109 protein-coding genes, 1 pseudogene and 1 riboswitch (2 of these 111 only partly in view) are annotated in these 110,759 nt (G+C 70.4%); of the genes and pseudogenes, 63 read left to right on the top strand and 47 right to left on the bottom strand.

Annotated features, from left to right (window positions below):
* Both ABD331_RS28850 and ABD331_RS28855 read right to left on the bottom strand, forming a co-directional pair.
* A protein-coding gene (locus tag ABD331_RS28850) for an NADP-dependent oxidoreductase (RefSeq protein ID WP_344481089.1) crosses the window boundary here: on the bottom strand, positions 1 to 78 show its 5' end (the start). Its footprint begins 855 nt before the window's first position; the window shows 78 of its 933 coding nt (coding positions 1–78); its start codon is at positions 76 to 78; its stop codon lies off the left edge, out of view.
* A gap of 60 nt (positions 79 to 138) precedes the next feature.
* Entirely contained in the window at positions 139 to 1,335 is a 1,197-nt protein-coding gene (locus ABD331_RS28855; RefSeq protein WP_344481092.1) for a cytochrome P450, read from the bottom strand.
* Positions 1,336 to 1,519: 184 nt separating this feature from the next.
* On the opposite strand from ABD331_RS28855, the gene ABD331_RS28860 reads away from it, so the two are divergent.
* On the top strand, positions 1,520 to 1,732 hold the full coding sequence (locus tag ABD331_RS28860; protein WP_344481095.1) for a LuxR C-terminal-related transcriptional regulator: 213 nt from the start codon (positions 1,520 to 1,522) through the stop codon (positions 1,730 to 1,732).
* A gap of 21 nt (positions 1,733 to 1,753) precedes the next feature.
* On the opposite strand, the gene ABD331_RS28865 is transcribed toward ABD331_RS28860, so the two are convergent.
* A complete protein-coding gene (locus ABD331_RS28865; protein ID WP_344481098.1) occupies positions 1,754 to 2,797 on the bottom strand; it encodes a C40 family peptidase in 1,044 nt (347 codons plus the stop codon).
* A 6-nt stretch (positions 2,798 to 2,803) separates the two neighbouring features.
* Positions 2,804 to 2,954, bottom strand: a riboswitch (cyclic di-AMP (ydaO/yuaA leader).
* A gap of 266 nt (positions 2,955 to 3,220) precedes the next feature.
* On the opposite strand from ABD331_RS28865, the gene ABD331_RS28870 reads away from it, so the two are divergent.
* The 8 genes from ABD331_RS28870 to ABD331_RS28905 all read left to right on the top strand — a co-directional run bounded on the left by ABD331_RS28870 (position 3,221) and on the right by ABD331_RS28905 (position 12,953).
* Positions 3,221 to 3,802, top strand: coding sequence for an amino-acid N-acetyltransferase (locus ABD331_RS28870; protein WP_148438925.1), 582 nt, complete (start codon positions 3,221 to 3,223; stop codon positions 3,800 to 3,802).
* 85 nt (positions 3,803 to 3,887) lie between these two features.
* Positions 3,888 to 5,357 (top strand): RDD family protein, encoded by a 1,470-nt coding sequence (locus ABD331_RS28875; RefSeq protein ID WP_344481101.1) that lies wholly within the window; start codon positions 3,888 to 3,890, stop codon positions 5,355 to 5,357.
* Positions 5,358 to 5,468: 111 nt separating this feature from the next.
* Positions 5,469 to 5,957: an RDD family protein gene (locus ABD331_RS28880; RefSeq protein WP_344481104.1), complete on the top strand. Its 489-nt coding sequence runs from the start codon at positions 5,469 to 5,471 to the stop codon at positions 5,955 to 5,957.
* A gap of 513 nt (positions 5,958 to 6,470) precedes the next feature.
* Entirely contained in the window at positions 6,471 to 6,803 is a 333-nt protein-coding gene (locus ABD331_RS28885) for a histone-like nucleoid-structuring protein Lsr2 (RefSeq protein ID WP_344481106.1), read from the top strand.
* A 773-nt stretch (positions 6,804 to 7,576) separates the two neighbouring features.
* Complete coding sequence (locus ABD331_RS28890; RefSeq protein ID WP_344481108.1) at positions 7,577 to 8,224, top strand: Clp protease N-terminal domain-containing protein; 648 nt, start codon at positions 7,577 to 7,579, stop codon at positions 8,222 to 8,224.
* 478 nt (positions 8,225 to 8,702) lie between these two features.
* The gene (locus ABD331_RS28895) at positions 8,703 to 11,204 is read left to right on the top strand and encodes an ATP-dependent Clp protease ATP-binding subunit (RefSeq protein ID WP_344481111.1); all 2,502 of its coding nucleotides are present in this window, start codon (positions 8,703 to 8,705) and stop codon (positions 11,202 to 11,204) included.
* Between the two features lie 140 nt (positions 11,205 to 11,344).
* A complete protein-coding gene (locus ABD331_RS28900; protein WP_344481114.1) occupies positions 11,345 to 11,605 on the top strand; it encodes a hypothetical protein in 261 nt (86 codons plus the stop codon).
* 409 nt (positions 11,606 to 12,014) lie between these two features.
* On the top strand, positions 12,015 to 12,953 hold the full coding sequence (locus tag ABD331_RS28905; protein ID WP_344481116.1) for a sugar phosphate isomerase/epimerase family protein: 939 nt from the start codon (positions 12,015 to 12,017) through the stop codon (positions 12,951 to 12,953).
* On the opposite strand, the gene ABD331_RS28910 is transcribed toward ABD331_RS28905, so the two are convergent.
* Together ABD331_RS28910 and ABD331_RS28915 are read right to left on the bottom strand one after the other, a co-directional pair.
* A complete protein-coding gene (locus tag ABD331_RS28910; RefSeq protein ID WP_344481118.1) occupies positions 12,950 to 14,158 on the bottom strand; it encodes a serine hydrolase domain-containing protein in 1,209 nt (402 codons plus the stop codon). The genes ABD331_RS28905 and ABD331_RS28910 overlap by 4 nt on opposite strands.
* A 70-nt stretch (positions 14,159 to 14,228) precedes the next feature.
* Entirely contained in the window at positions 14,229 to 14,699 is a 471-nt protein-coding gene (locus tag ABD331_RS28915; protein ID WP_344481120.1) for a MarR family winged helix-turn-helix transcriptional regulator, read from the bottom strand.
* Between the two features lie 61 nt (positions 14,700 to 14,760).
* Between ABD331_RS28915 and ABD331_RS28920 the strand changes: the two genes are divergently transcribed.
* Together ABD331_RS28920 and ABD331_RS28925 are read left to right on the top strand one after the other, a co-directional pair.
* A complete protein-coding gene (locus tag ABD331_RS28920) occupies positions 14,761 to 15,138 on the top strand; it encodes a cupin domain-containing protein (RefSeq protein ID WP_344481123.1) in 378 nt (125 codons plus the stop codon).
* Between the two features lie 13 nt (positions 15,139 to 15,151).
* Positions 15,152 to 15,571, top strand: coding sequence for a cupin domain-containing protein (locus ABD331_RS28925; protein ID WP_344481125.1), 420 nt, complete (start codon positions 15,152 to 15,154; stop codon positions 15,569 to 15,571).
* 30 nt (positions 15,572 to 15,601) lie between these two features.
* Here the strand turns inward: ABD331_RS28925 and ABD331_RS28930 are convergent, their stop codons facing one another.
* On the bottom strand, positions 15,602 to 16,363 hold the full coding sequence (locus tag ABD331_RS28930) for an HhH-GPD family protein (protein WP_425566071.1): 762 nt from the start codon (positions 16,361 to 16,363) through the stop codon (positions 15,602 to 15,604).
* 229 nt (positions 16,364 to 16,592) lie between these two features.
* On the opposite strand from ABD331_RS28930, the gene ABD331_RS28935 reads away from it, so the two are divergent.
* From ABD331_RS28935 to ABD331_RS28945, 3 genes are all read left to right on the top strand, one after another.
* Entirely contained in the window at positions 16,593 to 17,282 is a 690-nt protein-coding gene (locus tag ABD331_RS28935) for a hypothetical protein (protein ID WP_344481131.1), read from the top strand.
* Positions 17,283 to 17,414: 132 nt separating this feature from the next.
* Positions 17,415 to 17,663, top strand: a complete 249-nt coding sequence (locus tag ABD331_RS28940) for a type II toxin-antitoxin system CcdA family antitoxin (protein WP_344481133.1) — start codon at positions 17,415 to 17,417, stop codon at positions 17,661 to 17,663.
* Complete coding sequence (locus tag ABD331_RS28945) at positions 17,660 to 18,061, top strand: DNA-binding protein (protein WP_344481136.1); 402 nt, start codon at positions 17,660 to 17,662, stop codon at positions 18,059 to 18,061. The genes ABD331_RS28940 and ABD331_RS28945 overlap by 4 nt, the downstream gene beginning before the upstream one ends.
* Positions 18,062 to 18,520: 459 nt before the next feature.
* Here ABD331_RS28945 and disA read toward each other — a convergent pair whose 3' ends face one another.
* The 5 genes from disA to ABD331_RS28970 form a co-directional block, all read right to left on the bottom strand.
* Positions 18,521 to 19,597 carry a DNA integrity scanning diadenylate cyclase DisA gene (gene disA, locus ABD331_RS28950; protein ID WP_344481139.1) on the bottom strand — a complete coding sequence of 359 codons (1,077 nt, stop codon included), beginning with the start codon at positions 19,595 to 19,597 and terminating at the stop codon, positions 18,521 to 18,523.
* Between the two features lie 39 nt (positions 19,598 to 19,636).
* Positions 19,637 to 21,043 (bottom strand): DNA repair protein RadA, encoded by a 1,407-nt coding sequence (radA, locus tag ABD331_RS28955; protein WP_344481142.1) that lies wholly within the window; start codon positions 21,041 to 21,043, stop codon positions 19,637 to 19,639.
* 313 nt (positions 21,044 to 21,356) lie between these two features.
* Entirely contained in the window at positions 21,357 to 21,662 is a 306-nt protein-coding gene (trxA, locus tag ABD331_RS28960) for a thioredoxin (protein WP_148438941.1), read from the bottom strand.
* 3 nt (positions 21,663 to 21,665) lie between these two features.
* On the bottom strand, positions 21,666 to 22,034 hold the full coding sequence (locus ABD331_RS28965; RefSeq protein WP_148438942.1) for a MerR family transcriptional regulator: 369 nt from the start codon (positions 22,032 to 22,034) through the stop codon (positions 21,666 to 21,668).
* A gap of 43 nt (positions 22,035 to 22,077) precedes the next feature.
* The gene (locus tag ABD331_RS28970; protein WP_344481147.1) at positions 22,078 to 22,776 is read right to left on the bottom strand and encodes a class I SAM-dependent methyltransferase; all 699 of its coding nucleotides are present in this window, start codon (positions 22,774 to 22,776) and stop codon (positions 22,078 to 22,080) included.
* A 56-nt stretch (positions 22,777 to 22,832) separates the two neighbouring features.
* On the opposite strand from ABD331_RS28970, the gene ABD331_RS28975 reads away from it, so the two are divergent.
* From ABD331_RS28975 to ABD331_RS29005, 7 genes are all read left to right on the top strand, one after another.
* Positions 22,833 to 23,642, top strand: coding sequence for a sugar phosphate isomerase/epimerase family protein (locus ABD331_RS28975; RefSeq protein ID WP_344481149.1), 810 nt, complete (start codon positions 22,833 to 22,835; stop codon positions 23,640 to 23,642).
* On the top strand, positions 23,639 to 24,412 hold the full coding sequence (locus ABD331_RS28980) for a class I SAM-dependent methyltransferase (RefSeq protein ID WP_344481152.1): 774 nt from the start codon (positions 23,639 to 23,641) through the stop codon (positions 24,410 to 24,412). The genes ABD331_RS28975 and ABD331_RS28980 overlap by 4 nt, the downstream gene beginning before the upstream one ends.
* Positions 24,409 to 24,990 carry a TetR/AcrR family transcriptional regulator gene (locus ABD331_RS28985; protein ID WP_344481154.1) on the top strand — a complete coding sequence of 194 codons (582 nt, stop codon included), beginning with the start codon at positions 24,409 to 24,411 and terminating at the stop codon, positions 24,988 to 24,990. The genes ABD331_RS28980 and ABD331_RS28985 overlap by 4 nt, the downstream gene beginning before the upstream one ends.
* A gap of 138 nt (positions 24,991 to 25,128) precedes the next feature.
* The gene (locus ABD331_RS28990) at positions 25,129 to 27,234 is read left to right on the top strand and encodes a (Fe-S)-binding protein (RefSeq protein WP_344481156.1); all 2,106 of its coding nucleotides are present in this window, start codon (positions 25,129 to 25,131) and stop codon (positions 27,232 to 27,234) included.
* 147 nt (positions 27,235 to 27,381) lie between these two features.
* Positions 27,382 to 28,176 (top strand): hypothetical protein, encoded by a 795-nt coding sequence (locus ABD331_RS28995; protein WP_344481158.1) that lies wholly within the window; start codon positions 27,382 to 27,384, stop codon positions 28,174 to 28,176.
* Entirely contained in the window at positions 28,173 to 29,240 is a 1,068-nt protein-coding gene (locus ABD331_RS29000) for a glycosyltransferase (RefSeq protein WP_344481161.1), read from the top strand. The genes ABD331_RS28995 and ABD331_RS29000 overlap by 4 nt, the downstream gene beginning before the upstream one ends.
* A 29-nt stretch (positions 29,241 to 29,269) precedes the next feature.
* Positions 29,270 to 29,551, top strand: a complete 282-nt coding sequence (locus ABD331_RS29005; RefSeq protein ID WP_080044376.1) for a metal-sensitive transcriptional regulator — start codon at positions 29,270 to 29,272, stop codon at positions 29,549 to 29,551.
* A 123-nt stretch (positions 29,552 to 29,674) separates the two neighbouring features.
* On the opposite strand, the gene ABD331_RS29010 is transcribed toward ABD331_RS29005, so the two are convergent.
* Positions 29,675 to 29,836 carry a hypothetical protein gene (locus tag ABD331_RS29010; RefSeq protein ID WP_020540796.1) on the bottom strand — a complete coding sequence of 54 codons (162 nt, stop codon included), beginning with the start codon at positions 29,834 to 29,836 and terminating at the stop codon, positions 29,675 to 29,677.
* A 214-nt stretch (positions 29,837 to 30,050) separates the two neighbouring features.
* On the bottom strand, positions 30,051 to 31,367 hold the full coding sequence (locus ABD331_RS29015; protein ID WP_344481178.1) for a hypothetical protein: 1,317 nt from the start codon (positions 31,365 to 31,367) through the stop codon (positions 30,051 to 30,053).
* A gap of 53 nt (positions 31,368 to 31,420) precedes the next feature.
* On the opposite strand from ABD331_RS29015, the gene ABD331_RS29020 reads away from it, so the two are divergent.
* A complete protein-coding gene (locus ABD331_RS29020) occupies positions 31,421 to 32,323 on the top strand; it encodes a DUF1349 domain-containing protein (RefSeq protein ID WP_344481181.1) in 903 nt (300 codons plus the stop codon).
* Here the strand turns inward: ABD331_RS29020 and ABD331_RS29025 are convergent.
* A complete protein-coding gene (locus ABD331_RS29025; protein ID WP_425566065.1) occupies positions 32,295 to 32,816 on the bottom strand; it encodes a gamma carbonic anhydrase family protein in 522 nt (173 codons plus the stop codon). The genes ABD331_RS29020 and ABD331_RS29025 overlap by 29 nt on opposite strands.
* Before the next feature lie 150 nt (positions 32,817 to 32,966).
* On the opposite strand from ABD331_RS29025, the gene ABD331_RS29030 reads away from it, so the two are divergent.
* On the top strand, positions 32,967 to 34,046 hold the full coding sequence (locus tag ABD331_RS29030) for a hypothetical protein (protein ID WP_344481186.1): 1,080 nt from the start codon (positions 32,967 to 32,969) through the stop codon (positions 34,044 to 34,046).
* Positions 34,047 to 34,278: 232 nt separating this feature from the next.
* On the opposite strand, the gene ABD331_RS29035 is transcribed toward ABD331_RS29030, so the two are convergent.
* The 4 genes from ABD331_RS29035 to ABD331_RS29050 form a co-directional block, all read right to left on the bottom strand.
* Positions 34,279 to 34,521: a hypothetical protein gene (locus ABD331_RS29035; protein ID WP_253755240.1), complete on the bottom strand. Its 243-nt coding sequence runs from the start codon at positions 34,519 to 34,521 to the stop codon at positions 34,279 to 34,281.
* A gap of 123 nt (positions 34,522 to 34,644) precedes the next feature.
* Complete coding sequence (locus tag ABD331_RS29040; protein WP_344481193.1) at positions 34,645 to 35,397, bottom strand: GntR family transcriptional regulator; 753 nt, start codon at positions 35,395 to 35,397, stop codon at positions 34,645 to 34,647.
* A gap of 141 nt (positions 35,398 to 35,538) precedes the next feature.
* Entirely contained in the window at positions 35,539 to 36,093 is a 555-nt protein-coding gene (locus ABD331_RS29045; RefSeq protein WP_344481196.1) for a VanZ family protein, read from the bottom strand.
* Positions 36,094 to 36,149: 56 nt separating this feature from the next.
* Positions 36,150 to 36,854, bottom strand: a complete 705-nt coding sequence (locus ABD331_RS29050; RefSeq protein WP_344481198.1) for a dienelactone hydrolase family protein — start codon at positions 36,852 to 36,854, stop codon at positions 36,150 to 36,152.
* 142 nt (positions 36,855 to 36,996) lie between these two features.
* Here ABD331_RS29050 and ABD331_RS29055 point away from each other — a divergent pair, with 142 nt between their 5' ends.
* From ABD331_RS29055 to kynU, 7 genes are read left to right on the top strand one after another with little or no spacing between them, the layout of a single operon-like run.
* On the top strand, positions 36,997 to 38,406 hold the full coding sequence (locus ABD331_RS29055) for an aldehyde dehydrogenase family protein (RefSeq protein WP_344481201.1): 1,410 nt from the start codon (positions 36,997 to 36,999) through the stop codon (positions 38,404 to 38,406).
* Positions 38,399 to 39,196: a 2-keto-4-pentenoate hydratase gene (locus ABD331_RS29060; RefSeq protein ID WP_344481206.1), complete on the top strand. Its 798-nt coding sequence runs from the start codon at positions 38,399 to 38,401 to the stop codon at positions 39,194 to 39,196. The genes ABD331_RS29055 and ABD331_RS29060 overlap by 8 nt, the downstream gene beginning before the upstream one ends.
* Positions 39,193 to 39,630: a RidA family protein gene (locus ABD331_RS29065; RefSeq protein ID WP_344481209.1), complete on the top strand. Its 438-nt coding sequence runs from the start codon at positions 39,193 to 39,195 to the stop codon at positions 39,628 to 39,630. Before ABD331_RS29060 ends, ABD331_RS29065 begins: the two co-directional genes overlap by 4 nt.
* The gene (locus ABD331_RS29070) at positions 39,627 to 40,142 is read left to right on the top strand and encodes a 3-hydroxyanthranilate 3,4-dioxygenase (RefSeq protein ID WP_344481211.1); all 516 of its coding nucleotides are present in this window, start codon (positions 39,627 to 39,629) and stop codon (positions 40,140 to 40,142) included. Before ABD331_RS29065 ends, ABD331_RS29070 begins: the two co-directional genes overlap by 4 nt.
* Entirely contained in the window at positions 40,143 to 41,111 is a 969-nt protein-coding gene (locus tag ABD331_RS29075) for an amidohydrolase family protein (RefSeq protein ID WP_344481213.1), read from the top strand.
* Positions 41,112 to 41,123: 12 nt separating this feature from the next.
* Complete coding sequence (locus tag ABD331_RS29080; RefSeq protein WP_344481215.1) at positions 41,124 to 42,239, top strand: ABC transporter substrate-binding protein; 1,116 nt, start codon at positions 41,124 to 41,126, stop codon at positions 42,237 to 42,239.
* A complete protein-coding gene (kynU, locus tag ABD331_RS29085; RefSeq protein WP_344481218.1) occupies positions 42,236 to 43,444 on the top strand; it encodes a kynureninase in 1,209 nt (402 codons plus the stop codon). Before ABD331_RS29080 ends, kynU begins: the two co-directional genes overlap by 4 nt.
* Here kynU and ABD331_RS29090 read toward each other — a convergent pair.
* Complete coding sequence (locus ABD331_RS29090) at positions 43,437 to 43,811, bottom strand: MmcQ/YjbR family DNA-binding protein (protein WP_344481221.1); 375 nt, start codon at positions 43,809 to 43,811, stop codon at positions 43,437 to 43,439. The two genes, kynU and ABD331_RS29090, sit on opposite strands and share 8 nt — an antisense overlap.
* 10 nt (positions 43,812 to 43,821) lie before the next feature.
* Positions 43,822 to 44,865, bottom strand: coding sequence for a DUF2293 domain-containing protein (locus ABD331_RS29095; RefSeq protein WP_344481223.1), 1,044 nt, complete (start codon positions 44,863 to 44,865; stop codon positions 43,822 to 43,824).
* Between the two features lie 107 nt (positions 44,866 to 44,972).
* On the opposite strand from ABD331_RS29095, the gene ABD331_RS29100 reads away from it, so the two are divergent.
* Positions 44,973 to 45,776: an FKBP-type peptidyl-prolyl cis-trans isomerase gene (locus tag ABD331_RS29100; RefSeq protein ID WP_344481226.1), complete on the top strand. Its 804-nt coding sequence runs from the start codon at positions 44,973 to 44,975 to the stop codon at positions 45,774 to 45,776.
* Positions 45,777 to 45,932: 156 nt separating this feature from the next.
* Here the strand turns inward: ABD331_RS29100 and mads6 are convergent, their stop codons facing one another.
* Positions 45,933 to 47,279, bottom strand: a complete 1,347-nt coding sequence (mads6, locus tag ABD331_RS29105) for a methylation-associated defense system protein kinase MAD6 (protein ID WP_344481228.1) — start codon at positions 47,277 to 47,279, stop codon at positions 45,933 to 45,935.
* 61 nt (positions 47,280 to 47,340) lie between these two features.
* On the opposite strand from mads6, the gene ABD331_RS29110 reads away from it, so the two are divergent.
* The 5 genes from ABD331_RS29110 (at position 47,341) to ABD331_RS29130 (ending at position 50,390) form a co-directional block, all read left to right on the top strand.
* Positions 47,341 to 47,958, top strand: a complete 618-nt coding sequence (locus tag ABD331_RS29110; protein WP_344481230.1) for a type 1 glutamine amidotransferase family protein — start codon at positions 47,341 to 47,343, stop codon at positions 47,956 to 47,958.
* The gene (locus ABD331_RS29115) at positions 47,955 to 48,401 is read left to right on the top strand and encodes a MarR family winged helix-turn-helix transcriptional regulator (RefSeq protein WP_425566066.1); all 447 of its coding nucleotides are present in this window, start codon (positions 47,955 to 47,957) and stop codon (positions 48,399 to 48,401) included. Before ABD331_RS29110 ends, ABD331_RS29115 begins: the two co-directional genes overlap by 4 nt.
* 333 nt (positions 48,402 to 48,734) lie before the next feature.
* Complete coding sequence (locus tag ABD331_RS29120; RefSeq protein ID WP_344481233.1) at positions 48,735 to 49,037, top strand: hypothetical protein; 303 nt, start codon at positions 48,735 to 48,737, stop codon at positions 49,035 to 49,037.
* 279 nt (positions 49,038 to 49,316) lie between these two features.
* On the top strand, positions 49,317 to 49,619 hold the full coding sequence (locus ABD331_RS29125; RefSeq protein WP_148438966.1) for a hypothetical protein: 303 nt from the start codon (positions 49,317 to 49,319) through the stop codon (positions 49,617 to 49,619).
* 372 nt (positions 49,620 to 49,991) lie between these two features.
* Complete coding sequence (locus ABD331_RS29130) at positions 49,992 to 50,390, top strand: hypothetical protein (protein WP_344481237.1); 399 nt, start codon at positions 49,992 to 49,994, stop codon at positions 50,388 to 50,390.
* A 135-nt stretch (positions 50,391 to 50,525) separates the two neighbouring features.
* Here the strand turns inward: ABD331_RS29130 and ABD331_RS29135 are convergent, their stop codons facing one another.
* The gene (locus ABD331_RS29135) at positions 50,526 to 51,011 is read right to left on the bottom strand and encodes a C40 family peptidase (protein WP_344481239.1); all 486 of its coding nucleotides are present in this window, start codon (positions 51,009 to 51,011) and stop codon (positions 50,526 to 50,528) included.
* A gap of 455 nt (positions 51,012 to 51,466) precedes the next feature.
* Between ABD331_RS29135 and ABD331_RS29140 the strand changes: the two genes are divergently transcribed.
* Positions 51,467 to 51,811 (top strand): STAS domain-containing protein, encoded by a 345-nt coding sequence (locus tag ABD331_RS29140; protein ID WP_344481242.1) that lies wholly within the window; start codon positions 51,467 to 51,469, stop codon positions 51,809 to 51,811.
* Here the strand turns inward: ABD331_RS29140 and ABD331_RS29145 are convergent.
* The 4 genes from ABD331_RS29145 to ABD331_RS29160 all read right to left on the bottom strand — a co-directional run bounded on the left by ABD331_RS29145 (position 51,735) and on the right by ABD331_RS29160 (position 57,523).
* Positions 51,735 to 53,975: a terpene synthase family protein gene (locus ABD331_RS29145; protein WP_344481245.1), complete on the bottom strand. Its 2,241-nt coding sequence runs from the start codon at positions 53,973 to 53,975 to the stop codon at positions 51,735 to 51,737. The genes ABD331_RS29140 and ABD331_RS29145 overlap by 77 nt on opposite strands.
* A gap of 107 nt (positions 53,976 to 54,082) precedes the next feature.
* Positions 54,083 to 55,492 (bottom strand): family 2B encapsulin nanocompartment shell protein, encoded by a 1,410-nt coding sequence (locus tag ABD331_RS29150; protein WP_344481248.1) that lies wholly within the window; start codon positions 55,490 to 55,492, stop codon positions 54,083 to 54,085.
* 30 nt (positions 55,493 to 55,522) lie between these two features.
* A complete protein-coding gene (locus tag ABD331_RS29155; RefSeq protein WP_344481251.1) occupies positions 55,523 to 56,464 on the bottom strand; it encodes a 4-hydroxy-3-methylbut-2-enyl diphosphate reductase in 942 nt (313 codons plus the stop codon).
* A 15-nt stretch (positions 56,465 to 56,479) separates the two neighbouring features.
* Positions 56,480 to 57,523 carry a polyprenyl synthetase family protein gene (locus ABD331_RS29160; protein ID WP_344481254.1) on the bottom strand — a complete coding sequence of 348 codons (1,044 nt, stop codon included), beginning with the start codon at positions 57,521 to 57,523 and terminating at the stop codon, positions 56,480 to 56,482.
* 129 nt (positions 57,524 to 57,652) lie between these two features.
* Between ABD331_RS29160 and ABD331_RS29165 the strand changes: the two genes are divergently transcribed.
* Positions 57,653 to 59,401, top strand: a complete 1,749-nt coding sequence (locus ABD331_RS29165) for a 1-deoxy-D-xylulose-5-phosphate synthase (RefSeq protein WP_344481257.1) — start codon at positions 57,653 to 57,655, stop codon at positions 59,399 to 59,401.
* Entirely contained in the window at positions 59,389 to 60,534 is a 1,146-nt protein-coding gene (gene ispG, locus ABD331_RS29170) for a flavodoxin-dependent (E)-4-hydroxy-3-methylbut-2-enyl-diphosphate synthase (RefSeq protein WP_344481261.1), read from the top strand. The genes ABD331_RS29165 and ispG overlap by 13 nt, the downstream gene beginning before the upstream one ends.
* On the opposite strand, the gene ABD331_RS29175 is transcribed toward ispG, so the two are convergent.
* Together ABD331_RS29175 and ABD331_RS29180 are read right to left on the bottom strand one after the other, a co-directional pair.
* Positions 60,535 to 61,893 (bottom strand): carbohydrate-binding protein, encoded by a 1,359-nt coding sequence (locus ABD331_RS29175; protein ID WP_344481263.1) that lies wholly within the window; start codon positions 61,891 to 61,893, stop codon positions 60,535 to 60,537.
* A 79-nt stretch (positions 61,894 to 61,972) separates the two neighbouring features.
* Entirely contained in the window at positions 61,973 to 62,251 is a 279-nt protein-coding gene (locus ABD331_RS29180; RefSeq protein WP_344481265.1) for a hypothetical protein, read from the bottom strand.
* A 41-nt stretch (positions 62,252 to 62,292) separates the two neighbouring features.
* Here ABD331_RS29180 and ABD331_RS29185 point away from each other — a divergent pair, with 41 nt between their 5' ends.
* The 5 genes from ABD331_RS29185 to ABD331_RS29205 all read left to right on the top strand — a co-directional run bounded on the left by ABD331_RS29185 (position 62,293) and on the right by ABD331_RS29205 (position 66,588).
* A complete protein-coding gene (locus tag ABD331_RS29185; protein WP_344481267.1) occupies positions 62,293 to 63,474 on the top strand; it encodes a zinc-dependent alcohol dehydrogenase in 1,182 nt (393 codons plus the stop codon).
* A gap of 53 nt (positions 63,475 to 63,527) precedes the next feature.
* Entirely contained in the window at positions 63,528 to 64,577 is a 1,050-nt protein-coding gene (locus tag ABD331_RS29190) for an NAD-dependent epimerase/dehydratase family protein (RefSeq protein WP_344481269.1), read from the top strand.
* A 101-nt stretch (positions 64,578 to 64,678) separates the two neighbouring features.
* Positions 64,679 to 65,152 carry an ATP-binding protein gene (locus ABD331_RS29195; RefSeq protein ID WP_344481272.1) on the top strand — a complete coding sequence of 158 codons (474 nt, stop codon included), beginning with the start codon at positions 64,679 to 64,681 and terminating at the stop codon, positions 65,150 to 65,152.
* A gap of 114 nt (positions 65,153 to 65,266) precedes the next feature.
* Complete coding sequence (gene folP / locus ABD331_RS29200; RefSeq protein ID WP_344481275.1) at positions 65,267 to 66,166, top strand: dihydropteroate synthase; 900 nt, start codon at positions 65,267 to 65,269, stop codon at positions 66,164 to 66,166.
* Positions 66,167 to 66,180: 14 nt separating this feature from the next.
* Positions 66,181 to 66,588, top strand: coding sequence for a DnaJ family domain-containing protein (locus tag ABD331_RS29205; RefSeq protein ID WP_344481278.1), 408 nt, complete (start codon positions 66,181 to 66,183; stop codon positions 66,586 to 66,588).
* A 228-nt stretch (positions 66,589 to 66,816) separates the two neighbouring features.
* Here the strand turns inward: ABD331_RS29205 and ABD331_RS29210 are convergent, their stop codons facing one another.
* From ABD331_RS29210 to ABD331_RS29220, 3 genes and pseudogenes are all read right to left on the bottom strand, one after another.
* A complete protein-coding gene (locus ABD331_RS29210) occupies positions 66,817 to 67,083 on the bottom strand; it encodes a DUF397 domain-containing protein (protein ID WP_344481281.1) in 267 nt (88 codons plus the stop codon).
* A gap of 14 nt (positions 67,084 to 67,097) precedes the next feature.
* A pseudogene (locus tag ABD331_RS29215) lies at positions 67,098 to 67,310 on the bottom strand (Scr1 family TA system antitoxin-like transcriptional regulator); the annotation flags it as partial.
* A 96-nt stretch (positions 67,311 to 67,406) separates the two neighbouring features.
* Positions 67,407 to 69,719 (bottom strand): glycoside hydrolase family 6 protein, encoded by a 2,313-nt coding sequence (locus ABD331_RS29220; RefSeq protein WP_344481283.1) that lies wholly within the window; start codon positions 69,717 to 69,719, stop codon positions 67,407 to 67,409.
* A gap of 378 nt (positions 69,720 to 70,097) precedes the next feature.
* On the opposite strand from ABD331_RS29220, the gene ABD331_RS29225 reads away from it, so the two are divergent.
* Entirely contained in the window at positions 70,098 to 72,968 is a 2,871-nt protein-coding gene (locus tag ABD331_RS29225; RefSeq protein WP_344481286.1) for a glycoside hydrolase family 48 protein, read from the top strand.
* A complete protein-coding gene (locus tag ABD331_RS29230; RefSeq protein ID WP_425566072.1) occupies positions 72,911 to 75,766 on the top strand; it encodes a glycoside hydrolase family 9 protein in 2,856 nt (951 codons plus the stop codon). The genes ABD331_RS29225 and ABD331_RS29230 overlap by 58 nt, the downstream gene beginning before the upstream one ends.
* Before the next feature lie 187 nt (positions 75,767 to 75,953).
* On the opposite strand, the gene ABD331_RS29235 is transcribed toward ABD331_RS29230, so the two are convergent.
* Together ABD331_RS29235 and ABD331_RS29240 are read right to left on the bottom strand one after the other, a co-directional pair.
* A complete protein-coding gene (locus tag ABD331_RS29235) occupies positions 75,954 to 76,481 on the bottom strand; it encodes a hypothetical protein (protein ID WP_344481290.1) in 528 nt (175 codons plus the stop codon).
* A complete protein-coding gene (locus tag ABD331_RS29240; protein WP_344481293.1) occupies positions 76,478 to 77,539 on the bottom strand; it encodes a lytic polysaccharide monooxygenase in 1,062 nt (353 codons plus the stop codon). The genes ABD331_RS29235 and ABD331_RS29240 overlap by 4 nt, the downstream gene beginning before the upstream one ends.
* A gap of 262 nt (positions 77,540 to 77,801) precedes the next feature.
* On the opposite strand from ABD331_RS29240, the gene ABD331_RS29245 reads away from it, so the two are divergent.
* Entirely contained in the window at positions 77,802 to 79,169 is a 1,368-nt protein-coding gene (locus ABD331_RS29245) for a glycoside hydrolase family 12 protein (RefSeq protein WP_344481295.1), read from the top strand.
* 91 nt (positions 79,170 to 79,260) lie between these two features.
* On the opposite strand, the gene ABD331_RS29250 is transcribed toward ABD331_RS29245, so the two are convergent.
* From ABD331_RS29250 to ABD331_RS29260, 3 genes are all read right to left on the bottom strand, one after another.
* Positions 79,261 to 80,514, bottom strand: coding sequence for a serine/threonine-protein kinase (locus ABD331_RS29250; RefSeq protein WP_344481301.1), 1,254 nt, complete (start codon positions 80,512 to 80,514; stop codon positions 79,261 to 79,263).
* Complete coding sequence (locus ABD331_RS29255) at positions 80,501 to 81,472, bottom strand: LacI family DNA-binding transcriptional regulator (RefSeq protein WP_344481304.1); 972 nt, start codon at positions 81,470 to 81,472, stop codon at positions 80,501 to 80,503. The genes ABD331_RS29250 and ABD331_RS29255 overlap by 14 nt, the downstream gene beginning before the upstream one ends.
* A gap of 228 nt (positions 81,473 to 81,700) precedes the next feature.
* A complete protein-coding gene (locus ABD331_RS29260) occupies positions 81,701 to 83,842 on the bottom strand; it encodes a transglycosylase domain-containing protein (RefSeq protein ID WP_344481307.1) in 2,142 nt (713 codons plus the stop codon).
* A gap of 273 nt (positions 83,843 to 84,115) precedes the next feature.
* Here ABD331_RS29260 and ABD331_RS29265 point away from each other — a divergent pair, with 273 nt between their 5' ends.
* From ABD331_RS29265 to ABD331_RS29280, 4 genes are read left to right on the top strand one after another with little or no spacing between them, the layout of a single operon-like run.
* A complete protein-coding gene (locus tag ABD331_RS29265) occupies positions 84,116 to 85,315 on the top strand; it encodes a hypothetical protein (RefSeq protein WP_344481310.1) in 1,200 nt (399 codons plus the stop codon).
* Between the two features lie 43 nt (positions 85,316 to 85,358).
* Complete coding sequence (locus tag ABD331_RS29270) at positions 85,359 to 86,354, top strand: hypothetical protein (protein WP_344481312.1); 996 nt, start codon at positions 85,359 to 85,361, stop codon at positions 86,352 to 86,354.
* A 21-nt stretch (positions 86,355 to 86,375) separates the two neighbouring features.
* Positions 86,376 to 86,540: a hypothetical protein gene (locus tag ABD331_RS29275; protein WP_344481315.1), complete on the top strand. Its 165-nt coding sequence runs from the start codon at positions 86,376 to 86,378 to the stop codon at positions 86,538 to 86,540.
* A gap of 48 nt (positions 86,541 to 86,588) precedes the next feature.
* A complete protein-coding gene (locus ABD331_RS29280; RefSeq protein ID WP_344481318.1) occupies positions 86,589 to 87,020 on the top strand; it encodes an STAS domain-containing protein in 432 nt (143 codons plus the stop codon).
* A 6-nt stretch (positions 87,021 to 87,026) separates the two neighbouring features.
* Here ABD331_RS29280 and ABD331_RS29285 read toward each other — a convergent pair whose 3' ends face one another.
* The gene (locus ABD331_RS29285; protein WP_344481321.1) at positions 87,027 to 88,433 is read right to left on the bottom strand and encodes a dihydrolipoyl dehydrogenase family protein; all 1,407 of its coding nucleotides are present in this window, start codon (positions 88,431 to 88,433) and stop codon (positions 87,027 to 87,029) included.
* 603 nt (positions 88,434 to 89,036) lie between these two features.
* Between ABD331_RS29285 and ABD331_RS29290 the strand changes: the two genes are divergently transcribed.
* Entirely contained in the window at positions 89,037 to 90,140 is a 1,104-nt protein-coding gene (locus ABD331_RS29290; RefSeq protein WP_344481323.1) for a sialidase family protein, read from the top strand.
* Here ABD331_RS29290 and ABD331_RS29295 read toward each other — a convergent pair.
* Positions 90,137 to 91,069 carry an SMP-30/gluconolactonase/LRE family protein gene (locus tag ABD331_RS29295; protein ID WP_344481326.1) on the bottom strand — a complete coding sequence of 311 codons (933 nt, stop codon included), beginning with the start codon at positions 91,067 to 91,069 and terminating at the stop codon, positions 90,137 to 90,139. The two genes, ABD331_RS29290 and ABD331_RS29295, sit on opposite strands and share 4 nt — an antisense overlap.
* Before the next feature lie 177 nt (positions 91,070 to 91,246).
* On the opposite strand from ABD331_RS29295, the gene ABD331_RS29300 reads away from it, so the two are divergent.
* A complete protein-coding gene (locus ABD331_RS29300; RefSeq protein WP_344481328.1) occupies positions 91,247 to 92,227 on the top strand; it encodes an endo alpha-1,4 polygalactosaminidase in 981 nt (326 codons plus the stop codon).
* Between the two features lie 4 nt (positions 92,228 to 92,231).
* On the opposite strand, the gene ABD331_RS29305 is transcribed toward ABD331_RS29300, so the two are convergent.
* From ABD331_RS29305 to ABD331_RS29320, 4 genes are all read right to left on the bottom strand, one after another.
* Positions 92,232 to 94,091 carry a CheR family methyltransferase gene (locus ABD331_RS29305; protein ID WP_344481330.1) on the bottom strand — a complete coding sequence of 620 codons (1,860 nt, stop codon included), beginning with the start codon at positions 94,089 to 94,091 and terminating at the stop codon, positions 92,232 to 92,234.
* A gap of 25 nt (positions 94,092 to 94,116) precedes the next feature.
* Positions 94,117 to 95,127 (bottom strand): chemotaxis protein CheB, encoded by a 1,011-nt coding sequence (locus ABD331_RS29310; RefSeq protein WP_344481333.1) that lies wholly within the window; start codon positions 95,125 to 95,127, stop codon positions 94,117 to 94,119.
* 73 nt (positions 95,128 to 95,200) lie between these two features.
* A complete protein-coding gene (locus ABD331_RS29315) occupies positions 95,201 to 96,094 on the bottom strand; it encodes an STAS domain-containing protein (protein ID WP_344481335.1) in 894 nt (297 codons plus the stop codon).
* Between the two features lie 112 nt (positions 96,095 to 96,206).
* Positions 96,207 to 97,751 carry an IucA/IucC family protein gene (locus tag ABD331_RS29320; protein ID WP_344481337.1) on the bottom strand — a complete coding sequence of 515 codons (1,545 nt, stop codon included), beginning with the start codon at positions 97,749 to 97,751 and terminating at the stop codon, positions 96,207 to 96,209.
* An 80-nt stretch (positions 97,752 to 97,831) separates the two neighbouring features.
* On the opposite strand from ABD331_RS29320, the gene ABD331_RS29325 reads away from it, so the two are divergent.
* On the top strand, positions 97,832 to 99,394 hold the full coding sequence (locus ABD331_RS29325) for an IucA/IucC family C-terminal-domain containing protein (RefSeq protein WP_344481339.1): 1,563 nt from the start codon (positions 97,832 to 97,834) through the stop codon (positions 99,392 to 99,394).
* Positions 99,395 to 99,399: 5 nt separating this feature from the next.
* On the opposite strand, the gene ABD331_RS29330 is transcribed toward ABD331_RS29325, so the two are convergent.
* Positions 99,400 to 99,942 carry a hypothetical protein gene (locus tag ABD331_RS29330; protein WP_344481342.1) on the bottom strand — a complete coding sequence of 181 codons (543 nt, stop codon included), beginning with the start codon at positions 99,940 to 99,942 and terminating at the stop codon, positions 99,400 to 99,402.
* Between the two features lie 39 nt (positions 99,943 to 99,981).
* Positions 99,982 to 101,397, bottom strand: coding sequence for a D-glycero-beta-D-manno-heptose 1-phosphate adenylyltransferase (gene rfaE2 / locus ABD331_RS29335; RefSeq protein ID WP_344481344.1), 1,416 nt, complete (start codon positions 101,395 to 101,397; stop codon positions 99,982 to 99,984).
* 83 nt (positions 101,398 to 101,480) lie between these two features.
* Here rfaE2 and ABD331_RS29340 point away from each other — a divergent pair, with 83 nt between their 5' ends.
* Genes ABD331_RS29340 through ABD331_RS29360 form a run of 5 tightly spaced genes read left to right on the top strand, consistent with a single transcriptional unit; the run spans position 101,481 to position 104,758 of the window.
* Positions 101,481 to 101,645, top strand: coding sequence for a hypothetical protein (locus tag ABD331_RS29340; RefSeq protein ID WP_344481346.1), 165 nt, complete (start codon positions 101,481 to 101,483; stop codon positions 101,643 to 101,645).
* Positions 101,642 to 102,745: a glycosyltransferase family 9 protein gene (locus ABD331_RS29345; RefSeq protein WP_344481349.1), complete on the top strand. Its 1,104-nt coding sequence runs from the start codon at positions 101,642 to 101,644 to the stop codon at positions 102,743 to 102,745. The genes ABD331_RS29340 and ABD331_RS29345 overlap by 4 nt, the downstream gene beginning before the upstream one ends.
* A complete protein-coding gene (locus tag ABD331_RS29350; RefSeq protein ID WP_344481351.1) occupies positions 102,742 to 103,005 on the top strand; it encodes a hypothetical protein in 264 nt (87 codons plus the stop codon). The genes ABD331_RS29345 and ABD331_RS29350 overlap by 4 nt, the downstream gene beginning before the upstream one ends.
* Before the next feature lie 53 nt (positions 103,006 to 103,058).
* Positions 103,059 to 103,568, top strand: coding sequence for a SigE family RNA polymerase sigma factor (locus ABD331_RS29355; protein WP_344481354.1), 510 nt, complete (start codon positions 103,059 to 103,061; stop codon positions 103,566 to 103,568).
* On the top strand, positions 103,565 to 104,758 hold the full coding sequence (locus tag ABD331_RS29360) for a WD40 repeat domain-containing protein (RefSeq protein WP_344481357.1): 1,194 nt from the start codon (positions 103,565 to 103,567) through the stop codon (positions 104,756 to 104,758). The genes ABD331_RS29355 and ABD331_RS29360 overlap by 4 nt, the downstream gene beginning before the upstream one ends.
* Here the strand turns inward: ABD331_RS29360 and ABD331_RS29365 are convergent.
* Both ABD331_RS29365 and ABD331_RS29370 read right to left on the bottom strand, forming a co-directional pair.
* Complete coding sequence (locus ABD331_RS29365) at positions 104,751 to 105,404, bottom strand: response regulator (protein ID WP_148439003.1); 654 nt, start codon at positions 105,402 to 105,404, stop codon at positions 104,751 to 104,753. The two genes, ABD331_RS29360 and ABD331_RS29365, sit on opposite strands and share 8 nt — an antisense overlap.
* The gene (locus tag ABD331_RS29370; protein WP_344481362.1) at positions 105,392 to 106,522 is read right to left on the bottom strand and encodes a sensor histidine kinase; all 1,131 of its coding nucleotides are present in this window, start codon (positions 106,520 to 106,522) and stop codon (positions 105,392 to 105,394) included. Before ABD331_RS29370 ends, ABD331_RS29365 begins: the two co-directional genes overlap by 13 nt.
* A gap of 131 nt (positions 106,523 to 106,653) precedes the next feature.
* Here ABD331_RS29370 and ABD331_RS29375 point away from each other — a divergent pair, with 131 nt between their 5' ends.
* Genes ABD331_RS29375 through ABD331_RS29390 form a run of 4 tightly spaced genes read left to right on the top strand, consistent with a single transcriptional unit; the run spans position 106,654 to position 109,683 of the window.
* Positions 106,654 to 107,550 (top strand): ABC transporter ATP-binding protein, encoded by an 897-nt coding sequence (locus tag ABD331_RS29375; RefSeq protein WP_344481365.1) that lies wholly within the window; start codon positions 106,654 to 106,656, stop codon positions 107,548 to 107,550.
* Positions 107,543 to 108,283, top strand: a complete 741-nt coding sequence (locus ABD331_RS29380; RefSeq protein WP_344481368.1) for an ABC transporter permease — start codon at positions 107,543 to 107,545, stop codon at positions 108,281 to 108,283. Before ABD331_RS29375 ends, ABD331_RS29380 begins: the two co-directional genes overlap by 8 nt.
* A gap of 39 nt (positions 108,284 to 108,322) precedes the next feature.
* Complete coding sequence (locus tag ABD331_RS29385) at positions 108,323 to 108,901, top strand: TetR/AcrR family transcriptional regulator (RefSeq protein ID WP_344481371.1); 579 nt, start codon at positions 108,323 to 108,325, stop codon at positions 108,899 to 108,901.
* 20 nt (positions 108,902 to 108,921) lie between these two features.
* Positions 108,922 to 109,683 carry an SDR family NAD(P)-dependent oxidoreductase gene (locus ABD331_RS29390; RefSeq protein WP_344481373.1) on the top strand — a complete coding sequence of 254 codons (762 nt, stop codon included), beginning with the start codon at positions 108,922 to 108,924 and terminating at the stop codon, positions 109,681 to 109,683.
* Between the two features lie 4 nt (positions 109,684 to 109,687).
* Here ABD331_RS29390 and ABD331_RS29395 read toward each other — a convergent pair whose 3' ends face one another.
* Positions 109,688 to 110,759, bottom strand: the 3' portion of a protein-coding gene (locus ABD331_RS29395) for a TolB family protein (RefSeq protein WP_344481376.1). Its footprint extends 251 nt past the window's final position; the window shows 1,072 of its 1,323 coding nt (coding positions 252–1,323); the start codon falls outside the window, past its right edge — the gene reads right to left on this strand; its stop codon occupies positions 109,688 to 109,690.

Raw genomic sequence — 110,759 nt, forward strand, 5'->3', positions numbered from 1 at the left:
GCCGGGCTCCGGCACGGGCGCCTCCACGAGGAGGGGAGCGCCGGAGCCGCCGATGAGTGCGCGCATGGTGTTCGTCATGCCGGTGACCCTAGGAGCGGTAACTCTCTTTCGGGAAGTAGGCACCTGGCAGTGCGTAACCTACCTCTTCACCCGTACGGGCAGCGAGGCCAGCCCGCGCAGCACCAGGTTCTCCTTGTACGGCGGATCCGGATCGGCCAGCTCCAGCCCGGGCACCGCCGAGGCGAGCGCCGACAGCGCGATCTCACCCTCCATCCGCGCCAGCGTGGCCCCGAGGCAGAAGTGGATGCCGAGCCCGAAGGCGAGGTGCCGCTCCGGCGAGCGGGTCACGTCGAAGCGGCCGGGATCGGGAAAGACGGCCGGGTCGCGATTGGCCGCGCCTATCACGGCCATCACCGGGGCGCCCGCGGGCACCGGTGTGCCGCCGAGCGTCACGTCCTCCAGAGCGACCCGCGAGGTGAGCTGCACCGGCGGGTCGTACCGGAGCACCTCCTCCACCACCTGGCCGGGCCGCTCGGCCGCGTGCGGCAGCAGGCCGTGCCGGAGCAGGGCCAGGACGCCGTTGGCGATGAGGTTCACGGTGGTCTCGTGGCCCGCCACGAGCAGCAGCACGCAGGTCGCCAGCAACTCGGCCTCGGTCAGCTCCCGCACGGCCGTCAGGGCGCTCAGGAGGTCGTCGCCCGGCCGCTCCCGCCTGATCGCGGCGAGCTCGCGGAAGTAGTCGCCGAACTCCCTTCTGGCCCGGCCGGTTTCCGATAAGAGGTCTGCTGTAAGCATCGGGTCAAGGCCGCGGGCCAGCTTCTCGCTCCAGCCGCGAAAGCGTTCGTGATCCTCCTGAGGCACCCCGAGCATCTCGCTGATCACCATCACCGGCAGCGGGTAGGCCAGCCCGGACACGAGGTCGGCCTCTTCCGGCAGCTCGCGGATCAGCGACGCCGTGATCGCCTCGACGCGCGGGCGCAGCCGTTCGATCATGCGCGGGGTGAACGCCCTGCTCACCAGGGCGCGCAGCCTGGTGTGGTCGGGCGGGTCCAGCCACAGGAAGGAGGGCGTGGGCTGACCTGGCTCTCCGCCGGTCGGCCTGCCGGAGCCGCGGCCGAAGCGCGGGTCGCGCAGCAGGGTCGCGCAGAGCTCGTGCGTGGTGGCGACGAGCAGGCCCGCACGCGTACGGAAGAGGGCGCCGCGCGCGCTCAGCTCGCGGTAGCGGGCATAAGGATCACGCAGAAATTCGCGATCGAACGGATCAAAACCCAGGATGTCAACGGGGTCGGAAACCGCGGGTTCCGGAGCGCCGGAAGGCTCCTTGGGATCGCTCATCGCGGGCTGATCGGTGCTGACATATCGCGAGTAGGTCACATATATCGGATCATGTCAATAGCGCTCGTCAAGAGCAGAGATTGTCATGCTTGACGACCTTTCCACGATGCGTTTACCGTCTGCGAGGAGCGACTTTGGCCCGGTCCCGAGGCCACTGTTCAGCTGTTGGGGGGGAGGGCTCCCGATGGATGTGCTCACTGAAGGCATTGAGCTGAGCCATGCGGATCTTGCGCTGCTGGCGGAGCTGGCCAAGGGAGTCACGGTCGACCGGGTGGGCAGACGCCTGGATATCAGCGGGCGTACGGTGCGCCGCAGGTTACGCGGCATCTGTGATCGCATCGGTGTCGCCACGGCGATCGAAGCCGTGGCCTGGGCGGCCCGCCGCCAGTTGATCTAGCGGCGGGGAGGCACGGGGAGGTCAGTCGGCGATGCGTACCGCGCCCGCGAACGGCCTGTTGGCGAGCGAGGCGATCCGCACCACGTCACCGGTCTGCGGCGCGTGCACCATCATGCCGCCGCCGAGGTAGATGCCGACGTGGTGCAGGTCGCTGTAGAAGAACACCAGGTCGCCGGGCCGCAGCTCCTCGCGTGAGATGTGCCTGCCCGCGGTCCACTGGCTGCCGGTGTAGTGCGGCAGGGAGATGCCGACCTTCTGGTAGGCCGCCATGACGAGGCCGGAGCAGTCGTAGGAGCCGGGGCCTTCCGCGCCCCAGACGTACGGCTTGAGCTGCTGTGTGAGCGCCCAGCGGGCGGCCTGCGCGGCCTTGCCGCTGCCGGCGATCGGCAGGTTGACGCGCTGCGCCCGGGTGCCGGGACGGCCGGCCTCGCCCAGGGCCCGCCTGAACAGGTTGCTCTCGACCTTGGTGACCAGCTTGGTGATCTTGTCGCGCTTGCCGTCGAGGTCGGAGACGATCTCCTGGACCTCGTCGATGCGGGCCTTGGCGCCCGCCCTGGCGCGCTCGGCGGCCTCCCTGGCCGCGGTGACCTGGTTGACCTCCGCGCCCTGCTGCTGCTCCAGCACGTCCATGGTGGCGGCGCGGTCGAGGAAGGTGTCGGGGTCGCTGGAGGTGGCGAACGCCAGCATGCGGTTCAGCCCGCCGGTGATGTACGCGTTCTGCGCCAGCATCGCGGCCTTGGCGCGCTTGGCCTCCAGATCGGCCTCGCTGGTCGAGAGCGTCTTCTGCGCCGCGTCGGCGGCCTTCTTGGCGGTCTTGAGCTTCTCGCGCTGGCCGTTGTACTCCTCGGTCAGCGTCTCGATCTCGTTGTGCATCTTCTCGACCTGCTTGGCCAGGTCCTGGAGTGACGGTTCCGGGTCGGCGGAGGCGGGGCCGACGGGAATGGCTATCAGGAGGGCGGCGAGTGTGAGACTCACCACACCGCCCAGGCGGCGTGATCGCCCGAGCCGTTCCTGAGGGCGGGCGTGCCTGCCCGCCGCCTTCTCCCCGCCGTTGCGCGTGCGCACCAACCATGCTCCCTTCCTCGACGCCGACCGGGTTAGCTGACGGGTTCGGGCCGGAGCAGCCCTACCGAACCGACTCGGATTCACCCCGGGGGCGGCGATGGGGGTCGCCGCCTGTGGTTCCCCGGCTCCCCTCGCGGGGATTGGGCGTGCCCCGCGCGCGCGACACGCGGGGAACATCGTCGCTGGACACTAATGCACTCCGAGTTCGTGCTCAACCGGAACTGCCGAGTTCATAGAGGTTTCACAACCGAAGGGTCACAAGGTGATCTCGTGCCTGGCCGTGCAGAACGGGCTTTATGTCCCCTTCGTTGCGGCTTCAGCCGGATGCGGGAAGCGTGCTCATATGGCCACCTGATGTAACAGGATGGGGCGAGACATGGGAGTTAAGTCTGAGCCGTAATGACATCTGTACTCTGGAGAGCCATGGAGCAGGTGGCCGAGCTGAGAACGTCCGAGACCGGGCCCGAGACCGCGGTGGTGGTCCGGCGTGCCCGCACGCCCGACGTGCGGACGGTCAGGCGTCTGGTCGACACCTACGCGGGCGCGGGCCCGCGGCTCCTGGAGAAGGCCACCGTGACCCTGTACGAGGACGTGCAGGAGTTCTGGGTGGCAGAGCTGGGCGGGCAGGTTGTCGGCTGTGGCGCGCTCCACGTGTTGTGGGAGGACCTCGCCGAGGTCCGCACCGTAGCCGTGGATCCCGCGTGCCGCGGCATGGGCGTCGGCCATCGGATCGTCTCGGCACTGATACAGCACGCCAAGGATCTGGGTCTGCGACGTGTATTCTGTCTGACTTTTGAGGTCGACTTCTTCGCGAGGCACGGCTTTCGCCCGATTCAGGGCACGCCGGTCTCACCAGAGGTGTACGCCGAACTCCTGGCCTCGTACGACGAGGGCGTGGCGGAGTTCCTCGACCTGGAACACGTCAAACCGAACACCCTGGGCAACACCCGCATGCTGCTCCATCTGACATCGGGTGACGCGGACCTTGACCAGATGGAAAGGTGATTGTTGATACCTATGTCGATACGTTGGGCAGCACAGGCATGTGTCCTGACACGTGCCACATGCGCACTCGAAGCGAGGTGACACGGTGAGCACCGGACAGCCGCCGTATCCACAGGACGAATCCGGCGAGAATCCCCCTTACGGGCAGCAGAACGCGGGCCGCCACCCCGGCGAGCCCGACCCGGACGTGACTGTGGTCGGCTACCGGGCGGACGACGCCTACGGTCAGCAGCCCCAGTATGGCCAGCAGCAGCAGGGCTACGGCCAGCAGCAGGGCTATGGCCAGCAACCCCAGCACGGCCAGCAGCAGGGCTACGGGCAGCAGGGCTACGACCAGCAGCAGTACGGTCAGCAGCAGCAGGGCTACGGCCAGCAGCAGCAGTCCCAGCCCGGCTACGGCCAGCAGGCTCAGTACGGCCAGCAGCAGGGTTACGGGCAGCAACAGCAGCAGGGCTACGGCCAGCAGCAGCAGTCCCAGCCCGGCTACGGCCAGCAGTACGGCGACCAGCAGGGCTACGGGCAGCAGCAGGGCTACGGCCAGCAGCCGGCCTCAGGCCAGCAGGGTTACGGCCAGCAGCCGGCCTCCGGCCAGCAGTACGGCCAGCAGCCCCAGTCGCAGCCCGGCTACGGCCAGCAGGCTCAGTACGGTCAGCAGCCGCAGTCCCAGCCGGACTACGGTCAGCAATACGGGCAGCAGCAGCAGTCGCAGCCCGACTACGGCCAGCAGTACGGGCAGCAGCAGTCGCAGCCCGGCTACGGCCAGCAGGCCCAGTACGGTCAGCAGCCGCAGTCCCAGCCGGACTACGGCCAGCAGGGCCAGTACGGTCAGCAGCAGCAGGGCTACGGCCAGCAGGAGTACGGACAGCAGCAGCAGTCCCAGCCCGGCTACGCCCAGCCCGGTTACGGCCAGCAGGGCTACGACCAGCAGTACGGTCAGCAGGGCTACGGCCAGCAGCCGCAGCAGTACGGGCAGGGCGGCTACGGCCAGCAGCCCGGCTACGGGCAGGCCTACGGCCAGCCGGTCGGCGTGCAGCCCCCCGGGGCGCCGGCGCCGCTCGCCGAGTGGTGGCAGCGACTGGTGGCCAGGATCATCGACTTCGTGATCCTGTTCATCCTCAACATCGTCATCGGCATCATCTTCGGCCTGTTCCTGGCCACCAGCTACTCCACGGTGGACGGCAGCAGTAGCGGAGTCCTGTCGGCGACGCTCGTGACGATCTTCTCGGCGATCGTCGTGACGGCGCTCTGGGTCGCCTTCGACTTCTTCCTGCTGAAGGCGAAGGGCCAGACCGTCGGCAAGATGGTGATGGGCATCAAGGTCGTCCAGGTGGGTCAGGCGGTACAGCCCGGCGGGCTCCCGTCCGACGCGGCGCTCAAGCGCGCCGGGGTCACCTGGGGCGGCTGGATCTTCAACGCCATCCCGATCGTCCTCCTTCCCAGCCTGCTGGCCTGGGCGGCGGTGGCCGTGAACGGCGCGTCCCAGCTCTGGGACAAGCCGCTGCAGCAGACGTTCGCGGACAAGTTCGCGGGCACCGTGGTGGTCAAGATCAAGTAACCTTCCGCGGACGCGACATAGGGGCCGGCCTAGCCGGCCCCTATGTTTTGTGTGTGGACCTGTACCAGAATTAGTTAGCGACCCGAGCCCCGACGACACGAGGTGGCAGTTATGGCCGGGACGGCCCCGCGGCTCGACACGCTCCCCGCCGAATGGTGGGAACGGCTCGGCGCCCGGCTGATTGAAGCGCTCGTCTTCGGGGTCTTCTATTACATTCTGTTCATCGCGCTGTGGGGCTTCTTCCGGACTGTCGGGATGGCCGAGGTCTTCGGCGGGCGGCTGCCGGGAGTCTTCGCGTGGCTGCTCGCCGGGCTGGCATATGCGGGCTACGACTGGTGGGCGCATTCCCGGCACGGGCGGACGTTCGGTAAGGCGATCATGAAGATTCGGCTGGCGCCGGACGGCCTGCCGCCTCGCGATCTGCTCAAGCGGACCCTGGTCTATCCCGCCCCGGTGATGCTCATGGGCATTCCGGTCGTCAATCTGCTGGCCGGAATGCTGCTGTTCGGGGTGGGGTTGCTCATCCTCATCGACAAGCCGCTGGAGCGTGGCCCGCACGACAGGGCAGCGGGAACGCGGGTGGTAAAAGATCTTCGCTGAGCTGCCCGTACCTGGGGCTACGCCTTTTCGCCAAATTTTCGGTTGATCCGGTAAGGAGCCTGGAGAGACTGGCATTAGGCTATGGGGCGTCCGGGTTGCCGGATGTTGGCGCCCCTGCGACACGCAGGGCATCTGTGTGGCGCTATGGTCGGGTACGGGTGGTTGTCGCCCTGGGCGTCATGAGGGACCGGGATCCCCGTGGTCACGCTCCCAGCGCTTTTTGCGCCCCCGAAACCCCGCAAGCCGTGGAGGCGAGGACGAATGGAAGCCCTAACAGACGTATTGTCAGCGCTCATCCCCCCGGTGGTGGTGGGCGGCGCCTTCATCTTTGGCGTAGTGAAGTTGGTCCGATCCGAGGCCCTGGGGGGCCGGCGAAACCGCGAGGATCAGCCCGAGCGCCAGAACTGATCGGCTAGTCAGCCGAATCCCCGTAGCGCTGAATTGTCTCCACGCCTTTCCGGGTATATGTTTGGGCAGGCGAATGAAACAATGCTCCGCGAAAGGATTGCGTACATGGCCAAGCAGATCCAGGAGATTCTCATCGATGACCTCGATGGGGGCGAGGCCAATGAGACGGTCAGCTTCGCTATTGACGGCTCCACCTATGAGATTGACCTCAGCGACCTTAACGCGAAGAAGCTGAGGGACGCTCTGACGCCTTTCGTGCAGCATGCGCGCAGGGCGGGCGCCGTACCCACGCGCCGGCGTGGCCGGGCCGGCAACCGTGCGATGAGCCGCGAGAAGAGCTCCGAGATCCGGCAGTGGGCCAAGGCTCACGGCCTGCCGGTCAGCGAGCGCGGCCGCATCGCCTCCACCGTCGTGGAGAAGTACGAAGCCGCTCACTAAGGAGTCGGCTCTCGACCATGCGCTTATGATGCTCGCCTCGGACCCCGGCGACCGCCATAAGCGCATGATCGTTTCTCTGGCGTCCCAGAATGCGGGACGTTCCGGAAGATGATCTCCTTGGCGCCCATATGTGGGCGTTTTGGACGCACGCGTTCCCTGCCCCGTCCTCGGCGCCGTTTCACCGACGGGTCGCCGGCTTATGCGATGGCGGCGGGCGCGAATGCCGTGTGGGGCGGCCATGCCTCATTCAACGTACGCTCGCGCGTACGAACCGGGCGTCGGCCGCCCGCATTGGCTCGTGCGGCGGGCATTGAGATCCCGCGCGGAGGTTGTCGCCCGCCGCACCGAGCACGCCGCGCCCATGGAACGGGCCATACGAAAATTTCCGCGGAGCTCTTCACTCGCTGTAACGCTTAAGCCGGGCTCCGGCCGGCCCGGCGGTCGCGGAAAACCTCATCGCCCCAGGCTCCCCGATTACCCGCTCACCGTATGACAGGGAGCCGGGCATAAGCGGCAAGTAGCCCGTATCCCTCGCACAATGCCGGTTCTAGCGCACAATGCCGTCGCCCTTGAGCGTCTATGCCGCCGACCGGTCCGGTAACCCGGCTGACCGGATGGGGCGGGATTACTGATTACCGTCTGTACGGGATGCGCGCGGCCGGCGGCGCGGATGATCCTTTGCCGCCAAGATCGTGAATTGTCGTCCGCTCGGCTGGATGCGGAAGGATGGGCGCATTGTCCGGCCCTACCGACTGCTAGTGAGGAGCGGCGAGTTGTTCGAGAAGTTCACCGACCGGGCGCGGCGGGTGGTCGTCCTGTCCCAGGAGGAGGCCAGGACGCTCGGCCATCCCCAGATCGGCGCCGAGCACCTCCTGCTCGGGCTGATCCGCGAGGGCGAGGCCGTGGCCGCTCAGGTCCTGGCGGGGTTCGGCGTCGGGCTGGACGGGGCGCGCCGTCAGGTCCTGGAGCTCGTCGGGACGGGGGAGCAGGCGCCCTCGGGGCATCTGCCGTTCTCGCAGGGGGCGCAGCAGGCGATGCAGCGGGCCAACCGCGAGTCGCTGGAGCGGGGGCTGGACTACATCGGCACCGAGCACCTGCTGCTGGCGCTCGTCCGCGACAACGCGGGCACTGCGGTCCAAGCTGGGAGCGCTGCGGTCCAGACCGGGGGCGCCGCAGCCCAGGCTGGGGGCGCTGCGGCCCAGGCTGGGGCAGCAGGCACCGCGATTCACGCCGGGGCGCTGGGAGCCGGTGTCGCCCCTGGCGCGCCGGGCGCGGGGGTTCAGGCCGGGGCGGCAGGTGCTGCGCCGGAGGCCGCGGGGTTCGCCGTGCAGGCTCTGGTCAGGCTCGGCGCCGAGCCGCAGAAGGTCGCGCAGGCTGTGGACGACCTCATCGCCCGGTATCAGGCCGCCCGTAACCAGTAGCCGCGCCCGGCCACACCCGGAATACCGCTTTCGCATGGCGCTTCTGGCGATGTGCGGTGTGTGCCGTGTTGTGCTCAGGGCGTAGCGTGCTCGCTTGGCCTTGGTCCGGCCCGCGACATAAGATGATGACGTAATAGATACGGACGCGGCATCTCAGATGCAGGGGCGAAAGTGGCGTCCCCGCGCCGGCTCCGCGCCAGGCGTCCGAAGGACGATCCGTGTGGGTCCGCGTGCGTCGCGGGGGGCAATTACAGCCGCTTCCGTGAAGCGTCCTAAACATCGTTCGCTTGCGGCGTATCGGGAACACGTCACCCCCGAACAGTAGTTGGATGGAGGGTGAACGCCCTGCTCTCGGGGAACGTCTCTGTTATAGAGCGTGTCAGCGGCAGTGGGCACGGTTCGCCGAGCCAGGGCTAGCATGCGGGAGGACGGGACCGGATTTACCGGCCTGACTGACCGCTCTGTGAGGAGCGACGAGATGTTCGAGAGGTTCACCGACCGAGCGAGGCGTGTTGTCGTCTTGGCCCAAGAAGAGGCCAGGATGCTCAACCACAACTACATCGGCACTGAGCACATTCTTCTTGGCTTGATCCATGAAGGTGAGGGCGTGGCCGCCAAGGCTCTGGAGAGCCTCGGCATCAGCCTTGAGGGTGTGCGCCAGCAGGTCGAGGAGATCATCGGCCAGGGCCAGTCGGCTCCGTCGGGGCACATTCCGTTCACCCCGCGGGCCAAGAAGGTCCTCGAGCTGTCGCTCCGTGAGGCTTTGCAGCTGGGTCACAACTACATCGGCACCGAGCACATCCTGCTCGGGCTCATCCGCGAGGGTGAGGGTGTGGCGGCCCAGGTGCTGGTCAAGCTTGGAGCTGATCTCAACCGTGTCCGGCAGCAGGTCATCCAGTTGCTCCACGGTTACCAGGGCAAGGAGCCGGCCGCGGCGGGCGGTCCGCAGGAGTCGGCCCCGTCGACCTCCCTGGTGCTCGACCAGTTCGGCCGTAACCTGACCCAGGCCGCCCGCGAGGGCAAGCTGGATCCGGTCATCGGCCGTGAGAAGGAGATCGAGCGGGTCATGCAGGTCCTGTCCCGCAGGACCAAGAACAACCCCGTTCTCATCGGCGAGCCCGGCGTCGGCAAGACCGCCGTCGTCGAGGGCCTGTCGCAGAAGATCGTCAGGGGCGAGGTGCCCGAGACGCTGAAGGACAAGCAGCTCTACACGCTTGACCTCGGCGCCCTGGTCGCCGGCTCCCGCTACCGCGGTGACTTCGAGGAGCGCCTGAAGAAGGTGCTGAAGGAGATCCGCACGCGCGGCGACATCATCCTGTTCATCGACGAGTTGCACACGCTCGTGGGTGCGGGCGCCGCCGAGGGCGCGATCGACGCCGCCAGCATCCTCAAGCCGATGCTGGCCCGCGGTGAGCTGCAGACGATCGGCGCGACCACGCTCGACGAGTACCGCAAGTACCTGGAGAAGGACGCGGCGCTTGAGCGGCGCTTCCAGCCGATCCAGGTGGCCGAGCCCTCACTCAGCCACACGATCGAGATCCTCAAGGGTCTGCGCGACCGCTACGAGGCGCACCACCGCGTGTCGATCACCGACGACGCGCTGGTCGCCGCCGCGCAGCTGGCCGACCGCTACATCAGCGACCGCTACCTGCCCGACAAGGCGATCGACCTCATCGACGAGGCCGGCTCCCGGATGCGCATCCGCAGGATGACCGCTCCGCCGGACCTGCGCGAGTACGACGAGAAGATCGCCAACGTCCGCCGCGACAAGGAGTCCGCGATCGACGCGCAGGACTTCGAGAAGGCGGCTGCCCTCCGTGACCAGGAGAAGCAGCTCCAGCTCAAGCGCGAGCGGCGGGAGAAGGAGTGGAAGGCCGGCGACATGGACGTCGTGGCCGAGGTCACTCAGGAGCTCATCGCCGAGGTCCTGGCGACCGCCACCGGCATCCCGGTCTTCAAGCTGACCGAGGAGGAGTCGCAGCGCCTGCTCCGCATGGAGGACGAGCTCCACAAGCGGATCATCGGCCAGGACGACGCCATCAAGGGCCTGTCGCGCTCCATCCGGCGTACCCGCGCCGGCCTGAAGGACCCGCGCCGTCCCGGTGGCTCGTTCATCTTCGCCGGCCCGTCCGGCGTCGGTAAGACCGAGCTGTCCAAGGCTCTGGCGGAGTTCCTCTTCGGCGACGAAGACGCTCTGATCAGCCTGGACATGTCGGAGTTCATGGAGAAGCACACCGTCTCCAGGCTGTTCGGCTCGCCTCCCGGCTACGTCGGCTACGAGGAGGGCGGCCAGCTCACCGAGAAGGTGCGGCGCAAGCCGTTCTCCGTGGTCCTGTTCGACGAGATCGAGAAGGCCCACCCCGACATCTTCAACTCGCTGCTGCAGATCCTGGAAGACGGTCGCCTGACCGACGCCCAGGGCCGCGTGGTCGACTTCAAGAACACGGTCATCATCATGACCACCAACCTCGGCACCCGCGACATCTCCAAGGGCATCGGGGTCGGGTTCGCGAAGTCCAACGACGCCGACTCCAACTACGACCGGATGAAGTCCAAGGTCCAGGAGGAGCTCAAGCAGCACTTCCGGCCCGAGTTCCTCAACCGTGTCGACGACATCGTGGTCTTCCACCAGCTCACGCCGAACGAGATCATCAAGATCGTCGATCTGATGCTCGCCCAGGTGGACTCCAGGCTGAAGGACCGCGACATGGGGCTCGACGTCTCGCCCGAGGCCAAGCAGCTCCTGGCCGACCGCGGCTACGACCCCGTCATGGGCGCCCGGCCGCTGCGCCGTACGATCCAACGCGAGCTGGAGGACTCTCTGTCGGAGAAGATCCTGTACGGCGAGCTCCGGCCCGGCCAGGTCGTGAAGGTGACGATCGAGGGCGAGGGCGACAACGCCAAGTTCATCTTCAAGGGCGAGTCCGCCTCGAAGATCCCGGACTCGGCCGCCGCGATCGCCGCTCCGATCCAGAACTGACCCTGGGTCACACGAAAGCCCCCGCGCCTCTTCGCGCGGGGGCTTTTCGCATGTCCGAAGGTGATGAGGGCCGGACCGCCAGGCAAACGTAGCGTGACCGTCAATGACGGGAAGTGACGGTCCCGTGCGGGGACCACCCCATGAGGAACATCCTCAACGGAAGGCTCGCCATGCGCCGCTTCCCCAGCCGTCTCGCCATGCTCCTCCTCGCCGCCGCGGTCCTGCCCCTCGCGCTGCCCGCCCCTGCCGCGCGGGCGCGGGTGCAACCGCCCCTGGACGTGGACGCCGCCACCAGCCTCACCATTCCGCTGTGCAGCAGCGGGGTGAACGTCCTGGCGATCCCGGTCGAGGTCCTCGGCCCCCAGACCCTCGGGGATTGCGCCAAGGGCGTCCTGTCCTGAGCCCGCCGACGGCCCGGTCCCGCTTCATGGGGCCGGGCCGGTGTCACATTTCGGCGGGCTGATCAGTCATAGCTGTGGACGGGACGGCTCTGAGGCCGCCGCTGAGCCCGCGGGAGGTGCCGAATGGGGGCAAGGTCGCCTTGGTGTCCGATAGCGCCCGGAGGGGGCCGTGCGCGGCACGTACGGCATCTTTGGAGATCTTCACATCACAGATGTGGAGAAGTGAGAAGGTTGCCGTCGTTGCGTAATTGTTGGGTGGGCGGGTATACCACCACCGCGAGTAGTACTACACTGCGTAGAGCTTCGCCAAGTCTCATCCAAGTGAGCCACAAGAGCGCGCTCCCAAGCTGGGGGCCTGCACGTCCGAGGCGGGCGACGGGAACACTAATGCAAGCCCTGGAGGAAACCGATGCGCCTGCGTCACGATGACGGAACGCTCGTTCACCTCGCCTACAACGCAGGCGTCCACCCCGCTGAGGACCTGGAGAACCTCATCGCTCACCTGACCCGCTACGCGGTGCCGGTGCGCAAGCGGCTGGGTGTCGAGCGGATGGGGATCGGGCTGTGGCTGTCGCCGACCGTGGCCGACCACCTCACGGCCGACCGCATCGAGCTGGTACGCCTGCGCCGCTCCCTGGAGGAGCGCGGCCTGGAGGTCGTCAGCCTCAACGGCACCGGCGGACGCAACGCGGACGTGCCCGGCCCCGACTGGGCCAAGCCCGAGCGCTACCGCTACACGATGGCGCTGGCCAAGATCCTGGCGTTCCTGCTCCCCGAGGACGTGCGCTTCGGCAGCATCTCCACCATCCCCATCGGCTGGCGCCGCGACTGGCCCGCCGACCTGCACGCCATCGCCACCCGCCGGCTGGAGCGGCTGGCCCGCGAGCTGCGCGGCATCTACAGCACCACCGGCAAGACCATCAGGGTCGGCTTCGAGCCGTGGCCCGGCTGCGTCCTGGAGACGACCGAGCAGGCGCTGGAGCGGGTGTGCGGCATCGACTCCGAGCACCTCGGCGTCTGCCTGGACGCCTGCCACCTCGCCTGCGACGCCGGCGAGCCGGGCGCGGCGCTCAAGGGCCTGGCCGAGGCAGGGGCGCCCGTGGTCAAGCTGGGCCACGTGCACAACCACACCGGCGAGACGCCCGGCACGGGCGGCGTCCTCCAGGACACGCTCACGGCCATGCTGTCGGGCGCGGTCAGCGGCAGCGCCCACATCGAGGTCGAGACGCACAACCTGCTCGTACCCGGCCGGGCCAAGGGGCCGGGGGCGCTGGTGTCGATGCTGGCCGAGGAGCTGGCGTGGGCGCGGACCAACCTCACCAGCCTGGGGCTGCAGCTCGCGGCCTAGCTCGCCGCCGTTCCGCACACCGCCGTCGAGAGGTGTTCCAGGCCGGCCACGATGATCGGGTTCAGCTCGCCGGTCCCGGTGAGGAACGGGTACCCGCTGCGGTTGTAGCCGAAGGAGACCTGGCGGGCGCCGTCCGGGGTGGACCAGGAGGCCGTCTCCATGCCGAGGACGCGCCCGTCGTGGCCCCAGAAGTCGCAGGCCAGCCGCTCGTGGAAGAGGCCCAGGCCGTACTGGCGGGGGAGCGCGCCGTCCATGATGGGGACGGTCTGTTTCATCTCGGCGAGCAGGGCGGGGTCGAGCAGTTCGCCGCGTAGCAGGAGGCGGTAGAAGCGGTTGAGGTCGTCCATCGTGGAGACCAGCGCGCCTGCCGTCCAGAGCCAGGACATGTCGTAGACGCTGTAGTCCTTGGGCGGGTCCAGCGCTCCGCCCGCCGACTCGTACGCCCTGGAGTGCGGGCCTGTGAGGTGCGGGGTGCGCGGGAAGAACGTGTGCCGCAGGCCCGCCTTGTGGATCACGTGGTCGGTGATGTAGCGCTCTGCTCGTACGCCCGTCACCTTCTCCAGCAGCAGGCCCAGGATGATGTAACCGGTGTTGGAGTACCTGCCGGGGAGGGCTCCGGGCTGGCCGCTGGCGGGGGCTTCTAATCCTCTGCGTACCAGCTCCTGCGGGGTGAAGCTGTGGAAGCGGTACTCGTCCAGGTGCTCCAGTGTGGGGAACAGCGTGTCGGTGTAGTTGGCGATGTGGCTGGTGTGGTTGAGCAGCATGCGGACGGTGATCTGAGTGCCTCGGTCGCCTGCGATCAGGTCCGGCAGGTAGTCGCCGATGGGGTGGTCCAGGCCGATCCTGCCGTGGCGGACCTGTTGCAGGACGGCTACCGCGGTGAAGGTCTTGGTGGTGCTGCCGGCTCGGTGGAGCATGTCGGGGCGTACCGGGCGGTGGGTCCGGGTGTCGGCCACGCCCGCGGCGCCTTGCCAGTGCCAGGGGCCGTTGGTGGCCTGGGAGTAGACGCCGTACATGCCGGCTTCGTGGATGGCGTTCAGGGTGCGGCGCAGCTCCCGCACGTCCGTGCCCGTTCTCGTGGCGGCTTCGCCGCCGCGTTCCTCGGTGAGGTGGGTGGTGGCCGCGGAGGACGCCGTCAGGGGTGCTGTCGCGAGCAGTGCGCCCGCTACGATCGCGGCTCCCAGCCGCGAGCTGGGACTGGTCATGCCGCCAAGGATGAATCCCGCCTGGCGGGGAAATCTGTGCGCCCCGGCACAGAAGTTCCTCCGGGTGTGGTCAGAGGTTGCCGAACCAGCCGGGCATGTCGAGACGCCACGGGTTGCCCGGGGTCATCCTGCGCAGGTCGGCTTCCAGCTCGCGCAGCCGGTCCTCGCCGAGCTCGGCCGACCAGCGGGCGCGCAGGGCGTCGAAGATGCGGGCCGAGCGGTCGAGGGCGTCCAGGCCGAACGGGGTCAGGCGCACGATCTTGCGTCTGGTGTCGCGGGCGTCGGTGGTGCGTTCGACGTAGCCGATGCGTTCGAGGGTCTCGATGGTCTTTCCCGCCGCCTGTTTGGAGACGCCCAGCGTACGGCCCAGCTCGACGGCGGTGGTGCCGTCGGGGCCGATGGCCTGCATGACGAAGCCGTGCATGGGCCGCAGGTCCGGATGGCCCTGCCTGCCCAGCTCGGCGTGCAGCTCGTCGATCAGCAGCCTGAACGCGAGCAGCAGGCGCAGGGGCAGCTCGAAACCGGGAACATAGCTTGACACGATAGACAACCTGGTTAACTATATGGACAACGTAGTTGCCTATCTTAGGGGGTGCGGCGCCGTGACCGTCATCCGTGACGCCGAGGCGCGCCGGTCGGAGACTCCGGGGGGCGTCATGACGACGCTCGCCTCGCCGGCGCAGGGAGGGGCCACGCGGTCCCTGTGGAAGGTCGAGGCCAGGGCGGGAGCCGTGGGGCCCGTGCACGACTTCGACAGTGAGCAGGTGTGGAGCTGGGTGGCCGGGGCGGCGACCGTCGAGCTGGGCGGGGAGACGTACACCGTCACCGCCGGCGACACCGTCGTGATGCCCGCCCGCACGGTACGCCGGGTCCTGGCCGACCCCGGCACCGGCTACACCGCTCTCGTCACCGCGCCGGGTGGGGCCCGAGCCTTCGGCCCCGACGGCGTCGAGTTCGGCGTTCCGCCGTGGATCGTTTGAGAGGAGATCGACGATGACCGTTGTTCCGGGAGCAGACTCCCGCAGGATCGAGACCCCGAACGGGGTCATGACCACGCTCGCGTCCCCCTCGCAGGGCGCCGCCGGGCAGGTCGCCATGTGGCGGGTGGACGCCAAGCCGGGGATGGTGGGGCCGGTGCACGCGTTCGACGCCGAGCTGGTGTGGACGTGGCTCGACGGGCGTGCCGTGGTCGAGCTGGGCGGGGAGCGGTACGAGGTGTCCGCGGGCGACACGATGGTGTTGCCCGCGGATGTGAGCCGGCGGATGTTCGCCGATGGGGAGCGGGGGTTCGTTTCCGTGGTGGTCGCTCCGCCCGGGGCTCAGGTCTACAACCCGGGTGGGGTGTCGGAGGCGGACGCCTGCGATCTGGCTCCGAAGGATGACGAGCGGCTCGTGCCGCCCTGGGTCCGTTAGGGCGCGTGGGATCGGCGGCGCGCGGAGCCGTCAGGAGGAGTGCGGCAGCCGGTACGTGCCGTCGTCGAGCGCCTCGGCCAGCCCATCGGCCACCAGCCCGTCCAGGGCCCGCTCCCGCTGCACCGCGTCATCCCACACCACGTCCAGCGCCATCTTCGGCACCGGCCCGTGCGCCTCACGCAACACCGCCAGCAACCGCCCCCGGCACTGACGGTCGGTCCCCGCGTACGTCTGCCCCTTGCGCGCGGGCCCGGCGTGTGGCGGCTTGCCCGCCAGCCGCCACTCGCACACATGCGTGATCGGACAGTCGGCGCAGCGCGGCGCACGCGCCGAGCACACCAGCGCCCCCAGCTCCATCACGGCCACACCCCAGCGGGCCGCGCCCAGCTCGGGCAGCAGGCTCTCCGCCAGCCGCCGCTCGGCCGCCGAGGTGGCGACCGGCGGGTACTCCTCGGCGCGCACCGCCCTGGCGAACACCCGCCGCACGTTCGTGTCCAGCACCGCGTGCCGCCCGCCGAACGCGAAACTGGCGACGGCGGCGGCCGTGTACTCGCCGATGCCGGGCAGCGCCAGCAGCGTCGCATGGTCGGACGGCACCTCGCCGCCGTGCTCGTCGGTGATGGCGCGCGCGCACGCGTGCAGCCGCAGCGCCCGGCGCGGGTAACCGAGCCGCCCCCAGTGGCGAACGGCCTCGCCGGGCTGCTCGGCGGCCAGCGCCTTCGGAGTGGGCCAGCGCTCCATCCACTCGTGCCAGATCGGCAGCACGCGGACGACCGGCGTCTGCTGCAACATGATCTCGCTCACCAGCACGCCCCACGGGGTCGCGTCGGGCGCCCGCCACGGCAGATCCCGGGCGTTGTCCTCGTACCAGTCGAGAACGGCGGTGTGCAGGACGTTCGGCTCAACCACGCGGTCAAGCGTAGGGGGCGATGCCAACCCTTGGCGCGCCGACGTTCCAGGAGATGCCATCCATCGGCGTGTCGTCACTCACTGTCGTTGCCCGCTCACCATCCTGTGCTGTATGGACCCGGATACGATGCGTGGCGACGGCGGTGACATCTACTGGCGCCGCCGGATGAGCGTGCTGGTGGCGGTGCTCGTCGTGGTGGCCGTTGTGGCGTGGGCGTGCTCCAGCGGCGGCAGCGGCCCCGAACGTTCGTCCAGCGCGCAGTCCTCACCGAGCGCGAGCACCAGCGCGCAGCCGACACCGGCCGCCGACCCGCTCCTCGCCGGCCTGCGCACCCTCGCCATGGGCACCGCCAGCCCGTCCCCCACGCCCACCCCCAAGGCGGCCCCCTCCGAGCGGCCCAGGAAACCGGGGGAGCCCTGCCAGGAGAAGGACCTCGTCCTCAGCCTCCAGGGCGGCAAGGAGCAGATCTTCGCCGCCGGCTCCCGTCCCACCTTCCTGGTCACGCTGGTGAACACCGGCTCGGTCATGTGCAAGGCCGACATCGGGCCGCGCGCCATGGAGGTCCGGATCACCTCGGGCGCCGACCGCATCTGGTCCACGGCCGACTGTGTGAGCGGGGCGGGGACCGAGGTCGCTGAGTTGCAGCGGGGGGTGCCGTACGTGCGGTCGCTGGAGTGGGATCGGCGGCGGTCCAGCGCCGACTGCCGGTCCGCGTCTTCTACCGCGTTGCCGGGGACTTATGTGGCTGTGGCGCGGATGGGGAAGATGCGTACCGAGAAGGGCGTTTTCCACCTGCGTTAGTGCGTATGGGTGAGCAGTGTCGATCAGCCGCCAGGGGTGGCGAGTTTGAGCAGATGGCACAACGCCTCACCTTTCATGGCGGCTTTGCCGAAAGGCTAGGTCGGATCGCGCATACCGCAGTATGCTTCTCGTATGGCGGACACAACGCGCATCACAGTGACGCTGCCGGCTGACCAAGTCGCGGAGTTGAAAAAGCTTACCGACAACATCTCCGGCTATGTTGCCGAGGCGGTGGCTCGTCAGCTCCGGCATGAGCTCTTGGGTGCCGATCTACGTCGGCACCAGGAAGAATTCGGAGAGTTCACCGAGGAGGAACTGGCCCAGGCGCGCTCTCGGATCTTCGGAACACCCGACGCCTTCGGCTCCTCGAGTGCGGCATGATCGATCATGTAGAGACCGTCGTCCTCGACGCCCAGGGACTGTCGGCCTGGGTTGCGGGGGACCGGAAGACTCTGGCGATGTTCCAGGTCTTTCACGCGATGGGCGCCGACCTCGTCATAGGCGCCAACACCATCGTGGAGGTCAGCCACGAACGGGTGAACCTGTCCCGGTTGCAGTGGGTGCTTTCCCACATCAAGGTAGAGCCGGTGACCAAGGCTGCGGCGAAGGCATCCGCTCAACTGCTCAAGGTCGCAGGACTGCACGGACACAAGCACGCGATCGACGCGACGGTCGCCGAGATGGCGCTGCGTCAGCCTGGGCCGGTGGCCATGTTGACCTCCGACGTCGATGACATGGCACGGCTGTGCGGGAACCGCGTCCGGCTTATCAGCGTGTAGAGGTCCTGAGCTTGGCTCTACAGCGGGTGAAGGTGGTGCCCTTCGGCTGACAGGACGGCAGCCTCGCGAAAGGTGTGGGTGGGCGCCGCAGCCATGCTGTACGGGTTTCTCGCACGCATCTGTGCCTTGAAGGAATGTCGTAAGTCGAGCTTTGGCCAGGTCAAGTGGCCTTGATTTCATGCGGCGGGCTGCTTCCAAGGGGCAGAGCATAGGCGTGCTTCCAGGTTGGTCACATCTGGAGGGCCGAAGACCCAGGTGTTGCGTCCGGGGAGCGCGAGGGGCTGGCAAGCCCCTCGCCCCGGTGCTCGTGGCGAAGCCGCGAGCACCGGACAGGCACAGCCCGAGCCGAAGGCGAGGACCCTTGTTTCGGGGCGGGCTCCCAACGGCCAACCCGGTAAATGGGATTGGGGCGGGTGGGGTTTGGGAGAAACGCCCGAGCGACCAGCGAGGACCTTGCTTTTAAACGTAGCGCTCGAGGATGGAGGATTCGGCCAGCCGGGAGAGGCCTTCGCGGACGCTGCGGGCTCGGGACTCGCCGACGCCGCCCACCGCCTGTAGGTCGTCGATGCTGGCCGCCAGGAGTTTTTGCAGGCCGCCGAAGTGGTTGACCAGGCGGTCGACGACCGTGGCCGGGAGGCGGGGGACCTTGGCCAGGAGGCGGAAGCCTCGGGGGCTGACGGGGGTTTCCAGCTGGTCGGTGCCGTTGTGGCCGAGGACGTGGGCGACGGCCGAGAGGTCGAGGAGGTCGGCGCCGGAGAGCTTGTCGAGCTCGTGCAGCGCCTCCAGGAGGCGTTTCTGGCGGCGGCCCGCGGGGGCGGGGAGGTAGTCGCGGATGACGAGTTCGCGTTCCGAGTCGACGCCCGCGACGAGTTCGTCGAGTTGCAGGGACAGGAGGCGGCCGTCGGTGCCCAGCTCGACGACGTAGCCCTTGATCTCGTCGGAGATGCGGCGGACCATTTCCAGGCGTTGCGCGACGGCGGCGACGTCTCGGACGGTGACCAGGTCTTCGATCTCCAGGGCTGAGAGGGTGCCGGAGACCTCGTCGAGGCGGTGTTTGTAGCGTTCGAGGGTGGCCAGGGCCTGGTTGGCCTTGGACAGGATGGCGGCCGACTCCTCCAGGACGTAGCGGATGCCGTCGAGGTAGAGGGCGATGATGCGCATCGACTTGCTGATGGCGATGATCGGCAGGCCGGTCTGCCTGGCGACGCGCTGGGCGGTGCGGTGGCGGGTGCCGGACTCGTCCGTGGGGATGACGGGGTCGGGGACGAGGTGGACGGCGGCGCGCACGATCTTGTGTTCGTCGCTCAGGACGATGGCGCCGTCCATCTTGGCCAGCTCGCGGAGCCGGGTGGCGGAGAAGTCGACGTCCAGCTCGAAGCCGCCGCTGCAGACCTCTTCGACGACCTTGTTGTAGCCGAGCACGATGAGCCCGCCGGTCTGCCCGCGCAGGATCCGTTCCAGGCCGTCGCGCAGAGGTGTGCCCGGCGCTACCGCGGCCAGGGCTTCGCGACGGCGGTCGTCCAGACTCCTATCCACCTGACCCCCGTGTCGATCGGTCACCTCAGCTTAGCCGTGCTATGTGACGTGTGTGAGAGCGTCCCAGACGTTCTCGGCCTGGACCACCTCGAACCCCGGCGCGAACGCGACCGGCCCGACCGGCACCAGGGCGCGCTGGCCGCCGCGCCTGCCCGTGCCTTCTTCGAGGGATCCGGCGGGGACGAGGGCGCGTTTGAAGCCCAGGCGGGCCGCCTCCGTGAGCCGCCTGCGTACGTCCTTGACCGGGCGCAGCTCGCCCGCCAGGCCCACCTCACCGAGGGCGACCAGGCCAGGGGGGAGGGGTTTGTCGCCGGCGGCGCTGGCGACGGCGAGCATGACGGACAGGTCGACGGCGGGGTCGGCGAGCTTGATGCCGCCGACGGTCGCGGTGAACACGTCGCAGCCGCCCAGGCGGGCGTTCAGCCGGCGCTCCAGGACGGCGAGCACCATCTGGACGCGGTAGGTGTCGAGCCCGGACGAGGTGCGCCGGGGCTGCTGCGCGTCGGTGCGCGCCACCAGGGCCTGCACCTCGGCGGGCAGCGGGCGGGTGCCTTCGACGGTGACCGTGACGCAGGTGCCGGGGACCGGCTCGCTGCGCCGGGAGACGAACAGCCCGCTCGGGTCGGTGATGCCCTCGATGCCGCGTTCGTGCAGGTCGAAGCAGCCGATCTCGTCGGTGGGGCCGAACCGGTTCTTGATCGCGCGGACCATGCGCAGCCGGGAGTGGCGGTCGCCCTCGAAGTTGAGCACGACGTCAACCAGGTGCTCCAGCGTGCGGGGGCCGGCGATCGAGCCCTCCTTGGTGACGTGGCCGACCAGGACGGTGGCCAGGTTGCGCTCCTTGGCCATCCGGACGAGGTTGGCCGCCACCTCGCGCACCTGCGTCACCCCGCCCGGCACGCCGGTCGCCTGGGCGGAGCCGATCGTCTGGACCGAGTCGACGACCAGCAGCCTCGGCTGGACCTTCTCCACGTGCGTGACCAGCGCCGACAGCTCCGTCTCCGCCGCCAGGTAGAGCTGGTCCTGGATGGCGCCGATGCGGTCGGCGCGCAGCCGCACCTGGGCCGCAGACTCCTCGCCCGTCACGTACAGGACGGTCGCGCGCTCCGCGATGCGCGCCGCCGCCTCCAGCAGCAGCGTGGACTTGCCGATGCCGGGCTCGCCCGCCAGCAGCACCACCGCGCCGGGCACCAGGCCGCCGCCCAGCACCCGGTCGAGCTCGGCCACGCCGGTGGTGCGGGCGGTCGCCACCTCGGCCTTGACCTGGCCGATGGGCAGGGCGGGGGCCGTGGTGGCGCCGGCCTGGACGACGTTGACGCCCGCTCTGGCGCCTTCCTCGTCGACCGTGCCCCAGGCCTGGCATTCTCCGCATCTGCCGACCCACTTGGTGGTGCGCCAGCCGCATTCGGCGCAGCGGTATCCGGGTTTCGGGGCAGTCTTGGCCATGCGGTGCAGGTTAGCGGGCGGTGCCGACATTCTTCGAGCGTCAGGTCGTGACGTGGCGGGCGTGATGTGCGCCCCGGTCGGTAGGGACCGGTGCGCCCGCTGCCGGGACCGCTGCGCCCAGCCGCCGCGCGGGAAGGCGTGGGCGCGGGGGCGCGGGGGCGCGAAGGCGGGCGCGTGGAGGCGCCAGGCGAGGCCGGGCTAGGCCAAGCCGGGCGCGATGGGCGCACGTGGGGGTGCGGGCGCGAAGGGCGCACATGGGCGCACGTGGGGGGTGCAGGCCCGGAAGGTGGACGTGGTAGGCGTGCGCGTGGGGCTACGCCAGGCCGAGCTCGGAGACGAGCATGCGCTTCGGCTTGGCGCCGACGACCTGCTTGACCGGCTCCCCGTTCTCGAACAGCAGCAGCGTCGGAATCCCCATCACCCCGTACCGGGCCATGATCTCCGGATTCTCATCGGTGTTCAGCTTGCCGATGGTCAGCCCGTGCTCGGATTCGATCTGCTCCAGCACGGGCGCCACCATCCGGCACGGCCCGCACCATTCGGCCCAGAAGTCCACGAGGATCGGCTTGTCGCTCTTGAGAACCTGCTCCTCGAAGTTGTCCGTGGTCAAAGTGATCATCTTTCATCCCCTCACAAAGCAACCTGGGCACGATTGGGCGAGCTGGGCGGCCACCTCGGCGCGGCGGTTGAGCAGGACGCGGATCTCCTGGTCGATCTCGCTGAGCTTGCGCTCGTAGACCTCGACCGACTCGGCGCAGGAGCCTCCGGTGCTGTGTCCCTGGCGCAGGCAGTCGACGAACGGCCGGGTCTCCTCCAGGGTGAAGCCGATCTGGAGCAGGGCCCGGATCTCGGAGACGAGCCTGACGTCGTCCTCGCTGTAGGCGCGGTAGCCGTTGGAGGCGCGCCGGGCGCGCAGCAGCCCGTGTTGCTCGTAGTAGCGGAGCGAGCGGGTGCTCACTCCGGTGCGTTCCGCCAGCTCACCGATGCGCATGCCCCCACGGTAAACGTTGACGTCGGTGTCAAGGTCAAGGGGTTCAGAAGTAGCGCCAGCGCAGCACGTTCGGATAAGCGAGCTCCAGGCCGGGGGTCTCGGCGATGGCCCGCTCGGCCACCTGGGGGGTGAACTCGATGCGCAGCACGGCTTCGAGGTCGGCGCGCCGCTGGAAGACCATGCGCAGGTCGAGCTCGCGGCGCTGCCAGCCGTTGCGGTCCCAGAACGTCTCGACCTCGCGGGCGGAGTAGGTCGGCACGGTGTGCGAGAACCAGCGCCCGAACGATCCGCGGGTGGCGTCGAGGTCGAGGACGAAGGCCGCCCCACCGCGCCGTACGACGCGGGTCAGCTCGCGCAGGCCCGGCTCGCAGCCGGGCCCGAAGAAGTACGCCCAGCGTGCCATGGCCACATCCACCCCGGCGTCGGGCAGCGGGAGGTACTGGGCGGTGGCGGCGTGCACGGTCACGTTGGGCAGGGCCGCGCAGCGGCGGCGGGCGAGGGCGGCGAGGTCGCCGTGCGGCTCCACGCCGATCACCTGGGACGCCTCGGCGGCCAGGACGGGCAGGTGGTAGCCGGTGCCGCAGCCGATGTCGAGCACGGTGGCGCCGTCCCAGGGGCGCAGGGCGCGCATGGCCGCGTCGGCCGCGCCATCGGGATCGACGGCGCGGTTCTCCAGCTCGTAGATCTGGGGCGTGTTCCAGATATTCGGGCTGGGGATCGCACCTTTCGCTATCCGTGTCATGCCCCAACGCTAGGGGCTGACGCGCCATATCGGCTTCTCCGGCTTAGGCTGGCAACGTGGCTGATGTCATCCGCGTGCCCAATGCGAAGATCGCATTGTCCACCGCCTCGGTATATCCGGAACGTACGCCTGACGCGTTCGAGCTGGCCGCGCGCCTGGGTTATGACGGCGTCGAGATCATGGTCGGCGCCGACCCGGTGAGCCAGGACATCGATGTGATCGAGCGTCTTTCCGAGCACTACGAGTTGCCCGTTCTGGCCATCCACGCGCCCTGCCTGCTGGTGACGCAGCGGGTTTGGGGCCGGGACCCGTGGGCGAAACTGGTCAAGGCCCAGAAGGCGGCAGAGCGTCTGGGCGCCTCGACGGTCGTGGTCCATCCGCCGTTCCGCTGGCAGCGCGACTATGCCCGTGACTTCGAGAACGGGCTGGCCAGGATGCGGGACGAGACGGATGTCACGTTCGCGGTGGAGAACATGTTCCCGTTGCGCGCCAGGGGCAACGACGTGGTGCCCTACTCGCCCGACTGGAACCCGATCGACTACGACTTCCCGCAGGTCACGCTGGACCTGTCGCACACCGCCGTGTCGGGCTCCGACGCGATGGAGATGGCGGTCAAGCTCGGCGACAGGCTCGCGCACCTGCACCTGGCCGACGGTCTGGGCGTGACCAACAAGGACGAGCACCTGGTGCCTGGCAGGGGCAACCAGCCGTGCGCGCAGATGCTGGAGCGGCTGGCCGGCACGGGTTACTCGGGGCTGGTGGTCCTGGAGGTCAACACCCGTAAGGCGGCCAGCAGGACCGAGCGGATCGACGACCTGGCGGAGGGGCTCGCCTTCGCGCGGCTGCACCTGGCGGCGTCCACATGAACACAGGGCCGATCAAGGATCTGGGCAGGACGTTCGACCGGGTGGCCGACGCCTACGACGCGGGCAGGCCCGGGTATCCGGACGAGGTGTACCGGGCGCTGACGGAGGTGTCCGGGGTGGAGCTCGACGGGGCCACGACGGTGGACGTCGGGGCCGGCACGGGCATCATGTCGCTGGCGCTCAAGGCGCGCGGCTCGCACGTGATCGCGGTGGATCCGGGGGAGGCGATGCTGACGCGCCTGGTCTCCAAGAGGGGCGGCCCGGACAGGACGCGGGTGGGCGCCGTGCTGGCCGACGGCAACGCGCTGCCGCTGGCCGACGAGGTGGCCGACCTGGTGACGTACGCCCAGTCGTGGCACTGGCTGGACCCGGTGGCCTCGATCACGGAGGCCCGGCGCGTGCTGCGTCCCGGCGGCGCCATCGTGGGCTGCTGGAACCTCAACCACGCGGCGCAGGCCGGCTGGCTGGCCGCCTACGAGGCGCGGCTGGCGCAGGAGGTGCCCGCCTACTGGGGGCCGGCGGTCGAGCAGTGGTCGGTGCCGCCGATCGCCTCGTCGTTCGAGGTGATCGAGGAGCGCTGGATCCCGTGGACCAGGCTGATCGGCGTCGAGGACTTCCTGCTGGATCTGCGCTCGCACTCGTACATGGCAGCGCTGTCGCCCGAACGTGCGGACGAGGTCGTGGAGGGGCAGCGGGTGGCGTTGCGGGAGGCGTTCCCCGAGGGGGTGCTGTCCGTGCCGATGCGGGTCTACCTGGCGGTGGGCAGGTGACGGTCAAGCGGAGGCCGGGGCGCAGGCCCGGGTCGGCCGACACGCGCGGGGAGATTCTCGCGGCGGCCAGGAAGGTGTTCGCGGAGAAGGGGTTCGACAAGGCGACGGTGCGCGGCATCGCGCGGGAGGCGCAGGTCGATCCGGCTCTGGTGCATCACTACTTCGACACGAAGGAGGGCATGTTCGCGGCGGCGATGGAGCTGCCGATCAACCCTCAGCAGATCATCCCGGTGCTGCTCGACGGGCCGCGCGAGGAGACGGGGGAGCGGCTGGTCCGGCTGATCCTGCGGCTGACCGCCGACGAGAAGACGCGTGCTCCGATGCTGGCGCTGCTGCGCTCGGCCATGAGCAACGAGCAGGCGGTCGGGATGGTCAGGGAGTTCTTCACCTCGGCGCTGCTGTTCCAGGTGGCCGACCGCCTGGGGGTGCCGCATCTGCGGATCGAGGCGGCTTTCGCGCAGATGCTGGGAGTGGTCGTGGCGCGGTACGTGCTCAGGCTGGAGCCGCTGGCCAGCGCGGGTCACGACGAGCTGGTGGAGATCCTGGCGCCGACCCTCCAGCGGTACTTCACGGGTTAGAGCATTGTTCTAGAGACGGCGATGACCTTAGGGTATGTCGCGTAACCCAGTAAAGTTACTCGTGGGTAGGATTGCTGCACCATGCCTGCGCAGCGGGTGACCGTACGCTGACAGCAACGTCGTCTGTGGGAGGACCCCGTGCTCTGGGTAGCCGTCATCGGGCTCGTCATGACCGTCGCGGCGGTGGCCGTGGCCGGCCGCAGGGTCATGTTCCTGTTCAAGCTCGCCACGGTCGGGCCACCCGCGCCCGAACGCATCGAGTACGCCAGGACACATGTCGGCGACGAGGTCAAGGCGCAGCTCGTCGAGGTGTTCGGGCAGAAGAAACTGCTCAAGTGGACACCGTCGGGCGTCGCGCACTTCTTCGTCATGTGGGCGTTCTTCATCCTGCTGACCGTCTACATCGAGGCGTACGGCGCGATCATCCAGGGGGCGATCACCGGCACGCCCGACTTCCACATCCCGCTCATCGGGACGTGGGGCGTGCTCGGCTTCCTCCAGGACTTCATCGCGGTGGCGTGTCTGCTCGGCCTGGTCGCCTTCGCGATCATCCGCGTCAAGAACTCGCCCAAGACGCTCGGCAGGAGCTCCCGCTTCTCCGGCTCGCACCTCGGCGGCGCCTGGCTCGTCCTGTTCATGATCTTCAACATCATCTGGACGCTCTTCCTGGCCAGGGGCGCGGCGGCGGCCAACGGCAACTTCCCCTACTCCTCCGGTGCGTTCGTCTCGCTGGCGCTGGGCGACCTGCTGCCGCAGAACGCGCTGCTGGAGGAGATCGCGCTGCTCCTGCACATCGGCTTCATGCTGGTGTTCCTGGTCATCGTGGTGAACTCCAAGCACCTGCACATCTTCACCGCCCCGCTCAACGTGCTCTTCTCGCGCCGGCCCGACGGCCTCGGCGGCGCGCCCGAGATGCGGGTGGACGGCAAGCCGGTCGACTTCGAGGACGAGGACCTCGACCCCGAGCGGCTCGGCCGCGGCAAGATCGGCGACACCACGTGGAAGGGCTTCCTGGACTTCTACTCCTGTACGGAGTGCGGCCGATGCCAGTCGCAGTGCCCGGCGTGGAACACCGACAAGCCCCTGTCGCCGAAGATGCTCATCCTCGACCAGCGTGACCACGCCTTCAAGGTGGCCCCGTACCTGCTGGCGGCCTCGGCGGGCGTGGAGCACAAGGACACCGACGTGCTGGCGCTGCTGGAAAAGCCGCTCGTCGGCGAGGAAGGCGTGATCCACCCGGACGTGCTGTGGTCCTGCACCAACTGCGGCGCCTGCGTCGAGCAGTGCCCGGTGGACATCGAGCACATCGACCACATCCTCGACATGCGCCGCTACCAGGTGATGGTGGAGTCGTCGTTCCCGTCGGAGGCGGGGGTGATGGTGAAGAACCTGGAGAACAAGGGCAACCCGTGGGGCATGTCCGAGATGAAGCGGGCCGACTGGATCGAGGAGCTCGACTTCGAGGTCCCGATGGTCGAGGAGAAGATGCCCGAGGACACCGAGTACCTGTTCTGGGTCGGCTGCGCGGGCGCGCTGGAGGACCGGGCCAAGAAGACCACCAAGGCCGTCGCGGAGCTGCTGCACATCGCGGGCGTGAAGTTCGCGGTGCTCGGCCCGATGGAGGCGTGCACCGGTGACCCGGCCCGCCGCCTGGGCATGGAGTACCTGTTCAACATGCTGGCCCAGCAGAACATCGAGACGCTCAACGAGGCCGGCGTCAAGAAGATCGTGGCCACCTGCCCGCACTGCTTCAACACGCTGGCCAACGAATACCCGCAGCTCGGCGGCACCTACGAGGTCGTGCACCACACGCAGCTCCTGTCGAAGCTGGTGGACGAGGGGCTGCTCACCCCGGTCACCCCGATCGAGGAGAAGATCACCTACCACGACCCGTGCTTCCTCGGCCGGCACAACAAGGTCTACTCCCAGCCGCGCGACATCATGTCCAAGGTGCCCGGCGTGCAGACGCAGGAGATGCACCGGCACAAGGACCGGGGCTTCTGCTGCGGCGCCGGCGGCGCGCGCATGTGGATGGAGGAGCGCATCGGCAAGCGCATCAACACCGAGCGGGTGGACGAGGCGCTGACCACGAACCCGGACACGGTCTCGACGGCCTGCCCCTTCTGCATGGTGATGCTGGGCGACGCGATCAACGAGAAGAAGAACAACGGCGAGGCCAAGGAATCGCTGGAAGTCGTGGACGTGGCGCAGCTTCTGATCAAGTCGGTCAAGGGCGCGTCCTGACGCGAGATGTCGGACTCCTCCACACTCGGTGTGGAGGAGTTTCGCCTGTCAATCGGTGTGACCGGAAGAAATCTGGCATCCACATAACGGGAAAATCACGGTAACCTCAACGTCGCATGGCCTTATTCGACGGGGAGGGGGCTCGTGATGGGCGTCGTCGTCACGGACGCCGAAGTCACCCTGGCCGACGTGCTCTCCCTGCGACTCGCCATCGACGAACCACTGGAAGACGGCACCGAGCTCGTTCTCCGGCATCGCACCACGGGGGTGGAACGCGACGTGCTGCTCGGCAGCCCAGGCGCGCGGGCGCGCGAGGCCACGCTGGCCGTCTCGCTGGCGCCGCTGGAGCTCAGCACCGGCCGGTGGGACGCGTACCTGCGGCGTGAGGGCAAGCGCAGCCGGCTGCGCAGCGTCGATCCCGGGTTCTCGCTCGACCATCTCGACGCGTATGCATTGTGCAGGCGCACGCTCGCCTACCGCTCATACCGGACGCGCAACGGCTTCCTCGCGCTGAAGATCTCCGACGCCGAGCCGGTGGCCGAGGTGCGCTCCATCTGGTTCAGGGAGGGCCGCTTCGAGGTGATGGGCCTGCTGGCCTACACCGGCCTGGAGGACGACGACTCCCGTCACGAGGCCGTGATGACGCTGGAGCGCAGGCAGACGGGCGCTCACCTGAAGAGCACCGCCACGGTGCAGGGCGTGCGCTTCCACGCGGCGGTCTCGCTCGTGGACGTGCTCGCCGCCGACCCTGAGGGCTCCGGCACCTGGGAGCCCGCGCTGCACGTGGACGGCGTGCCCGCCACGCTGCGGCTCGGCGCGCGGCTCGACGACGTGGACGGCAAGCGGCGTCGGCTGCACTACCCGTCGGCCCGCGTGGACGGCGTCCTGATCAAACCCTGCTACACCGCCGACGACGAGTTGCGGATCGAGGTCGGCGGATGAAGGTCAGCCTGGTGCTCGCCTCCGCGTACGCCATGCGGGGCGACGTGCGCGCCACGCTCAACCTGGCGACAGCGCTCGCCGAGCGGCACGACGTCGAGGTGATCAGCGTCAGGCGGCAGAAGGAGAAGCCGTTCTTCCCCGTCGGCCCCAAGGTCGGCATGCGCAGCGTGGTGGACGTGCGCCCGGGCGTCAGGCACCTGCTGCCGCGCGGTCAGGTGCGCACCGAGGTGGCGCTGTGGCGGGTGCTGCGCAACCTCAGGGCAGACGTGCTCATCACGACCAGGCCGGGGCTCGGCGTGCAGGCCGCCAGGCACGCGCCGCGCGACACCGTCAGGATCGCCCGCGAGTGGGGCAGGCCGGCCGTCCCCGGGCCCGTCAAACGCTTCTACCCGCGCCTGAGCGCCGTCGTGACGGCCACGGAGACGGCCCAGGAGGAGTGGAGCAGGCTCCTGGGTGACACGACCGTCGTGCACAACGTGCTGGACGCGCTGCCGGGCGGCCCGTGGCCGCGCTCGCGGATGGACAACAGGATCGTGGCCGCCGGCGGCCGGTGGGTGCCGGTGAAGGCGTACGACAGGCTGATCAGGTCGTTCGCGATCGTGGCGGACAAGCGGCCCGACTGGCGGCTGAGGCTGTACGGCGGCGGCCCCGAGGAGCGGCGGCTGCGCTCGCTGGTGCGCGAGCTGAACCTGCACAACCACGTCTACTTCATGGGCACCACGCCCGATCTGGCGGGCGAGTTCGCCAAGGCCTCGATCGTGGCCACCACCTCGCGCAGCGAGGACCTGGGCATGGCCGTGCTGGAGGCCATGGGGTGCGGGGTGCCCGTGGTGGCCTTCGACGGGGCCAAGGGGCCCAGGGAGTTCGTGGCGACCGGCTACAACGGGGTGCTGGTGCCGGAGGCCGAGGGTGACCTGCAGTTCTTCGCGGCGGCGTTGCTGGCGCTGATCGACGACGAGCGCAGGCGGCGCTCGCTGGCGGCGGGCGCGCTCGACACGGCGGTGCGGCACTCGGCCGACGAGGTGGTCGAGCAGTGGGAGAAGCTCATCGCCGATCTCCGCTAGCCCATACTCCTTACGGGTACCGTAGAACCATGCATGGGTACAGCGGAGACAAGCAGGCATATCTGACGCGCCTGCGGCGAATCGAGGGCCAGATCCGGGGTCTGCAGCGCATGGTCGACGACGATGCCTACTGCATCGACGTGCTCACCCAGGTCTCCGCCGCCACCCGGGCCCTCCAGGCGGTCGCGCTGGGGCTGCTGGAGGAGCACATCTCGCACTGCGTGGCCGACGCGATCAACACGGGCGGCCCCGAGGCCGAGGCGAAGGTGAAGGAGGCGTCGGCGGCGATCGCCCGCCTCGTGCGTTCGTAGCAGGGGTCTAGCCCTCTTACCTGAGGGCCTCATCCGTAAGTCGGATGATCCAGCCGTGGATTGACTAGTTATGTGAAACCCCGGGAACTAGGTCCCCGGGGTCTTGGTAATCGAGTTGGTTCTTCAGCGACTCGCCGAAGTCCGCAATCCGAGCGCGTCGTCGAGTTCGTCCAAGGTCAGCCGCCGCTCACTGACTGCCACGGCGGTGAGCACCTCGGCGTAGAGCGCAATCTCGTCCAACGCGACACGGTCATGGACCCGAGAGTCCAGGTCGTCGTGCCCCACCGCGTCGTCCTTCCTTCCGCAGCCCACACCCTCTACGAGGTTACGGCGGAGGCCCTTCCGGCGACATGGCCCATCGGAGTCATTCCTTTCAGCGCCTCGGGGGCCCCGTCAGGATCATTTCCCGAATCCGAGATCACAATTCAGCGAAATTGCTGTTATCTCAGGGGTTAGAACGATATAGGAGGAGTAAGGGGGAAATAGCGGCATTAGTGGTTTAGATGTGGTCTGTGTGGTGGTCGTCCCGTTCGTGGACGATCCTGCGTACGAGTGCCGACTGTCCCGCCAGCCCGCGCCCCGGGAGCTTCGCCCCCGTGAGCCTGCCCCACGCCAGCCCCATGGCGTACGCGGCGCCCAGCACCGCCGCCGCGCTGCCCCTGTCGGGCGGCGCCACCTCCGACGCCGGAGCCGCCTCGCCCGTGCGGACGGGGAAGCCGTCCGGCTGCGTCGTCTCGGCCGCGGACGTGCCCGTGAGGCCCGCCTCCCGCAGCTCCTCGTACGCCATCCGCAGCCGGTGGTCCAGCCGTCCCGGCAGCGTCCCCCTGGAGTCGGACAGGTCGGCCAGGAACGCGGCCGCCGCCCGGCGCGGCTCAGGCGTGAACGACAGGGCGTCCACGAGGTCGTAGACGGTGTGGGCGAAGTGCGCCTCGGGGTCGTTCTCCACGAGCAGGGCCCTGCACAGCCGCGCGGGGCAGCGCTCCAGCCACTCGCCGCGCATCGCCGCGTCGTCGTCGTACGGGTCGCCGAACCCGGGCCGGCGCAGCAGCGGCTCCACCATCGTGAGCAGCGCCAGCGCCCGCGGCCTGAAGCGGGTGTCGAGCAGCAGGATCTGGGCCGTGTCCGCCATCACCGCGGCCAGCCTGAGCGCGGCGCGGTGGCGTCCGGCCCGCATCCGCTCGGCGACCAGCGTGACGAGGTCCAGCAGCGGCGGCGCGGGCAGCCAGCGCACCCACTCGTCGCCGGGCAGCGAGCGGCGCAGGTACTCGCCGAAGACGGTGATCAGCCGCTCGTTGCCGTCGAAGGCGGGCGCGTACGCGCACCACATGATCGTGCCCCAGACGGCCGCCACCGTGCTCGGCACGTCTGTGGCGAAGATCTCGTCGAAGGCCGTCAGCGGATAGTCCAGCTCCGACTTGCGCCCGGAGGCCCGCACCAGCACCCTGAGCTGCTCGGTGAGGCGCGCGGGCACGTCGGGGCCGATGAACGACTGGGTGGAGCCGGGCTCGGCGTGGAAGTCGTGGCCGGGCGGCACCACGGCGTCCGGCAGCACCGCCGCGGCGTGCGTCACCCGGCGCACCCGCGTGCCGCGCGGCGGCGGAGCCGGATGCCAGCGGCCGTCGGCGGGGTCGAGCAGGTGCCAGCGCGCGTGCGTGCCGAACAGCCACCGGTCGCCGTCCGGGGTCACCAGGACTCTGGCCGCCAGGACGTGCGCGCGGTCGGGCACGGAAAGACCCTGCCAGCGCGGGTCCGCGACCATCGCGCGGACCTCCGCCTCCGCGGCGGTGAACGCATCCCAGGGTGGCACGGCGGTCATCGTACTGGGCGTACTCGGATCATCCATCGGCATTTCACGGCAGAATGTCCGACATGAGGGCGAAGGTAGCAGGGACGTTGGCGGTCGTGAGCGTGCTCTCCGGTTGCGGTACGACGACCGCGGCGCAGCCCACACCCACCGGGCCGGGCATTCTCACCTCACAGAACGCCACCCCGCCCGCACCCGGCGGCGAGGTGGGCGAGGCCTCCACCGAGTTCGACGACGCCGCCGACCTGAAGATGTGGACCAAGCTCAGCGAGACCGAGAAGGACATCGACCGGCTCACCAAGTACGACGTCAACAAGACGGTGAACGGCGCGATGTACCTGGAGCCCAACGTCTCGGCCTGGTTCGACGGCTTCCGCGGGCCCTTCGTGTACCAGGATCTCGCCGGCGACATCGTCATGCACGCCCGGGTCAAGGTCGAGGGCAAGAGTGGGGGCCAGCCCAAGCGCAAGTTCTCCCTCGGCGGCCTCATGGCCCGCCAGCCCGGCTCGTACGCCAAGCCGAACTGGGTCTCGGTCACCGTCGGCACCGGGGAGAAGAGCGGCCAGGTGGAGGCCAAGTACACCCAGGACGGCAGCTCCAAGCCCAAGGAGGTCGCCGTCAAGAGCGGCTGGGTGGAGCTGGTGCTGGCCCGGGTGGGCCGCGTCTTCGTCGCGATCTACAAGGAGGACAAGGGCAAGTGGAAGGTGGCCCAGCGCTGGCCGTCCAACCTGCCCGACGTGCTCCAGTGGGGCGTGACGGCCTACACCGACTGGGACAGCTACAGCACGCTCAAGAAGGACGCGGCCAAGGGCAACGCCAAGCAGGTCAAGGGCACCCCCGACCTCAAGCTCACGGTCGACTACGTCCGTTTCCTGAGGCCGGAGCTGCCCGACTACGCCGACCCGCTCAACCCGGCCTCGGTGTCGGACGACGTCCTGATCAAAGCGATGACGCCTGCCGGTGCCTGAGTGCCTTGGCCAGGTAGTTGTCCGGCGTGCGGGCGAAGGAGTCGCGATCGTCGTCGGTGAGCTCACGCACGATCTTGCCGGGCACCCCCGCGACCAGGACGCCCGCCGGGATCTTCTTGCCGGGGCCCACGAGGGCTCCGGCCGCCACCAGGGTGCCCGCGCCGACGCGGGCGCCGCCCAGCACGATCGCGCCGATGCCGATCAGCGCGCCGGTCTCCACGTGGGCGCCGTGGACCATGGCCTTGTGGCCCAGACTGACGCGGTCCTCCAGGATCGCGGGCTCGCCCGGGTCGGAGTGCAGGCACGACAGGTCCTGGACGTTGCACTCCGCGCCGATCTCGATCCGCTCGTCGTCCCCGCGGAGCACGGAGCCGTACCAGATGCTGGACGCGCGACCCACCCGGACGCGGCCCACCACGACCGCACCAGGGGCTATGTACGCTTCAGGATGTATGTCCGGGACTGCTCCGTTGTCCAACGCTGCTATGTACATTCGAGACATCGTAATTCCAGCTCGGGGTATGGCGTTCGGGTTGCGGACGTGGGCAGATGGCAGGAAAGTCGTTTCCTGACGTCCCGTCGCCGAACCCTCACAACCCGCTAGTTTTCCCCCGCCTCACGACGAAAACCCCAGGTAATCGCCATGATGAACCAGCACGAGAGCATTCCCGATCTGATGCAAGAGGACACGTTCGAGGTCGTGATGCGCGGCTACAACCGCCGCCAGGTTCACGACTACATCATCCGCACCCGTAACCAGATCAGAGATCTGGAAGAGCGGCTGGCACGGGCCATCGAGCAGGCGGAGCAGGGCCGCATCGAGCTGGCCGAGGCCAGGCGCCGCATGGTCGAGACGCCGCAGAGCTACGAGGACCTGAGCCCCAGGCTGGCGCAGATCCTCCGGCTCGGAGAGGAGGAGGCGGCGGCCAAACGCGAGGACGCGGAGGCCGAGGCCGCCAGCGTCCGCGACGCCGCCAAGTCGGAGGCCGAGCGGCTGGTGACCACCTCCCGTGAGACCGCCGACAAGATCCTCACCTCGGCGCAGGCCGAGGCCGAGCGGCGGGTGAGCGAGGCCACCCAGGCCGCCGAGCGCATGCTGGCCCAGGCGGGCAGCGACGCGGAGGAGCAGCTCGGCTCCGCCCGCAGCGAGGCCGAGGAGACGGTGCGGGAGGCCAGGGCCGAGGCCGAGCGCACGCTCACGATGGCCAGGGCCGAGTCCGAGCAGGTGATGGCGTCGGCCAACGCCCAGGCCGAGCAGCTCCTGTCAGGGGCGCACGCCGAGGCCGAGAACATGCTGGCCACCGCGCACCAGCGGGCCACGGCGCTGGACGAGCAGGCCGGACGCCGGGTCGAGTACCTCAGCAACACGCACACGGAGGTGGTGCGGCGGCTGACCGAGATCAGCTCGGTGCTGGGCGACCTCATGCGTGCCGAGTCGAACGCCGGGCCGCTGGTGCCCGAGGCCATCGCCCCGCCCGCCCCCTCCGCCCCGCCCGCACTGACCGACGCGCCCGCCCAGTCCGCCCAGTCCGCCCAGTCCGCTCAGTCAGAGCAGGCCGAGCAGCCCGAGCAGCCCGAGGTGCCGGCGACGGAGGACGCCGAGGACCCCGAGCGGACGGTCCGGGTCATCGTCAAGGACGAGACCGGCGAGCAGCAGCGGGAGGGTGTCATCTCCGACGACACGGACGTGAACATCGGCCGGTTGTCGGACTCGCGCAAGTAGCGCCTGCGGGTGTGAGAGGCCGAGGTCACCGCCACCGAGGTGACCTCGGCCGTCGCACCGGGAGGCTGCGGAGGGTGGGGGAGCGGAAGCCCCCGCCCCCGATCGGGTCGGAGACTTCCGCGTTCGTGGCCCCTCCGTAAACCTTGGGGGCCCGGTACCGGGGCCGCCGAGACGCTGGACCCGGCACCGGGCTGCTCATGGACGCGGGCCGGGGAACGCTCCACGGCCTGCGTCAAGGTGGTGCGGGGCCGGCTCGCCACGTGTGCTGCTCGCCGGCCCGCCTTTCCTGGTCCCGGAGCCGGTCGCGCAGGCCGTCCGGGTCGTCCGCGTCGATGGTCATCGCACATCCGGCATCGCGCTGCGCCGCGCTCAGCGGATGGTGTCTCGTGGCCCACCAGCGGCCCGCGTCGCTCCGCCAGATGGTCCACTGGGGGTACTCCCGGGCGATCTCGGCGAGATGCCGATCAAAGGACATCGCTGTCCACCTTTCCCGGGCCCCCAGGCGAGGTTCCATCTCCTTAGAAGATGCGGTACCTCTCTAGAGAATTCAATGATCGTAATGGACAGGTCAACCTATCGCTTGACAGATCGGCTTGATTCACGCGTCGAAGTCGTACTGGAGTACGTAAGCCGCGGAGTCCAGCACCATCTCGTTGAGCTCGACCGGCAGCCCGCCCGACGTGTACGCGGTGCGCGCGATCACGATGACGGGCGTCCCGGCGGGCAGGTCGAGCAGGCTGCTCTCGCGCGGTGCGGGCATGCGGGCCCTGACCTCCTCGGTGAAGTGGGCGGGGGGCAGGCCCAGGTCGCTGAGCCTGGCGTAGACGCCGCCTGGTCCGGTGTCGGCGAGGGTGATCGCGCTGCCCTCGACCAGGCGGGCGGGGAAGGAGGAGGTGGCCAGTTGCACGGGTCTGGCGTCGACGGAGTAGCGGCGCCTGCGCACCCAGATCTCCCCGCTCTCCAGCACGGCGGCCACATCCTCGGTGGCTCGCTCCAACGCCACCTCTAAGGCGTCGACGGTGAAAGGGCGGCCACGCGTGTCGGCGTCCCAGATGGCGCGTCCCTGACCCCACTGCTCTCGTGACAGGCGGCGTGAGCCGTGCCTGCGGATCGGTTTGAACAGCCGCACGTAAACCCCCGAACCTCGTCTGGGCACCGCCAGCCCTTCGTTGATCAGTACGGCAAGCGCCTGCCTGGCGGTGGCTCGTGCGATTGCGTATTCGGCCATAAGCGCGTTCTCGCCCGGTAGTCGGTCCCCGTCGCGCAACTCACCGGACAGAATCCGGGCGCGGAGACCGTCGGCGATGCGTCGATAGATAGGGGGCTCGTGGGGTACCGGGGATTCAGACAACTTTGATCACCCTCTGTCACCAACCGCGTAGTGGCGTCTCCAGAGAACTTGCCCCGTCTTGTCCACGATCGCACAGAAGCGGGCCTTGGTCGCGGGCTGATTTTGAGAGGATCGTGCCCGAGTGGTGAATTCCGCGATGTTTTAGCGGTCCGTAACCATGGAACGGTCCCCGTCGGTATGTGCCCGGGCCCACCAGCGGCGAGTAACCAAAGCGAAGATCACGGCGCCTGTCGCATTGAGGATGACGTCGTCCACGGAGGACAGACGCCCCAGACGGCACACGTACTGGAGTGCCTCGACCAGGACCGAAAATGCCGCGGCGACCGCCGCAACGCGGCCGGGCGAGGACATCGCGGCGCTGCGCACCGGCAGCAGCGCGCCGAGCGCCGCGAACACCAGCAAGTTGCCTCCGACCTGCACCGACACCGCCTCCCACGGTGCCCCGGCCAGGTCCGCCAGGTCGGTGAACGGGATGAGGTTCACCCCTGACGGGCCGTCCGACGGTGTCAGGATCATCCAGATCCACGGCGCCGTCCCGACCACGATGCCGACGTCGGCGAGGGAGGCGCGCAGGGGCGCGGGATGGCCGGCGCGAGAGCGGTGACGGGAGAGAAGCATGATTGCCAGCAAGGCCAGGGGGAGCGCAAAGGTACCAGCAATAATGACGTTTCCCCACAATTCCCACGTGCGCGCCATCCGCTCATGATGGCGGTTGATCTAGGGATACCGGAAGCTGTCGAATTGGACAGGTCTCACCGGGAGGGCAGATGCCGGTCCAGGAACGCGATCGCCACCTCCCACGCGCGCGCCGCCGGCTCCGGCTGGTGGAACATCGGCGACTCACTGTTGTGGAAGGCGTGCCCGGCCTCCTCCTCGACGTGCACGACGACGTTCGGCCGGCCCTCGGCGGCCTTCTCCACGGCGGCCACGCTCTCGCGCGGGATGTACGGGTCGCTCCCCCCGAACACCAGCAGCAGCGGCGCCTGGATGCGCTCCATCAGCCCGGTCGCGTCGGGCACGGCGGAGCCGTAGAAGGACAGCACCGCGGCCAGCTCGATCTGCGTGGCGAGCATGTAGGCGACCGAGCCGCCCAGGCAGAAGCCGACCGCGCCGGCCCCGCCGCGCACCTCGGGCAGCGAGGCCAGATGGGAGACCGTCAGCGCGCAGTCGGCCACGCCCTGCGCGAGGTCGAAGCCCTGGGCCAGCTCCAGCGCCGCCTGGGTGCCCTCGGGGGTGTGCTCGCCCACCCAGTTGGGCCGCAGGCGCCAGAACAGGTCGGGCGCGGCCACCACGTAGCCGCGCGAGGCCAGCTCCGCGGCGACCTTCTCGATGTACGGGCCCACGCCGTAGATCTCCTGCACCAGGAGGATGCCGGGGCCGGAGCCCGAGTCGGGCAGCCAGACGCGGACGTCGAAGGAGCCGTCGTGGGCGGTGATCTGATCTGTACGGGTCTGCATGTCCACCAGCATCGCTCATAGCGCGCGCCGCGATAGGGCGAGACGATGCGATCGACAGGTTCCGTGTCCCCGGAACTCCCTGTTGTCCACGAGCGGCTCCGCGATCTATACCGGGAGGCGAGGGAGAGATGAGGAGACCGTTGTGCTGACCCATTTCATCGGTGGCCAGCCGGTGGCCGCGGGCAAGGCGTTCCCCGTCCATGACCCGGCCACCGGCGCGGTGATCAGGCAGGTCCACGAGGCCGACCCGGAGGTGGTCGACCGCGCGGTGCGGGCTGCCAGAGAGGCGGCCCGCGACTGGGCGGCGATGCCTGTCGGCGAGCGCGCCGGGTGGATGCGGCGGCTGGCCGAGGGCATCGAGGCGCGTTTCGACGACCTGGTGGCGGCGGAGATCGCCGACACGGGCAAGCCGCTCGACCAGACCCGCACCCTCGACATCCCGCGCGGCATCGCCAACTTCCGCGCCTTCGCCGAGATCGCCGCCCAGCGCCCCGAGGACGCCTTCCACCTGTCGGGCATCCTCAGCTACACCATCCGCAAGCCGCTCGGCGTGGTCGCGGTGGTCGTTCCGTGGAACCTGCCGTTCCTGCTGATGACCTGGAAACTGGCGCCTGCCCTGGTCTCGGGCAACACCGTGGTGGTCAAGCCGTCGGAGCAGACGCCGGGCTCGGCGGCCGTCTTCGCGGAGATCTGCCAGGAGACCGGCCTGCCGCCCGGCGTGGTCAACATCATCTTCGGGTACGGCTCCGCCGGCCAGCTCCTCGTCGAGCACCCCGGGGTGGACGCCGTGACGTTCACGGGCTCCACAGGCACCGGCACGGCGATCATGAAGTCGGTGGCCGACCGGGTCAAGCCGATCTCCTTCGAGCTGGGCGGCAAGAACGCCGGGCTGGTCTTCGAGGACTGCGACCTCGACAAGGCGGTCGAGGGCACGGTGCGATCGGTTTTCACCAACGGCGGCCAGGTCTGCCTGTGCACCGAGCGCATGTACGTGCACCGCTCGATCTTCGAGGACTTCTGCGTCCGGCTGGCCGTCCGCGCCCAGGAGGTGGAGCCCCAGCCGATGATCTCGGCGGAGCACCGCGAGAAGGTGCTCTCCTATTACGCCTTGGCCCGCTCGGAGGGAGCCAAGGTGCTGGCAGGAGGCAGTGTCCCCGTGTTCGGTGATCATCGCGATTCCGGCTATTTCGTGGAGCCGACGGTGGTGACAGGCTTGTCTGAATGGTCGAGGTTCAACAGAGAAGAGATCTTCGGTCCCGTGTGCCACGTCGCCCCCTTCGACAGCGAGGCCGAGGCCGTCGACCTGGCCAACAACAGCGAGTACGGCCTGGCCGCCACGCTGTGGACCACCAACCTCGACCGCGCCCACCGCGTGGCCCAGCGCCTGGACGCCGGGCTCGTCTGGGTCAACACCTGGTACCTGCGCGACCTGCGCACCCCGTTCGGCGGCGTGAAGCTGTCGGGCATCGGCAGGGAGGGCGGCACCAGGTCACTCGACTTCTACTCAGAACCCACCACGATCACCATCAAACTGGAGCAACCCGATGCATGACGAATGGTCCCAGGCAGTGGACGCGCACGCCCAGGCGGCCGACCGGCTGGCGGAGGCGGCGCGCACGGGATTGCCCTGCGCTCCGATCAGGGACCTGGTGGGCACGGCGGCCGACGCGTACGCCGTGCAGGAACTGGGCACGAAGGAGGCGCTCGGCGCGGGGCGGCGGCTCGTCGGCAGGAAGATCGGCCTGACGAACACCACGCTGCAACAGCGGCTCGGCATCGACCAGCCCGACTTCGGCATGCTCTTCGCCGACACCTGCTACGGCGACGGCCAGCCCATCCCGCCGGACCGGTTCCTGCAGCCCAGGGCCGAGGCGGAGGTCGCGCTGGTGATCGGCGAGGACCTGAAGGGCGGCCCGTTCACGGTGGCCGACGTGATCAGGGCGGTGGACTTCGCGCTGCCGGCCATCGAGATCGCCGACTCGCGGATCGCGGGCTGGGACATCAGGCTGGTCGACACCATCGCCGACAACGCCTCCTCGGGCGCGTTCGTGCTCGGCTGCACGCCCGTCCCGCTGCGCGGGCTCGACCTGCGGGCGGCGCGGATGACGATGACGCGGGGCGACCAGGAGGTGTCGGCCGGCTCCGGCGCGGACGTACTCGGGCACCCGCTCAACGCCGCCGTCTGGCTGGCCACCCGCCTGGGCCGCACCGACTACCCGCTGCGGGCCGGCGACGTGGTGCTGACCGGCTCGCTCGGGCCGGTGGCGCCGGTCGAGCCAGGAGACGTGTTCGAGGCGCGGATCGAGGGCCTCGGCCCGGTGCGGGCGGTGTTCGGCAAGTGAGCCCGCAAGTACGGCCGAAGGCCATGCGCGTGCCCGGCAAGGCCACCCCGCGAGGCAGGTTCCCCCACGTCAAGCGGGCCGGTGACTTCCTGTACGTCTCGGGCACGAGCTGCCGGCGCCCCGACGACACGTTCGTCGGCGTCGAGGTGGACAAGCACGGCGCGACGACCCTGGACATCCGCGCCCAGACCAGGGCGGTCATCGAGAACATCGGCGACATTCTCAAGGCCGCGGGCGGCTCGCTCGCCGACCTGGTGCAGATCACCACGTACCTGGTGAACATGAACGACTTCAAGGGCTACAACGAGGTCTACGCCGAGTTCTTCGACGAGGAGGGGCCCACCAGGACCACGGTCGCGGTGCACCAGCTCCCGCATCCGCACCTCCTCATCGAGATGCAAGCCGTCGCCTACCATCCTCAGGAGCTGTCATGATCCCGCCCATCGACTTCACCAAGTGGATCGACGAGCACGCCCACCTGCTCAAGCCGCCCGTCGGCAACAAGGTGGTCTTCGAAGGGGCGAACGACTTCATCGTGATGGTGGTCGGCGGGCCCAACTCCAGGACGGACTTCCACGTGGACCCGTACGAGGAGCTGTTCTACCAGGTGCGCGGCAACATGCACGTCAACGTCGTCACCGAGAACGGCCCCGAGACCGTGCACATCCGCGAGGGCCAGATGTGGCTGCTGCCGCCGCGCGTGCCGCACTCGCCGCAGCGGCCCGAGGCCGGGTCGGTGGGGCTGGTGGTCGAGCGGATCCGGCCGGAGGGCGAGCTGGAGAGGTTCCAGTGGTACTGCATGGAGTGCGGCGAGCTGGTCCACGAGGTCGAGCTGCAGGTGCGCGACATCGTCAAGGACCTGCCGCCGGTGTTCGAGGCCTTCTACGGCGATGAGAAGGCCCGTACGTGCGGTGGATGCGGCGCGTTGCACCCTGGCAAGGGCTAGATGGTGATCGACGTCCACACGCACCACGTGCCCAAGGGCTGGCCCGAGCTGGGCTGGCCCGGGGCGCCCCGGCTGAGGATCGACTCCGAGCGCGAAGCGATGATCCTCGTCAACGACCGTGATTTCCGGAAAATTCAGGATGACTGCTGGGATCCGCGGGTCCGGCTGGAACGCATGGACCAGGACGGCGTGGACCGGCAGGTGGTCTCGCCCACCCCGGTCTTCTTCGGCTACGACCGGCCGGCCGCGCAGGGCGTGCGGATCGCCGAGATCTTCAACGACCTGGCGCTGGAGATCTGCGCCGACCCGCGGCTGATCCCGTTCTGCCAGGTGCCGCTGCAGGACCCCGACCTGGCCTGCGCGGAGCTCGACCGCTGCGTGGCGGCCGGGCACAGGGGCGTGGAGATCGGCAACCACGTCGGCGACCGCGACCTCGACGACCCCGGCGTCGTGCGGTTCCTCCAGCACTGCGCGGCGCGCGGCATCCCGGTCTTCGTGCACCCGTGGGACATGCCCGCGGGCCCGCGCGTCGAGCGGTGGATGGCGCAGTGGCTGGTGGGCATGCCCGCCGAGACGCACCTGTCCATCCTGGCGATGATCCTCGGCGGCGTGTTCGACCGCGTGCCGGACACCCTGCGGATCTGCTTCGCGCACGGCGGCGGCTCGTTCGCCTTCTGGCTCGGCCGGTTCGAGAACGCCTGGCATCGCAGGCCCGACCTGGTCGGCGTCTCCGAACGGCCGCCGTCCCACTACCTCGGCAGGTTCAGCGTCGACTCTGCCGTCTTCGACGAGCGCGCGCTGCGGCTGCTCGTCGACACTCTCGGGGAGGACCATGTGATGCTCGGCAGCGACTTTCCCTACCCGCTGGGCGAGTCACCCTCCGGTGACCTGATCCGGCGAGCCGGCTTCCTGTCCGGTACGGCCCGCGCGAAGCTGCTCGCAGCCAACGCCGAGGCGTTCCTGGGCTGAAGGGAGCTCCCCATGCGCGCACCCGTGCTGGGGCTGCCCGTAATTGGACTGGCGGTGCTGATGGCCGCCGGTTGCGGCGGCACAGTGCCGCCGCCCGACGAGGACACGCTCCCGGTCAAGCTCGGCGCGATCATCTCACAGACCGGCGTGTACGCCATGCTCGGCGACGACATGGAGACCGCCATGCGGCTGTACCTCGACGACCACGGCGGCCGCCTGGGCGGCAGGGCGGCCGAGCTGCTGGTGGCCGACGACGCGGGCAACGCCGATCAGGGCAGGAAGGAGGCCAGGCGGCTGATCGACGACGCCGGCGTGGACCTGCTCACCGGCCTGATCGCCTCGCCCGTCGCCGTCTCCGTGGTGGACGAGGCCGCGGGCGGGACCCCGGTCGTGGTCGCCAACGCCGGCTCCGACGAACTGGACGGCCAGAACGTCTTCCGCGTCTCCTACCGCAACCACGACCACGGCCGCGCCGCCGGCCGCTACGCCGCCGAGCGGTACGGGCGGCGCGCCGTGGTGCTCATGGGCTCCGACTACTCGGCCGGCGTCGAGACGCTCGACGGCTTCACCGAGGGGTACGGGGCCGAGCCGCTCAAGCGCATCCTGACGCCGTACGGCCGGGTCACGGACCTCAAGCCGTACTTCGAGCAGATCCCGCCCGAGGCCCGGCTGCTGTTCGCGTTCTACGCCGGCGGCGAGGCGGTCGCGTTCGCCAGGTCGTACAGGCAGCTCGGCTACGACACCAGGATCGAGCTGCTGGCCTGCATGAACCTCACGGACGAGGACGTGCTGCGGGCGGTCGGCCCCGACGCGGAGGGCATCACGAGCGTCGGCATGTACTCGCCCGCGCTGGACAACCCGGACAACGCCGCGTTCGTCGCCAGGTGGCGGGACAGGACGGGGCGCAACCCGTCGGCCGTGGCCCTGCAGAGCTGGGACGCCATGCGCCTCATCGACGCGGCCGTGGCCAGGGGCGGCGACCTGACGCGCGCCCTGGGCGAGGTGGGCGAGCTGGCGGGCCCGCGCGGCAGGTTCCGGCTCGACGAGACGCACAACCCGGTGCAGAACTGGTACGCCCGTCAGTACAAGAATGGTGTGAACAGAGTGATAGCCACCATCCCTCCATGACGGGAGTGACCTTGGATCGCGACCAGTGCCTCGCACTCGACGCCGCGGACCCGCTGCGGGCGTTCAAAGACGAGTTCGTGCTGCCGGAAGGGGTGATCTACCTCGTCGGCAACTCGCTCGGCGCGCTGCCCCGGCGTACGGCCGAGCGGGTGCGCAGGACGGTCGAGGACGAGTGGGGCGCGCACCTCGTCGGCGGCTGGAACCACGCGGGCTGGTACGACCAGCCGCTCACCCTGGGCGACCGGATCGCCCCGCTGATCGGCGCGGGCCCCGGCCAGGTCGTCGTGGGCAACAGCACCTCGATCGCGGTCTACCAGTGCGTGGCGGCGGCGCTGCGGCTGCGCCCTGAACGGCGCGTGATCGTCTCGGACACGCGCAACTTCCCCACCGACCACTACATGGTGCAGGGCCTGGCCGCGCTGCTGGGCGACTACGAGCTGCGCGACCTCAGTGAGGGGCGCTTCGACGACGCCGCCGTGGTGCTGCTGTCGGAGGTGGACTACCGCACGGGCGCCCGCCAGGACGTGCCCGCCGTCACCGCCGAGGCGCACGCCGCCGGCGCGCTCATCGTGTGGGACCTGTGCCACAGTGTCGGCGCCATGGAGGTGGACGTCTCCGGCGCGGACTTCGCCGTGGGCTGCACCTACAAGTACCTCAACGCCGGCCCGGGCGCGCCCGCCTTCCTCTACGTCAACCCGCGCCACCAGGCCGCCGCCGAGAACGTGCTGCCCGGCTGGCACGGCCACGCGGAGCCGTTCGCGTTCGAGACCGGCTACCGGCCCGCCGAGGGGGTGCGGCGCTTCGCGGTGAGCACCCCGCACGTGTTGTCGTTCGCGGCGCTGGACGCGGCGCTCGACGTGTGGGAGCGGGTGCCGATGGCGCAGGTCAGGGCCAAGAGCATGGCGCTGGGCGAGTTGTTCGTGCAACTTGTCGGCGACCGGCTCGAACTGGCCTCGCCCGCCGACCCGGCCGCGCGGGGCAGCCAGATCTCGCTGCGTCACCCCGACGGCTACCCGGTGATGCGGGCGCTGATCGACCGGGGCGTGCACGGCGACTTCCGCGCGCCCGACGTGCTCAGGTTCGGCTTCGCGCCGCTCTACATCGGCTACACGGACGTGTACGACGCCGCCACCACGCTGCTGGAGGTGCTCGACAAGGAGCTGTGGCGCGACGACAGGTACGCGACCAGGCTGGCCGTCACCTGAGGTCGAGCTCCTTGATCGCCCGCTTGGGCGCGATGGCGCGGTAGCTCTCCTCCACCCAGTCGAGCAGCACCTCGGTCTCCGGGAGGCGGGACAGGAACGGCACGGTCACCCAGCCCGCCTTGCCCAGCCCGTAACCGCTGGGCGCCGCGCCCTCGACGGTCAGCGCGTGACCGTGCGCCTCCGACAGCAGCTTCACGCCGAACGTCGGATCCCACTTCTCCGTCGGCTCGTCGAGGCCGAGGAAGAGGAAGACCTTCTTGTTGACCTTGATGACGGTCTCGCCCCACGGATGATCCTCGTGGGTCTCGGGCAGCCCGAGCGCGAATGCGCGCAACTCCTGCCTGACGTCGTGCCAGTCGTCGCTCATGCTTCCGACCCTAACCCGGCCGGCGGAACTCTTCGAGCTTGCGTTCGATAGCGGCCCTGATGCGGTCGCGGGCCTCCATCCGGGGGACGCCCGCCATGAGCAGGCTGTCGTAGTCGGTGTCGAGATGCCGGATCGAGGCGATCACGGCGAGCGTGATGGCGTTCTCGTCGAGCGCCCTGGCCGCCGCCGACCTGCCCACCCGGCCGCTGCCACGCTGGCCCGCGTGCTCGGCGATCTCCCGCGCCCGCGCCTCCGGGCAGCCGGGGAACAGCCGCGCGATCTCGGCGGCCATCGCCGACTGGTACTCGACGTCCTGCTCCGCCCTGCGCTCGCGGTCGCGCTCCCGGCGGCGCAGCCGCACCTCCTCGTCGGCCAGGCAGCGCTCCTCTGCCGCGGCCAGCGCCGCCTCCTCCACCAGCAGGCCCATCCGCTGGTAGACCTTGCGCCGCCGGTTGAACCTGACGACCACCGCCGACAGGCCGCTCTCCTGCTTGGCCCGGCGGCTGAGCGCCGCGTTGCCCGACGGCAGGAACACCAGATGGTCCATGTCCGCGCAGGTCAGGCAGTGCGGCTGGTCCTCCTCCATGATCAGGTAGGGGCCGGTGTCGGCGCAGGACGCGCACGTCCACGCCTGCAGCGGGCTCACCGCCACCAGGTCGGGCGCCTTGCTCTGCGCCTCGGTCAGCCTGCGCACCCTGGCCTCGCTCAGGTCGGGCGACAGCCAGTGAACCCGGAACGGTTCCTGCTCGGGCCCGGCGGTGAAGCGCAGCTCGCGGCGGTCGCGGGTGCCTGCCACGTACGGGGTGTCCACCGGCCGCAGCCCCTTGGCCCGCGCCCAGTCGCGCAGCAGGCCGGCCGCGGTGAGCAGGCGGTCCTCGTCCACGGCGGCCAGCTCCGCCAGCGTGGCCGCCCTGCCCTGCCGCCAGGTGTCCACGTGCCTGGAGTGCAGCCAGCGCAGGCCCGTCACCACGTCGATGAACGTCACGTACTTGCGGGTGGTCAGCGCGATCTCGGCCGCCTCCGCGACCCGCCTCGCCAAATTCGGCTTACTCACCGTCCAAGTTTGTCGTGAGATGGCGAGCCCCGAAGCTTTCCTTGGGACACTTACGGCAAGTAACTCCTCTGGATCCGGCCCATGCGGATTCGGCTCTGGAGGGTATCGTGCGTCTGTTCTGGCCTGCGCTCCTCATGCTCACCGCCTCCTGCGGGGTGACCGAGGACGGCTCGCAACCCGTCGTGACGGGAAGGTTCGGCAGCAAGCCGAACGTCTCCATACCCCAGGGCAAGCCCGGACGCACGCCGCGGATCACGGTGCTGTCCGTCGGGAACGGGCGGCGCACGGTGCCGGGCGACGTGGTGCTCGCCGACGTGGACATCCGGCGCTGGTCGGGCAACCGGCCCTACCTGAGCACCCACGACGGCAACCAGCCCACCACCGTCGTCTTCGACGGCAGGCAGGTGGCGGAGACGTGGCGGCAGTCGCTCATCGGGCGGCCCGCCGGCAGCCGCGTCATGCTGGTCAGCCCGGCCGGTGAGGCCATGGGGCCGAACGTGCCGCTGACCGGCGTCTCGCCCGCCGACACGCTGGTGCTCGTCTTCGACATCCTGGGCGGCTACCCGCCCGACGCCCGGCTCGTCGGCCGCACGCTGCCGGTCATCCCCGCCGACCTCACCCCCGCCGACCCGCCGCGCACCCTGATCGACGGGTCCGGCCACCCGGTCGTGGCGGGGTCCCGCGTGGTCATCCAGTACGTGGCCGCGTCGTGGCCGTCGCGGGCCGTCGAGGACTCCTCCTATCGGCGGGGCGGGCCCAGCGCGTTCACGCTGGAGGCGGGGTCGGTGCCGGAGTCCTGGGTCGGCGCGCTGGCCGGGCGCCGGGTCGGCAGCCGGGTCGCGGTGCCCGCGCCCGGACACAAACCCATGCTGTACGTGATCGACATCCTCGACACGATCACCCGCGCGTAGGCCGGGCGGCACCTCTCGCTGCCCGGCCTGCCCTCACCCCACCACCCGCACCCGTCCGCGCCGCCCAGCCCGCACCCGTCCGCGCCGGAAGCAGCGTCCTGGCCTGTTCTCGGCCGCGCCGGAAGCAGCGTCCTGGCCTGTCCTCGGCCGGGGCGGTCAGGGGCGGGACACGATGCGGCGGACGAACCGCCTGAGCCTGGAGGCAGGAGGGGGCGAGCTGCGCAGCAGCTCCAGCGACTCGCCCGCGGAAGGCCGCTTGGCGGGGGAGTGGTCGAGCATGCGCCGCACCACCTCGGGCACGTCGGGCCCATGGGCGTCACCGCTGGTCGGTAGCTGCCCGGTGAGGAGCTGGAAGGCGATGACCCCGGCCGAGTACACGTCGGAGGCGGTGGTCATCAGGTCGGGCCGCTCCTGGCACTCCGGCGCCACGTACGCGGCGTCGAGCACGTTGCCCAGCTCGTGGGCCACGGTGTAGTTGCGCGGCCCCGGCTTGGCGTAGTCGAACCCGGTCAGCACCGCGTGCCCGTCGTCGGTGACGAGCACGGCGGCCGGGGTGAGCGCCCGGTGCACGACGCCGTGGGCGTGGGCGTGCGCGAGGCCGCGCAGCAGGTCCTGGATGAGGCCGAGCGGCGCGTACTTGCCCAGCGCGAGGTGCAACGCCTCGCCGTGGACGTCGTCGAGCACCAGCACGAAGCGGCTCTCGTCGTCGATGGCGAAGAAGTCGCGTGAGCGCACCACGTTCGGGTGCGGCGGGATCCTGGCGAGGGTCTGGTAGGCGTTGGCGATGCGCTGCCGCTCGGCGGCCCGCGCCTGCTGGTCGGCCAGGGGGTCGGCCTGGTAGACGCGCAGCAGCACGGTCTCGCTGCCGGGCAGCGTGACGTTGAACGCGCGGTACTCGGTGACCTTGGCGTCGCCGCCGAGCTGCTCCTCGACCTCCCAGTTGCCGTAGCGGGGCGGGGCGGTGCTGCGGCGCACGGTCTGGTTGAGCGCGTCGAGGATCGCCGTGAGGTACGGCCGCGCGTCGGGGCTGCACCCGCGCCTGACCCGGGAGGTGTCGCTGAGGGTGGCCAGCAGGCCGGGCAGGTCGGTGACGTTGACCGCGTCGCGCCCGGCGGGATCGACCAGCTCGGCGTCGGGCGAGGTGAGCACGACGAGGCTGTCGACGTAGACGCGTTCGAGCTGGGTGGCCCTGGACACCAGCAGGCCCTTGAGCGCCTTGGCGGTGCCGCGCAGCTTGGTGACCGGCGAGCCGAACGCCTCCCTGCGGGGCGGGAACCAGCGGGTGCCGGACACCTCGATGCGGCCCCTGGTGCCCTTGACGTCGACCACGACGAGGGAGTGGCCGGTCAGCACGAGCAAGTCGACCTCGAAGACGTCGTGGCCGCGTGGGACCTCGACGTTGTGCAGCAGCAACCAGTCGGCGGGCGCGCGGTCACGGAGATAAGCGATCACGCGCCGTTCGGCGTCGTTGACCGGACGTCCTCCGCCGACGATCTCTGCCATGCGGTCCATCCTTCCATGGGAATGCATTGACAGCATGTTGTCGTGATGACAAGATGTTGTCATGCAGAGAATCGTGCACCACGCCGTCTATGACACGCTCGCCGACTGGGAGACCGGTCACCTCACCGCACACCTGCGCAACGGGAACTATCACCGCGAACCGGGCGGCTACCGGATCGTCACCGTCGGCCTCACCACCGACCCGGTGGTCACCATGGGCGGCCTGCGCCTGACCCCCGATCTCGCCCTGGCCGACCTCTCCCCGGCCGACAGCGCGCTGCTCGTCCTGCCCGGGGCCGATCTCTGGGACGCGGGAGACTCGCTGGCGCCGTTCGCCCGCAAGGCCCGCGCGTTCCTCGACGCGGGGGTGCCCGTGGCCGCCATCTGCGGCGCCACGGCGGGGCTGGCCCGCGAGGGGCTGCTCGACGAGCGCGACCACACCAGCGCCGTGGCGCAGTACCTCCAGGCCCAGGAGGGCTACGGCGGAGCCGCCCGCTACCTCGACCGGGACGCGGTGCTCGACGGCGACCTGATCACGGCGGGCCCGACCGAGCCGGTCGCGTTCGCCAGGGAGGTCTTCCGCAGGCTCGACGTCTTCCGCCCCGAGGTGCTCGACGCCTGGTTCCGGCTGTTCGCCAGGAGCGACGCCTCGGCTTTCGAGGTGTTGATGGCGGCGTGAGCGAGAGCGGCGAGTTGTTGTCGGGAATGGCGCTCGGCGCCTTCCGGCTCAACGGGCAGTTCCTGCACGTCGCGGAAGATCTGGCGCGGCCGTCGGGAATGACGGCCGCGTGGTGGCAGGTGCTCGGAGCCGTCCTGAGCGAGCCGCTGCCGGTCGCGGGAATCGCCAGGGTGATGGGCATGACCCGGCAGGGCGTGCAGCGGATCGCCGACCTTCTGGTGGAGCGGGGGCTGGCCGAATATCGGCCCAACCCCGCGCACCGGCGGGCCAAACTGCTCCGGCCCACGCGGGCCGGCCTGGCGGCGATCGCCACGATCGACCCCGGCCACCAGGCGTTCGCCGACCGGCTGGTGCGCGAGCTGGGGATGGAGGACGCCAGGCAATGCCTGGCGGCGCTCCAGCGGCTCTCGGCGGCTCTCGACCGCCTGGCCGAAGAATCGTAACGCGCCTCCGGCGGCAAACGCACCGGCGCAGAAGGAGTCGTCAAAGAGCCGGTCGATCTTTGTCCAAAGAGCGGTGAACGAATTCCCCGTGGACGTCTCACCGGCGCGGAACACCGGTTGAATGCAGATCGCCGAAGTCCAGTACAGGGCGGTGTCGCGGCAGGCCCGGGAAAACCCGAAGCCAAAAAATGGAGGCGGCACTTTGACCTACTTGGGGCCTTTCCGAGTTGCGGTTTTCGTCGCTTCCCGTGAGGGTTATTCGCGGCACCTCACAGCCCTGCACGAACGACTATGGCGCCGGAATTCCGCGCCGATCCACGGAGGAAAGCAACCATGATCCGTCGTATTCTGGCCGGTGCCGCTATCGCGGCCGCCGCCTTCGGGTTCTCCGCGACCGCCGCGTCCGCCGACGTCGGCCCCAACGTGCGCAACGAGGGCGCGGACGTCATCAGCCAGTTCCAGATCATCGATGACGCGCTGAACCACGTGCTGAACCACTCGGCCAACAACATCGAGGTCCAGATCATCAACATCCTGGACGAGGTCAACGTCCCGCTGCTGAACAACAACCAGCCCACGGTCGGCAACCACAACAGCGACACCGAGATCGAGAACGGCAAGGCCAGCGCCGAGTAGGTCAGGGCGTCCACGGGCCAAGCAGGCGGCGGCCGGGCCCCGTGACCCGGCCTGCCCCTGCCCGTGCGCATGCGAAAGAGCCGGCGGTGGCGATCCGCGAGGCCATGGAAAGACTTAAGTGCCGTCACCAAAAAATCGAGGTGGCTTCTTGACCTCCATGAGGCCTTTCTGGGTTGCGGGTTCCGCCGCCCGCCGCAATTGTTATTGGCGGCACCTCACAGCCCTGCACGAACGACTATGGCGCTGGAATTCCGCGCCGATCCATGGAGGAAAGCAATCATGATCCGTCGTATTCTGGCCGGTGCCGCTATCGCGGCCGTGGCATTCGGGTTCTCCGCGTCCGCCGCGTCCGCCGACGTCGGCCCCAACCCGTACAACGGCGGCCAGGCCATCCTGAGCCAGTTCCAGATCATCGACGACATCCTGAACGACGTCGCCAACCACTCGCTGAACGACCTCGAGGTCGAGATCATCAACATCCTCGACGAGGTCAACGTCCAGGCGCTGAACAACAACCAGCCCTCGGTCGGCGACGCCAACAAGGACACCGAGATCGAAAACGGCTTCTCCAAGTCCAACTAAGGCTTGAGACGCAGACGGGGGAGTGCGGCGGCACCGCACCGCAGCGGGCCGCGTGGCCAACCGCCCTCCTTCGTCCTGGTGCGCGAAAGAACTTGATCGTGGAGACTCGCGAGGCCACGGGGCGGCTTTCTGGGCACTGAAGCGTTCGGGGGCCGTACGTCCTCGGCGGGACCTGAAGAAGGTCGGCCGAGGACGTGCGGCAGACGCTTCCAGCCTTGTGCAGGACCGCCGGAAGAATCGTGAGTGACACGGACGCCGATATCCACGGACACCGATACTCAACGACGACTTCTCCGGTCGCCGAAATCCAGTGCCAAAGAATCCAAGCGCCTCCTTGACCTCCATGAGGGCATTTCGAGTTTGCCATCTCCGATGTCCGCCACGATCGTTGAAAACGGCACCTCACAGCTATGCACGTATGAACCCGGCGCCGGTACTCCAGCGCCGATCCATGGAGGAAAGCAAACAATGATCCGTCGTATTCTGGCCGGTGCCGCTATCGCGGCCGCCGCCATCGGGTTCTCCGCGTCCGCCGCGATCGCCGACGTCGGCCCCAACCCGAGCAACAAGGGCCAGGCCCTGCTGTCCCAGTTCCAGATCATCGATGACGCGCTGAACGACGTGCTGAACCACTCGGTCAACGACCTCGAGGTCGAGATCATCAACATCCTGGACGAGGTCGATGTCCAGCTGCTGAACAACAACCAGCCTTCCGTCGGTGACCACAACAAGGACACCGAGATCGAGAACGGCCAGGCCAGCGCCGAGTAGCTCGTTCCTGGTGAGTGGGAGAGCCGGCCGTGGTGACTCGCGAGACCGCGGCCCGGCCTTCCCGGACACCGAAGCATCGCGCCGTACGTCCCCCGGCGAGCCCGGGGGACGTACGGCGGGCGGCATGACGGGCGTTCATCCCGCGACGTCGCCGCGGCCCAGGTCGGGCCGCACCACGCCGAGCAGGTCAGGCCTGTCCAGCGGATCGACCCGCACCTGTGCGCCGGTGTACGGCGCGTGCACCATCCGCCCGGCGTCCAGCGCCAGCCCCACGTGCTCAGGCCCCGGCCGCTTCGCGTCGCTGTCGAAGAAGACCAGATCACCCGGCTCCAGCAGCTCCTCCGGCACCCGGACGCCCGAGCGCCACTGCTCCGTCGTGGTCGTGCCGATGAGGATCCCCGCCCGCGCGTAGGCGTACTCGGCCAGGCCCGAGCAGTCGAACCCCTTCGTTCTCGCGCCCCGCCCGATGCCGTAACCGGGCCCGTGCACCCCGCCTCCGCCCCACGAGTAGGGCACCCCGATCATCTCCAGCGCGGCCCTGAGGGCGATGCCGCCCGTGGCGGACGCCGCGGCCGGTGTCGCGCACGTCCCCGCCACCAGCGCGAACACGATCGCGCACATCGCGGCTCTTACCTGTCGTGTCCCTTTCTTCTGCATGGCACATCAGCGCTCCCGTTTCGAGCGGCGTCCGGGGGCATGACCGCCGACCTGTACGCAGTTGTCTTATCTGCGTCCTTTTCTCGCTTCTATTGCGATAAAACGCCATTGAATGGCTCGCACAATAAGCGGATATTTCGTGCTTTTTGGTTGCGTGGGATGGGGGCGGTCGTGCCTCGGGAGATCCACGGCAAGTTCGCCGAATCCGCGCCCTCGCACGGCGTGTCGGTACGTGACAGAACCGGCCTGACGGAGATGTTCAGGATTGTCCGAAAAATCAGTCATTTTCCTACGAAAAATCCATCGGCAAACATCTGTCGTGTAGCCTGGATTTCGGGTCGAACCGCCGGTCCGTGCCGGCGGTCATCCCTGTTCGGCAAGACGACCCCCAGAGCGCGTGTTGGGGGGTGCGAGGAAGCGTGAGCGTCCAGGAACGGCTGCTCTACCAGGACCAGCAGCTGACCATCGTGATGGCGGCGGCGCCGCCGGGGGTGCCGGCCGTCGCACTCATCGGCGAGATCGACGCCTCCAACAGCCCCGTGCTGGCCACCACGCTGGCCGGCTGCCGGCAAGGCTCCTACATCGTCGTCGACATCGGCGAGCTGAGCTTCATCGACGTCTCGGGGCTGCGCGTGCTCGTGATGCCCGCCGTGCCCGTCTCGCAGCGCTGGATCCGGCTGCGCAACGTCACGCCGTACCAGCGGAGGCTGCTGCGCATGATGGGCTGGTTCTACCAGCCCAGGGACCACCCCGCGCCCCTGTAGGGCCGATCACCGCGGCCGAGGTGCCCAGGCCGCTGGGCCCGCCGAGCCGCCAGCGCGGCGGGAGGTGGTGGCGCAGCAGCGACGGCTCGTCGTAGCGGAAGCAGTCGCGGTGCCAGTTGAGTATCCCGGCCAGCCAGTTGCGCAGCTCCGTCACGTACGCGTCCACGTCGCGGCGCGCGGCGGCGTCGAGGCCGAAGTCGTCGCAGACGATCGGCAGCTCGTCGTCGACGATGTGCTGGAACTGCCGCACCCGCGACTCCTGCAGATCCCTGACGATGCCGAGCGCCGCCGGGTAGTCGCAGTCGAAGAAGCTCTGCACCACCAGCACGCAGTTGTGCACCTCGCCCGCGAACTCGATCTCCTTCTGGTACGAGTACACGTCGTTGATCAGCGCCCCGGCGTCCATCATGGCGTTCTCCATCGCCACCACGGGCCCGCTCGCGTAGAACTCCTCAGGGATCGCCGTGGAGTGCCGCAGCCGCGCCAGGCGCATCGTCATCTCGGAGCCGAAGGTCTGCCTGCGCATCTCGACGTAGTCCACCGGGTCGGGGATGTGGCGGGCGATCTCGCCGGCCAGCTCCCACAGCCAGCCCGCGCACATCTTCTCGACCGTCACGCGCAGCTTGCGCCGGTCCTCAGGCGGCATGGGCGCGGCCGTGCGCGCCCACACGTCGGCCAGCCCGCGCTCCAGCGCGTTGGCCGGTGCGGGGGCCGGGGCGCCGTCGAGCGGCATGAACAGGCCGAACCTGCCGACCGCCACCTTGGCCGCCGCCAGGCTCCTGGCCCGGCCGAAGACGGCGGGGAAGTAGTCGTCGCCGTACGTGCCCCAGGTCAGCCAGCAGGAGGCCAGGTCCAGCTCCTCCGGCGAGGCGTCGGGGTGCAGGCCCGCCGCGCACAACGGCAGGTCGAGGTCGATCAGCCTGGCCTCGTCCCACACGGCCGAGCCGGCCACCCCGCTCTGCGGTTCGAGCATGCCCATCGCCGCGGCCCAGCGCACGGTGTCGCGCCTGGCGGCGTCCAGATGAGGGGAGAGCCTCAGGTCGAACGGCGCGCACAGCTCAGGGATCACCGACGGCCCCACCCGCTGGTAGGGCACGTGCGCGAAGTTGCGCAGCCGCTTGGCCCCCAGCAGGTCCACCGTCGAGCGCATGCCCAGCGGGCGGGTGGCCCGCGCCCGCTCGTTCATGTAGCGGCTGGAGCGCAGGTGCCACTCGTGCCCGCCCGACTGCCAGTCCTGCAGCCCCTTGACGTAGGCGAGCACGTCGGCCGCCCTCAGCGGGTCGACGGCGTGCTCGGCGAACAGCGGCCCCAGCTCGAAGGCCGCCGTGTGCTCGAACTGCTGCATGCGCGAGGTCAGCAGGTCGTTGACCGCGTCGGCCGCCTCCTGCGTGCCGCAGCCGAGGAACCTCTCCAGCACCAGCACCCCGTTGCTCAGCTCGCCCTCGTCGCTCACCTCCCGCTGGTAGGAGAACAGGTCGTTACGCAGGTGCACGGCGTCGGAGAAGGCGTCCTTGAGCACCCGCAGCGGCCGGGTGCCCGCGAGCCCGGCCGGCACCTCGGCGCGCACGGCGTGCTCCACCAGCCCGGCCGACCAGGGGGCGCCGCCAACCTTGCGGCGCATCTCGATGTACTCGACCGGGTTCGCCACCCGGCCGGTGTTGATGTTGGCCAGCTCCCAGAGAGATTCGTTCAGCAGGTTGCGCGTGCTCTCCGCGAAGCGGCTCCGCCAGTCCAGGGACATGCTGGGCACCGTCCGCGGCCACAGGTCGGCCAAGCCGGCCTCCACCGGGTTGGCCGGCTCCGGCACGGTCAGGTCGGTGCCCATCGGCATGAAGCGGGCCAGCCGGCCCAGGTACTCCTTCCCGCCCCGCAGGTCGCCGGTGCGTTTGAAGACCTCGAGAAAATGGTCGTCGAAGAAGAAGACCCACACGTACCAGTCGGTGATCAGGCCCAGCTCCACCGCGTCGCAGTCGGGGTGCGTGTAGGCGCACATCAGCGGGTAGTCGTGGGCGTCGAGGTCGGCCTCCTCCCAGACACCCGAGCCTTCGAGCATCCCCATGTCGCGCGCCCACTGCTTGGAGTGCACGCGGGCCGCGTCGAGATGCGGGTTCAGGCGGGCGGGGTACGGCTGGTAGAAATCCGGCAGTTCAAAAGGCTGAGACATCGATCGCTCCTTCACACGGGTTTCTCGCCGTTCGGCAGGCGGATCGGCTCCTCCGCCGGCCGCCCGGCCCGCACCGAGAGGGCCGGACGGACGAGAGGAGCGCTGCGTCAGCCGTTCCTGCCGAGCTCGACGTCCTCCAGCACGCCGAGCGCGTCCGGCACCAGGACGGCGGCCGAGTAGTAGGCGCTGACCAGGTAGGAGATGACGGCCCGCTCGTTGATGTTCATGAAACGCACCGACAGGCCGGGCTGGTACTCGTCGGGGATGCCCGTCTGGTGCAGGCCGACGACGCCCTGGTTCTCCTGTCCGGTCCGCATCAGCAGGAACGAGGTGGTGCGCGAGCTGGAGACCGGGATCTTGTTGCAGGGGAAGATCGGCACGCCCCGCCAGGCCGGCACGCGGTGCCCGCCGACCTCGGTGGTCTCAGGGTAGACGCCGCGCTTGCTGCACTCGCGGCCGAACGCGGCGATGGCCTGCGGGTGCGCCAGGAAGAACGAGGGGTCCTTCCACACGGTGGACAGCAGGTCGTCGAGGTCGTCCGGGGAGGGCGGCCCCGAGCGGGTGCGGATGCGCTGGCCGAAGTCGGCGTTGTGCAGGAGGCCGAACTCCTTGTTGTTGACCAGCTCGTGCTCCTGGCGCTCGCGCAGGGCCTCGATCGTGAGGCGGAGCTGCTGGTCGAGCTGGCTCATCGGCTGGTTGTACAGGTCGGAGACGCGGCTGTGCACGCGCAGCACGGTCTGGGCGACGCTCAGCTCGTACTCGCGGGGAGCCTGCTCGTAGTCGACGAACGTGCCGGGCAGCACGGCCTCGCCGACGTGGCCGGCCGACATGTTGATCGCGGCCTCGCCGTGGTCGTTCTGCTCGCGGTCGCCGCTGGTGCGCCAGGTCTCGATGTGCTCGCGCAACGCCGGCGCCTGCTCGGCGACCTGCTCGAAGTCGGCCCTGGACAGGCTGAGCAGCGTGGTCGCGGTCTTGGCGCGCGCGCTGTACTGGAACTCCCCGCCCTGGACTAGGCTCTGCTCGCCGAGGTAGTCGCCGTCGGCCAGGACGCCCAGGCTCTGCTCGTCGCCGTACGCGCCGCGCCCGACCTTGGCCACACGGCCGTGGGCGATCAGCACGAGCTGGTCCACCTGGCCGCCCTCGGAGACGATCTCCTCATCCGGCGCCACCTCCCGCTGGGTGAAGCGGTCGGCCAGGGCTTCGAGCACCTCCATGTCGTCGTAGCCGCGCAACATCGGCAGCTCCGTCAACTCGGCGGGGATGACCCGCACCTCGGAGCCCGTCGTCGTGAAGGTGATCCGGCCATCTCCCAAGGTGTACGTCAGCCGCCGGTTCACCCGGAACACACCGCCGGAGCACTGCACCCACGGAAGCAGCTTGAGCAGCCACCTGGTGGTGATCTCCTGCATCTGCGGTGCTGTCTTGGTGGTCGTCGCGAGTTGTTTGGCCGCATCGGTACTGAGGCTGAGCTGCCCGTTGCCGTTTTCGGGCGCGGTTGAGTGGGTCGGTTCGGTCATCGTGCTGCACCACCAATCTCGGTGCGGGCTCTAGCCCGGCTTGCGGTTGGATCGGAGTTCGAGCGGAAGGGAGAAGGTGAGGGTCTCCTCGGTCAGGGTCACCGGCTCCACGTCGGCGTATCCGCGGGCGGCCAGCCAGTCCAGTAACTCGCTGACCAGCCCCTCCGGCACCGAGGCGCCGGAGCTGACCCCGACGGTGGACACGCCGTCGAGCCAGCGCTCGTCGGCGTGCGCGGCCCTGTCGACCAGGTACGCCGCGCCCGCGCCCGCGGCCAGCGCGACGTCCACCAGCCGCTGGGAGTTGGAGGAGTTGGCGGAGCCGACGACGATGACCAGCTCGCAGCGCGGCGCGAGCGCGGTGACCGCCTCCTGGCGGTTCTGGCTGGCGTAACAGATGTCGTTGCTCGGCGGGTCGACCAGGCCGGGATAGCGCTCGCGCAGCTTCTCGACGGCCTGCAGCGTCTCGTCCACGGCCAGCGTGGTCTGCGACAGCCAGCTCAGCCGCCCCTGCTCGCCGGCCTTCAGGTCGCCGGGCCTGGCGGGGTCCACGACGTGGATGCGCTCCGGCGCCTCGCCGAGTGTGCCCTCGACCTCCTCGTGCTCGGCGTGGCCGATGAGCACGATCTCGTAGCCCGCCTCGGCCATCCGCACGGCCTCCTTGTGCACCTTCGTCACCAGCGGGCAGGTGGCGTCGATGGTGCGCAGGCCGCGCCGGGCCGCCTCGTCCTTCACCGCGGGCGAGACGCCGTGCGCGGAGAAGACGACCAGCGCGCCGTCGGGGACCTCGTCGAGCTCGTCGACGAAGATCGCGCCGCGGCGGCTCAGGTCGTCGACCACGAACGTGTTGTGGACGATCTGCTTACGCACGTAGACGGGGGAACCGAAGCGCCGCAGCGCCTCCTCCACCGTGATGATCGCGCGTTCGACGCCCGCGCAGTAACCGCGCGGAGCCGCGAGTAGTACCTGTCCCATGGTGGAAGACGCCCCTCACTTGGTGCGGTGCGCGAGGCGGTCGGCCATCATGGCCAGCACCGTGGCGGCCTCGGGCTTCAACTGGGCCTCGGCCAGCGCGGTCATGGCCTCGCGCACGCGTTCTTCGATCATTTGCTCGACCCGTGCCAGCGCCCCGGTGTCGGTGAGGATCTGCCGCACCTCGGCGGCGCGCTCCTCGGTCAGCTCCGGGTTGCCGTGCCAGGTACTCAGGTGGTCGAGCTGCGCGGGGGAGGCGTGCTGCACGGCGTAGGCGTACATCACGGTCTGCTTGCCCTCGCGCAGGTCGTCCAGTGCCGACTTGCCGGTCTCCGACGACGAGCCGAACGTGCCCAGCACGTCGTCGCGGAGCTGGAACGCCTCACCCAGCGGCACGCCGAACCTGGAGTACGCGTCCAGCAGCTCCAGCGGGGCCCCGGCCAGCGCGCCGCCGATCTGCAGCGGTCGCTCGACCGTGTACTTGGCGCTCTTGTAGCGGATCACCGTCAGCGCCTCCGCCTCGGTCGCGCCCGTGCGGAGCTGGGCCAGCACGTCGAGGTACTGGCCGCTGATGACCTCGGTGCGCATGGCGTCGAACAGGTGGTGGGCGGCGCGCAGCCGCGGCGCCTCCACCCCGCACGACGACAGCAGCGCGTCCGACCAGGCCAGGCTGAGCGTGCCCAGCAGGATGCCGCCGGCCCGCCCGAACGCCTCCGCGCCGGGCCCCTGGTGCCGGTCCGTCAGACTTCTGTGGACGGTGGCCTGCCCGCGCCGGAGCAGGCTGCCGTCCATGATGTCGTCGTGGATGAGCAGCCCCGCGTGGCACAGCTCCAGGGCGGCGGCGGCGCTGATGATCTCCTCACAGTCGTCGCCGCCGGCGCCGCGCCAACCCCAGTAACACAGTTGCGGGCGCACGCGTTTGCCGCCGCCGAGGATGAAGTCGGCCAGCAGTGTGTACGCGGCTTCGACGCCCGGGTCGGAGACCGGATTCCGCCACGAGTCGAGGAACCCGCTCAGCCGCCTGTCAATGCGTGAACCAAGGGAGTGCTGAGTGAAGCTCACCGGCATACGCACGGCTCCTTCTGTCAGTCGGTCACTACCCCTAGTTACTCATTGAATACGGAGCGTGTAAAGTGTCTTTTGCGGCTCAAGCTTTCTTTTGCCACAGCAGTCCCACCATTTGGGGATGTCATGAAGACCCTGCTGCCCTACGTCTCCACCCCCGATGACCTGCGGTCACTGCCCGCCGAGCTGCTTCCCGGGCTGGCCCGCGAGATCCGCGACTTCCTGATCGACAAGGTGAGCGCCAAGGGCGGACACCTGGGCTCCAACCTCGGCATCGTGGAGATCACGATCGCGCTGCACCGGGTGTTCGAGTCGCCCGACGACGTGATCGTGTTCGACACCGGTCACCAGGCGTACGTGCACAAGATGCTCACCGGCCGCCGCGACGGCTTCGACACGCTGCGTTGCCGCGGCGGCCTGAGCGGCTATCCCAGCAGGGAGGAGTCGCCGCACGACCACCTGGCCAGCTCGCACGCCTCCACCGCGCTGGCCTACGCCGACGGCATGGCCAAGGCCCGCAGGCTGCTCGGTGGCGACGCGCGGGCCGTGGTCGCCGTGGTCGGCGACGGCGCGCTCACCGGCGGAGTGGCCTGGGAGGCGCTCAACAACCTGGGCGCGGCCGGAGACCGGCCGGTCATCGTCGTGCTCAACGACAACGGCCGCTCCTACGCGCCGACGGTCGGCGGCTGCGCCGACCACCTGGGCCGGTTGCGGGCCGGCCCCGGCGTCACCGTCTTCGAGAACCTCGGCCTGCGCTACCTCGGCCCCGTGGACGGGCACGACATGGAGGCGCTGGAGCAGGCCATGCGCACGGCCCGCGAGCTGCGCGCGCCGGTGGTGGTGCACTGCCTGACGCGCAAGGGCCTCGGCTACGAGCCCGCCGAGCGGGATCTCGACGAGCACCTGCACGCGATCCCCGTCACCGACCCGGCGACGGGTCGGCCGGTGTCGCCGCGCACCAGCACCTGGACGCACGCCTTCGCCCACCACCTGTGCGCGCTCGGCGAGCGGCGCCGCGACCTGGTCGCCATCACCGCCGCCATGCCGGGCCCCACCGGGCTGGCCGAGTTCGGCAGGCGCTTCCCCGAGCGCACCTTCGACGTCGGCATCGCCGAGCAGCACGCGCTGGCCTCGGCGGCGGGCCTGGCCATGAGCGGCCTGCACCCGGTGGTCGCCGTCTACGCCACGTTCCTCAACCGCGCCATCGACCAGGTGCTGATGGACGTCGCCCTGCACCGGCTGCCCGTCACGCTGGTGCTCGACAGGGCCGGCATCACCGGCCCCGACGGGCCCAGCCACCACGGCATGTGGGACCTGGCGGCGCTGTCCATCGTGCCCGGCATGCGGGTGGCGGCGCCGCGCGACGCGGTGCGGCTGGCCGAGCTGCTGGAGGAGGCCGTCGAGCACGACGGCCCCACGGCGCTGCGCTTCCCCAAGGCGGCGGCCGGGGTGGAGATCCCGCCCGCGGGCAGCGTCGGCGAGGTGGACGTGCTCTCCTCCAGCGGGCAGGACGTTCTGATCGTGGCCGTCGGCCCGATGGCCGAGCCGTGCCTGAGCGCCGCCGCGATGTTGTCGGCCGCGGGCCTCGGCGTGACCGTGGTCGATCCGCGCTGGGTCATCCCGGTCTCCGCCGACCTGAGCAAGGCCGTCTGCGGCAGCCGGCTGGTCGTCACGGTCGAGGACGGCATCGCCGCCTCCGGGGCCGGCGCCCTGGTCCGGCAGGTCTGCGCGCCGGGCCAGCACGTGCTCAACCTGGGCCTGCCGTGCGCGTTCATCGGCCAGGGCAGCCGCTCCGAGCTGCTCGCCGAGGCCGGGCTGACCGGCCAGGGCATCGCGTACGCCATCAGAAAGGAGCTGAACCGATGGCCGCTGTAGAGCTGGGGCTGCCGTCCGTCCGCCGCCCCCGCAGAACCTCCCGCCAGGTCATGGTGGGCGACGTGCCGGTCGGCGGCGACGCCCCCGTCTCGGTGCAGTCGATGACCACCACCGTCACGGCCGACGTCAACGCCACGCTGCAGCAGATCGCCGAGCTGACCGCGGCGGGCTGCCAGATCGTCAGGGTGGCGGTGCCGTCGCAGGACGACGCCGACGCGCTGCCCGGCATCGCGCGCAGATCGCAGATCCCGGTCGTCGCCGACATCCACTTCCAGCCCAAGTACGTCTTCGCCGCGATCGACGCCGGCTGCGCGGCCGTGCGGGTCAACCCCGGCAACATCAAGAAATTCGACGACAAGGTGGGGGAGATCGCCCGGGCGGCCGCCGCCGGCGGCGTGCCGATCAGGATCGGCGTCAACGCGGGCTCGCTCGACCCGCGGCTGCTGGCCAGGCACGGCAGGGCCACGCCGGAGGCGCTGGTGGAGTCGGCGCTGCAGGAGTGCTCGCTGTTCGAGGAGCACGGCTTCCGCGACCTCAAGATCTCCGTCAAGCACCACGACCCGCGCGTGATGGTGGCCGCCTACCGGCTGCTGGCCGCGCGCTGCGACTACCCGCTGCACCTGGGCGTGACCGAGGCGGGGCCGCTCATGCAGGGCACGGTCAAGTCGGCGGTGGCCTTCGGGGTGCTGCTCGACGAGGGGATCGGCGACACGATCAGGGTGTCGCTGTCCGCGCCTCCGGTGGAGGAGGTCAAGGTCGGCATCCAGATCCTGGAGTCGCTGGGGCTGCGGGAGCGGCGGCTGGAGATCGTCTCTTGCCCGTCGTGCGGGCGGGCCCAGGTGGACGTCTACACGCTGACCGACCAGGTGACGGCCGCGCTCGACGGGTTCCCGCATCCGCTGCGGGTGGCCGTCATGGGGTGCGTCGTCAACGGGCCCGGCGAGGCGCGCGAGGCCGATCTCGGCGTGGCCTCGGGCAACGGCAAGGGGCAGATCTTCGTCAAGGGCGAGGTGGTCAAGACCGTCCCCGAGTCCCAGATCGTCGAGACGCTGGTCGAGGAGGCCATGCGCCTCGCGGAGGAGCGGGAGTCCCGGGCCGGGGAGGGGGCTCCCCAGCCCGGGGGCTTTGACTAGCTAGACCCGCTGCCAGAGTGCGGGCACGTTCGGGGGCTCCCAGCCGACCTGCGAGGTGTGGCCCTGCAGGCAGCGGTAGGTCGCCCCGCCGTAGGTGACGGTGGCGCCGGTCGCGTACGCCGTGTTCGGTGCCCACGTGCCGCCCGGGTTGGTCGGCGTGACGGTCGGCGACGGGCCGGGGCCCTGGCCGGCCAGGCTCAGCCCGTACGTCGAGAGGATCTCGCCGACCGGCTGGAAGTACGTCGTCCCGCCCGAGCTGCAGTTGCCCGAGCCGCCCGACGTCACGCCCTGGGCCTGGTCACCGGAGATGAACGAGCCGCCCGAGTCGCCGGGCTCGGCGCACACGCTGGTCCTGGTGACGCCGCTGACCGTGCCCTGCGGGTAGGTGACGCTGGTGTTGAGCTGCTGCACCGAGCCGCAGTGCCACTGGGTGGTCGAGCCCGACCGGCAGACCGACGAGCCGGGCTGGGCCACCGTGGCGCCGCGGACGGGCAGGATGCCCGCGCTGTAGCCGTTCACCACGCCGACGGGGGTCCACTGCGTGTTGACCTCCACCCAGGCGTAGTCGTTGCCGGGGAAGGACGAGCCCCGGAACGTGCCCTGGGCCACCCGGTTCGAGCCCGTGGTGGTGGCGCCGGCGCTGCCGCAGTGGCCCGCCGTCACGAAGCCGCCCTGCGAGCCGGCCCGCGTCACGGAGAAGCCGACCGAGCAGCGCGAGCCCGAGCCGATGTAGTAGGCGTCGCCGCCGCGCACGTCGTAGTAGGTGCGCGGCTGCTCGCCCGAACGGACCACACGCACGGCCGAGGCGTCGGCGCCGCTGGCGCGGACCCAGGCCGCGGCCTTGGCGGGGGTGGAGGTCAGGACGACGACGGTGTTCTCGACGACGTCCACGTACCAGACGGGCGCGGTCCTCGGCGCCTGCGCGGCGGCCTGGTCGAGGGCGGCCTTTGCGCGGTCGAGGTGGTCGAGCGAGCGGCTGACGACGCGCGCCTCCACCCCGGCGGCGGTGATGCCGGCGACCTTCGACGGGTCGGTGGTGGCCGCGACCGGGGTGGCGGTGGGGCCGCTCACCCAGGTGCCCGCGTAGGCCGGGCCGAGCATGGCCCGCAGCGCGGGCTCGACGCCGGCCGCGGCGGCCTCGTTGGCCAGCCGCTGCTCGGCCTGCTCGGCGGTGACGCCCAGGTCGCGGGCGAGCGCGTCCACCAGGCCGGGAGGGGGATCGGCCGCGATGGACGCGCTTGCCCGCGCCGCCTCGAAGAGCGAGTCGTCCTGCCGGGCGGCGTAGGCGACGGCGGGGACGGTGATCACGGCGACGGCCGCTAACGCGATACCAACCGTCAGGGTTTTCCTGGGGAGCATGGTGACTCTCCTCGTACTTGGGGGGTGCCGTCACCGTACGGGACCCGATACGAGGAGTGGTCGTGTCAAAAAACACCTATCACGGTGTTATGGGGGATCGCTCCTGGTCAGGCAGTTGCCCGTCGGCGAACTCGAACGTCATCCCGTGGCTGCTGGTCACGGTGATCACCCGCCGTCCGAGCATCGTGCTCACCCGGCCGGCCACCTCCTGGAAGTTGCGCTGGCTGCCGGCGGTGTCGAGGGCGGCCAGGCGCACCGAGCCCTTCTCCAGCAGCTCCTTGGCGAGCCATTCCGTCATGGCCGGGAGAAATCTGGCCATCTCGTCGGGTGTGAGGGGCGTGGGCGCTCTGCGTTCCATGCGGCGCAGTTTAGGGCGGTGCCCCCGGGTATGCGGCAGAGATGAAAGCAGTCACCTGGCACGGCAAACGGGACGTGCGGGTCGAGGAGGTCCCCGACCCCGCCATCAAGGAAGCCAACGACGCTGTCATCAGGGTGACCAGCACCGGGATCTGCGGCTCCGACCTGCACCTGTACGAGGTGCTCGGGCCCTTCATGGCCGAAGGCGACATCCTCGGGCACGAGCCCATGGGCGTCGTCGAGGAGGTCGGGGCCGGCGTCTCGAACCTCAAGCCCGGTGACCGCGTGGTCATCCCGTTCAACATCGCGTGCGGCCACTGTCACATGTGCGGCATGCAGCTCTACGCGCAGTGCGAGACCACCCAGGTACGCGAGCAGGGCATGGGCGCCGCGCTGTTCGGCTACACCAAGCTCTACGGGCGGGTGCCCGGCGGGCAGGCCGAGTACCTGCGGGTGCCCGAAGCGCAGTTCGGCCCGATCAGAGTGCCCGACGGGCCGCCGGACGAGCGCTTCCTGTACCTGTCGGACGTGCTGCCCACCTCCTGGCAGGCCGTCGCCTACGCGGAGATCCCCCACGGCGGCAGCGTCACCGTCTTCGGGCTCGGCCCCATCGGTCAGATGTGCGCCCGCATCGCCCGCCACCTCGGCCACCGCGTCATCGGCGTGGACGGCATCACCACCCGCCTGGAGATGGCCCGCCGCCACGGCATCGAGGTCATCGACGCCAGCGACGTGCACAACGTGCCCGAGGAGATCCGCGAGCGCACCTCAGGACGCGGCACCGACTCTGTCATCGACGCCGTCGGCATGGAGGCCCACGGCTCGCCCGCCGCCAAGCTCGCCCAGACGCTCACCGGGCTGCTGCCCGACGCGATGGCCGCGCCCCTCATGTCGAACGCCGGCGTGGACCGGCTCGCGGCGCTCAACCAGGCCATCGACTCCGTCAGGCGCGGCGGCGTCATCTCCATCATCGGCGTGTACGGCGGCATGACCGACCCCATGCCGATGTTGCGCATGTTCGACAAGGGCATCTCGTTGCGCATGGGCCAGGCCCACGTCAAACGGTGGATCCCGGCGCTCATGCCGCTCGTCACCGACGACGCCGACCCGCTCGGCGTGATGGACCTCACCACTCACCGGATGCCGCTCGACCAGGCGCCGCAGGCGTACGAGATGTTCCAGAAGAAGGCCGACGGCGCCGTCAAGATCATGCTTCAGCCCTAGAGTTCGCAGCTCACAGGGTTTCGTGACCCGCTCGCAGGGCAGCGGAGCAAAGCATGAGAGTCGTTGTGGTGGGAGCAACCGGGAACGTCGGCACCAGCGTGGTACGCGCGCTCGCCGCCGACGACAGGGTGACCTCGATCGTCGGGGTCGCCCGCCGGCTGCCCGGCTGGCAGGTCGACCACACCGACTGGCGGCAGGCCGACGTCGCGACCGCCGACCTGACCAGGATCTTCGACGGCGCCGACGCCGTGGTGCACCTGGCGTGGCTCTTCCAGCCCACCAGGGACCCCGCCGTGACCTGGCGGGCCAACGTGCTCGGCAGCATGCGGGTCTTCCGCGCCGCCGCCGAGGCCGGGGTGCCGGCGCTGGTGCACGCCTCCTCCGTGGGGGCGTACTCGCCGGGGCCCAAGGACCGGCCGGTGGACGAGACCTGGCCCACGCACGGCTGGCCCGGCGCCGCGTACGGGCGCGAGAAGGCCTACGTCGAGCGGGTGCTCGACGTCTTCGAGCACGACCACCCGAACATCCGCGTGGTGCGCATGCGGCCCGGCTTCATCTTCCAGCGGGCCGCCGCCACCGAGCAGCGCAGGCTGTTCGCCGGGCCGCTCGTGCCGCGACGGCTCATCAAGGCGGGCCGGATCCCGTTCGTGCCGGACATCCCCGGGCTGCGGCTGCAGGCACTGCACGCCGAGGACGCGGCGCAGGCGTACCGGCTGGCCGTCACCAAACCCGTGCGGGGCGCGTTCAACATCGCCGCCGAACCCGTGCTCGACCCGCACGACCTGGCCCGGATGCTGGACACGCGCACGGTGCGGATCCCGCGCGGGCTGGCCACCGCCGCCGTGGCCGCAGGCTGGCACCTCCGCCTCATCCCCGCCGCGCCGGGGCTGCTGGAGCTGGCCCTGCGCGTTCCGGTCATGAAGATAGAACGGGCCCGCGAGGTGCTCGGCTGGCAGCCGGCACACTCCTCGGAAGAGGCCATGCGAGAGCTGTTCGACGGGTTGCACGACGGTGCGGGCATGGACACCGCGCCGCTGGCGCCCGACGCCGGTCCTGTCGCGCGCGTGCGCGAGCTCGCGACGGGCATTGGCGGACGACCGTAATGACATGACCGTGTGTAGATTCCGCACACCGGGGAAGAGGAATGACCACGCGAGGTCCTGAAGCGCGGCCTGCGTGTCGATTGGACGACACGGAGGAGCGCATGCGTACCTTGATCGCCCAGAGCTTCACCCTCCAGGACGTGAGCAAGCTGCGCCACGTCGTCGCCGAGCAGGCCGAGACCTGCGGGCTGCACGGGCCGCGGCTGGACGACTTCGTCCTGGCCGTGCACGAGAGTGTGGTGAACGCCGTCGAGCACGCGGGCGGCTGGGGGCGGTTCAAGCTTTACACCGTCGACGGCGTCATCTGCTCCGAGACGAGCGACCGGGGGGCGGGCATCCCCGAGTCGTACGTCAACGGCGGCAAACGCCCCTCCGACTCGTCCTACACCGGGCGAGGCATCTACCTGATCCGCCGCCTGTGCGACGTCGCCGACTTCCGCACCGGGCCCAGCGGCACCACCGTCCTGCTCACCATGCGGTTACCGCGCCGGTCGGGGCTGAACGCGCGGGGCCACATGCGGCGCATCCGGGTCACCGCGCCGGGCGGACGCCCCTTCGGCGGCTTCACCGCCTGAGCCTTTACGGGGCCGGGCGTTCTTACGGCGGGTTCACCGTTCGGCGGGGGCCAGGCGCTCTTGCGGTGGCTTCACCGCCTGACCTGCGCCTGCACGGACAGGTAGGCTCGAAGGGTGAGCGGCGAGAAGCTATCCCCCGAGATCATCTCCCCAGTCCGGCGCATCGGGCGGCGGGAGTTCGATTTCGAACGCCAGGTCGCCATCATGGCCATCGTCAACAGGACCCCCAACTCCTTCCACGACCAGGGCCGCACCTTCGAGCTCGACACCGCCGTAGCCGCCGCCACCAAAGCCGTGGACGAGGGCGCCGACTGGGTCGACATCGGCGGCTTCGCCTTCAGCGCCGCCCAGGCCCAGATCGGGGTGGCCGAGGAGATCGACCGGGTGGTCCCCGTCATCGCCAGGGTCAGAGCCGCCACCGACGCCGTCATCTCCGTCGACACCCACCGGCCCGACGTCGCCGCCGCGGCCGTCGAAGCGGGCGCCGACGTCATCAACGACACCAACGGCCTGCGCGAGCCCGGCATGGCCGAGGTCGCCGCCGGGACCGGCGCCTGCGTCGTCGTCACCCACAGCCTCGGCGGCCCCGGACGGCGCGTCTTCCGGCCCAGCTACGCCGACGTGGTCAGCGAAGTGGCCGACTTCCTGCGCGAACGAGTGTCAGCCGCCCTCAAAGCCGGAATCGCGCCCGACAGGATCGTCATCGACCCCGGGCACGACCTGAACAAGAACACCTTCCACTCCCTGGAGCTGACCCGGCGGCTGGAGGAGATCACCGCGATCGGCTACCCGACGCTGGTCGCCCTGTCCAACAAGGACTTCATCGGCGAGACGCTCGACCGGCCGCAAGGGGAGCGCAAGGAAGGCACCATCGCCGCCAACGTGGTCTCCATTCTCAAAGGCGCCCGCATCCTGCGGGTGCACGACGTGGCGGCCACCGTCGCGTCCGTCCGGATGACCGAGGCCGTGCTCGGATGGCGCGGCCCCGTGGCGCCCAGCCACAACCTGGCGTGAGGAGGCAAGCGCAGGTGACCGATCGCAAGCCCATCGGGATGCCCTTCGAGAGCTGGATCGACCGGCAGATCAGGGAGGCGGAGGAGCGGGGGGAGTTCGAGGACCTGCCGGGGAAGGGCAAGCCGCTGCCCGGTGAGGGGCGGCACCTCGACGAGATGTGGTGGATCAAGCAGAAGATCGAGAGCGAAGGGCTCTCGATGCCGCTGCCGCCCACCTTGGCGTTGCGCAAGGACGCCGAGGAGGCGTTGCGGCAGGCGCGGGGGGCGCGGTCGGAGACCGAGGTCCGGCGGATCGTCGAAGAGATCAACGAGCGGATCAGAAAGGCGATTCGTACGGGCTTGCCGGGGCCACCGCTCAACCTGATGCCCTTCGACGTGGATCAGGTCGTGTCGGAGTGGCGCAAAGCTCGGTCCTCGCAATAAGAGGCGCTGCGCGCCATGGGGCAACTCGGGCTGTGCTTCCCAGGGGGGCTGCCGCCCCCCTTCGACCCCCCAAACCCCGCTCGCTCCGCTCGCCCTCGCCCGCCCGAATCCCATCTACCGGCTTGGCCGTTGGGAGCCCACCCTGACCAGAGTGCGGATCTCGCAATCGGAAGGCGCTTCGCGGTACCCGGACAACTGGACGGCGGCTACGGCGATGAGGCCAGGGAGTCAGCTCAGGTCGTCGAACTCGCCGGCCACCAGCCCATCAGAAAACGCGTCCCATTCAGCTTTCGTGAATGCCAGGACAGGGCCTTCAGGATCCTTGGAGTCGCGAATCAGAACCAGACGGTCAGAGGACTTGCCCTTGGCCAGCGAAAGGAGCCCGGCATCCACGGCGGCCACCTCGACGCAATTTGCGCCGTTGCCGCTGAGACTGCTCTTGCGCCACCTGACGCCGCTCAGATCCACCTTGTCGCCTGAGCCATCCGTGTGCAAGCGGACACCCTTCTCTACCATGAGCGCTGCGCCACACCCAGGATCATCGCCCTCGACTCTTCGGGATCGAGAGCCATCGCCCGAAGATGGTCAAATGCGAGGGTGTAGTGGTATGTCTCGACTTCGCTCTCCACATGCAGGCTACTCGTCATGCTCTCGACATACACCACCTGAGGGTCATGGGGCGTCTTGAGCACGAAGAGAGGGCCCGGGCAGAAGCCCGGACCCCCTCCGGTAGCTGAGGGACCCGGGTCAGGCGGGTCCCTCTGGCCGGTCGGGGGCCCGGGTCAGGCGGGTCCCCGGCCGGCCGGGTCCATGCGGATTCAGTTGACGGGCGGGTAGGCGTTGGCCAGGAGCTCGCGGAACTGTGCGGAGAACCACTGGCCGGACAGCGGCGCGCCGGCCTTGGCGCCCGACATGTTGTTGCCGTTGAGGCTGTTGCCGGTGTAGGTGGGGTCGCACATCCGGTCGAACTTCTTGCCCTCGTCGTTCGGGATGTCGGTGCTGGCGCCGTCGGACTCGCCCGGGGGCTTGATCCAGACGTAGGCGTCCAGGCCGGCGGCCGGGGCGGCGGTGGGGCGGGTGCCCATGCCGGCGCCGCTCTGGTTGCACCAGTTGCCGGCGTGGATGCGGCGGTCGACGCGTGACTGGTTGACGAACTCGTCGACGTTGGTCGAGGTGCTCGTCCCGGTCGGGCGGGCGCTGCCGCCCCAGCCGTTGCGGGAGGTGTCGATCAGCATGCCGAGCCCGGAGCGGAAGCCCTTGGCGACCAGGGCGTTGCGCAGGGCGACGGCGAAGCTCTGCTCGTCCACGTACCAGTTCCAGTCCACCCACTTGGACTGCCGGACCGAGGTGCTGCCCACCATGCTGTTGATGGTGAAGTACGGCTCGGTCGTGGCGCCGTAGTTGGCGGTGTTGACGATGAAGCCGTCCACGCTGTCGACGCCGGCGGTGGTGGCGGCGACGGTCTCGTGGAACAGGTTCACGACGGGCTGGAAGTTCGAGTCCCAGCCGAGCCACGCGTGGTGGCCGGCGTCGATGTAGGTGTAGACGTTCGAGATGGCGTGCAGCTGGTTGAGGGCGTACCGGACGCCGTCGCGGTAGCCGCCGGTGCCGTTGGCCTCGCGGCACTTCTCGAAGGAGTTGAGGTTGGTGACGAGGTTCGGCAGCGAGTCGGGCTCGATGATGGTGACGATGCGCAGGCCGGCGTACGCGGAGTCGCGCATGATGGCCGCGATCGGGTCGATGTACTCGGTCTTGTAGCGGTTGAACCCGTCCTGGGCGATGAGCAGCTCGCCGTTGGAGGCCAGCGCGGAGCAGTCGCGGTTGGGCAGGTTGTAGATGACGATCTGGATGGTCAGCGGCGCGGAGCCGTTGGCGGCGTCCTGCCTGACGGCCTCGTCGAGGTGGGCGCGCAGGCCCATCGCCCCGCCGGTGCCGGCGATGGCGGCGATGCGGTCCATCCACACGGCGGTGGAGGTGTTGGCGACCGCCGAGCCGCCGGGCTCGGCCGCGGCCTTGGCGCTCCAGTTCGGGTTCACGTAGCCGGTGGCGCCGGCGTACGGGTTCTCGACGTGGGTGGGGCTGGGCCCGCCGTCGTCGTCGGCCTCGGTGGCGGTGACCGTGCGGGAGGTCAGGCCGGTGGAGGCGACGGTGAAGGTGCGGCTGCCGTTCGTCGTGTCGGTGTCCTGCGCGGCGGCCAGGGTGACCGTCTGCGGGGTGTTCCAGTTCGACGTGGTGAAGGTCAGCGAGGCGCCGGAGCTGACGGTGAGGTTGCTGTCGCCGCTGCCGGCCGTCGTGGTGACGGTCACGCTGGAGCTGGGCTGGGCGGCCAGGCGCGCGGTGAAGATGCCGGTCGAGCCCTCGGGGACGGTGACGGAGGTCGGCGTCACGACGATCGACTGCTCGACGGTGGCGTCGTCGTCCACCTCGGTGGCGTTGACCGTGGCTCCGGTGACGCCGGTGCCGCTGAGGCTGAAGGCGGCGGTGCCGGCGGTGGTGTCGGAGTCCTGGGCGGCGGCCAGGGTGACGGTCTGCGCGGTGTTCCAGTTGCTCGGCGTGAAGGTGAGCGAGGCGCCGGAGCTGACGGTGAGGTCCGTGTCGCCGCTGGTACGGGCGGTCGTCACGGTCACGTTCGAGGTGGGCGCGGAGGACAGGCGCGCGGTGAAGGTGGCGGTGCCGCCCTCGCTGACCGCTACGGCGCTGGAGGAGGTGACCACCGACGGGGTGGTCGGGTTCGTGCCGCCACAGGTGGTGTTGTTGACGCTGAACGACGTCGGGTTCGGGTTGGTGCCGGTCCAGGTGCCGTTGAACCCGATGGAGACGGAGGCGCCGGTGGCCACGCTGCCGTTGTAGGGCATGTTGGTGCCGGTCACGCGGGTGCCGGACTGGCTCCAGTTGGCGCCCCAGCCGGACGGCGTGTACTTCTGCCCGGTGGTCGGGTAGTCGAAGGCCAGCGACCAGGAGCTCAGCGGGTCGCCGGTGTTCTTCAGCGTGATGCTCGCGGTGAATCCGCCCTGACCAGGGCTGCTCGTCCACGAGTTGGCTGTGTAGGTCACGTCGCAGGCGACGGCGGCGTTCGCGGCCGTGCCCTGGCCGACGACGAGGCCTAAGGCCGCGACACTCGCGGCGGTCATGGTCACGGCCCATTTGCGAAGGCCGCGGTGGAGTCTCACGAGCGATCATCTCCAGTGCTAGATGGCTGGGAGCGCTCCCATGGTGTGCCGCCACCGGAGCCGTGTACAGGGGGAGGCCGCCGGGAAGGCGTCCATCGCCCCGCATGCTCGCTGAATGCCCCGCAACGGGGATGAAACTTTCATCCCGGGCAGCCTGGTGAGAGGAAACACGAGGGTTACCGCGACGCCATTCCGTTGACATACGCCGGAGGGCACCCACAATCCACTTTGGGAGCGCTCCCACACCCCTACTCCCATGGAGACCTCGTGAAGTACAGACCTCCCCTTCTTGTGACCCGCTTATCGAAACGCCTGGCCGTGGCCACGACCCTTGTCCTCGTGGCGGGTGTGACCTCGGCTGTCACGGCCGTGCCCGCCCAGGCGGCCGTGGCGTGCGACGTGACGTACGCGGCCAACCAGTGGACGAGCGGCCAGAACCAGGGCGGCTTCACCGCCAACATCACGCTGAAGAACACCGGCGACCCCATCACGTCGTGGACGCTGGCCTTCGACTACCCGACCACCGGGCAGAAGTACACGCCGTCCGGCTGGGGCGCCAACTGGAGTCAGTCCGGCACCCGCGTGACCGGCACCAACATGCCGTGGAACGGCAGCCTGGCCACCGGCGCCTCCACCAACATCGGCTTCAACGGCACCTGGACGGGCAGCAACCCGAACCCGACGTCGTTCAGCGTCAACGGCGTCACCTGCGGCGGCACGGGCACCGCGCCCACCGTGTCGCTGACCTCGCCGACCGCCGGCCAGACGTTCACCGCCCCGGCCACCGTGCCGATCGCGGCGAACGCCGCCGACGCCGACGGCACCGTCGCCAAGGTCGACTTCTACCAGGGCTCCACGCTGCTGGGCACCGACACCTCCTCGCCGTACAGCTACAACTGGGCGAACGTGGCGGCGGGCAGCTACTCGATCACCGCCAGGGCGACCGACAACGCCGGCCTGGTCACCACCTCCTCGCCGGTCGGGATCACGGTCTCGCCGAACGTCGGCCCGGCGCTCGTGGTGAGCCCGACGACGGTGTCGGTGCCCGAGGCGGGCACCGCGAACTTCGGCGTGAAGCTGTCGCAGGCGCCGTCGGCGAACGTGACCGTCTCCGCCGCCCGCGTCAGCGGTGACACCGACCTCACGGTCTCGCCGGCGTCCAGGACGTTCACGCCGTCCAACTGGAACACCGAGCAGACCTTCACGCTGGCTGCGGCCAACGACACCGACACGACCGCCGGCTCGGCCGTCTTCCGGGTCAGCGCCACCGGCTACACCGCCGTGGACGTCACCGCCAACGAGGCGGACGACGACGTCGGCGGCAACAACGTGTACGTGCAGCGCTTCGTCGAGCTGTACAACGAGCTGCACGACCCGGCGAACGGGTACTTCTCGCCCGAGGGCGTGCCGTACCACTCGATCGAGACCTTCATGGTCGAGGCGCCGGACCACGGGCACGAGACCACGTCCGAGGCCTACAGCTACTACCTGTGGCTGGAGGCGGCCTACGGGCGCGTGACCGGTGACTGGTCGAAGTTCAACGCCGCGTGGGCCTCGATGGAGAAGTACATCATCCCGGCCACCGCCGACCAGCCGACGAACAGCTTCTACAACGCCTCGAAGCCGGCGACGTACGCGCCGGAGTCGAACACGATCAGCAACTACCCGGCGCAGCTCGACAGCGGCGTCACGGTCGGCACCGACCCGATCGCGAGCGAGTTGCAGACCGCGTACGGCACCCGCGACATCTACGGCATGCACTGGCTGCTGGACGTCGACAACACCTACGGCTTCGGCCGCTGCGGCGACGGCACCACCAGGCCCGCCTACATCAACACCTACCAGCGCGGCCCGGAGGAGTCGGTCTTCGAGACGATCCCGCAGCCGTCGTGCGACACCTTCGCCCACGGCGGCCCCAACGGCTACCTGGACCTGTTCACCAAGGACGCCTCGTACGCCAAGCAGTGGAAGTACACCAACGCCCCCGACGCCGACGCCCGCGCCGTCCAGGCCGCCTACTGGGCGCTGACCTGGGCCAAGGAGCAGAACAAGGCCGGGGACATCTCCGCGACGGTGACCAAGGCCGCCAAGATGGGCGACTACCTGCGCTACTCGATGTACGACAAGTACTTCAAGCAGCCGGGGTGCACGAGCACGTCCTGCCCGGCGGGCACCGGCAAGAACGCCTCGAACTACCTGCTGAGCTGGTACTACGCCTGGGGCGGCGCGACCGACTCCAGCGCCGGCTGGGCGTGGCGCATCGGCTCCAGCCACAACCACTCCGGTTACCAGAACCCGCTGGCGGCCTGGGCGCTGGCCAACGTGACCGAGCTGAAGCCGAAGAGCTCCACCGGCGCGACCGACTGGAGCACCAGCCTGACCAGGCAGTTGCAGTTCTACACGTGGCTGCAGTCGGCCGAGGGCGCCATCGCCGGTGGCGCGACCAACAGCTGGGAGGGCCACTACGCCACGCCGCCCGCGGGCCTGCCGAAGTTCCACGGCATGACCTACGACTGGCAGCCGGTCTACCACGACCCGCCGTCGAACCAGTGGTTCGGCTTCCAGGCGTGGACGATGGACCGGGTGGCGCAGCTCTACTACGCCACCGGCAACGCCGACGCCAAGGCGCTGCTGGACAAGTGGGTGGCGTGGGCGCTGGACAACACCACGATCAACGCCGACGGCAGCTACCAGATCCCCTCCACCCTGCGGTGGACGGGCCAGCCCGCGGGCAACTTCAGCGCCACCACGGGCATGCCGCCGGCCAACCCCGGCCTGCACGTCACGGTCGCCGACCACACCACGGACGTGGGCGTCGCCGGCGCCTACGCCAAGGTGCTCATGTACTACGCGGCCAAGGCCAACCACGCCGAGGCCCGTGACACGGCCAAGGCGCTGCTCGACGGCGTGTGGCGCAACCGCGACGCCAAGGGCGTCTCGGTGCCGGAGACCAAGACCGACTACAACCGCATCGACGACCCGGTGTACGTGCCGCCGGGCTGGACCGGCGACATGCCGAACGGCGATGTGATCAACTCCAGCTCGACCTTCATCTCCATCCGGTCCTTCTACAAGAACGACCCGGACTGGCCGAAGGTGGACGCCTTCCTCAAGGGCACCGGCCCCGCGCCGGTCTTCAACTACCACCGGTTCTGGGCGCAGGTGGACGTGGCCGTCGCCCTGGCCGAGTACGGGCGGCTCTTCCCGTGATCAGAAAGGCAGCTCTCCTGGCTGCGGCGTCGCTGGTCCTGCCCCTCTCCGCAGGGGTGGGGCCGGCGGCCTCTGCCGCGAACGCCGCAACACAAGCCGCCGCGCCCCCCTTCGCGTACGGCGAGGCGTTGCAGAAGTCGCTGTGGTTCTACGAGGCCCAGCAGTCGGGCGCGCTGCCCGACTGGAACCGCGTCTCCTGGCGCGGCGACTCGGGCCTGAACGACGGCAAGGACGTGGGCGTGGACCTCACGGGCGGCTGGTACGACGCGGGCGACCACGTCAAGTTCGGCTTCCCGATGGCGTTCTCCGCCACCATGCTGGCCTGGGGCGCGGTGGAGTACCGCGACGCGTACGCGGGCTCAGGACAGCTCACCCACCTGCTGAACAACCTCAAGTACGTCAACGACTACTTCATCAAGGCCCACCCGTCGGCGAACGTGCTGTACGGGCAGGTCGGCAACGGCGGCACGGACCACGCCTGGTGGGGCCCGGCCGAGGCGATGGCGATGAACCGGCCCGCGTACAAGATCGACGCGTCGTGCGGCGGGTCGGACCTGGCGGGCGAGACGGCGGCGGCGATGGCGGCCTCCTCGATCGTCTTCCGCCCGACGAATCCGTCGTATGCCGACACGCTGGTGACGCACGCCAAGCAGCTCTACTCCTTCGCCGACACGGTCAGGAAGAAGTACAGCGAGTGCATCACCGACGCCTCCAGCTTCTACAACTCCTGGAGCGGCTACAACGACGAGCTGGTGTGGGGCGCGATCTGGCTCTACCGGGCCACGAACGACGCCTCGTACCTGGCCAAGGCCGAGAGCGGCTACGCCGGCCTGGGCACCGAGCCGCAGACCACCACCAAGTCCTACAAGTGGACGATCGCCTGGGACGACAAGTCGTACGGCGCGTACGTGCTGCTGCACAAGCTGACCGGCAAGCAGCAGTACCTGGACGACGCCAACCGCTGGCTCGACTGGTGGACGGTCGGCGTGAACGGCTCGAAGGTGGCGTACTCGCCGGGCGGCCAGGCCGTCCTGGACCGGTGGGGCTCGCTGCGCTACGCGGCCAACACCGCGTTCGCGGCGCTCGTGCACAGCGACACGATCACCGACGCCACGCGCAAGACCCGCTACCACGACTTCGCGGTGCGGCAGATCGGCTACGCGCTCGGCGACAACCCGCGCAACTCGTCGTACCTGATCGGCTTCGGCGCCAACGCGCCGAAGAACCCGCACCACCGCACGGCGCACGGCTCGTGGACCGACCAGATCACCAACCCCGAGCAGACGCGCCACACCCTGTACGGGGCGCTCGTCGGCGGCCCGCCCGACCCGAACGACGCCTACACCGACAAGCGTGACGACTACGTCATGAACGAGGTCGCCACCGACTACAACGCCGGCTTCACCAGCGCGCTGGCCAGGCTCTACAAGGAGTACGGCGGGGCCCCGGCGGCGAACTTCCCCGCGCAGGAGACCCCGGACGGGCCGGAGATCTTCGTCGAGGCCGGGGTGAACGCCTCCGGCACGAACTTCACCGAGATCAAGGCGCTGGTCCGCAACCAGTCGGCGTGGCCCGCCAGGGTCCTGTCCGACGGCTCGTTCCGCTACTACTTCACCCTCGACGGCTCGACGACCGCCTCGCAGATCAGCGTGTCGTCGGCCTACACGCAGTGCAAGGCGCCGACGCTGCACCAGGCGAGCGGCAGCACGTACTACGTGGCGATCGACTGCTCGGGCCAGGTCATCGCGCCTGCCGGGCAGTCGCAGCACCGCAGGGAGGTGCAGTTCAGGATCAGCAGCTCGGGGACCTGGGACCCGGCCAACGACTGGTCCTACGCGGGCATCCCCACCACGCCCGGCACGACGCCGGCGCGTACCGACCACATCACCCTCTACAGCGGCGCCACCAAGATCTGGGGTGAGCCGCCAGGTCCGGTGGAGGAGGACACGACCGCGCCCAGCAAGCCGGGCAAGCCCGCCGTCTCGGCGATCACGGGCTCCTCGGCCAGGCTGAGCTGGACGGCCTCCACCGACAACGTCGGCGTGACCGGCTATGACGTCTACCTGGGGTCCGCCAAGGCAGGCACGGCCACCACGACGACGTTCGACCTGAGCGGTCTCACCCCCGCCACGGCCTACACCGCCCACGTGGTGGCCAGGGACGCGGCGGGCAACACCTCGGCGCAGTCCGACGGCACGGCGTTCACCACGTCGGGCACCGTGGACGGGACGCCGCCCAGCAAGCCCGGCAAGCCCTCGGTGTCCGGGATCACCGCGACGGGTGCGCGGGCGAGCTGGGCGGCGTCCACCGACGACGTCGGCGTGACCGGCTACGACGTCTACCTGGGGTCCGCCAAGGCAGGCACGGCCACGACGACGTCGTTCGACCTGAGCGGGCTGACGCCCGGCACCGCGTACACGGTGACCGTGGTGGCCAGGGACGCGGCGGGCAACAGCTCGGCCGCCTCCGACGGCACCGTGTTCACCACCACCAGCACGCCGGCCGGCGGGTGCACGGCCACCTACAAGGTGATCGGCTCGTGGGGCGGCGCGTACCAGGCGGAGGTGACGGTGCAGAACACCGGCACGTCCGCGACCAGCGCCTGGACGGTCGCCTGGAGCTCCTCGAACACGATCACGCAGCTCTGGGGAGGCAGGCACACGGTGTCCGGCGGAACGGTGACGGTCAGGAACGAGACGTGGAACGGCTCGCTCGCGCGGAACGCGACGACCACGTTCGGCTTCATCGCCAACGGGACTTCCACCGCTCCGAACCCGATCACCTGCACCCCGGCCTGACCCACGATCCCGCCCCCGCCGCAGCCGCGGCGGGGGCGGTTCCACCTGAACCGCCCGATCAGCAGGTGCGTATGAGGAGGTGAGGCACTAACCCATCGAATCCCTGCCCGAAAACCATCCCCGCCCGGATGGGACGGACGCGGCCGAAAACCTCCACTTCGGCCGCGTCCGTTTTTCTTGGTGGCTGCTATTTGGCTGTCGAGGAGGCCAGCGCGAACCGCTCGCGCGCGGCTTCGATCGCCGAGTCGTCCGAGAACTCCTCGAACGCCGGCACGTGGTAGCGCTCGGGGATGAGCTGCCTGACCCGGTCCGGATAGCCGGCCCCGGCCTTGGGCACCCTGACCTCGGGCGGGATGTCGATCTTGACGGCGATCGGCCCGGAAGCGCGCACGGAGGCCGCCCAGTCAGGGCTCTCCCCGGTGATCGCGCACAGGTGGCGGGCGTAGACCCAGCGCACCTCGACCAGCGAGGTGGCGTCCGGCGGCTCGGTGCCGAAGGGCTCCACGGCGCACACGACGCGGGAGTCGAAGCCGCTGTGCCCGTGGGCGTGGTGCTCGCCTGGCGAGGCCTGCTCCAGGATCAAGGTCACCTGGGCGGCGAGCTCGTCGTTGAGCGTCGATGACGGCTGCCTGGCAACGAAGAACGTCACCCCGGCCAGCACGACGCCGGCCAGGGTGACGCTCGCCGCGATGAGCCCGCGACGGGTTTTGATCACGGGCTGGTGCAGGTCAAGGTCGGGGCGGTGGCCGGGACCGAGCCTGTCGCGTTGAACCCGAACGCGGTGGTCGCGTTCGGCGCGAGCTGCCCGTTGTAGCTGGCGTTCTTGACCGTCACGTTGGGGGCCTGCGTGGTCAGCACGCCGTTCCACGGTGAGCCGTCGAAGCCCTCACCGTTGGCGTAGGTCCACTTGACCGTCCAGCCGTTGATCGAGCTGGAGCTGCTGTTCTTGACGGTCACCTCGCCCTGGAAGTGGCCGGCCCAGCCGGTGTTGGTGGCCTTCCACGTGGCCGTGCAGGCGCCGGTGGGGGCCGGGTCGGTGGGCGTCACGGTCGGGGTCGGGCCGGGGCTGCTGCCGCCGGGGCCGACACCGGTGACCTGGCCGTTGCCGCCGTCGAAGGTGACGTCGGAGCAGCTGTAGAAGTTCTCGTTGCTGTCCGAGCGGATCCAGTGCGTGAAGATGATGTGCCGGCCGCTCTTGCCGGACGGGAGCTGGGCGTTCCAGTAGTAGTAGTTGAGGCCGCCCGCGCCGCCCGACTTGGGCGGGTTGGTGACGCTGCCGAACGGCTCCAGGTCGGACCACTTCAGCGGCCCGTTGGGGTTCCAGCCGTTCTTGGTGACGTAGTAGTTGAACGAGCCGGGGTGCTCGGCCCAGTTGCTGTGCCGCATCTGGATGCTCGCCCCGGAGGTCAAGTGGGTCAGCGGCCAGTCGGAGCGGACCGCGTTGTAGGCCGAGAAGTCATAGGGCCCGCCGGTGCCGCCGCTGCAGATCTGCCCGTCGGGGATGAACCCGGTGGTCCGGCCCGCGCCGTCGGAGCGCAGCACCGCGAACCAGTTGTACAAGGGGGTCGCGCCGCTCTGGTTGACCGCTGCGGCACACGCGGGGTTGTAGGGGAGGATCTGCCCGTTCTCCCGCAGACCGTCCTGCCAGCACAGGAACGTACGGCTGCCGGGGAACATCGACACGCCGTGAGCCTGCGCCTGCGTGGGGGCCATCAGGAGACTGCTGATCAGGACCAGGACGGCGGTGATCGCCGCCGACTTGAAGAACTTCATGGGGATTCCCTTGCGCTGACGACAGAGGAAACCTGCCCACGACCTGCCCGCCCGGCCAGCGCATTGAATCACGCGCGGCGCGGATCCGACAACGCCGAGTGAAACTTTCAACCGATCTTGGTCACGGTTTCCGCTGGTGGCCTGGCCCGCTCCAGATCGTTTGCGGCATGGGCGGCTTGCTCGGTTCGTGACCCCAAAGGAGGGTGAGGAGTGGGAGCGCTCCCACTACACTCCCCTGTCAGAGAGGCGGGAGCAACACGCCATGAGGCACGCGCACATCTTCCTGATCGTCGGGGCGCTGGTCGCCCTGGGCCTGTTCGCCGTCCCGGCCCAGGCCGCGCCGGTGATCTGCGAGAAGTTCGGCTCCACGACCATCCAGAACGGCCGCTACGTCGTCATCAACAACGTCTGGGGCGCCGACACGGCCCAGTGCATCGACGTCAACCAGAGCGGTGGCTTCACGGTCACCCAGGCGGCGCACAACAAGCCGACCAACGGCGCTCCCGCGTCGTACCCGGCGATCTACGCGGGCTGCCACTACGCCAACTGCAGCACGGGCAGCGGGCTGCCCATGCAGGCCAGCGCCTCGGGGTTCGGCTCGCTGCGCTCCAGCGTGAGCATGACCTACCCGGGCGGCGGCACCTGGGACGCGGCCTACGACATCTGGTTCGACCCCACCCCGCGCACCGACGGCCAGAACACCGGGGCCGAGCTGATGATCTGGCTCAACCGGCAGGGCTCGATCCAGCCGGTCGGCTCCCCGGTCGGCACCGTCAACCTGGCCGGCGGCACCTGGCAGGTGTGGTTCGGCAACTCCGGCTGGAACGTGATCTCGTACGTGCGGACCTCGGCCACCTCCTCGCTCGACTTCACGATCGACACCTTCTACGCCGACGCGGTCAGCCGCGGCTACGCCCAGCGGTCGTGGTACATGACCAGCGTCCAGGCCGGCTTCGAGCCCTGGATCGGCGGCGCGGGCCTGGCGGTCAACTCCTTCTCGTTCGGCTCGGGCGGCGGCACCACCGACACCACCCCGCCGAGCACCCCCGGCACGCCGTCGGCCGCCAACGTCACCTCCTCCGGCGCCACCCTCACCTGGGCCGCCTCCACCGACAACGTGGGCGTGACCGGGTACGACGTCATGCGCGCCACCGGCGACACCTTCACCAGGGTCGGCGGCGGCAGCGCCACCTCCTTCACCGACACCGGCCTGAGCCCGTCCACCACCTACCGCTACCGGATCAGGGCCAGGGACGCCGCGGGCAACGTCTCGCCCGACTCGGCGATCGTCACGCTCACCACCCAGCCCGGCGGCGGGGGCGGCGGGAGCTGCGCCGTCACGCCCACCACCCAGACCGCCTGGAACAACGGGTACGTCATCCAGCCCGTCACCGTCGCCAACCGCGGCACCTCGGCGATGAACGGCTGGACCGTCACCTTCCCGCTGCCGTCCGGGCACACGATCACCGGCATCTGGAACGCGACCTACACCGTCAGCGGCGGCACGGTGACGGTCAGGAGCCTGGCCCACAACGGGAGCCTGGCGCCCGGCGCCAGTACCTCGTTCGGCTACCAGGCCACGCGGCCGAACGGGAACACGCAGGTGCCCAGCGGCTACACCTGCGCCTAGAAGCTCGCGCGGGCACGCTTTGCGAGGGGCCCTCGCCCGCGCGATGGAGGGGTACGGCTGGTGCTGCCGTACCCCTCATCAAAAGTCCGAGTCAGTCGTGGCGCAGGGCGGTGTCGATGTCGTCCAGCCTGGCCTCCAGCTCGCTCAGGCAGGCGGGGCTGAGCCTGCCCTCCCTGAGGCGGTCGGACAGCTTCTGGCGCAGGTTCCCGGTGCCGCTCGTCTGCGCGGAGGGGCCGTGCCGCGGCGTGACCGCGTCCTGGAGCACCTGGGTGAGGTCGAGCACCACGTCGTCGTCGGTCGCGCCGCACGGGGTGCGCGCCCTGAGCACGGTCTTGAAGCCGGCCGCGGCCTGCTCCACGGTGATCACCGAGCTGGGCGTGCGCTCGATCAGCTTGGCCGTGGGCGACGGCGCCGGCGGGGTGGGCTTCGGCAGCGGCTCGGGCGCCGGCGTCTGCTGGAACCACAGCAGCGCCGACAGCGCGAGAGCCGCCGAGCTGGCCACCGTGAGCCCGCGCCGCACGTGGCGGCCCAGCGTCGCCGTGCCGAGCGTGGAGGTCAGCCCCGAGACGATCTGCGCCGCCGTCGGCCGGTCCTCCGGCTCGTGCGCCAGGCAGCGCTGGCAGAGCGAGGCCAGCGCGTACGGCACGCCCGGCACGCGGGGCGGCGGCTCGGTCCTGTGCGCGGCCTCGATCTCCTCCCACGTCGTCCCCGGGTACGGGGTGCGCCCGGTGAGCATGGTGTGCAGCAGCACGCCGAGGGCGTAGACGTCCACGGCCGGATGGGTCGGCGCGCCGAGCAGCCGCTCGGGGGCCACGTAGGGAGGGGTGCCGCGGTCGTCGTCGGGGTCGCCGGCCCACGCCGCGATGCCGAAGTCGAGCAGCTTGGGCCCGTCGGCGGTGAGCAGCACGTTCTCGGCGGTGACGTCCCTGTGTACCAGGCCGCGGGCGTGCCCGGCCATCAGCACGCGGGCCAGCCGCAGCGCGATGGCCGCGGCCTCGTGCCACGGCAGCGGGCCCTTCTCGATGCGTTCGGCCAGCGGGGTGCCGTCGAGCAGCGGCATCACGACGTACGCCGCGACGCCGCCGCTCGTGGTGACGGTCTCCCCGTAGTCGTAGATCTCGATGGAGTCGGCGTGGATGAACCTGGCCGCGGCGCGGGCCTCGCTGCGCACGCTGACCCGTTCTCCCGGGTCGGTGTGCAGCGAGGCCGTGAGCACCTTGACCGCGATCATCCGGTGCAGGGACTGGTCGAAGGCACGCCAGATGACCGACATGCCTCCGCGGGCCAGCGGGTCCAGCAACAGATACCTGCGGGCCAGTACGTCCCCGGGCTCAAGCCGACTCACGGACGACCAGTTCCGTGGGGAGTACGGGGTCGATCCCCGCGGCCCCCGTCAGAAGCAGCCGGGTGGCGACCGTGGCTAGCTCCTCGACAGGCTGGCGGATGGTGGTCAGGGCCGGGACGGTGTGCCTGGCGACCGGGGCGTCGTCGAACCCGATCACCGCCACGTCCGCCGGCACCTTGCGCCCCGCTCTGCGCAGGGCCTGGATCGCGCCCGCCGCCATCAGGTCGGAGGCGACGAAGACGGCGTCGAGGCCGGGGGCGTGGCGTAACAGCCATTGCATGGCGTGGGTGCCCGAGGCGGCGGTGAAGTCGCCGTAGGCGACGGGGACGTCGGGTGCGCCCGCCGCCTGGAGGGTCCGTACGAGACCTTCCAGCCGGTCCCGGGCGCCGGGTAAGGACGGCGGGCCGCCGATGGCCGCCACATTTCGGCGGCCCGTCAGCAGGAAGTGCTCGGCCGCCTGCCTGCCGCCGTCGAAGTTGTCGACGTCGGCGTACGGCAATTTGAGGTCGTGGGGCGGGCGTCCGATGTTGCGGACGGGAACGCCCGAGGTGGATAACTTGATCGCCAGGGGGTGACGCTCTCTCGCGCCCACGATGAGCACCGCGCCGGATAAGGCGGGCAGCGTGGAGGAGGTGGGGGTGACGGTGGTCACCATGAGGTGGGTGCCGTGCTCGGCTATCACGGCGCCCGCTGCGGACAGGAGCCTGGCGTAGTAGGGCTCGGAGAAGAGCCGGGGAAGGTGGTCGCAGACGACGGCTGTGACGCCGTCGGCCATGGTCTTGGCGGCCGTTCCCCGGGGCGCGCGTTGTCGGACGTATCCCATTCGGGACACGGCGTCGTAGACTTGGCGGCGGGTCGAGGTACTGACCCGCACCGAGCCTGTGAGGACTCGAGATGCGGTCGCGGGGGAAACCCCTGCAGCGGCCGCCACCTGTGCCAGTGTGGGCTGCTCGGTCATGGAGCACCTCGCGGAAAGATCCTGGGAGCGCTCCCACGTTACCAATGTTTCGCCGCTGTTAATAGGGCCTTTGCAAGGAGTGCGTCCCGCAGTACGGACGCACTCCGAATTTGCTCAGCTAGAGGCACTGGTAACCGACAGAGGTTTCTGTGCCGGATGTGGATCACGACATATTGTCCATGCCCGATTTGTCACATCCGGCGATCAGGAAACCCTTCCTACCTGAGATCAGCCGAAATCGGCGATGTCCACGTCGTCGAGCGTCCCGTCCTCTTCGCCCTCCGGCTCGGTACGCTCGACCGGCGCGCAGCCGGAGCCGCAGCCGCCGAAGCGGGCGCTGTTCACCGGGGTGAAGTCCGTCGCCGGCGTGCCCTTCAGGGCGGCGAGCATGGTGTCCTTCCAGATCGGCCCGGGGATCGAGGCGCCGAAGACCGAGGCGTAGTACCGGCCGCCGATGGTGACGCCGTTCAGCTTGTACTTCTGCGCGCCGCGCGAGTCACCGATGCTGACCGCCCCGGCCAGGTCCGGCGTGAACCCGGCGAACCAGGCGCTGGCCTGCGCGTCGGTGGTGCCGGTCTTGCCCGCGGCGGGCCGCCCGATGCCTCCGACGCTGCGCATCGTGCCCTGGGTGAACACGCCGGACAGGATGTCCGCCGCCGCGTCCGCGACCTCCGGGTCCAGAGCCTGCTTGCACTTCGGCTTGAAGTTCGTCACCTTGCCGTTGCGGTCGGTGATCTTGGTGATCGCCATCGGGGCGCAGTACTTGCCGCGCGCGCCGATCGCCGCGTAGGCGTTGGCCACCGTCACCGGGTCCATCTCGTTGGTGCCCAGCGTGAACGTCTCGTACTCGGTCAGGTTCAGGCCGTCGGAGCGCTTGATGCCCAGCGACTTGGCGGTCTTGATCGTGTCACAGAGGCCGACGTGCTCCTCCAGCTTCATGAAGAAGGTGTTCACCGACCCCCAGGTGCCGGTCTTCAACGACTTGAAGCCGCCGCCGCCCTCGTCGTTGGTGACGGTGTGGGTGGGGTCGCCGATGTTCTCGCCCTTGCAGTTCTTGAACGTGGAGTAGTACGGCGCGCGGTAGCCGCTGCCGACCGAGAACCCGTCGTTCAGCTTCATGCCCTCCTTGAGGGCGGTGATCAGCGTGAACGTCTTGAACGTCGAACCCGCCTGGAAGCCGACGCCGCCGCCGTGCTGGGCGTCCGCCACGACGTTGTACGACATCTCCTTCTTGCGCTTGTTGTTGCCGTACTTGCGGCTGGCGGCCATCGCCTTGATCTGCCCCGTGCCCGGCTGCACCAGCGCCTCGGAGGCGACCGGGTTGTCGGAGGCGAACACGTGCTTCTTGATCGCGTTCTCGGCGGCCTTCTGCATCTTCGGGTTCAGCGTGGTCTGGATCGTCAGGCCGCCCCGGTTGAGGTACTGGCTCCTGGCCTTGGCCGTCTTGCCGAAGTCCGAGTTGCTGAGGATCTCGTTGCGCACGTACATGCAGAAGTACGGATAGGGGCTGGCCTCGCAGCCGCCGGGCAGGGGAGTGCCCTTGTAGCCCAGCGGCTTCTTCTTGGCCGCGGCCGCCTCCTCAGGAGTGATCTTCTTCAGCTCGGCCATCCGGTCGAGCACCACGTTGCGCCGCGACAGCAGCTTCGCCCGCTGCTTCTTGCCCAGGTTGGGGTCCGTCGCGTTGGGGTCCTGCACGGCGCCGGCCAGGGTGGCGGCCTGCACCAGGCTCAGCTCGGAGGCCTTCACACCGAAGAAGCGCTTGGCCGCCGCCTCGATGCCGTTGGCGTGCGCGCCGAAGTAGGCGATGTTGAGGTACTTCTCCAGGATCTGGTCCTTGGTGTACTTCTCCTCGACCGCCATCGCGTAGCGCAGCTCACGGAGCTTGCGGCCGTAGCTGGCCTCCAGCGCCGCCTCCTGCTCCTCCTTGGTGGTCGCCGAGTTGAGCAGCACCTGCTTGACGTACTGCTGGGTGATCGACGAGCCGCCCTGGGCGATGCCGCCCGAGGTGAAGTTCTTGGCCAGGGCCCGGATGGTGCCCTCGATGTCGATGGCGCCGTGCTCGTAGAAGCGGAAGTCCTCGATCGAGATGATCGCCGTCTTCATGATCGGGGCGACCTGGTCGAGCGAGATCGTCTCGCGGTACTCCTCGTAGAACTGGGCGATCGGATTGCCCTCGGCGTCCAGGACCGTGGTCTTCTCCGCCAGGGGCGGCTCCGTGAGGTCCTCGGGTTTGATGCCCAGGTCCTCGGATGCCGAGACGAACATCGCTCCTGTACCCCCGACCGCGGGCAGGGCGATCGCCGCGGCGACCACACCGGCCGCGGCAGCCGCCGCCGTCAGGCGTGCGACACTCGACAAACGGGAACCCATGCTGGTAAAACCTCCCCATCCTGGCAATACGGTGCATCCTAAACCCGGGCATGACATGCTCCAGGTAAAAACTTGGACGTTCGGCAAGGCCGGATTGTTCGGGGTTTTTCGCCGGAATCGGGGTCATCGGCGGTTTCGTGCACCGTGGGGCTCCTGAGATCTCTGAGGTTGTTCGAGGTTCCCCCAGGCTGAGGCAAAGAACCGTGTCGCCCGCGCGGCCTTCGCGGGCCCGTCTGGCAACGTTCCACCGAGGCATTTCTTGGTGGAGGGGCTATGCGTCGTCGCGTCGGCGGTGACGGCGGGCACGTCGATCGGCTGCTCGCCGCCGCCAGGGCCTGCTGGGGGAACGGCCCCGGCGGTGACGGGTGCGTCGTGGCGGAGGCGTACGACGAGGACCTGCGGGTCGTGGCGCGCACGCTCACGGTCGCCAGGGCCGTCTGCGGGCTGCTCTCCGCGCGGCTGGCCGTGCTGACCCGGCCGGAGTGGATGCCGCTGGCGCGCGCGTACGGCGCCGTCCAGGAGCCGCGGCCGGAAGCGCCGCCCCTCGCGCTGGTCACCAGCCGGGCCGACCGCGCCGTGCCGCGCGACCTGCCTGTCGTGCACGTGCACGGATCCGGGACGCTGCAGGCCTACGCGCTCTTCCCCGACCAGGGCCCGTGCTCCATGCGCGACGAGCTGCCCGCCAGGATCGGCGCCTTCTTCGAACGGCACGTCTGGCCGCACAGGGACCTCATCAGGCCCGGCGCCGAGCGGGTCGCCTGGCGGAACAAGAGCGGCTACCAGGTCCGTACGGACACCGAGCGCCGGCAGTTGCGCCACCACGGCTGCGCCCGCCTCGGCATCGACGCCGACCGGCCCACCATCGCGGTGCTCCGCCACACGCCCGAGCGGGACGCGGAGCTGTTCGACGCCACCGTCGGCTACGCCGCCGCCGACGAGTCGGCCAACTGGCTCTTCCACGACCCCGTGCCCGGCCACCCCCGCATCCGGTGCGTCAACGGAACCCTGTCCACCACCATGTCGTGGAGCATGACGGACGTGGCCGTCGCGTTCGGCGACAGCGACCTGCCCGGCTTCGGCATCCCCGTCATCCAGGCCGGCTGGTCGGAGGGCGGCGCCTGCGGGGCCGCGCACGTGCCCGGCACGCCGTACGAGCATCGCCGGCTGCTCGCCGACGCCATCGCCAAGCAGGTCAAGGGGGAGCCCGTGCTCGGGCCCGAGCAGCGCGAGCGCGCCCGCCTGTGGGCGTGGCTGCGCCGCTGCGGGTCCGACGTGCCCAGCCAGCTCCTGCCGCACTGGGAGCAGGGGGACGACTACGCGCGGGCGCTGGCCGTCAACCTGCGGCACGTGGACCCGGGCGGGGATCCGCTGTACGCGGCGGTGCGGCGGATGTGGGAGCGGCGCGAGCCGATGCTCACCCGCTTCGACTTCCACGACCCCGCCGCGCTGATCCCCCTGGGGAACGCCCGGTGAGCACCTTTCACAGCATTCCGACCATTCCCTCCAGGAGCATCCGATGACCAGCGCAGGATCCGCCACCGACCTGGACCAGGTGATCCTTCCCGCCATCCCGCCCGTCCACCTGACCAACGGGCGGCTCGCCCCCCTCCAGGTCACCGACCGGCTGCAGCGCGGCAGCCAGATCGTCGGCAGGTTCGAGACGTCGGGGCTGGCCGGGTTCAAGGTGTCGGCGCAGGGACGGCCGCTGCGGGTGCTGGTGTCGCTGTCGGCGGACGAGCGGTCCGTGAGCGGCTGGCACACCGGCCGCACCGAGGCCGCCACGCTGCCGCGGCTCGTGCAGGTCCGCTCCCAGGGACGGCTGCGCCAGTGCGTGCTGCTGCGCGGCAAGAAGGCGCACGCCCAGGTGGCGTTCGACCTCACCCCTGAGGAGATCCCCGACGACGGCCTGGTCTGCGTCGAGGCGCTGGACGTCACCGAGGGCGACGGCGTCTGCGACGAGGTGCGCGAGGCCGTGTCCGGGCGCGTCGCCGCCGACGGGGTGGCCGGGGTGCGGCTGGACAGGGTCGTGTTCGAGGAGCCGCCGCCGACCGACTACGACCCCGACACGCTCGACGGGTCGCGCTGCGAGCTGTACTCGCTGATCAGCGCGGGCGGGCTGGCCAACGTCAACCGGCAGGGCGTACGGGTGCTGCGGTCCGGGATGTTCGTGGTCAACCCGGTGCTGAAGGACCGGTTCGGGTCGAGCGGGCGCGTCACGCTCCGGCTGGGGACGCGGGCCGAGGCGGTCAGCATGATCCCGGCCACCTGGCGGCGGGTCAACAGCGAGCTGCGATGGCTGCGGCACGCCACCAGGAAGCTGCTGCACGCGGCGGCGCCGTCCGTGGAGCGGATCATCAGCTTCAGGGACGGTGACCTGGGGGCGCCCGCGCAGACCGTGCACGGGAACGTCACCGAGCTGGAGCTGGACAGCCCGACCGGCTCGCCGCTGCTGGTGATCCTCGGCCCCTGCCCGGACGCGCTCGTCACCCTGGAGTCGGGCACCGCCCACTGACAGCCCCCTGAGGGCCTGCGCGTGATCGACGACGCCCTCACCGAGCACGCCGCCAACCTGGCCTGCCTGGCCTCCCCGCGCACGCCCGAGGACGTCGAGACGCTGAGCGAGCTCATGCGCAAGCTGGTCAACGGTCCTCTTGGTGGCCGCGGGGACGACGGTGCCCGATGGAACCCGGAAAAATAGCGATCACCTGTGATTACGCCGCTGAGCGGGCAGTTGATTCGTGTGGGCATGAGCGGTTTGCGAATTGAGACGACCCGGCATCTCCATTGCACGGTCATGCGCGCCAGCGGCGTGCTCGACCACGCGGGACGGGCCAGGTTCAGCGCCCGCATCAACGCCGTCTGGGACTGGTCGCCCGGCCCCACCCTCGTGTTCGACCTGGCCGACCTCGACTTCTACGACTCGTCGGTCATCGGGGTGCTGGCGATGGCCATGCAGCGGATGGCCGAGGAGGGCAGCGGGCAGATCTACGTGGTCCGTCCGTCCGACCACCTGCTGTCGGTGCTGCGGCTGACGGACCTGCTGTCGCACGTCGAGCTGCGCGAGAGCGTGGAGGAGACGGTGGCGGAGCTGATGCTGCGATCGGGAGATCCCGGCGTGTCCGGGCACGCCGCGATCCCGCCGTCGTCGATGATCTCCCCGCCTCGCTACCGGTCCTAGCCCCAGTTACAGCCCGTACGCCTCCAGCAGCCGCAGCCACACCTCGCTCACCGTCGGGAACGACGGCACCGCGTGCCAGAGCCGGTCGAGCGGCACCTCGGCGGTCACCGCGATCGTGGCCGCCTGCAGCAGCTCCGCCGCCCCCGGCCCCGCGAACGTGACGCCGAGCAGCACCTTCCTGTCCTCGTCCACGACGGCCCTGGCCTTGCCCCGGTAGCCGTCACCCAGCAGGTACGCCCCCGTGACCGACCCCAGGTCGTAGTCGACGACCCGCACCCGGAACCCGTCCGCGCGGGCCGCCTCCTCGGTCCGGCCGACCGCGCAGATCTGCGGATCGGTGAAGACCACCTGAGGCGCGCCGTAGCCGCCGGCCACATCCCGCATCGCGGGCAGCTCGTCGCCCCGCGCCCGCGCCGCGATCACGTCGCCGCAGATCCTCGCCTGGTACTTGCCCATGTGCGTCAGCAGCACCCGGCCGTTCACGTCGCCCACCGCGTACAGCCAGCCGCCCTCGACGCCGGTGGCCCGCAGACTGTCGTCCACCTCGACCGGCTTGTCGTCGGGCAGGCCCACCGAGGCGAGGCCCAGGTTACGGGTCGCCGGGTGACGGCCGGTCGCCACCAGCAGCTCGTCGGCCTCCAGCGGCGGCCCCTCCGACAGGTGCACGGTGACCTTCCCGCCGGGCTCTGGACGCTCCACCCTGGCCACCTCGGTCCGGGTGCGCACGTCGATGCCCGCCTCGGCGAACGACTCGGCGAGCAGCTCGCCCGCGAACGGCTCCATGCGGTTCAGCAGCCCGCCGCCGCGCACCAGCACCGTGGTCTGCCGGGCGCCCAGCCCGTGCATGGCCTGCGCCATCTCACAGGCCACCACCCCGCCGCCGATCACCACCAGCCGCTCGGGGATCGCGGTCGCCGCCGTCACCTCGTGACTCGTCCAGGGCGACGCCTCGGCCAGGCCCGGCGTGCGCGGGATCGCGGCGGTGCTGCCCGTCGCCAGCACGACCGCCTGGCGGGCGGTCAGGACGCGCTCCTCACCGGTGTCCGTCGTGACGCGCACCCGCCTGGGGCCGTCGAGACGGCCCCGGCCGCGTACCAGCTCGGCGGGCACGCTCTCGATCCAGCGCACCTGGCCGGCGTCGTCGTAACCCGACACCGCCTCGTCCCGTCTGGCCAGCACCTTCGCCACGTCGATCGGGCCCAGCGACAGGCCGGGCACCCGCGCCACCTCGGCCGCCAGGTCGATCGGCCGCAGCAGCGCCTTGCTGGGCACGCACGCCCAGTAGGAGCACTCGCCGCCGGCCAGCCGCTCCTCCACGATCGCCGCCGTCAGGCCGCCCCGCACGGCCCGGTCCACGACGTTCTCACCGGCGGGCCCCGCCCCGATCACGATGACATCGAACTCGTCAGCCACCCCTGCCTCCACAAGACTCGTTCGGCTATCAGGGAAATGCTTTCACGCGCGGTCGGCGGTACGCGAACACGACCCCACCCGTCCACCGCCCAGCCACCCCTCCCACCCGGGCCGCTCAGCCGACGCTTCCCAGGCAGTCCGTCCCTGCGGGCGACTGCGTCCAGGCGGCGTGCCATGCGAGCGCCCAGGCGAGGCGTCCAGAGCGCGCGCCGTACGGCTGCCCAGCGAAGGCGCGCAGGCAGCGCGTCCTGTGGCGCGCCCAACGCAGGCGCGCAGGCGGTGCGACGGCCGGTGCGCGTCCTGCGGCGCGCCCAGCGTGCGCCCAGGCGCGGCGCCCAGAGTGCGCGCCGTGCTGCCCAGCCCGGCGTGCAGGCGGCGTGTTCTGCGGCGCGCCCAGCGCAGGCGTGCAGGTCCAGCGCAGGCGTGCAGGTGCAGCGCGGGCGTGCTGGCGGTGCGGCGGCCGGTGTGCGGCCCAAGCGCGGGCGTGTGAGGGCCGGTGCGCGTCCAAGGCGTGCGGGCGGGCGCGTCGGGGTCGCCTGGGTCTTTGCCCTCGCGTACGGCGCGCGTAGGAGTCCGTTAACCCGCGCGCCGTAGCGTGCCCGCATGGCGGATGACCACCCCACCTCGTTCCCCTTCAGGCAGTCCACCGACGGCTACCACACCTACCGGATCCCGGCGGCGGTGGTGACGCGGGCGGGCACGGTGCTGGCGTTCGCCGAGGGCAGGCGGGGCTCGGTGGCCGACTCGGGGCACATCGACCTGGTGCTCAAGCGCTCGACGGACGGCGGCAGGACGTGGGGCGCGCTGCAGGTGGTGGCGACGGAGCCGCGCAGGGGGACGGCGGGGAACCCGGCGCCGGTGGTGCTGGACGACGGCCGGATCGTGCTGGTGTTCGTCCGCCAGGGCCCGTCCGCCACCGAGGACAAGATCAGGCGCGGCCAGGTGGCGGCGGCGGACGGCAGGCGAGTGTTCGTGCAGGTCAGTGAGGACGACGGCGTCACCTGGCAGGCGGCCCGCGAGATCACCCAGAGCGTGAAGAAGCCGGAGTGGCGCTGGTACGCGACCACCCCCGGCCACGCGATCGTGTTGCGCCAGGGCGAGCACGCGGGCCGCATCGTGGTGCCCGCCAACCATTCGCTGCCGCCCGCAGGCCAGGACAACGGCACCGAGGGCAAGTACAACGGCGGCCACTCGCTGCTGAGCGACGACGGCGGGCAGACCTGGCGGATCGGGTACGTGGACGACAACCCCGACGGGTACGTCAACGTGAACGAGACCACGGCGGCGGAGCTGCCCGGCGGGCGGATCTACTTCAACACCCGCACGGAGTCCACCGCGCCGGGCACCAGGGCGGACGCCTACTCGGCGGACGGCGGCCAGACGCTGGAGCTGCCCTTCCGGCCCCAGGCCGGGCTGGTGGGGCCGGTGGTGGAGGGCAGCGTGTTGTGGTCGGAGTCGCCGGAGGTGCTGCTGTTCTCGGGTCCTGCGGCGCCGGACGCGCGGGCGCTGATGACGGTGCGGGCCAGCCACGACCAGGGCGTCACGTGGCGGCCGGCGCACACGGTGTCGGGGCTGCCCGCCGCGTACTCCGATCTGGTGCGGCTGGATGAGGAGACGGTGGGCCTGCTGTTCGAGACGGGGAACTTCGGCCCGTACGAGAGCATCGCCTTCCGCCGCGTCCCCGTCTCCGGACTGGCCGCCTCCTAGGGTTCGACGACGATCACCTCGTACGTCGGGGAGGTCGGCGGGATCGTGGTGAGGTGGGCGTTGACCACGGCCAGCCGGTGGCGGTCGATGAGCGCGGCTGTGGTGGGGAAGTCGAACAGCGGGCTGGTGATCGTCTTCTCCAGGACGCCGCTGGTCAGGCGGGGGTCGAGCCGGAAGCGGGAGACCTGGCTGGTCGAGTTGACGGCCCACAGGCGGTTGCCGGACAGCACGAGGCCGTCGGCGTTGGGCACGTCCACGCCCTCGATGACCTTGCTGGCGCCCGTGACGGGATCGACGGTGTAGACCTTGCCGTGGGTCGTGTGGGCGACGATGAGGGTGCGGCCGGCGGCCTGGATGCCGTTGAGGTTGAACTCGCCGCTGGTGTCGGCGGCCGGCCCGGTGAGGTTCAGGGTGCGGGCGGGGCCGGGCGCGCCCTTGCGGCCGATCGGCACGAAGTACAGCTTGGCCTGCAGCGAGTCGGTGAACCAGGCGCCGTCGCGGGTCAGGGCCGTGTCGTTGACGAGCCCGTTCTGCGGGTCGGTGAGCTGGTACGTGGCCACCTCCGCCCCGGACTTCAGGTCGTAGACGTAGGCCTGGCCGGTGAAGCCGCCCGCGACGAACAGCAGGCCGTGCCGGAGGTCGGCGACCATGCCCGCCGCCATGCGGCCGTCCGGCACGTCGATGAAGCGCTCGGCGGTGCCGCGCCTGGCGTCGCCGCGGAAGATGTCGCCGTTGAACAGGTCGCCCGCGTAGAAGGTGCCGCCGGATCCGGCGGCGATGCCTTCTGCGGAGGTGGCGCCTGGCAGGACGATGACCTGGTCCGCGGTGCCGGCGGCGTGGGCCGGGTGGGCCCAGGCCGGCAGTGACAGCGGCAGGAGTGACAGCGCCAGGAGTGTCGCCAGGAAGAAGCGTTGGGGTTTGCGATGCATCGGCATCTCCTGTGTGGGGAGTTGCGCTCAGGCTCAGACGCCCATCCCTTATCTCACTTGGCGGAGATCGGCACAAGTGGCGGACAGGGGCGTGGCGGGGCTGACAAGATCCTTTCCGACGATCACCCGATCGCACGAAATTTGCGGAAATAAGGGGATGGTGTGGGTAATACCCGTATGCCTTCTTTCGTGGCGGCGGCCGGAGCGACGGCGCTGGCCATGACGGCGCTGGTGGCCGGGCCGTACCAAGCCAACGCGGCCACGACGGCGGGAACGGCTGCGACGGCGAGCACGAGCGGCGCGGCCAGTGCCGCGCTGTGGCGTCCGCCGCTCCAGAGCCGCTGGCAGTACCAGCTCGAAGGCAACCCCAAGTACGCCTCCACCGGCGGCATCAACGTCGACATCTGCACGGTCCCGCAGACCGGCGGCGCCTGCGTCAAGCCCACGGTCTTCGACATCGACCTCTACGTGGACGGCGACGTCGCGGGCGACAACACCACGATCAACACGGCCGCCGTCAAGGCCATCCACGCCCGCGGCGCCAAGGCGATCTGTTACATCGACGCGGGCTCGATCGAGGACTACCGGCCCGACTACAAGCAGTTCGCCGACTGGCACAAGGCGAACGGCAACAGCCTGCTCGGCAAGCCGTTCAGCGAGGACTTCCCGAACGAGCGCTGGGCCAACATCAACAACGACAAGGGCCAGCGGGACTTCCTGCTGAAGATGATGGCGGCCCGCGTCGACAAGTGCGCGCAGGCCGGGTTCGACGGGGTCGAGTTCGACGTCGTCAACGCCCACGAGGAGGGCAAGTCGGTCACCGGCTGGACCGTCAGCGCCGCCACCCAGCTCACCTACAACAAGGCCCTGGCCGCCCTGGCGCACGCCAAGGGCCTGTCCGTGGCGCTCAAGAACGACCTGAGCCAGGCCGCCGAGCTGGTCTCCAGCTTCGACTTCGCGGTCAACGAGGAGTGCTTCCAGTACGACGAGTGCTCGGAGCTGAGCGTCTTCGTCAAGGCCGGCAAGCCGGTCTTCCAGGTCGAGTACGAGACCGCCCCCGGCTCCTTCTGCGCGAAGGCGAACAAGCTGAACTTCAACTCGATCAAGAAGTCGGCCGACTACTCGCTGAAGGACCAGCCGTACAAGCCTTGCAGGTAGCCGCCTAGCCGTCCGAGTTGACGACGTTCATCACCATGATCAGGCCGTGCACGGTGTCGTCCTCGGAACGCAGGTGTGAGAGCTGCACGGTCAGCGGCGCCGGCCTGCCGCGGCGGTTCACCGCGTCGAGCACCAGCCCCTCCACCTCTTCCAGCGGGTTGGAGCCGTCGGAGAGCGCGCTGCGCAGGCGTGGCAGGAGCAGTTCGAGCGGCAGGCCGATGTCGAGCCCGGCGAGCGTCTCGCCCACGGCCTCGTCGGCGCGCACCCCCCACAGCTCCTCGGCGCCGGGGCTCCAGACCACGACCCGCAGGTCGTCGTCGAGCACCACGACGGCGTCGCCGAGGCTGCGCACCACCGAGGAGACGAACCGGTTGACCTCGTCGAGCTCGATCGTGCGGGCCGTGAGGGCGTCGTTGATGTGCTGGAGCTCGTCGTTGGTGGACTGGAGCTCCTCGTTCATCGTCTCCAGCTCCTCGTTGGTGGACTGGAGCTCCTCGTTGGTGGTCTCCAGCTCCTCGTTGGTCGACTGGAGCTCCTCGTTGGTCGTCTCCAGCTCCTCGTTGAGGGACTGCAGCTCCTCGTAGGCCTGTTCGAGCTGCCTGTTGGCCTGTTCGAGCTCGTCCCTGAGCTTGCGGTAGCGGGTGACATCGTAGAAATGGATGCCCATACCGACCAGATTGCCCGAGGCGAGCAGGGGAACGACGGAAACATCGAAGACGCTGGCCTCAGGCGACCCGACGCGATGCCAGACGACCTCCTGCAACTCCACCGGGCGCAGGTCGTGGCGGGCCTGCTCGATGACGGAACGCAGCTCCACGGGGCGGTAGGAGACCTCCAGATCCTGGAAGGGACGGCCGACGTCGCGCGGGTTGAGGTTGAACAAAGCCTCCGCCTTGGAGTTGGCCAGCGCCAGGTTGCCCGAGACGTCCACGACGAGCTGGGCCACCGGGCCGGAGGCCAGCGCCACGGACGCCAGCGTCGGCAGGCGCGAGGCCAGGTCGGCGGCGGCGCCGGTGACCGACCACGGCGCCCGGTTGCCGTGGTTGGCGGGCCTGATCTTCCTGAACAGGCGCATGCGCAGATCGACCGGCTCGAACTTGTCGCTGTGGTTGAGCAGCATCTCCGCCTTGCCCAGGAACAGGAAGCCGGGGTCGGCCAGCGCGAAGTGGAAGCGCCGGATGATGTTGAGCTGCATCTCCGTGTTGAAGTACATCAGCGTGTTGCGGGCCAGCAGCAGGTCGACGCGGGAGATCGGCGCGTCGTGCGTGAGGTCGTTGCGCCCGAAGATGAGCTGACGGCGCAGGTCGCGGCGGAAGGTGTAGCCGTTGTCGACCCGCTCGAAGTAGCTCTCGCGCAGGTCGATCGGCACGTCGGCGAGCGAGCGGTCGTTGTAGACGCCCGTGCGGGCCAGGTGCAGCGCCTTCTCGTCGAGGTCGGTGCCGTAGATCTTGACCCGGTCGCGGAACGCGTCCATGCCGAGCTCCTCGGCCAGCACCATGGCGATGGTGTAGGCCTCCTCACCGGTGGCGCAGCCGGCGCTCCAGATCCTGATGGGCTGGCCGGCCGACTTCTGGTCGAGCAGCGCGGGGATGACCAGCTCACGCATCCGCTGCCAGGCGGCGGCATCCCTGAAGAAGCTCGTGACGTTGATCAACAGGCTGTCGAAGAGTCGGGTGAACTCTTCGGGCTCCAACTCCAGCAGATCGCGGTACTCCCCGTAGTCATGCAGCTTCAACGCCTCGAGCCGGCGGGCGATCCGCCGGATCAGGGTGTTGCGTTTGTAGCCCGTGAAGTCGAAACCGCGCGTCTCCTTGAGGAGAAGGAGGAGGTCGTCGAACTCACGCTCTTCCTCAGTGGTCACCATGGCAGCCTACGCCGATTCGGGCTGCTCAATCCGCCAGCAGCGCGTCACCGTTGCCACCGATGCGGGATTGCAGCATGCGAATGGTGTTCAAGGCCTCGCTCGTGCGTTCCTCCTCCTCGACGAAGTACCGCATCGAGAGGTGCTGGCCCCGCTCCTCGGCGGAGCGGCGCATCCGCTCCAGCACCCGCAGCCGCTCCTCCAGCCGCTGGATGGCCACCCAGAGGGCCCGCTCGACGGCGTCCGACTGCGCGCTCATCATGCTGTCCCGCGACCAGGCGTGACCCACCCTGCACACGTACCGGGAGGTCGTGGTGCTCCTCTGCTCGTAGATGGGCCCGTTGCACTCCGGGCAACTGAAGGCGATCAGCTCCCCTTCGGGATCTCCCAGCGCAGGCGCTTCCCGCAGGAACTGCTCGATCTCCCGCTCCATCTCGTTGTCGCGCACTTGATCCTCCGTACTCACAGGGGTACGGCTCTGCTTCAGGATCCAGCCCGCGAGCTCGCGCACGGGCAGCGCCCGCGCGGTCGGCACCGCCGTCATGGCGGCCCCCGGCATGCCGGGAAAGGCACACTCCGACAGATCCTGTACGGCGACCGCGCCCCCGTGCCTGTCGATCGCCTCGCATCCCTTCGCCCCGTCGTCCAGCGTGCCGCTCAGCACCACGGCCGCCGTCCGCGCTCCCGCATCCAGTGCCGCGCTCATGAACAGCGGATCGGCCGCCGGGCGGTGCCCGTTGTGCCGCGGCCCTCGCGACAGGCGGATCTGTCCTTCGTTCAGGAGCAGGTGGTAGTCGGGGCGGGCGACGTACACGCGGCCTGGCCGCATGGCCTCCAGGTCCTCGGCGGGGGCCGCCTTGAGCGGGCCCGCCCTGTCGAGGATGCTGGCCAGCACGCTGCTGCCCTGCGGCGGCACGTGCAACACGACCAGCACCGCCGCCGGCAGGTCCGGCGGCAGCTCGCTCAACAGGGCCCGCAGTGGCTCGACACCGCCCGCGGATGCGGCGACCACGACCACGTCTCGCCCTGCAGCGTCCATGCCCTCCCCCCTATCCGGGGAGAGGGACCTCATGCCTGCCGCACCCGGATTCGCGCCCGCTGGAGGGCGCGATCTATGAGAAGTGGGGAGGCACCGGGCCTGTCTCGGCCAGCGTCAGGATGGAGCGTGCCTCGGAGAGGCTGCTGCGCATGGCCACCAGGCTGTCGTCGCAGCGCTGGCGGATCAGGAGGAGCCGATCGCGGGCATGGGCTGTCGCGGTGAGCCTGCTGTGGAGGGCCTCCTGCTGGTGGAGGGCCTGGTCGCGGAGCGAGCGCGACTCGAAGATGACCGTCGGCAGCCGGCTCGCGTCGAGCGTGATGGGCGACTTGGGCGGGCGGGCCGGCGGCTCGGGCGCCGGATCGACCCGTGGCCGGGCCTGGCCCTGCCCGGAGGGCTGGTCGCGCTTCGCGGGCTGGTCGCGCCAGAGGGACTGGGCCCGCTCGCCGGACTGGCCTCGCTCGCCGGACTGGTTTCGCTCGGCGGACTGGTTTCGCTCGGCGGACTGGTTTCGCTCGGCGGACTGGGCGCGCGTGGCGGCCTTGGCGCGCGGAACGGAACGCAGCCGCGGCAGGTGACGGCGCCCCGTGGGCGGGGTGGGCACCTGGTACGCCTCCACGCCGGCCGCCGCGAGAGCCTCGGGCATGCTGGCGAACACCGGGATGGCCGTCAGCGACTGCTCGGTCATCAGCGCGATCAGGCGGCGCAGCGACGGCTGCACCTCGGCCAGGGCGAGATAGCCGTTCTTGTCCTGCAACGCGCGGTGCGTGGTGGCGAGCAGGTCGAGCCCGTTGAGGTCGCAGAACCAGAGGTCGCCCGCCGCCACGAGCACGTGCTTCACCGGGGTCTGCGGCAGAGGGTCGAGGAACGCGGCCAGCACGGGTTTCGTCGTGGAGTCGAGCTCTCCGGTCAACGCGATCACCAGGGTGGTGTCATCGACGGGCACGAGACGTACTGACAGTTGCATCATGGCGAGCCCCCTCTCTCTGGATCGGCGCGCCTTCGGGGATGGTCGCGCACGACAGATTCCGGCTCGAACCCATAATCTCGCCCCGTCGCACAAAGGGCCAGGCGATTTGCCATCAAGTGTGCTCCCGATCATTGAGGTAGTTCGGCAGAGAGGTCCAGCTGTCACCGGCCGGGGCGCCGTCCAGTCGCGCCACCAGGTGCGCCTTGACCGCGATGCGCTCGCCGAAGAGGGCGTGCCGATCGGCGCGTACGTCCCGTGTGTCCGGCAGCGCGCGGAACGCCTCGCGGGCGGTGGCGGCCACGATCGCCCACAGCCGCCCCTCCACCGTTCTGTCACCCCGCCCGAAAAGCGCGATCAGGCTGCCGAACGTGGTTCCGGCCAGCGAGCCGAACAGCTTGGCGTGCAGGACCGCCGGGTCGTCGCTGAGCAGCCTGGCGCTGACCGGCGGCGGCTCGATCCCGTTGCGCGCCAGCCGGGCGGGGCTGATCCGCACGTCGGCCAGGTCGCGGTAGACCAGCCGGTACGGCAGGCCGTCCGGGCCCAGCGCGACCAGCAGGTTCTGCCCGTGCGCCTCCAGGGCCACGCCGAGTGACAGCAGCCCCAGCGCGTCCCGCAGGACCAGCCGGGCGAACGCGGCCAGCCAGGCGGCCGGGTCGGGCGCCATCGCGGCGGTGACGGCGGCGACGGGCAGCACAGGGCCCCGCTCGGGGGTGGGCTCGCGGAGCATGCAGGACAGGTCGGCGCTGTGCTCGCCGTCCACCGGGCCGGCCGCGCCCGCCAGGTAGCGGGCGATGCGCAGGCCGCCGCCGCACCGGGCGGCCAGCGTGGTGAGCAGGCTCGACAGGGGGACGCAGTCGCGTACCGAGCCGGGCGAGATGTCCCTGACGCCGGAGGTCATCCTGGTGGTGAACGCCGTCTTCAGGTGCGGGCCGCCGTCGAGCGGGGCGAGCGTGCGCACCGACATCAGCGGTCGTGCCGGGACGGCCCCGGTGGCGTGCGGGCGCAGGCCGAGGGCGGGCAGGACGTGCCTGGTCTGCCACGGGTGCACGGGCAGCAGCAGCCGGTCGCCGTCCACCAGCGAGGCCGGCCACGGCCCCGTGACGAGGCAGTCGCGCAGCGGCAGGGCCAGCAGGTCGAGGGCGACGACAGGGCGGTGCTCGGGCATGTATGCGACCTGCTCCGCCACGGACACGCCCGGCCGGTTGCGGCACCCGGGATGGTAGGGGTGGCCGTCGATCACGCTCTGCTCGTGATCCTCCAGGGTGGCGCCGGTCCGCGGCGAGGCGCCGGCGCGGGACAGCGCCATGGAGGCCACGCTGTTGTCGAGGTCCTCGATCAGCCGGTCCGCGCCGGGCAGGCCGAGGGCGGCCAGCAGCTCGGCCGGATGGGTGTGGGCGTGGCCGTCCAGCCGGAGCGCGGGCTCGTCCCCGAGGTCGTATGGCCGCCGCTCCCGCCCCGTCAGCTCGCGCCCGTCGGCCAGCCGCACCCGGGACGGCCCGGTGACCGTCAGCCCGGGCAGCGGTTCGTACAGCAGCCCGCGCCACAACCGCCCCATGACGGCCGCCCGCGCGCCGGGAAGGGCCTCGGCGTAGCGGGCGGACAGCTCGGGCCGCACGAGGGCCAGTTCGGCGGCGAACTCCCCCTCTAAACGCCTCATAACCCCCATCTTTCCCAGAAACCATCCTGATAGCTACTCTGTGGGCACCAATGGGGACAAAGGGTAGGAGTAGGGTCGCCATGGCATTTACTGACAGCCTCCTGCCCGCGACAGGGCCGGGGCTCGAAGCCGAGTCCCTCGCCGTGACGGCGCTGCTGAACTGCCTCGTCCGCGAGGTGGCCCGGCCCGCCGAGCCCGGCGCCCTCCTGCTGCCCGAGACCGGACGCCTGCTGCGTGTCGGCGGTACCCGGTATCCCACCTCCCCGGCCCTGCGCACCCCCGACGGCTGGCGCCCGCTCACGCTGACGGAGCTGGCCGAGCTGACGGCCGACGAGCTGCGCGCCGCCACCGGCGTCGCCAACGCCGCGCTGCCCGCCGAGATCCTCGACAGCCGGGACGTCACCGCCGCCCTGCTGGCCGCCAGGCGGGCCACCGTGCCGCCCGCCGACGCGTACCTGCGCTCCGAGCAGGCCCTCCTGGCCGGTCACCGCTACCACCCCGCGCCCAAGGCGCGCGGCGGCGGCGGGCCCGGGGCCTGGCTGCGGTACTCGCCCGAGGCGCGGGCGAGCTTCGCCCTGCCGCTGCTCGCCGTGCCCGCCGAGGACCTGGTGGAGGACGGTGACCCGGGCGCACTGGACCTCCTGGACGGGGTGCTGACGTCGCCGCCGCTGGACGGCGGGCTCGTCACGTTGCCCGCCCATCCCTGGCAACTGGAGCTGCTGGGCGAGACCGGCCTGCGACCGGTGGGCGTCACGGCCGCCACCGCCGTGGCCACCGCCTCCATCCGCACGGTGTACCTCCCTGAGCCCGACCTGTTCTGCAAGTTCAGCCTGGACGTGCGGATCACCAACGACGTCCGCCGCCTGTGGCTGCACGACCTGCGCCGCCTCTCCCTCGTCGCGGCCTTGGTGGACGTGGCGTTCGACGACCTGCCCACCCACCTGCCCCGCCCCGCCGTGCTGCGCGACCGGGGCTGGCGAAGCGCCCGCCGGGGCGGGGACGGCGGCGAGGCGCTGGCGGTGATCGTCCGCGACGGTCTGGGCCGGCACGTCCCGCCGGGCCTGACACCGCTGCTGGCGGCCGGGATCAGCGAGGGCTTCCCCGGCAACCCGCTCGACACCCTGGACGAGGACGGGGCGCTGCTGTGGTGGCAGCGCTACCTGGAGCACGTGGTGCCGCCGGTGCTGCACGCGTACCTGCGGCACGGGATCGTGCTCGAATGCCACCTGCAGAACGTGCTCGTCGCGGTGGACGAGCACGGCATGCCGGGTCAGGCGCTGTTCCGCGACCACGAGGGCGTCAAGCTCGTCGCCGAGCGCCATCCCGGCCCCGGCGCGCCCGTGCTGGGCGGCGTGCGCGCGTGGGAGCGGCTCGTCTACTGCCTGCTCACCAACAACCTGTGCGAGATCGCCGGCGCGCTGGCGGCCCGGCACGCCCGGCTGAACGGCGAGCTGTGGACGCGGGCCAGGACCGTGTTCGCCGACGCGGCCAAGGAGTACGCGGACCCGCCCGAGCTGCGCGACCTGCTGGCCGCCACGCACATCCCGGCCAAGGCCAACCTGCTGCTGCGCTGGCTGAACGCGGACGGCGCCGCCATGCGGTGGGTGCCGATCCCCAACCCGCTGCTGCCCTTCGCCTCCTGAGCCGCCTAAGGGCGCTCCTCGGCCCAGGGCGACGGCGGGGAAGCGCCGTCGTGCTCCGGCCGGTCCTGGTGCGGCCAGGGCGAGGCGGCCACCACGACGCCGTACAGCACGTGGTCGGTCAGCAGCGCCACCCGCTCGCCCGCGCTGTGCTTGCGCGGCAGGCCCAGCGCGGGCGCGATGGCGACCTCGAACGCGGCCCAGGCCAGCACGCCGTAGACCGGCCCCGCCCACCGCCGCCGGCGCAGCGACTCCGGCAGGAGGCCGAAGACCGCGCCGCCGCCCGCCCCGTACAGCCAGTGCACGATCTCCACGACGGCGGGCCGCCGCTCGGCGGGGATGGCGTGGAAGGCCGCCGGCGCGGTCTTCTCCAGCACGGATTCCGGCGGGGTGTACGGCACGAGGCCGAGCGCGGTGGTGAGCTGCCGCAGGCCCGACATCGCCATGGAGGCGATCGCGCCCCTGGCGGCTGCGCGTACGATCGGCTTGCGCTCCCGCTCGGGTGGCGCGCCTTCACGCAGGCCGGGAGGGGTCCGCAGGGTCTGAGTCATGGCATGCCGCCTACCGAAGCGCGGGATCGCTAAACCTCGCTACGGCAGCGACCGCATGCGGCCGATGATCGCGGTCGTCGAGCGGTCGGGCAGGTAGCCGAGCATCCGCACCTCGCCGCCGAGCGCCCGCACCAGCGGCGCTTCCGGCAGCATCTCGGCGGTGTAGTCGCCGCCCTTCACGTACAGCTCGGGCCGCATCATCCTGATGAGCCGCTCAGGCGTGTCCTCCTCGAACGGGGTCACGTAGTCCACGTCGTTGAGCGCGGCCAGCACGGACATCCTGTCCTCGCACGGGTTGACCGGCCGGCCCGGCCCCTTCAGCCGGGCCACGCTGGCGTCGCTGTTGACCGCCACCACCAGCACGTCGCCGAGCTGCCCCGCCTGCTCCAGGTACGTCACGTGCCCCCGGTGCAGCACGTCGAAGCAGCCGTTGGTGAACACCACCCGCTCGCCCCTGCGCCGGTGCTCGTCCAGGAGCCGGGCCAGCCGCTCGGCGGTCTGCACCGAGCCTTCCTGGCGGCGCAGCGCCCGCAGCAGGTCGTAGCGCGTGCAGACGGCGGTGCCCTGACGGCGCACGACCACGCCCGCCGCCGCCTGGCCCGCCTGCGACGACTCCTCCGGCGAGGCCCCGCTCGCCAGCCAGAGCGCGAACGCGGCCGTGTACGTGTCGCCCGCGCCCGTGGCCATGTGGTGCGGCGCCGGCTGGGCGTAGGTCCGGTACGGCGGCTCGCCCTTCCTGTGCAGCAGCGTGCCCTCGCCGTCCAGGGTGGTGACCACGATCCCGGCGCCGGTCAGCTCCAGCAGCCGGTCCGAACAGCCCATCAGGTAGGCGGGCCGGTCCGCCGCGCCGCCGTCGCCCCCGAGCAGGCTCACCACCTCGGTGTAGTTCGGCAGCACCGCGGCGGGCGCGCACTCGCGCCACGCCGCCACCCCGTGCGCGTCCACCACCAGAAGCGGCAGCCCCGCCAGCGCCTGCCGCACGGCCGGGGTGAACACCCCGCCGCCGTAGTCGCACGCCACCACCACGTCGGCCCCCGCCACCGCCTCGACGACCCGGCAGAGCAGCTCGCGCTCGGCCTCCTCGGGGATGACGGACAGGTCCTCGTCGTCGTAGCGGGCGGTGAGCTGCCCGCTGGTGACCAGCCGCCGCTTGTGCGCGGTGCGCCGCCCCGGCACCGTCACCAGGTCGACGCCGACGCCGAGCAGGTGCAGGGAGCGCTTCAGCTTCTCGCCGCAGTCGTCGTCGCCGACCACGCCGACGAGCCGGACGCGGGCGCCGAGCGCCACGAGGTTGGCGGCGGTGTTGGCGGCGCCGCCGGGGGCGTCCTCGGTGGCCTCCAGGCTCATCACGGGCACCGGCGCCTCCTGGGCGAGCCGCTTGGCCGAGCCGTGCAGCCACGAGTCGAGCATGACGTCGCCGACGACCACGGCGTTGACGATCTCATCTGTGCCCATGGAGAGCGTGTACCTGTAAAAGACCAGCTCAAACCACATAAAGCGGAAGTTACGGGCGGGGGGCGACGGGTAGCCGGGCCGCTATGCACCACCCCGCAGACCTCGACGTGCCAGTCCCCACCAGGGACCGGCCGGCCCCTTCCACCAGGGACCGGCCGGCCGCGCTCGCCGTCACGCCGGCCGGTCCGGCGATCCCGGGCGTCCGGGTGGAGCCGCCGCGGCCCGACCACGTGCCGGAGCCGTCATGACGCGGCCGGCCGAATGCGTGCGTGCCGGAGCCGTCATGACGGCGCTGGTCGGTGACGTGCGGCGGATCGCGGTGCTGCGGGCCAACGCCGTCGGCGACTACCTGATGGCCGTCCCGGCGCTGGACGCGCTCAAACGCGCCTACCCCGGCGCCCGCCTGACCCTGCTGGGCACGCCCTGGCACGCCGCCTTCCTCACCGGCCGGCCGGGCCCCGTGGACGACGTGGTGGCGCTGCCGCCGATCTCGGGCCTCTCCACCGGCGAGCCGGGGCACCCGGCGCCCGAGGAGGTGTGCGCCCGGCTGCGGGAACGGGAGTTCGACCTGGCGGTCCAGATCCACGGCGGCGGCCGGTTCTCCAACCCGTTCGTGCGCCGGCTCGGCGCCCGGGTGACGGCCGGGCTGCGCGCGCCGGGGGCCGAACGGCTGGACCGCTGGGTGCCGTACACCGACTACCACCACGAGACCCTGCGGTTCCTCCAGGTCGCCGCGCTGGTCGGCGCGATGGACGGCGGGCTGGAGCCGCGGGTGACGGTCACCGAGGCAGACCGCGCCGAGCTGGCACGCGCGCTCGGGCAGCCGCCGCCGGGACTGGTGGCCGTGCATCCGGGCGCCCGCGACCCGCGGCGGCGCTGGCCGGTGGAGCGTTTCGCCGAGGTGGCCGACCTGACCGGCCGTCCCGTGGCCGTGACCGGCACGCGGGCGGAGCAGGACCTGGTGATGGGCGTGGTCGAGGCGATGCGGCGGCCCGCGATCCCCGTCGTCGGCGCGCTCGGCCTGGGCGCGCTCGCCGCCCTGTACGAACGCTGCGACCTGGTGATCGCCAACGACACCGGCCCCCGCCACCTGGCCGCGGCCGTCGGCACCCCCACCGTGGCCGTCTACTGGTGCGGCAACCTCATTCAGGCCGGGCCGCTCAGCAGGACCGCGCACCGGCCGCTGATCTCCTGGACCACGTCCTGCCCGCGCTGCGGCGCCGGCGGCGTGGACCCGGCCGCCGAGCGCTGCCCGCACGACGACTCGTGGGTGCGGGACGTCTCGGTGGAGATGGTGACCGAACAGGTGGAGGACCTGCTCCACGAAGCCGCACGGGAGGACCGATGACCGACCACGCTGTGCTCGACGAGCTGCGGCAGGCCATTGACGAGGCGTTCCACGGGCACGAGCGGGTGGCGATGCGCGACGTCTACGCGCAGGCCTCGCGGCACGTGAACCTGTCCGCCGACCTGCTCACGCACCTCAACGAGCTGCCCGAGGGCCCCTACGACAAGCGGGAGCTGACCGAGGCGATCAACGGGGTGATCACCCGCAGGGGCGAGCAGGACACGCTGGGGTTGCTGACGGTTCCAGGACAGGACGCATAGCGAGCGGCCCGGGGGGCGTCTGAAAGGGTGATGTCGATCCCCTGGAGGTGACCGTGGACGCCGCGGAAGAGCAACGGTTCCGCGAGTTCGTCGACGCCCGTTCTCCTGCCCTCATGCGGCTCGGTTACCTGCTCACCGGTGGTGACCAGCACGCGGCCGAGGACCTGGTGCAGACCGCGCTGGCGAAGCTGTCGGCCAGATGGCGGCGGGTGGCGGCGCCGGAGGCGTACGCCAAGCAGATCATGTACCGGCAGCAGATCAGCTGGTGGCGGGCGAGCACGCGGCGGGGCGAGGTCCTGCAGGCCGGCCCGCCGGAGCGGGAGGCGCGCGACGCGCACCACCAGAGCGAGCTGCGCCTGGTGCTGCGCTCGGCGCTGGCCAGGCTGACCGCCCGCCAGCGCGCGGTGCTGGTGCTGCGTTACTACGAGGACCTGCCGGAGCAGGAGGTGGCCCGGGTGCTGGGCTGCTCCGTCGGCACGGTCAGGAGCACCGCGCACCGGTCGCTGGCGCGGCTGCGCGAGATCGCCCCCGAGCTGGCCCGAGACCTGGAGGTGACCACGTGACCCGGCTGCTGCGCGACACGATGGAGGACTGGGCCGACGAGGCCAGGGTGCCTCCCGGCCTGGCCGACCGGGCGCTGCGGAGGCGCGCCTGGAAGCCGTACGGCGCGGCGGTGCTGGTGGCGGCCATGATCGCGGCGGTGGCCGTGTTCGTCACCGGGCAGCGCTCGCCCGACCCCGTGATCCGCCCGCTCGACGGCGTCACGCTGCCCGCCCGGCCGTCGCCCGCCCCGACGGACGTGCGCACCGACACCGAGCACAGCCCGCCCACCAAGCTCATCGCGGCGGGGCGGATGGCCGTGTCGGCGTACTACCGGACCAGGCGGGAGCCGATCGAGAACGGTCTGACCCGCGTCCGCTACGACTGGTCCCTGTACGACCCGCGCACCGACGGCTACGAGCAGACCTCGTACGCGTGGCTGGACGTCGCCCCAGGGCTGCAGGTGGCGGCGGTGGTCGAGGGCGATCTGCTCGGCAAGCGGGTGGGCGTGCTCGACATGAACACCCGGCAGGTGCTGCGCTGGTACGACCTGGAGCACACCGTGGGCTCCGTCGCGTGGTCGCCGGACGGGACTCGGATCGTGGCCACCGCCTACGCCAGTTACCCGAACATCATGCAGGGCAAGGGCGACCAGATGGGGCCGGTGATGACCGCGAGCCCGCGCACCGGCTACTACGTCATCGACACCCGGACGGGGGAGACGGCCTACCACGAGCTGGCCGCGCTGGGCGACGAGGCGGGCAAGCCGTCCAACATGAACGGCCGCCAGGATCTCGGCTGGAGCCTGGACGGCACGCTCCTTTGGGCGCCCACCTCCACCAGGCCTGACCGGCTCTTCTACACCTTGGACGGCGAGCCCAGGCAAGCGCCCGAGGGGGAGCGGTGCCGGCGCGGCACGAGCCTGTCGGCCATCTCGCCCGACGGCCGGCTGGTGCTGGGCGGCGACGGCATGCCCACGAAGATCACCGAGGTGGCGACGGGCCGGGTGGCCGGTCGGCAGCAGGTGCTCCAGTTGCACGCCTGGGCCGACGACGAGAACGTCATTGCCCTGGGCTGCGCGGGCAAGTGCGAGAACGAGTTCGACAACGGCCTGGTGCTGGTCAGCGTGGACGGCTCGAAGATGACCCAGCTCGCAGCCAACCGGGACAGCAACGGCGAGGGCGCCTGGCGGTGGGTGCTCACGCTCAGGTGAGGCCCGCGTCGTGGGCGAGGAGCGCGATCTGGGTGCGGTTGTCCAGGGAGAGCTTGGTCAGGATGCTGGAGACGTGGGCCTTGACGGTGGTGACGCCCATGGCGAGGTCGGCGGCGATGTCGGCGTTCGTCCTGCCCTGGGCGATCGCCAGCGCCACCTCGTGCTCGCGCGGGGTGAGGGCGGCCAGCGCGGCGCGGGCGCGCTCGTACGCGCCGGCCTGGGCGACGGTGCGCTCCATCAACCGGCGGGTGATGCGCGGGGACAGTATCGGGTCGCCCGCCGCCACCCGGGTGATCGCCTCCACGATGCGCGGCGGCGGGGTGTCCTTGAGCAGGAACCCGGCGGCCCCCGCGCGCAGCGCGTGCAGGACGTTCTCGTCGGTGTCGAAGGTGGTCAGCACGATCACCTCGGGCGGCCTGGCGCGGGCCCGCAGCCGCCGGGTGGCGGTGATGCCGTCGACACGCGGCATCCGCAGGTCCATCAGGACGACGTCGGGGGCGTGGGCGTCGGTGGCGGTGATGGCCTCCTGGCCGTCGGCCGCCTCGGCGACGACCGTGATGCCGGCGGCGCCGTCGATCATCATGGACAGCCCGGCGCGGACCAGCGCGTCGTCGTCTACCAGGAGCACGCGGATCACGCGGGCCATGGTAACCGAGCCTGGAGCCGGAACTCCGCGCCGGTGCCGTGGTGGTCGAGGTGCCCGCCGGCCAGCCGGACCCGCTCGGTGAGCCCCACCAGGCCGAGCCCGCTGCCGGGCGCGACGGGGGCGGCGCCCGCGGGGGGCAGCGGGTTGCGGACGTCGATCAGCAGGGGCTCGCCGGGGGCGCCGGTCAGCAGCACCTCGACCGGCTGCCCGGCGGCGTGCTTGCGGGCGTTGGTCAGCCCTTCCTGCACGACGCGGTAGGCGGTTCTGGACACGGCCGGGGGCAGGGCGGCGGCGTCGGTGATCTCGTCGCTGAGCCGTACGGGCTGGCCCGCCTCGCGTGCCTCCGCGATCAGGCCGGGCAGGTCGGCCAGGCCTGGCCAGGGTTCGAGCTCGTCCTGGTCGTCGGACGGCTCGCGGAGCAGGCCGATCACCTGGCGCAGCTCCTCCAGCGCCTGGTGGACGCCGGTGCGGATCACCCCGGCGGCCCTGGCGAGCTGGTCGGGCGAGGAGTCGGGGCGGTACTCCAGCGCCCCGGCGTGCGTGGCCACCAGGGACAGGCGGTGGGCCAGCACGTCGTGCATCTCCCTGGCGAGCCGGTGGCGCTCGGCCATGCGGGCCTCGGCGACCCGCCTGCCCTGCTCGGCCTCGGCGCGGTGGGCGCGTTCGCGCAGGGAGATGAGCAGGGCGCGGCGGGAGCGGGCCAGCGCGCCCCAGCCGAGCAGCGCGCCGTAGGCGGCGCAGATCAGCAGCAGCCACCACGACAGCGAGATGCCCGAGTTGGGCCGCCAGAACCCCTGCGCCAGATGGGCCGCCATGCCTGCGGCGGCCACCGCCGCCGCGACGGGGAACCTCCTGCGCTGGGCCACCTGCAGCGCCCCCGCCGTCGCCGCCGGAGTGGCCACCGGGGAGAGCACGGCGAGCAGCGTGGCGGCCAGCGCCCCGTGGACGGGCCACCACAGGGTGGCGAGCGCGGCGGCCACGCTCACCACCGCGATCGCCACGTCCAGCCACCAGGTGGACCGGCCTGCCTGACCCCACAGCCCCACGGCGGTGAGCGCGCCCATCCCCAGCAGCACGCCGGCCGCCGCGTAGGGGTGCGGGGAGCGAATCTGGCTCATCGGCCCAGGTTAGACGCCGCTCCAGCGGGCCCGTCACCTACCAAAGGAGGACCCGCACCCCACGGGGGAAGGGCGCGGAGCGACCGCGCGCCCGATGCGGCGGACCGGCCCGGCGGGCCAGGCTGACCGGCATGAACTCCTCCTCCGGAAAGCTTCTCGCCAGAGCCGGCGAGGTCACCCGCCGCTACGGCGACGTGGTCGCCCTCGACCGCGTCTCGCTCGACATCAGGGCGGGCGAGCTGGTCGGCCTGCTCGGCCCGAACGGCGCCGGCAAGTCCACCCTCATCAACCTGCTCGTGGGGCTGCGCAGGCCGACGTCGGGCACGGTGGAGCTGCTCGGCGGCTCGCCGCTGGACGCGGCCGTGCGGCGCGGCATCGGCGTGACGCCGCAGGAGACGGGCCTGCCCGACTCGCTGCGCGTCGGCGAGATCGTCGACTTCGTCGGCGCGCACTTCCCCGAGCGGCTCGGCACGGCCGAGCTGCTGGCCAGGTTCGGCCTCGGCGACCTGGTCAGGCGGCAGGTGGGCAGCCTGTCCGGCGGGCAGCGGCGGCGGCTGGGGGTGGCGCTGGCCTTCGCGGGCCGGCCGAAGCTGGTCTTCCTCGACGAGCCGACCACCGGTCTGGACGTCGAGGCCAGGCGGGCGCTGTGGGACGGCATCAGGGCCTTCCACGAGGACGGCGGCACCGTCCTGCTGACCAGCCACTACCTGGAAGAGGTGGAGGCGCTGGCCGAGCGGGTGGTGGTGATCGGGAACGGCCGCGTGCTGGCCGACGACACCATGCGGGCGGTGCGCGGCCTGGTGGGCACCCGGCGCGTCTCCCTCGTCGCCGAGAGCCTGCCCGACCTGCCCGGCGTGCTCGGCGCCGAACGCGTGGACGGCCGGATCGACCTGGTCGTCAGCGACCCCGACCGGCTCGTCGTGGAGCTGGTGCGCAGCGGGGCGCCGTTCTCCGGCCTGGAGATCAGGCCGGCCACCCTCGAAGAGGCCTTCCTCGCCCTGACCTCGAAGGAGTCCGCACATGCCTAGCCTGGTGCTCGCCCACACCCGCTACCTGATGATCGAGCAGATCAGGGTGCCGATCGGCATCGTGGCCAGCGCGTTCTTCCCGGCCGTCGCGATGCTGGCGTTCGTGGTGCCGTTCGCGGGCCGGGACGCGACGGCGGCGACCACGGCGACGGGCGCGCTGATGCTCTTCGGCGCCATGTCGTCCGCGCTGACCGGGCTCGGCGTCGCGGTCTCGCAGGATCGCGAGCTGCCGTGGAACCCGTACCTGCGGACCCTGCCGGCGGGCCCGCTGCCGCGCTTCGCCGGGCGGATCCTGGCGACGCTGGCCACCATGCTGATCTCGGTGATCCCCGTGCTGGTGATGGGGGCGCTGTTCACGGAGGCGACGATCACCCCTGCGCGGCTGCTGCTGGGGATCGGCGCGCTGGTCCTGGGCGTGGTGCCGTTCATGCTGATGGGGCTGTTCGTCGGCTTCACGCTGGTGGCCAAGGCCGCGATGGCGGTGTCGCAACTGCTGTTCTTCCCGATGGCGATACTCGGCGGGCTGCTGCTGCCGCCCTCGGTGATGCCGGAGTTCGTGCAGGCCCTGTCCGTGTACGTGCCGACGAGGGGCGCGGCCGAGCTGATCTGGTGGGCGATCGCGGGCGTCGGCCCGAACGCGATGTCACTGGTCATGCTGGCCGTCTGGACCGTGGGCATGGCGGTCGCCGCCGCCTGGGCCTACCGCCGCGACGAGGGCCGCCGCTTCTCCTGAACTAGACCGAGCGTTCTCGATAGTGCTAGCCTTCCCGGCGTGGCAAGAAGCAAGGAGTTCGACCCCGAGGTGGCGTTGCAGCAGGCGCTGGAGCTGTTCTGGGAGCGCGGCTACGAGGCGACCTCGATGGCCGACCTCGTGGAGCGGCTGGGCCTGGCGCGGGCGAGCATCTACGCGACGTTCGGCGGCAAGCGCGAGCTGTACCTGAAGGCGCTGGAGCGCTATCTGGAGCAGGGCAGGGTGATCGAGCGGCTGTCCCAGCCGGGGCCGGCGCTGCCCGCCGTCCAGGCCTTCCTCGACTCCTACGTCGCGGAGATCCTGGCCGACGAGCTGCGGCGCGGCTGCATGGTGGTGAACACGGCCGTCGAGTTCGCCTCGCGCGACGCGGTGGTGCTGGCCAAGGTGGTGACGAGCTGGGCGGAGCTGGAGACGGCGCTGGCCGGGACGCTCATCAGGGCGCGCGCCCAGGGGGAGATCCCGGCGGGCAAGGACCCGCAGGCGCTGGCCAGGTTCCTGCTCGTGCTGCTCCAGGGGCTCAGGGTGCTGGGCAGGGCCGACCCTGACCCGCGCAGGCTGCGCGACGCGGTCGAGCAAGCCATGACGACTGTCCGAATTTGAGAATGATTGGTCTGGAAAAGATGACTGGACGTTTCGCAGGCAAGGTCGCGCTCGTCACGGGCGCGAGCGGAGTGGTGGGCCGGACGGCGGCGCTGGCGTACGCGCGGGAGGGCGCGGCGGTCCTCGCCGCCGGGCGTGACGCCGCCCGCCTGGCCGAGGTCGTGAAGCTGGTGGAGGAGGGCGGCGGCCGGGCCGCCGCGTTCACCGTCGACCTCACCCGCTCCGCCGAGGTGGCCGCCATGGTCGAGGCCGCCGTCTCCCGGCTCGGCGGCCTGGACGTGGCGCTCAACGCGGCCGGGATCTTCGGCACGATGGCGCCGCTGGCCGACTACGACGAGGACGTCTGGGACGAGGTCCTGGCCGTCAACCTCAAGGGCGTGTTCCTGTCGATGAAGCACGAGATCGCCCACATGCGGGCCCACGGGGGCGGGGCCATCGTCAACGTCTCCTCCAACCTCGGGGCGCACTGGCGGCTGGCCGGGGCGAGCGCGTACGCCGCCTCGAAGGCCGCCGTGAGCCACCTGACGCGGGCGGCGGCCCGCGACCACATCGCCGACGGCGTCCGCGTCAACGCCCTCAGCCCCGGGCCGATCGACACGCCCATGTCGGCGCAGCCCGGGGAGACGCGGGAGGAGCGGGACGAGCGGATGAGGACCGCGCTGCCCATCGGGCGGGTGGCCACCCCCGAGGAGATCGCCGCCGCCGCGCTGTGGCTGTCGTCCGAGGAGTCGAGCTTCGTCGTGGGCGCCGACCACGTGATCGACGGCGGCGCGACCGCATGACCCTCTACTCGATCGCGGCCAGGTCCAGGACCCACATCTCGTTCCTGATCGGGTAGGTCATCAGCCGGTCGAGGCCGCCGTCCGGGATCGACATGACCCCCCTCGCGTTCTCCCGGACGCCCAGGTCGGCGGAGCGGCCGGTCCCGGCGTCGAAGAGGGCCAGCACGGGCCGATTCCCCGGCCCGTTCAGCGAGACCTTGAAGAAGCGCTCCAGCCCGGCGTCGTCGCCCTGCTGGAACCCGGCCGGCAGGGCCTGCTCATGGGAGCCGTCGCGGTCGCGGACGAACCTGCGCACGATGTCCGCCACCCGCACCGTGGCCGGGCACCGCCGATCACCGCACTTGATCTCCTTGCCGGAGCTGTCGCGGCGGCGCTCCACCTTGACGGTCCTGTAGCGGATGGCCACGCCCCAGCACCGCTCGACGCCGCACCTGACCTCCTCGCCGGACTTGACCACGGCCTCGCGCCGCTCGCCGGTCTCGACGTTGAGCAGGTCGCGGAAGACCGCCTTGCCGCGGTGCACGCCCACCCACGGCCACTGCAGGACGTGGTGCCGCTCTGCGCCCTTGACCGGCCGCGGCGTCCCCCCGCTCAGCGGCACCCGGTAGACGCCGCCCTTCTCGTAGGAGAAGACGACGTCCGAGCCGGCCACCGCCAGCCCGTTGATGTGCCCCTGCTTCATGACGTCGCCGAGGGGAACGTCGCTCACCAGCCGGGGCCGGCCGCCGGTGGCCGGGACCGTCCAGATCTTGGCGACCCGCCGGCTGCCCGGCTCCTTGTACGACGCCCACCAGACGATGGCGCCGTCACCGGCGGCCACGCCGTCGGCGAAGATGGCCGAGTTCTTCGTCGGCGGGATCTCGGCGATCCGCTTCGGCCGGCCGGTGCCCAGGTCGTAGGTCCACAGGAACTGGCGCGACCCGTCCAGGGCGCCCGTCATGACCAGCAGCGTGCGGTCGTCGAGGAGGAGCTGCGGGTAGTACGTGCGGCCGTCGGGCAGCTTGGCCGGGATCTTGTGCACGGCCCGCGGCCACACCTGCTCAATGGGCGGCGGGATCTCGTCCTGCTCCCGCTCG

It is taken from the genome of Nonomuraea monospora (genome assembly GCF_039531895.1).
Lineage (GTDB): Bacteria > Actinomycetota > Actinomycetes > Streptosporangiales > Streptosporangiaceae > Nonomuraea > Nonomuraea monospora.

What these genes read in the sequence shown, in the direction of transcription:
- ABD331_RS29015 (WP_344481178.1), bottom strand. Translation starts at nt 31,367, where the DNA reads ATGACCGCCGTGCCACCCTGGGATGCGTTCACCGCCGCGGAGGCGGAG.
- ABD331_RS28910 (WP_344481118.1), bottom strand. Translation starts at nt 14,158, where the DNA reads ATGACCAGTCCCAGCTCGCGGCTGGGAGCCGCGATCGTAGCGGGCGCA.
- ABD331_RS29070 (WP_344481211.1), top strand. Translation starts at nt 39,627, where the DNA reads ATGATCCCGCCCATCGACTTCACCAAGTGGATCGACGAGCACGCCCAC.
- ABD331_RS28995 (WP_344481158.1), top strand. Translation starts at nt 27,382, where the DNA reads ATGGGCGTCGTCGTCACGGACGCCGAAGTCACCCTGGCCGACGTGCTC.
- mads6 (WP_344481228.1), bottom strand. Translation starts at nt 47,279, where the DNA reads ATGGCAGAGATCGTCGGCGGAGGACGTCCGGTCAACGACGCCGAACGG.
- ABD331_RS29295 (WP_344481326.1), bottom strand. Translation starts at nt 91,069, where the DNA reads ATGCATCGCAAACCCCAACGCTTCTTCCTGGCGACACTCCTGGCGCTG.
- ABD331_RS29080 (WP_344481215.1), top strand. Translation starts at nt 41,124, where the DNA reads ATGCGCGCACCCGTGCTGGGGCTGCCCGTAATTGGACTGGCGGTGCTG.
- ABD331_RS29075 (WP_344481213.1), top strand. Translation starts at nt 40,143, where the DNA reads ATGGTGATCGACGTCCACACGCACCACGTGCCCAAGGGCTGGCCCGAG.
- ABD331_RS28940 (WP_344481133.1), top strand. Translation starts at nt 17,415, where the DNA reads ATGGCGGACACAACGCGCATCACAGTGACGCTGCCGGCTGACCAAGTC.
- ABD331_RS28860 (WP_344481095.1), top strand. Translation starts at nt 1,520, where the DNA reads ATGGATGTGCTCACTGAAGGCATTGAGCTGAGCCATGCGGATCTTGCG.
- ABD331_RS29195 (WP_344481272.1), top strand. Translation starts at nt 64,679, where the DNA reads ATGCGTACCTTGATCGCCCAGAGCTTCACCCTCCAGGACGTGAGCAAG.
- ABD331_RS29390 (WP_344481373.1), top strand. Translation starts at nt 108,922, where the DNA reads ATGACTGGACGTTTCGCAGGCAAGGTCGCGCTCGTCACGGGCGCGAGC.
- ABD331_RS29325 (WP_344481339.1), top strand. Translation starts at nt 97,832, where the DNA reads ATGGCATTTACTGACAGCCTCCTGCCCGCGACAGGGCCGGGGCTCGAA.
- kynU (WP_344481218.1), top strand. Translation starts at nt 42,236, where the DNA reads ATGACGGGAGTGACCTTGGATCGCGACCAGTGCCTCGCACTCGACGCC.
- ABD331_RS29305 (WP_344481330.1), bottom strand. Translation starts at nt 94,091, where the DNA reads ATGGTGACCACTGAGGAAGAGCGTGAGTTCGACGACCTCCTCCTTCTC.
- ABD331_RS28900 (WP_344481114.1), top strand. Translation starts at nt 11,345, where the DNA reads ATGAGGAACATCCTCAACGGAAGGCTCGCCATGCGCCGCTTCCCCAGC.
- ABD331_RS28970 (WP_344481147.1), bottom strand. Translation starts at nt 22,776, where the DNA reads ATGACACGGATAGCGAAAGGTGCGATCCCCAGCCCGAATATCTGGAAC.
- ABD331_RS28925 (WP_344481125.1), top strand. Translation starts at nt 15,152, where the DNA reads ATGACCGTTGTTCCGGGAGCAGACTCCCGCAGGATCGAGACCCCGAAC.
- ABD331_RS29375 (WP_344481365.1), top strand. Translation starts at nt 106,654, where the DNA reads ATGAACTCCTCCTCCGGAAAGCTTCTCGCCAGAGCCGGCGAGGTCACC.
- ABD331_RS29330 (WP_344481342.1), bottom strand. Translation starts at nt 99,942, where the DNA reads ATGACTCAGACCCTGCGGACCCCTCCCGGCCTGCGTGAAGGCGCGCCA.
- ABD331_RS28880 (WP_344481104.1), top strand. Translation starts at nt 5,469, where the DNA reads ATGGCCGGGACGGCCCCGCGGCTCGACACGCTCCCCGCCGAATGGTGG.
- ABD331_RS29045 (WP_344481196.1), bottom strand. Translation starts at nt 36,093, where the DNA reads ATGGCGCGCACGTGGGAATTGTGGGGAAACGTCATTATTGCTGGTACC.
- ABD331_RS29125 (WP_148438966.1), top strand. Translation starts at nt 49,317, where the DNA reads ATGATCCGTCGTATTCTGGCCGGTGCCGCTATCGCGGCCGTGGCATTC.
- ABD331_RS29060 (WP_344481206.1), top strand. Translation starts at nt 38,399, where the DNA reads ATGCATGACGAATGGTCCCAGGCAGTGGACGCGCACGCCCAGGCGGCC.
- ABD331_RS29030 (WP_344481186.1), top strand. Translation starts at nt 32,967, where the DNA reads ATGATGAACCAGCACGAGAGCATTCCCGATCTGATGCAAGAGGACACG.
- ABD331_RS28870 (WP_148438925.1), top strand. Translation starts at nt 3,221, where the DNA reads ATGGAGCAGGTGGCCGAGCTGAGAACGTCCGAGACCGGGCCCGAGACC.
- ABD331_RS29120 (WP_344481233.1), top strand. Translation starts at nt 48,735, where the DNA reads ATGATCCGTCGTATTCTGGCCGGTGCCGCTATCGCGGCCGCCGCCTTC.
- ABD331_RS29110 (WP_344481230.1), top strand. Translation starts at nt 47,341, where the DNA reads ATGCAGAGAATCGTGCACCACGCCGTCTATGACACGCTCGCCGACTGG.
- ABD331_RS29255 (WP_344481304.1), bottom strand. Translation starts at nt 81,472, where the DNA reads ATGACCGAGCAGCCCACACTGGCACAGGTGGCGGCCGCTGCAGGGGTT.
- ABD331_RS29340 (WP_344481346.1), top strand. Translation starts at nt 101,481, where the DNA reads ATGCACCACCCCGCAGACCTCGACGTGCCAGTCCCCACCAGGGACCGG.
- ABD331_RS29185 (WP_344481267.1), top strand. Translation starts at nt 62,293, where the DNA reads ATGAAAGCAGTCACCTGGCACGGCAAACGGGACGTGCGGGTCGAGGAG.
- ABD331_RS29315 (WP_344481335.1), bottom strand. Translation starts at nt 96,094, where the DNA reads ATGATGCAACTGTCAGTACGTCTCGTGCCCGTCGATGACACCACCCTG.
- radA (WP_344481142.1), bottom strand. Translation starts at nt 21,043, where the DNA reads ATGGCCAAGACTGCCCCGAAACCCGGATACCGCTGCGCCGAATGCGGC.
- ABD331_RS29025 (WP_425566065.1), bottom strand. Translation starts at nt 32,816, where the DNA reads ATGTACATAGCAGCGTTGGACAACGGAGCAGTCCCGGACATACATCCT.
- ABD331_RS29135 (WP_344481239.1), bottom strand. Translation starts at nt 51,011, where the DNA reads ATGTGCGCGATCGTGTTCGCGCTGGTGGCGGGGACGTGCGCGACACCG.
- ABD331_RS29035 (WP_253755240.1), bottom strand. Translation starts at nt 34,521, where the DNA reads ATGTCCTTTGATCGGCATCTCGCCGAGATCGCCCGGGAGTACCCCCAG.
- ABD331_RS29180 (WP_344481265.1), bottom strand. Translation starts at nt 62,251, where the DNA reads ATGGAACGCAGAGCGCCCACGCCCCTCACACCCGACGAGATGGCCAGA.
- ABD331_RS29020 (WP_344481181.1), top strand. Translation starts at nt 31,421, where the DNA reads ATGAGGGCGAAGGTAGCAGGGACGTTGGCGGTCGTGAGCGTGCTCTCC.
- ABD331_RS29260 (WP_344481307.1), bottom strand. Translation starts at nt 83,842, where the DNA reads ATGGGTTCCCGTTTGTCGAGTGTCGCACGCCTGACGGCGGCGGCTGCC.
- ABD331_RS29380 (WP_344481368.1), top strand. Translation starts at nt 107,543, where the DNA reads ATGCCTAGCCTGGTGCTCGCCCACACCCGCTACCTGATGATCGAGCAG.
- ABD331_RS28885 (WP_344481106.1), top strand. Translation starts at nt 6,471, where the DNA reads ATGGCCAAGCAGATCCAGGAGATTCTCATCGATGACCTCGATGGGGGC.
- ABD331_RS28905 (WP_344481116.1), top strand. Translation starts at nt 12,015, where the DNA reads ATGCGCCTGCGTCACGATGACGGAACGCTCGTTCACCTCGCCTACAAC.
- ABD331_RS28930 (WP_425566071.1), bottom strand. Translation starts at nt 16,363, where the DNA reads ATGTTGCAGCAGACGCCGGTCGTCCGCGTGCTGCCGATCTGGCACGAG.
- trxA (WP_148438941.1), bottom strand. Translation starts at nt 21,662, where the DNA reads ATGATCACTTTGACCACGGACAACTTCGAGGAGCAGGTTCTCAAGAGC.
- ABD331_RS28855 (WP_344481092.1), bottom strand. Translation starts at nt 1,335, where the DNA reads ATGAGCGATCCCAAGGAGCCTTCCGGCGCTCCGGAACCCGCGGTTTCC.
- ABD331_RS29190 (WP_344481269.1), top strand. Translation starts at nt 63,528, where the DNA reads ATGAGAGTCGTTGTGGTGGGAGCAACCGGGAACGTCGGCACCAGCGTG.
- ABD331_RS29365 (WP_148439003.1), bottom strand. Translation starts at nt 105,404, where the DNA reads ATGGCCCGCGTGATCCGCGTGCTCCTGGTAGACGACGACGCGCTGGTC.
- ABD331_RS28895 (WP_344481111.1), top strand. Translation starts at nt 8,703, where the DNA reads ATGTTCGAGAGGTTCACCGACCGAGCGAGGCGTGTTGTCGTCTTGGCC.
- ABD331_RS29370 (WP_344481362.1), bottom strand. Translation starts at nt 106,522, where the DNA reads ATGAGCCAGATTCGCTCCCCGCACCCCTACGCGGCGGCCGGCGTGCTG.
- ABD331_RS29175 (WP_344481263.1), bottom strand. Translation starts at nt 61,893, where the DNA reads ATGCTCCCCAGGAAAACCCTGACGGTTGGTATCGCGTTAGCGGCCGTC.
- ABD331_RS29145 (WP_344481245.1), bottom strand. Translation starts at nt 53,975, where the DNA reads ATGTCTCAGCCTTTTGAACTGCCGGATTTCTACCAGCCGTACCCCGCC.
- ABD331_RS29130 (WP_344481237.1), top strand. Translation starts at nt 49,992, where the DNA reads ATGTCCGCCACGATCGTTGAAAACGGCACCTCACAGCTATGCACGTAT.
- ABD331_RS29320 (WP_344481337.1), bottom strand. Translation starts at nt 97,751, where the DNA reads ATGAGGCGTTTAGAGGGGGAGTTCGCCGCCGAACTGGCCCTCGTGCGG.
- ABD331_RS29300 (WP_344481328.1), top strand. Translation starts at nt 91,247, where the DNA reads ATGCCTTCTTTCGTGGCGGCGGCCGGAGCGACGGCGCTGGCCATGACG.
- ABD331_RS28965 (WP_148438942.1), bottom strand. Translation starts at nt 22,034, where the DNA reads ATGCGCATCGGTGAGCTGGCGGAACGCACCGGAGTGAGCACCCGCTCG.
- ABD331_RS29090 (WP_344481221.1), bottom strand. Translation starts at nt 43,811, where the DNA reads ATGAGCGACGACTGGCACGACGTCAGGCAGGAGTTGCGCGCATTCGCG.
- ABD331_RS28945 (WP_344481136.1), top strand. Translation starts at nt 17,660, where the DNA reads ATGATCGATCATGTAGAGACCGTCGTCCTCGACGCCCAGGGACTGTCG.
- ABD331_RS29165 (WP_344481257.1), top strand. Translation starts at nt 57,653, where the DNA reads ATGAAGACCCTGCTGCCCTACGTCTCCACCCCCGATGACCTGCGGTCA.
- ABD331_RS29290 (WP_344481323.1), top strand. Translation starts at nt 89,037, where the DNA reads ATGGCGGATGACCACCCCACCTCGTTCCCCTTCAGGCAGTCCACCGAC.
- rfaE2 (WP_344481344.1), bottom strand. Translation starts at nt 101,397, where the DNA reads ATGGGCACAGATGAGATCGTCAACGCCGTGGTCGTCGGCGACGTCATG.
- ABD331_RS29280 (WP_344481318.1), top strand. Translation starts at nt 86,589, where the DNA reads ATGAGCGGTTTGCGAATTGAGACGACCCGGCATCTCCATTGCACGGTC.
- ABD331_RS29005 (WP_080044376.1), top strand. Translation starts at nt 29,270, where the DNA reads ATGCATGGGTACAGCGGAGACAAGCAGGCATATCTGACGCGCCTGCGG.
- ispG (WP_344481261.1), top strand. Translation starts at nt 59,389, where the DNA reads ATGGCCGCTGTAGAGCTGGGGCTGCCGTCCGTCCGCCGCCCCCGCAGA.
- ABD331_RS29270 (WP_344481312.1), top strand. Translation starts at nt 85,359, where the DNA reads ATGACCAGCGCAGGATCCGCCACCGACCTGGACCAGGTGATCCTTCCC.
- ABD331_RS29150 (WP_344481248.1), bottom strand. Translation starts at nt 55,492, where the DNA reads ATGACCGAACCGACCCACTCAACCGCGCCCGAAAACGGCAACGGGCAG.
- ABD331_RS28980 (WP_344481152.1), top strand. Translation starts at nt 23,639, where the DNA reads ATGAACACAGGGCCGATCAAGGATCTGGGCAGGACGTTCGACCGGGTG.
- ABD331_RS29155 (WP_344481251.1), bottom strand. Translation starts at nt 56,464, where the DNA reads ATGGGACAGGTACTACTCGCGGCTCCGCGCGGTTACTGCGCGGGCGTC.
- ABD331_RS29310 (WP_344481333.1), bottom strand. Translation starts at nt 95,127, where the DNA reads ATGGACGCTGCAGGGCGAGACGTGGTCGTGGTCGCCGCATCCGCGGGC.
- ABD331_RS29050 (WP_344481198.1), bottom strand. Translation starts at nt 36,854, where the DNA reads ATGCAGACCCGTACAGATCAGATCACCGCCCACGACGGCTCCTTCGAC.
- ABD331_RS29000 (WP_344481161.1), top strand. Translation starts at nt 28,173, where the DNA reads ATGAAGGTCAGCCTGGTGCTCGCCTCCGCGTACGCCATGCGGGGCGAC.
- ABD331_RS29245 (WP_344481295.1), top strand. Translation starts at nt 77,802, where the DNA reads ATGAGGCACGCGCACATCTTCCTGATCGTCGGGGCGCTGGTCGCCCTG.
- ABD331_RS29265 (WP_344481310.1), top strand. Translation starts at nt 84,116, where the DNA reads ATGCGTCGTCGCGTCGGCGGTGACGGCGGGCACGTCGATCGGCTGCTC.
- ABD331_RS28935 (WP_344481131.1), top strand. Translation starts at nt 16,593, where the DNA reads ATGGACCCGGATACGATGCGTGGCGACGGCGGTGACATCTACTGGCGC.
- ABD331_RS29345 (WP_344481349.1), top strand. Translation starts at nt 101,642, where the DNA reads ATGACGCGGCCGGCCGAATGCGTGCGTGCCGGAGCCGTCATGACGGCG.
- ABD331_RS29220 (WP_344481283.1), bottom strand. Translation starts at nt 69,719, where the DNA reads ATGACCGCCGCGAGTGTCGCGGCCTTAGGCCTCGTCGTCGGCCAGGGC.
- ABD331_RS29350 (WP_344481351.1), top strand. Translation starts at nt 102,742, where the DNA reads ATGACCGACCACGCTGTGCTCGACGAGCTGCGGCAGGCCATTGACGAG.
- ABD331_RS29240 (WP_344481293.1), bottom strand. Translation starts at nt 77,539, where the DNA reads ATGAAGTTCTTCAAGTCGGCGGCGATCACCGCCGTCCTGGTCCTGATC.